A 112,316-nucleotide genomic window follows, 5' to 3' on the forward strand; every position below is an offset into this window, starting at 1 on the left:
AGACCGCGCGTCTGCGGGCGCGCCAGGGCATCGGAAACATCATCGCCCGGCCGCTGCGTGTGCTCGACGTCGGCGGTGCCGACGTGCCGGCCGACGGCAGGACAGTGGGAGAGATCGCCGTCAGCGGCAACGACGTCATGCTCGGCTACTACCGCGACGAGGAAGCCACCGCCGCGGTGACCCGGAGCGGTTGCCTCCTGACCGGCGACCTGGGCGTGATGCACCCCGATGGCTACGTCGAGATCCGGGATCGCGCCAAGGACGTCATCATCTCCGGCGGGGAGAACATCGCCTCGGTCGAGATCGAGCGGGTCATCGACGCACATCCCGATGTCATCGAGTCCGCCGTGGTCGGCGCGCCGGACGATCGATGGGGGGAGGTCCCAGTCGCCTTCGTCGTACGACGGCCGGGGTCTGCCCTCACCGGGGCAGAGCTGACCGCTTTTCTCCGAGAGCGGATGGCGGGCTTCAAGGTGCCCAAGACGATCACGTTCGGGGAGCTGCCGAAGACGTCCACTGGCAAGGTCCAGAAGAACGTCCTGCGAGGCGGGGGCCGTCGGCCACCGGTCGCACCCGCTGAGTCGACGTCGGTCGGGTGAGGAGCCGTCGTGGGACCGGAACCGCTTGAGCGCGCGGTTCCTGTCACGACGACGACCTGGTCGAGGTGGCGGCCGAACTCGTATCGCGACGGACACGTCTGCCTGCCGAAGAAGGTTCCGCCTTTCGCCCCAGCCCTCTCGTGTCCTCGGGACCACGACCACCCGGAGGATTGTGTCGATGCCGCCATTGTGCCGTCTGCGGCAGGGCCAGAGACTTCGTATGGCGTACGTCACTCGCTTCATGTCGCGTGCTGTAGCGCCCTGATCGTCACGGTGCGGACCTTGCCGTGCGGCCAAGCCATTGCTCCAGCGGCGTCCAGCTGGAGCTTCCAACCCGAAGGAGTCAGCACATGAAAGACGGGATGTTCATCTTCGACGCGGTGATCCACCGCTTTGACTTCCGCCCCTCCAACCCCAAGTTGAAGCCCCCGATCGTCGACGGCTACATCGACTGGGTTCGGGGCCTGGTTGACGGCATGGCGACCGAGGGGAACCCGGGCAATCCCGACGCTTTCGTGGACGGCAAGCTGGACGAGCTCTCGGAGGCGAACTTCCTGTTCGACAACTCCGACACCGACATGGCCATGGTCCAGACCGTTCCGCTGCTGGACTACTGGGAGGTCGGTTCGGCGCCCGCGGACGCGCAGGCGGAGCTGGCCGCCGCCTTCCCGGACAAGATCCTGTTCTGTGGTGGCGTGGATCCCGTCATGCAGGGTGTGCGGGGCGCGCAGAAGGAGATGGAGCGGCAGGTCAAGGAGCTCGGCGCGAAGAGCTTCAAGTTCTACCAGGCGCAGTCCCGTGACCTGAAGTGGCGGGCCGACGACCGGGCGATCGCCTACCCGCTCTACGAGAAGGCCCAGGAGCTGGGGGTCGACTACATCCAGTTCCACAAGGGTGGTGCGATCGGAGACCAGCTCGTCGAAGACCTGCGCTCACTCGACATGCAGGGCGCGGCCCTCGACTTTCCTGACCTGACGTTCGGCCTGCACCACCTCGGCTTCCCGTACCTTGACGAGACGTTCGCCGTCGTCAGCCGTGCCCACAACATCGTGCTGGTGCTCCCACTGTGGTTCAACCAATACATGATCCAGCCGCGCCCGATGATCGAGGTGCTCGGCAAGGCGCTGTTCGAGATCGGTCCGGATCGTCTGTTGTACGGCTCCGAGGCCTTCCTCTGGCCGCGCGTGCAGACGTTCATCGACGCGTTCGACGAGCTGGAGATGCCGGACGACCTGCAGCAGGGCTGGGGGTACCCGCCGATCACTCGGGAGATCAAGGAGCAGGTCTTCGGCCTCAACGCCGCACGCATCCTTGGCATCGACGTCGAGGCGTGGAAGGCCAAGAACGGCACCGGCGCAAGCGCGGAGACCGACCTGTCGGCCGTCGGGGCGGAGCACGCGACTCCGGTCAGCGCGGTGGCGCCGTGACCGAGCACGTCGGGTCCGAGTCCTCGCAGGAGGTCCTGATCCAGGTCGAGGACCTGTTCGACCGGGAGATCCGTCCTCTGCTGGCCTCCCATCTGGGAGGCGCGAACATCACGGGGATCGATGACAACGGCACGGTCGAGATCGAGTTCACCGGCGCCTGCACGTCCTGCGCCTTCCGACGCAACACGATCGTCGGTGCGATCTACCCTCGGTTGCGCGACGTCGAGGGTGTGAATGCGGTCTCGACCCCCGGGGTTGCCGTCCCGGTCGCCCAGCAGCACCGGCTGGCCGCGGTCTTCGACCACTACGCCGCCCGCGGGACGGCGGGCCACGAGAAGACGCCGTCGCAGCACGCCTGCCAGCGTGCCTGCTGAGCCGGCCCCGATCTGAGCGACGACAGGAGAGCAGGTCGGATGGGACGACGAGGTCCCGAGTTCGAGGAGTACGCGGACCGCTATCCCCACATCGCGATGGAGCGCACCGAGGGCGTGCTCCAGATGAGGTTGCACTCGGAGGGTCGGAGCCTGGCCTTCGGGATAGCGGTCCACGAGGAGCTGGGGTATGCGTTCGCAGACATCGCCGACGACGTGGGCAACGAGGTCGTGATCCTCACCGGAACCGGCGGCGCGTTCTGCGATAGCTTCGACACCACCGGCATCGAAGACGTCACGCCTCAGGTGTTCGACGACCTCATGTACCACGGACGTCGTCTGATCGAGAACTACCTGTCGATCGACGTCCCTGTCATCGCGGCCGTCAACGGCCCGGTGCGGTTCCACTCCGAGCTGGCGATCCTGGCCGACGTCGTCCTGGCGTCCGACGACGCAACCTTCCAGGACGGATCCCACTTCACGAACGGCGTGGTGCCCGGGGACGGGCACCATCCGTTCTGGACCCACGCCCTGGGCTGGAACCGGGGACGGTACTTCCTCATCACCGGTCAGGTGCTGGACGCGATGACCGCGCGCGAGTACGGGGTCGTCAACGAGGTCCTGCCGCCACAGCGGCTACTGGAGCGGGCGCACGCCCTCGCTCGCGAGATCGCGCAGAAGCCGCGACTGGTGCGGCAGTACACGCGCCGGCTCTTCACCCACGAGCTGAAGCGCCTCTCGCACCAGGACCTCTCCATGGGATTCGCCCTGGAGGGCATGGGGCAGCTCGACTCCTGGGACGCGTCCACGCTCGTCGCCAGCGACTGAGAGTACAGCCCACATCGAGCACGCGCGCTGGCTCGGACCCCCCCTCGGACCGACCATCGGGCAGGACGAAACGGAGTGAAGCGTGTCTGGAGCATCGACGCATCGACGTCTGGACGGCAAGGTCGCTGTCGTCACCGGAGCAGGGGGCGGCATCGGCCGCGAGCACGCCTTGCTCCTCGCCGAGCAGGGCGCGCGTGTCGTGGTCAACGACGTGGGGCTTCGCGAGGACGCGAGCGCCGAGGCCGTCGTCAGGGAGATCCAAGAGGCCGGCGGCGACGCGATCGCCAGCACCCACTCCGCTGCATGGGACGGCGCCGCGTCGATCATCAAAACCGCCCTCGAGGCCTACGGCGGAGTCGACCTGCTCATCAACAACGCCACCGTGACCAGGTTCGGTGACACCAGGGAGTACGACGAGGCGGACTGGGACGCCACGATGGACGTCAACTTGAAGGGCTACTTCGCCATGACGCGGGCGGCGGCGCCGGTCATGATCGCGCGTGGTGGCGGCTCGATCGTCAACACGAGCTCGGCCTCGGGATACGGAGCCCCGGCCCACGCCGCCTACTCCAGCGCCAAGGAGGGTGTTCTCGGCCTGACCCGGTCGGTGGCCCGGGAGCTGGGTCGGTTCGACATCCGGTGCAACGCCATCCGTCCGGTGGCTGCCACCAGCACCGGGGGGAGCCTGAAGGGCAGGGCCGGCAAGTTCCTCACCCTCTTCGAGCTGACGATGGACCCGCGGATCGCGTCGGTGGTCAAGACGATGGTCGCCGACCCCGAGCTCATGGCGCCACGCAAGGTGGCGCCCGTCGCCGTGTGGCTGTGCTCGGAGGCTGCCGCGGGCATCAGCGGACAGGTCTTCGAGGTCCACGGCGACACCATCAACCGCGTCGAAGCGCCTCAACCGGTCCGCACGATCTACCGCGAGGGCGGGTGGGACCTCGACGGCTTGGACGCCGTGGCGCCCACCGCACTCGTCGACGGCGTGCGCCACTCCTTCGGCCTGACCGAGTTTCCGGAGCTGCGCGACCCGGCGTACTAGCCGTGTGCGCGTCAGCTGACCGCGTGGTGGTAGGAGCCACACGACAAATCAGCATGTTGTGGCTCCGGACACATAGCGGCCGTCGGCCCCGGCGAACAGAATCCTTGTGACATCCGTCTCAACGCTCGGGATCCCTGAGCACCCGGCGCGGGCGGACCCACCACCAGGAGGGCGCGGAAGGCATGAGTGCGACACCCACCCCTGTCCCGGCTGTGAACGTAGCTCCGGCTGCGAGACCGGAGCTCCGGATCCGCAACCTGTGGAAGTCGTTCGGCGGTGAGCACGCCCTTCGGGGGGTGGACTTCGACGTGCGGCCCGGAGAGGTGCATGCGCTGGTCGGCTCGAATGGGTCCGGGAAGTCCACGCTGATCAAGATCCTCGCTGGGTTCCACCAGCCGGACCCCGGCGCGTCGTGCGAGGTCGGTGATGAGTCCCTGACGCTGGGCAGCGCGGCCGCAGCGGATGACGCCGGCATCCGCTTCGTGCACCAGGAGCTCGGGCTGATCGGCAACATGAACGCGGTCGACAACCTGGGACTCGGTCGCGGCTACAACGCCTCGAACGGATGGATCCACTGGCGGTCCGAGCGCAAGCGCGCCAGGGCGCTCCTGGGCCGACTGGGAGTCGCGATCAACGTGACCGTGCCCGTCGACCAGCTCTCCCTCGCGGAGAGGACCCTCATCGCGATCGCTCGCGCGACCGACGTGCCGCAGGGCCGGGTGCGCTTCCTCGTGCTCGACGAGCCGACGGCCTCCCTCGGGGGACCCGACGCACGTCGGCTCTTCGACGTCGTCGAGCGTGTGCGTGACGAGGATGTGGGTGTCGTCCTCGTGTCGCACCACCTCGACGAGGTCCTCGGCATCGCCGACCGGATCACGGTCCTCCGCGACGGCCAGCTCGTCGGCACATTCGAGAAGGCTCAGCTGGATCGCGACCGGCTGATCGAGCTCATGACCGGACGGCAACTGACCGTCCTCTCCCCGAGCGTGGCTGAGCGTCACAGCGGCGAACCAGCCCTGTCCGTGAGCGGGTTGTGCGGTCAGATCCTCCACGAGCTCGATCTCCAGGTCTGGCCGGGTGAGATCCTCGGGGTCGTCGGACTGACCGGATCTGGGTCCGAGGAGCTTCCGCGCTACCTCGTCGGGCTGGACACGCCCACGACGGGCTCGATGAGGGTGGGCCCGTCCGCGGTGGCCCGCAACAACGCCACGCAGGCGGGCCGGCGTGGCGTGTGGCTCGTCTCCGGTGACCGTGGCAGGTACGGCGTCGTCCCGAGCTTCTCGGTCACGGAGAACATCACCCTCGCCGGCCTCACCCCGTTCGTCTCGAGGGGCATCTTCCGCCGATCCAGGGAGCGAGCAGAAAGTCGGCGCTGGATCGAGACCTTCGAGATCCGTACGCCGTCGGCCACCGCCAACATCAGCAGCCTCTCGGGCGGCAACCAGCAGAAGGCGGTGCTGGCGAAGGTGCTTCGCACCTCCGTGAAGGTCCTCGTCCTCGACGATCCCACCCGCGGTGTCGACATCGCCGCCAAGGAGGAGATCCACAAGGTCATGGACGAAGCCGTCGCCAACGGCATGGCCATCGTCCTGTGCTCGTCCGACCACGGCGAGGTCGCGCGGCTGTGCCACCGCACGATCGTCTTGAAGAAGGGCCGGGTCGTCGCCGAGCTCGGTCGCGCCGAGGTCACCGAGGACCTGCTCGGCGAGCTCGTCATCTAGGAGAGAGAGCATTCCATGAAGACACCGGAAGCCGACAGCATTCGCGGCGCCGACCCCGTGGCTCCGCGAGTCGAGGTCGCAGACGACGCGTCCGGCGTGCCTCAGCAGGGCCGCCGCGCGTTGAACCTGGGCATGCACCGGTTCAGCGGCCTGTACGTCCTGGCGCTGATCATCATCGTCTTCGGGATCTGGGTGCCGGACACCTTCCTGACCACACAGACCCTCAAGACCGTCGCGTCGCAGCAGGCGGTCGTCGCGATCCTCGCGCTCGCTCTGCTCGTGCCGCTCGCCGCCGGAATCTTCGATCTGTCGGTCGGGACGATGCTCGGCCTGGCCGTCGTCCTCGTGTGCAAGTTCCAGGCGATGGGGATCCCGTTCGGGCTGGCCATCGTCCTGACCCTGCTGATCGGAGCGACAGTGGGAGCGGTCAACGCGTTCGTCGTCGTCTTCTGGCGCGTCGACTCCTTCATCGCGACCCTGGGTTCCTCCTCGATCCTGGGCGCGCTGATCTACTGGGTCTCGGGCAATCAGACGATCGTCACCGGGATCTCACCCGACTTCGTCCGGCTCGGGCAGGGAGACCTCTGGGGCGTCCCGCTTCCCGTCGTGTACCTCGTCGTGCTCGCCGCGCTCCTGCTCTACCTGACGGAGTATCGCCCCTTGGGACGAAAGATCTATGCGACCGGCGGCAACGAGCTGGCTGCCCGGCTGAGCGGCGTCCGGACCGACGCCCTCGTGGTGCTCTCGTTGGTGCTCTCCGGCTGCATCGCCGCCTTCGCCGGCGTCGTCTTCGCCGCGATCATCGGCTCGGGATCGTTGACAGCCGGACCGCCGTTCCTCCTGCCGGCCTTCGCTGCGCTCTTCCTGGGCTCCACCCAGATCCACAACGGGCGGGTGAACGTGCTCGGCACGCTCGTCGCCATCTACGTCCTGGGCGCCGGAGTCAAGGGCCTGTTGCTCGTGGGTGCGCCGTTCTGGGTCGGTGACCTCTTCAACGGCGTGGCGCTGATCGCGGCCGTGGCCCTGGCCGTCCGCCGTGGCAAGGTCAAGGTCGCCTGACCGTGGTCGAGCCCGCCTCGCCGGTCGGGATCCGGAGCGCTGCCGCTGCGCACAGGGCCATCACCGCCATGAGCACGGCGAACCCGACGGTGTAGCCCGCTTCGCGGGGCAACCCGTCGGAAGCCGCCGCCGCGGTCACGATGGTCGCCGTGACGGCCGATCCGGCGGAGCCGCCGATCGTGTGGATGTTCGTGTTCATGCCGCTGGCGACGCCGGTCTGCTCCGGAGGCACGGCAGCATGATGAGCCCGGACTCGGAGACGGATGCGGCGAAGCCGTAGCCCGCGATCGCAGGGGTCTGGCACAGCTGGGGCAGGAACGCGAAGGACGCGTACGTCGCGAAACCGACGAGGAGCGCTACCAGCTTCGCAGTCCACACACCTCGCAGGCGCATCATGCCCATGTCGATCAGAGGAGTCGCCGAGCGTCTCTCGACCCGCACCCAGGTGGCGGCGAGGAGGTCCGCCGCGAGCACCAGACCCAGGACCAGCGGGGATGCCCACCCCCAGCGTGGGCCCTGGGTCACGGCGAGCAACAACGCCACCAGCCAGGACGACATCAGCGCCGCCGGCAACAGTCTGATCCGCCCGGGGTCCGGACGGGGGACTCTGGAACGAGCAGCGCTGCTGACAGCGCCGCAGCTGCGGTGATCAGCATCGGGAGCCAGAACAGCCAGTGGTAGTCGAGGTTCGAGACGATCGGTCCGGCCAGCACGAGTCCGAGCCCGGCGCCCACGGCCGCGAGCGAGGCAAGTGCGCCGATCATGCCGGCGACCTTCGACGCCGGGAACTCGTCGCGGACGATCCCGAACGACAGTGGCAGCACGCCGCCGCCGATGCCCTGCACGACACGACCGAGGATCATCACGGCGACGGTCGTGGCCGACGCTGCGATGAGCGAGCCGAGCGAGAGTCCCGCGAGGGTGAGGACGAGCGTGCGCTCCTTGCCCACGGTGTCCCCGGCCCGGCCGACGATCGGCGTGCACACGGAGGCCGAGAGCAGGTAGGCCGTCAGGACCCAGGTCACCGTGACCTGGTTGGTGTCGAGGTCGGTCCGGATCTCGGCGAGGACCGGGACGACCAGCGACTGGAGCAGGGCGAAGGCCGAGACGGAGGCGCAGAGCACGGCGAAGGTCACCTTCGGGTGGGACCTGCGCGACTTCCTGGGCACAGGGATCCTTCGGGATCATCGATGACACGGGCCGTCAGGAGGCCCCGAAATGCCGACAGCGCCGAGCGATGCACGCGACGCGCGCATCGCCCAGCGCCGATCGACCGGGCGAACGGGTGCTACTGAACCAACCAGAGCTTCTTGAAGATGCCTTCGTAGTCCCCGCCGTCGACCTCGGCCCGCGGAAGGGTCGCCTCGGCGTTGTCCTTGGTGATGAGCTGGAACGGGATCTGCGCGCTCGTGGAGACCGCGACGTCACCTTTGTTGAAGTAGCGCGCGAGGGCGTCGATGGACGTCCAGCCCATGCCAGTGATCGGTGACGCGAGCCAGGCCTCCTCAGTGCCTGCAGCGATCGCCTTCAGGTTCTCGGTGGTCGGCTGGATCCCGATGATCTTGGTCTGGTCTTGGAGCCCGGCAGAGGCGAGCGCCGCCGACACGCCGGTCGCGACGGCACCGAAGCCCATGGATGCGAAGTTGATCGACGGCGTGCGCTGGACCGCGCTCACGACCTGCTGGGGCACCTTGGTGCCGATATCGCTCGCCTGGACCGCGTGCGACTCGTAGTGACAGGTCGGGCACAGCTTGAGGAACTCGTTCTTGAAGGCGGTCTCGTAGACCTGGAGGATCGGGAAGGACGGGATGTTGAACATCGCGACCGACGCCTTGTCGCCCTTCTGCGCGACGGCGTACGAGGCCATGATCTTGCCGGCCCGCTCGTACTGCGACGGGTCGGCGACGTTGGCGACGATCGGGGGCGCGACGGGGTCGGTGTTGTTCGATGTGACGACCGGGATGTGCTCGGATGCGAATGTCTTCGCAGCCGCGGCGTAGTCGGTCGCGTTGATCGCCTGCGTGATCACGGCATCGGGGTGATCTGCTACGGCTTGCGCGAAGGCATCGGTCGCACCGGTCGGATCCGAGGGGTCGAACACGATCGGGATGGGCGTCCACCCGAGGAGCTTCGCTCCATCGACCGCGCCTTCCTTGATGTACTGGGACTCCGGGATGTTGTTCACGACGATGACCACCTTCTTGCCCGGTGCCGGCGTTGTGGTCAACGGCGGCACGTCAAAGGACGTCAAGGGCTGCGAATACTGATGCACGGTGGTCTGGGCTGCGCTCGTGCCCGCCCCTGCGCCAGATCCGGAGCCAGAAGACGAGCTGCCGCTGTCGGAGCCTGAGCTCGAGCCGCACCCCGCGAGCGCGGTCATGAGTGCTACGGCTGTGCCGACCCCGAGACCCTTCCGCCATCCGCCATGTGTCGCCATTGCAGTCACTAGTCCTTCCATCTCGCCGGCGTGGGTATCCACGCTGGACACGGAGCCCCGAGTTGTGACGACCGTCGCACTGCCTTCGCGAACGCCACAATGTGCCGGGAGCCACTTGTCGGTCGGGTGGATGTGGCGCCCAACACCGGCGAGGGGTGGTGGGCCACGCGGGGCGGAGTCCCCGAAGAGCCTCCGTTCGGATGGTGCCCACGGACAGCGATCCCCTGAGGATCGGTGTCCGAGGGGACACGCGGACTCAGCCCGGTGTGTCGATCCGGATGTGGCAGACCAGGCGCGTACCAGCGCACACTCGCCGGTTGTGGCGCTCGCCACGTGGCGGATGGTGGCACTCGACGATCTGTCCGCCTGAATCGACCGAAGGACGGAGCGGACGTGGGACGAGTGGACGGGAAGGTCGCCCTCATCACCGGCGCAGCGCGGGGGCAGGGTCGCTCGCACGCGGTTCGGCTGGCCGAGGAGGGCGCCGACATCATCGCGGTCGACCTGTGCCGGCAGATCGACACCGTCGAATACGACCTCGCCACCGAGGACGATCTTGCGGAGACCGCCCGTCTCGTCGAGGCTCTCGGCCGGCGGGTCGTCACCCGCCGCGTTGACGTCCGAGATGGCGACGCCATGCGTGCTGTCGTCGAGGACGGACTGTCCGAGCTCGGGCAGATCGACGTCGTGTCCCCGGGCGCCGGAATCCTGAGCGCTGCGCCCACATGGGAGCTCACCGAGCGCCAATGGGACGATCTCATCTCGGTCAACCTCACCGGCGTCTGGCAGACCCTGCGGGCGGTTGTGCCCGCCATGATCGCTGCCGGCCGGGGCGGGTCCATCGTCCTGACGGGGTCGTCCTCGTCGCTGATCGGCTTCGCCAACCTCGGCCACTACGGTGCGGCGAAGCATGGTGTGCTGGGCCTGATGAAGGTCCTGGCGCTGGAGCTCGCGCCGCACTTCATCCGGGTCAACACCGTGTGTCCGGGTGCCGTCGAAACGCCGATGGTGGCCAATGCCGGCACCTACAAGCTGTTCACCGGCGGCAAGCCCGACGCCACTTTCGAGGACGCCGTCGGTCCGATGACGGACATGAACGCGATGCCCATCCCGTGGATCGACCCCGTCGACGTCTCCAACGCGGTTCTGTACCTGGCTTCGGACGAGTCACGCTACGTCACCGGCGCCGCCTTGCCGATCGACGCCGGCAACATCTGGCCGCACAAGTTGCCCCACGCGGTGTCCTGACCCTGCCGTTCCACGAGCCCTGAGCGTGCGCGAGATCCCCGGACATGTCTTCGCGCCTGCTCGATCTCCGCTTGCGCGCTGGGACAGGACCGTCGACGAACCTGGCGGCTGAGTGCCGGTGTGCGCCACGTCTGATGTGGCCTGTGGCGTGCCGCCGCTGAACGAAATGGCTGGACAGACACAAGAGGACGAGGCGTTGTGTATCTCGTGATATCGCTGTGCGGTACCAAGTGTCTTAGCGTTTCGGAACGCCAGCGTCTGTGACGTGCGACACAGCATCCTCCGTGTCGCCGTCCCGGACGAACAAGAATCGTCGCGAAGCGACTGACGGATTGCGAGACCACCATGGGCCAGTTGGACGGCAAGGTCGCCTTCATCACGGGTGCGGCGCGCGGGCAGGGCAGGTCACACGCCGTCCTGTTGGCAGAAGAGGGCGCCGACATCATCGGGCTCGACATCTGCGAGCAGATCAACTCTGTCGTTCCGCCGATGTCCACCCAGGCGGACCTGGACGAGACGGTCGCGCTGGTCGAGAAGACCGGCCGCCGGATGATCGGCGTCAAGGGCGACGTCCGCAACCGCGCCGACATCCAGCGCGCTCTCGACCTCGGTCTCGCCGAGTTCGGGCGCTTGGACATCGTCCTCGCGAACGCGGGCATCTTCGCGGTCAACCTTCAGCCCTACGGCCAGCGGTCGGAGCAGGCGTGGCAGGACAGTCTCGACGTCATCCTCACCGGGACCTGGAACACGCTTCAGCTCGTCTCGCCCATCCTGGTCGAGCAGGGTGAAGGTGGTGCCATCGTCATCACGAGCTCGACCGTCGGGCTTCGCTGGGTGACCACCAACTACGACGGCGGACTCGATGGATACAACGCGGCCAAGTACGCCCAGGTAGGGATGATGACCGGGTACGCCGGGAAGCTCGCAGAGCACAACATTCGGGTCAACACCCTGCACCCGGGCCCCATCAACACGCCGATGGTGAACAACGACCACTTCGTCAAGTGGGGCGACGAGAACGGGGAGCTGATGGCCTCGTTCGCGAACGCACTGCCGGTGACGTCGATGGAGCCCATCGACATGAGCCGGGTGATCCTCTTCCTGGTCTCGGACACCGGTCGCTACATCACCGGCCAGACCGTTGCCGTCGACGCAGGGCAGACCTCGGTGCCGCCCGTCGGCGGGGGCACCATCATGAAGCACCCGGGTGACAGCTAGACGCCGGCTCACCGGGCTCACCTGGCTCACCGGGCTTACCGGGCTTACCGGGCTCACCCGGCTCGCCCGCCGGCTGCCCACGCCGTGAGTCGAGCCGCTCTCGTCCGGCGAGTGCCGGCGAACCCCATGCCCGTCCGATGAAGTGGCGGGGCATGGCCTCTGCGCGCAGCGCCCTGGCCTGTGGGCAGCCGCGTCTGCTGACTCCTCAGCACACACCCCCGAACCCATACATCCGATCCTGTGATCGGGAAACGAGAGGACCACGACATGCGTCGAAGCATCGTGGCGACAGCCGTTCTCGCCGGCACAGTCGCACTGACACTGGCCGGATGCGGATCCGGGAGCTCGAGCAGTGAAGGATCCGGAGGCGGCTCGGGAAGCGACGCCACCTCAGGTGCCAGTGCCTCAGGCGGCAGCTCGTCTCTCCGAGCAGGGGACAAGAAGGAGATCGTCTACATCTCCATCGGCATGGCCAACACCTACGACGTGGCCTACGAGAAGTCCGTCAAGGACGTTCTCAGCAGGTATGGCTACACCTTGACGACGCTCGACGCCGCCTTCGACCAGTCGAAGTCAGACCAGCTCGTTCAGCAGTACTTGGCGACGGGAAAGAAGCCGGCAGGCTTCCTCTGGCAACCCGTCGACCCTGCCGCCGGCGTCAACTCCAGTCGTCTGCTCGCGACCCGCGCTCCAGTCCTCCAGGTCTCCCAGCTCCCGAAGTCCGACGCGGCGTTCGGCTATGCCGCCACGAACCAGGAGGCGGTCGGCGAGGAGATGGGGAAGCTCTTGGTGAAGGCCAGGGACGAGGCGAGGAAGAGGGGTGTCAAGCTGCACAGCACCGGGGGCAACCTTCTCTACATCGACGGGACGCCGGGCTCGCCAGCACTCAAGGACCGCTACGACGGAATCATGAAGGTGACCGCAGGCGAGCCGTTCAACATCATCGGTCGCGTCGACGGAGGCTTCGACCCGGATGCCGGCTACAAGGCCGCCAACACAGCGATCCCGCAGTACAAGAGTCAGGGCATCGACTTCATCGTGGGCTTCAACCTCGGCGTCGCGAGCGGCACCGTCCGAGCCGCAGAGCAGAACGGTCTGGACCTCGGCAAGTCCACCTTCTTGGTAGCCGGTGACTGCGGAACCGGGGACGTCAACCAGATCGCGGGCGGGCAGATCTACGGTGCTGTCGTGCAGACGGGCTACATCGAAGGTCTGGTGAGCGCCCGCACCCTGCTTCAGCGCATCGCTACGGGCAAGACCACGCCCGGAACGGTCACGCTTCCGGTCTCAGGCACGGAGCCTGCGCTCGAGGCGACCCCGCCGAGTGAAGTCACCTTCATGGGTGTGCCGGCCATCACGGCGAAGACGATGGACACGCCCTACTGGGGCAAGACCTACGCCGACGCGTGCACCGGAAAATGATTGACAGTCTCAAGACCGACCAGGACGGCGGCGGCGGGCAGCCCCTGAGGCTTGCCGCCCGCCGCGTGTCCAAGCGCTACGGGGGCGTACAGGCACTCGCCGACGTGTCGTTCGAGGTGCGCGCCGGTGAGGTCATGGCACTGCTGGGCGAGAACGGCGCTGGCAAGAGCACCCTGGTGAAGGTCATCGCTGGTCTTGTCGACCCCGACGACGGTGAGCTGTTCGTCGACGGAGTATCCACCGCGCTCTATCCGGCAGCGGCGTCCCAAGCGGCGGGTGTGGCGGTGGTACATCAGGAGTTCAGCTCAGTCCCTTCGCTGACCGTTGCCGAGAACCTGGCTCTGGGCGCAGCGGAGCGGGCGCGCCGAGTGTGGTGGCCGCCGGCCTTGGCCAAACGAGCTCGCCCGCTGCTGGACCGTGTGGGGCTGAGCCACATCGATCCGCGCCAGCGCGTCGAGACACTCAGCGTCGCCGAGCAGCAGCTGTTGGAGATCGCCAGGGTCCTCGCCCGCGATGCCAAGGTGCTCATCTTCGACGAGCCCACTGCGGCGCTGTCTGACCGCGAGATCACGCGCGTCCTCGCGACGATCTCGTCGCTGGCAGCCGAGGGCAGGAGCATCATCTACGTCACCCATCGGCTCGCAGAGGTCTTCCACATCGCCGATCGCGCGACGATCGTGCGAAACGGGCACGCTCGCGAGGCGGTCCGGGTTGACAGCACCACCCCGGCGGAGGTCATCTCGATGATCCTGGGACGCCAGTTGGACGACATCTACCCCCCGCGTCGGGAGGTCCCCGACAGCGAGGTCGTGCTCGATGCAGTCGAGGTCGTGGCTGAAGGTCTCCGCGAGCCGGTCACCCTGTCGTTGCGCCGAGGGGAGATCCTCGGCCTGGCTGGGCAGCTGGGCAGTGGATGTAGTGCGGTCACCCGGGCCTTTGCCGGAGTGATACCGATGACGTCGGGCCACCTTGCGCTGTCGGGAAGCGCCATCACCGGTACCTCTCACGCTCACCGCATCCGACGGGGGATCGCGTACTGCTCGGACGACCGAAAGCTCGACGGGATGTTCCCAGACAAGCCCGTCTACCAGAACCTGTCCTCGCCCTGGCTGCCCTCGGTCTCTCGAGCTGGTTGGCTGCTGCGCCACCAAGAACGTGCTCGGGCTGCACGACATGCCTCCGAGTTCACGATCGACACCCGGCGCCTCACGTCGGCGGTGGGTGTCCTGAGCGGGGGAAACCAGCAGAAGATCGCCCTCGGTAAATGGCTCGGGATCGATCCCAAAGTCCTGCTGGTGGAAGAGCCCACCCGAGGCGTCGACGTGGGAGCACGCTCGGAGATCTACGCCCGTCTTCGGGAGCTGAGTGACCTCGGCACTGCGGTCCTCGTCGTCTCTTCGGACACTGCGGAGCTACACGGACTATGCGACCGTATCGGCACGTTCTACCGCGGTGTCATGACGCAGCTCCGAACAAGCGCGGCGTGGACGGAGGACGAACTGGTGCTGGAGGTCATGCACAACCGCGACGAGGTCACTGCGATGAGCCAGACAGGGGAGGTGCGGCCGCTATGAAGACTCCGGTGACGGCGCCCGTCCAGGGCGCCCGAGTATCGGCGGCGGCCGATGCTGGCCACGCGGAGACGGTGAAGGCGCGCTTGCTCACCTGGGGTGTGCCCGTCCTGGCCGTGGTCCTGATCCTCGTCCTGTCGCTCACGACCAAGGACTTCCTCACCACCGCCAACATCGCGGCCGTGCTGAGGAGCGCGGCGTACACCGGCATCATCGCCGTGGCGATGACGCCCATGGTCGTCTCGGGAAACTTCGTGTCCTTGGCGACTCAGCAGACAACTGTCGCAGCAGGGATGCTGCTCATCGTCATGCTGAACCACGGGATGCCTGTCCTCCCGGCTGTCGTCCTCGTTGTCATCGCCGTTGTCGTGATAGGCGTGCTGCAAGCGTTGCTCGTGGCCGCAGGCCTCAATCCGATCATCACCACGCTCGCTGCCGCCTCGGTCATCCTGGGCACCACGAGCACGCTCAGTGCCAGCAAGCCGGTCGCTTTGACGGGCTCCGTCTTGGGCTGGGGCAACTCTTCCGTCCTCGGGATACCGATCGAAGTCCTCGTGTTCGGCGTGTTCACCGTTCTGGTCAATCTCGGATCCGTTCGGACGACGCTCGGACGGGCAACGATGCTGACAGGATCAAATCGCCGTGCGGCCGCCATCAGCGGCCTGTCATTCACCCGGGTCACGGCCGCCGCATTTGCGATCTTCTCCTTCGGCATCGGTTTGGTTGCCGTCTTGTACTCCGCCGGTTTCCGCAGCGTGACACCCAACAGCCTGAACTCCCTGACCTTCGACGTCATCGGCGCTCTGCTCGTGGGGGGGATCGCTATCAACGGTGGCCGCGGCGCGCCATGGCGCTCAGCCCTTGGGGCAGTGTTCATCTCGACCGCGACCAATGTGTTGCTGCTGCATGGCTTGTCCGCCGGAGCGGTGGCTTTGTTCACCGGCGCCATCATCACCATTGCCGTCGTCTTGCTGGTGTCGATCGAACGGATGAAGGCCCTGTCATGAGCGATGTGCTTGCGGCCGCGGCCCGAAGCGGCCTCGGTTACCTGCGTCCCACCCTGCTCCTGGTTGCCACGATTGTCGTGATGAGCGTCAGCGTCGACGGCTTCAGCGGTCAGTCCGCCGAGTTCGCCGTCCTCGAACAGGTTGCACTCCTCGGCCTGTTGGCACTCGGCGCCTCCATCACGATGGTGGCCGGAGAGCTTGACCTTTCTATCGTGTCGACCGCGGTGGTGGCAGCGATCGTCGGCGCCAAGCTGTCGAGCCAAGGGGCGGGAGTCATGATCGTCGGTGCTGTGGCCGCCGGCGTCCTCATCGGCGGCCTCCAGGGCTTCCTCATCGGACGGTTGCGGATCAACTCCATCATGTTCACCATCGGTACGGCGATCCTCCTCGGCGGCCTCGCCTACCTCATGTCGGACAGCCAGCCCGTCCTCTTAGCCGACTTCGCCGTGTCGAACCCGTTCCTCGTTCAGCACGGCGCCTTCTCATTGAGCAGCATGATCGCGTTGGGCGCGTTCGCGTTGGTCGGGGTCTTCTTCAGCGTCATGAGGCTGGGTCGGCATGTCTATGCGATCGGAGGCGGGCGACACGAGGCTGAAGCAGCGGGCATTCGAACTGACCGCATCATGGCGTTCGCGTTCGCGGTCTCCGGGGGCTGTGCGGGCCTCGCTGGCGTCCTTGCCAGTCTCCGCAGCGGCAGTGCAGCGCCGGGCGCCTTCTCCGAGTTGCTGCTGCCTGCCGTGGCCGCGTGTCTGATCGGCGGCATCAGCCTCCAAGGTGGTCGAGGCACAGCAGTGCATGTCCTCTTGGGAGTTGCGATGCTCGGCACGATTTCGGCGGGCTTGGCCGTGAACGGATCGCCAGCATCGGTCAACCAGCTGGCCCAAGGGGCCCTGCTGCTGGCACTTCTCGGCCTGGAGTTCGTGACGCCGCGACTCGTACGCCGACGCCCCACGTGGCGGATCTGGAGACGAACGCACGTCACGAGCTCCTGACGGGCAGGCGAGCAGCGCTCGTGGAGCGTCGACGGGTGCGCGACGAGGGGTCAAGATCTCCCAGTTGGGCTGTCTCACGACATCGACGACACACATGGCCTCCGTCAGGAAGGTCCGAAGGGCCCCGGGCTGCGCCCGAGGTGCGCGACACGCCTGTGGATCTCGGTGTGTCGGGTCCACGGCCTGCAGCGCGTGGCCGTCGGTGCGGCCGCCGCTCGGCCCCTCGCCCGCGGCGTGATCGACGCGCTACGAGAGCCGGCTCACCACGTCGGCATCGGCCGAACCTGCGCTGGGACCTACAGCTTCGTCTTGGCCGAAGACCTCAACATCCGCGTCGTCGACGCGGCGACCGGCGCGCTACTCCGGAGATCACCGTCGATCCCGCACGACGCCCCAACAGGACAATCCCGGACAGCGGACGTCCCTCTCCGGAGGTCCGCTGTCCGGGATGTCCTGCGGCATCACACGGTGTTGCTTCGACCCGTTGAACCTGCCCAACGCAACTCGATCAAGCTCACTGAGCTCTTCGACCTCCAGAGCATCAAGCCCTCGATCGAGTCAGTCCGGAGACGCTGCGAGGAAGCCGTGACGGAGACCCTCAACGGGCTCTCCAAGACCGAGTGCGCCGCACCACGACCTTCGACGACGGACCCGCAGAGAACCCAGGGCGTTTCAGTGGGCCGCGATCCGTCAGTCGGCGAGCGGGGCAGCCGGTGTCTCGACCACGCGCTCGAGGGAGATGTTCTTGTCGACGAAGACCAGCTCTCCGTCGACCATGGCCAGTTCGTCCTCGTAATAGCCCACACCCTGACGCGTCCACGAGTTCGACCACCACACGACCAGCAAGTAGGTCCGCGCGCGGATCCCGTTGGAGAGATCCACCGCGATGTTGGTGATCAGGTGCCGGCTGCCCAGGGCCGGTTCAAGCGCCTCGCGGAAGACGGCGATGAACTTGTCCACGCCGTGGTGCTCCGAACCGTTGAGGGAGAGTCGAACGTCGGGCGAACAGAGAGTGGCGAGTGCATCGAAGTCCTGGTCGTCGACGATCCGCGCGTAACGCTCGTAGAAGTGCTCGACTGAAGCCTGGTCGGGGGTGATCACTCGGACTCCTGAGGAAGCTGCAGCAGTTCGACGGGCAAGCCGTCCGGGTCGAGGAGGTAGACGAACGCCGCGCCGGCGAAGTCTCCCTCGGTGATGACTTCGGGAGCGGAGTGCGACTTCACTCCCAGTGAAGTGAGGTGCTCGTAGGACCCGAAGATGTCGTCCACGAGGAAGCAGATGTGGGCCGCGCCTACATCGCAGTTGCGGGTCGAGTATGACGATTCACCGGTCGGCACCAGGTACTGCAGCAACTCGAGGTGAACGTCGCCAACCTGGACCAGGCGCATCTCGAAGTCCGAGTCATCGAAACCCAGGACCTTGGCGAACTGGGGGCCGCAAAAGTGCTCGGCTGCGACCTCCTCACCGCCGAACAGCTTGTAGAACTGGACCGATTGCTCGAGATTGCTCACGGTTCGGCCGAAGTGGTGAACTGCATGTGGCATCTTCTGCCCCCATCTGCGGGTTGGTGGTCGAGCAGGCGTGACGTTCTGCAGCGCACGACTGCAGCGCGTCCCCGCACAGTCTGGGCCGCTGACGTCGGAACACACGATGGCCGAACCGCCACTGTCGAAAGGACTGCTGTGTGCCGAACTCCATAGATGCTCCCGAGCACCGGACCCTACGCTCACCCGGAGGCCGACTTCGGGGCCTCCGACTGCGCTTGGTCCCACGGCTCCAGAACGGGCTGCTCGGCGCGACGCGATGGGATGGGATGGATCAACGATGGGTCAGTTGGACGGCAAGGTCGCCTTCATCACCGGCGTCGCTCGGGGACAGGGGCGGTCTCACGCTGTGATGCTCGCGGAGGAAGGGGCCGACATCATTGGCCTGGATCTGTGCGAGCAGATCGAGACGGTCGCCTATCCCATGGCTACCCGGGAGGACCTCGACGAGACCGTTGCCCTGGTGGAGAAGGCCGGGCGCCGGATGCTTGGCGTCAAAGGAGACGTCCGCAATCGCGCCGACATCCAGGGTGCTCTCGATCTCGGCCTGGCGGAGTTCGGCCGCCTGGACGTGGTCCTTGCCAATGCCGGGATTCTGGCGTTCGGCCAGCGACCGTATGCTCAGTCGGAGCAGGCCTTCAGGGACAGCCTCGACGTGATGCTGACGGGGACTTGGAACACGCTGCAGCTCGTCGCGCCGATCCTGATTGATCAAGGTCGGGGCGGTGCCATCGTCATCACGTGCTCGTCGGTCACACGCCAGTCGATCACGACCAACTATGACGGCGGCTTCGATGGCTACCACGCGGCCAAGTACGCGCAGGTGGGCCTGATGACCGGCTACGCGGGAAAGCTTGCCGAGCACAACATCCGGGTCAACACCTTCCATCCCTCAGGCGTCGCGACGCCCATGATCATGAATGAGACCTTCCCCAGGTGGATTGAAGAGAACCCGGATTACGGCGTCGCGAACGCGCTGCCGGTGGACTGGATGCAGCCGCCCGAGGCCAGCGAAGTGATCCTGTTCCTCGTGAGCGATTCGGGACGCTTCGTGACGGGGCAGGAGATCTTCGTCGATGCCGGTCAGACGATGCTCCTTCCCTCGACGTAGCTCCCACCCTGTGTCCGTCCGAGCGCTCCGGGCAATCGAGGGCGATGATCCCGCCGACCCATTGGAACTGAACGGAAGCGCCTATCCCACTCCTCAGGCTCGGGCGCCTGTCGCGAGAGCTGGCGGTCGCAGTACCCGCCGACCCAGGCGCTATGTAGTCCCAGTCTCAACGCCCAAGTACCACCGGCTCGTCGCCGACGGATCACGCTCTTGCTCCCGTGCGGGCTCGACAGCACGCCCCAAGCCTCTCGGATGCCTGAGCGTCCGAGCGCGGTGGAGGACGGGGCCGTCGAGCAGCCTGGCGCCAGCTAGTTGCGCGCGACCGCCGATGCCGCCGTGACGATCGACGTGAACGCCGCTCCGAGGGCCTCGGCGACGGAGGCCGGGTCGTTCAGGTAGCCGTTGACCATGGCGCCGTCGCGCAACATCATGAGCTGCTTGCCTGCGGCTTCCGCGTCCTGAGCCCCTGCCTCTGCGGCAACGGCGACGAACGTGTCGAGCATCCGGCGGCGATGAGCGTCGACGGCGCTGCGGACGGGGTCGTCGGGATCGGAGAACTCTGCCGCAGCATTGATGAACGCGCAGCCGCGGAATCCGGGCCGGCAGCTCGCCACGCCGATGTCGGTGGCGATCGCCTGCAGCGAGCCGACGGGGTCGTCCTTGCGGTGAGCGCCCTCAAGCCACATCCGCTCCGCGATCGCCTGCTCCTCCAGGTAGGCGACGACGAGCTCGCTCTTGGTCCGGAAGTGCCGGTAGAACGTCACCTTCGTGACGCCGACCTCCTCGATGATGCGGTCGGCGCTCGTCGCGCGGATGCCCTGGGCGTAGAACAGCTCGCTCGCCACGGCGAGGATCCGCGCTCGCGTGGAGGCACCTGAACGAGACGGCACAGGGGTTCCTGCTTCGGCCGCGTCTGCCGGCAACTCTTCCTCCGTGGGGCTCCGTCGTCCTTCGCCGGCTTGCCCCGGCGCTGGAGAGAGCATATGTTGTTCTATGTAGACGTACTAGTAACTCTACTCTCGACGAGAAGGAGTCATCTTGAACACCACGCTGTACACCGCCATCGCCACGTCCACGGGTGATGGCCGCGCCGGAGGCCGAGCCGCGACCGACGACGGCGTGCTCGACGTGGCCCTCGCGGTCCCCGCGTCAATGGGCGGTCCCGGCGGCGCGACCAATCCCGAGCAGCTCTTCGCCGCCGGCTGGGCGTCGTGCTTCCACTCGGCGCTCAAGCTCGTCGCCTCGCAGCGCAAGGTGGTCCTGGACGGCTCGGAGGTGACCGCCGAGGTCTCGATCTCCCGCACCGATGCCGGCGGGTTGGCCCTCACCGCCGCGCTGCGCATCCACCTGGGTGGCGGCGTCGCCCAGGAGACCGCCGAGGACCTCACCGCCGCCGCGCACGCGGTCTGCCCGTACTCGCTGGCCACCCGAGGCAACGTCCCCGTCGCTCTCCGGACCATCGTCGCGACCCCGGCGGTCTGACCCCTGCCCTTCTCAGAAAGCGAGACTTCATGACCATCTCCGAGACACTCGCCCGGTCGTCGTTCTCCCAGGCGCTACGGCGCCTCTACTTCCTCCGCTTCGGCTTCGCGGTCGTCTGGGCGGCACTGCTGTTCCCCACGTCCGCGGCTACCGGTCCCTTCCTGACGGTCCTGCTGTTCGTCTACCCGCTCTTCGACGCAGCTGCGGTGCTCTGGCAGATGCGGGCCGACCCGGGCTCGTCGCGGTCCAAGGTCAGCGAATGGGTCAACGTGCTCGTCAGCGTGATCGTCGCCATCGCGCTCGGGGTCGCCTCGACGCTGTCCATCGCCGGCGCTCTCGCCGTCTGGGGAGCATGGGCGATCGGAGCCGGCATCCCCCAGCTCATCACCGCCGTCCGCAACCGGCGGGCTGGGGGACAGGTGCCTCAGATGCTCAGCGGCGGGATCTCCGTCCTGGCCGGTGCGTCGTTACTGGCGCAGGGCCTGCAGGGCGCAGGTGACATCTCCGGCGTCGGCGGCTACGCGATCCTCGGCGGCGTGTTCTTCCTGATCTCGGCGATCCGCCTGAGCATCGTGCTGCGAAGGACGGCAGCCGTATGACGACCCCAGAGGATGAAGACGTCGACTACGACCTGATCGTCATCTGAGGCGGCCCGTCTACGGCCTTCACCGACGATGGGAAGGACCATGGCCAGTTCGCCTGGCTACAGTCCGCCGGCATCGACCTGGTCTGCGGCCACGGCCGCCTCGCGGGGCCTCGCGAGGTCTGGGTCGGCATATGGCGCACCTACTCCGCGAGGGACATCGCGCTGGCGCAGGCTTGGTCCCCAACGTGCCCGCCATTCCCGTATCGGACAGGACGTCGCCGAGCTCCTGCATGCGGCGACCATCGCGATCGTCGACGAGGTCGCCATCGACCGGCTCTGGCACGCCGTGCCGGCCTATCCGACCATCAGCGAGGTCTGGCTCAGGCTCCTCGAGACCTACGGCCGACCGACCTGACGTCATCGCCTGAGCCCGCAGGAGCGGGTGCGGGCGGGTCTCTGCGCGCCATGATTGGTCGCGAAGCCGCGGGAGTCGATCCCCGATCGCGATCGCCGCAGCTCGTTACCACGCGTCCGGCTCGAAGTTGGCGGTCATCTCCCGCCAGGACACCGGCTTGGCGCAGTGCGCGCAGGTCAGTTGAGGGTCGGCTTCGTGGCCACAGGCGCGATGGATCAGCCGCACTGGTGGTACGTCGTTCTTGTACTTGTCCCCCCACGACATCAGCGCGACGAGCACCGGATACAGCTCTGAGCCCTTGCCGGTGAGCCGGTACTCGTGACGCGTGGGGGTGTCCTGGTACTTGACGCGCTCCAAGATGCCCTCGTCCACTAGGACTCGCAGGCGGTCGTTCAGGACGTTGCTGCCCAAGCCCAGCTTCTGGCGGAAGTGGTCGTAGCGACGTTCGCCGCGAAAGCACTCGCGCAGGATCATCATCGTCCAACGCTCTCCGATCACCGACCACGTGCGTGCGACGGAGCAGTACAGACCCCCCAACTCGTCGTGCTTCATGCGATGAGTGTAGGACTTCTTTTGAGTCTTTGCTGCTTGCGGCCGTACTCATCGAGGATTACAGTCAAACTCAATTCGAGTCTTACTGGGCTCGGGTCTACGCATCTTCTGGAGGTGGCTCGGTGCCCTACTACCAGTTCACGGTTCCGGCAGGCGGTGCGACGATGCAGCACAAGGCCGAGGTTGCCGCAGCCGCGACGAGGGTGCACTGCGAGGTGACGGGCGCATCGGGGGCTTATGTGTATTGCTCGTTCGTCGAAGTTCCGCGCGGCAGCCTCTTCGTGGCCGGCGAGGCGATCGACGCGCCGCGAATGGTCGGGTTGATCCGCGCGGGCCGCTCGCCGGGAGTGCGAGCGAAGCTCATCCACGGAATCGCCGACGCCTGGTCCGAAGTGACCGGAGACGCCAAAGAGAGCCTGGCGATCTTCATCGACGAGATCCCCGGCGCCAACGCGCTGGAGAACGGCGTCATCCTGCCCGAGATCACCGACGAGCCCGGCGCCATCTACTGAAGACCGGCGGTCGCCATCGCAAGCCGAAGCGACCGATCTCGTGTCAGTGGATGGGCGACAAGGAGATTGCGCTTTGTCACACGAAACGCTCGCGCGCCGGCGGGCCGCGTTGGAAGAGGAATGGGCGCGGTGGAGCCCGAGTCGCTTCACGGGATCCGGGGACGCAGTTCAGCCAGCTGTTCGCGGTGACGTGATCGAATCGTGGGGACGTTCCGTGCGTACGGTGGACCCGTTGCGCGCCAGCGCGCCCTCAGCGGGTGAAGTCCACTCGCGCTGGGCGGACTCGCCGTTGCACCGCCCGGTGAGCGAGTTGTCCCAGCAACTGCAGAGCGTCGCTCACGAGACCGGGTACATCGCCGCGGTAGCCGATGAGACAGGAACGATCCTGTGGTCGTACGGCGGTCCGCGCATCCGGCGGCGAGCTGAAAGCATCAACTTCGCCCCCGGTGGACGGTGGGGCGAGTCGCACATGGGCACCAACGCGCTGTCCCTTGCGCTTGTCACAGGGCGGGCTTCGACCGTTTTCTGCTGAGCACCTGGTCGAAGCCTTGCACGGCTGGGTCTGCTACTGCGCTCCGATCAGAGACCGAGACGGACAGCAGCTCGGCGTACTCGATCTGTCCTCGACGTGGGACCGGGCGCACCCATTCGCGATGTCGACAGTACGCAGCCTGGTCTCCGCCATCGAGGCCAAGCTGCATGCGGCCGCCCCGGCCCGTTCCGGCGTCCATCTCGCGAGCTTGGGCGACAGTCGCTTGACTGGCGACGGGCAGCCCGTCCGCATGCGCCGTCGTCAGCTCGAGATTCTCACGTTGCTGGCGCTGCAACCCAACGGGATGACGCCGGAGCAACTGCACTTCGCCGTCTACGGCGACCGGCGGACTGCGACAAGCACTCTCAAGGCCGACATTTCCAACCTGCGCAAGGCCACTGGCGTTGAGATAGCCAGCCGCGTCTACCGGCTGATCAGTCCGATTTCGTGCGACGCCGTGGATCTCCTTGCTGCGCTGAAGAAGGGGGATACCGCCACCGCGCTGAGACTCTATCGCGGCCCGCTGCTGCCTGGCTCAGAGTTGCCCGGCGTCGTCGACTGGCGCCAACACTTCGAGGTGGCGGTGCGGACCGCGGTCCTGGCCAGCGCCAACGCAGACCATGCCCTTCAACTCGGCGAGCACGCGGTCAACGACGCCGAGATTCATGAGAGTGCGCTGCGATTGCTGCCCGTCGCTGACGGGCGCCGTGCCATCGCTGCGGCGCGCTTGCACACCGCGATTCGGCTGTAGCCGCACCAGACATTCAACCTTCGGCCAACCCGTGCGGGGCATCGTGACTGCACGTCACCTCCTCCGGACGGAGCGCACCCGACCGACTCTCGAACCCACAGAACAGGGAGGATCCCTTGTCCGCCATCAGTACGACCACGACACCGACCGACATCGCCCGGCAGTGGGCCGACGCTTGGAGCGCGCCGACCCCGGAATCCTTTGTTGATCTCTACGCCGAGGATGGCGAGTACTTCGACGTGACATTCGGGGTGCGACGCCGCGGCCACGACCTGATTGCCACCCACCACCGTCTCTGGCGCGCAGCCGTTCCTGACTTCGTGATGTCGGTTGACTACGCTCACACCGGTGACGGGCTCGTGGTGGTGGAAGTGACCGGACGAGGCACCTTCTCCGGTGACGACCTCGGCGGCGGAAAGATGAAGGCCACAGGCAAGGCCTTCAGCGGTCGCTCGGCTGCCGTCCTGGTCTTGGACCAAGAACTCAAGATCATCTCATGCCGGGAGTACTACGATCGGGCCGTGATGCCCGGTGGAGCAGCCACGCCCTTCGGGGAGTGAGGGGCCAGTCGGCCGGGGCGGTCTGACTCGCCCCGGCCGGGCCCGGAGCGGACCGCCATGAGCACCTACGAGGCCCGTTACTCGTTGATGCCGCCCACGCCGGGAAAGTCGATTCGAGTAGTGGGCGCCTCATACTGCAGGAACGGGGCGTGCGCTCGCTTGCTGATCTTCCAGCCGTCAGCGGTCCGCAGGTACTCGTCGACCACGTGAACGCCACGGATGATCACCGTGGGCGAATCCGCGAGCATCATGGTCGCGAAGATGTGCATGTCGGCACTCGCGGTATCGCCTTCGACGATGACTCGGATGCTGCTGATGGCGTGATTGATGGTCTTGAATGGCGTGAGCCCCGACACCAGCTGGTCTGAGAAGCTGTCTCGGTTGAACTTCTTCAGGCCACCGAAGTAGGACAAGTCCGCGTCCGGGGTGAAGCACGTCCGCATCAGTTCGGTGTCGCGGCGATCCATCGCAAACGCATAGCGCTCCAGAAGGCTCCGGATTGCCTGGATGTCGAGAAGCTCCTGGTCACCGTGAGTGGTGGGGAAGTCCTCAGTCTGGGTGTCGCTCATGGCGCCCTTGCCTTCCGGTTGAGGCATCCAAGGCGGGATGCCTGGGCCTTTAGCGGCCACTCGTGCTCGAACGCCTCGACTGTAAGGACAACGGAGGCAGAAGGCAAGCATCCTGATAAGCAAGCTGTCTCGCCGACCGGCCGATCGGGCGCAGCGGCACTACACTTCCGGGCGTGGCAAACCCGGCGAAGCCCGACACCAGTGCAGCGGACGACGAGCGCAACGAATACGACGAGGAAATGACCCTCCTCCTCGATGCGGTCTTCCGGCTCGAGCGCGCGGTCGCGCGAATCGGGGCCATGCGACTTCAACCGTGGAAGATGACACTCTCCGGCTACGCCGCTATGCGCGTGATCGAGCGGCGTCCGAATCTATCCTTGACCCAGCTCTCGCGCAGGTGCTTCGTCAGGTCGCAGACGATGACGCGCATCGTGTCGAACCTCGGGGATGCCGGCTATGTCGAGAGGGCCGTGAGTCCGGGCAATGAGCGCGCCATGTCCCTCACTCTCACCTCTCGCGGGCGCAAGGTGCTGCGCGAGATGGATGCTGAGGTTCTCAAGATCAACGAGACCCTTTCGCAGAACCTGCCCGGCGAGGACCGCGTTCGGATGATCACCCTCCTGCGCGAGAGTGCGGTGGCCGTGGAGCAGGAGATCGCCGCCCTCGAGCGCTCGTGACAGGCGCGCCGCCGGATATGTAAGCATGCTTGCATAACCCGTCGGGCCGCCGTACCGTGTGCCCATGCCTGATACACATGGGGCGACGGTGGACCTCCGCAGTCTCGACCCGAACTTCTTCCGGCTTGTGCTGGGGCACTACCCCAGCGGGGTCGTCGCTGTCACCGGACGCAACGCCGATGGCGCACCGGTCGGGATGGTCGCGACCTCGTTCACCTCCGTCTCGCTCGATCCGCCACTGGTGGCGTTCCTGCCGATGCGGACCTCGAGCACCTGGGCCGCGCTCAGCGAGGCCGGCGCGTTCTGCGTCAACGTGCTCGCGGCAGACCAGGAGCACGTCTCACGGCAGCTCGCGGTCAAGGGCGGTGACAAGTTCGGCGCTCTCCGATGGCGCACCGAGGCCACGGGATCTCCTGTGCTCGATGGCGTGGTCGCGTGGATCGACTGCACCATCGACGCCGTCCATGAAGCGGGCGATCACTTCATCGTCGTTGGCAGCGTTGAACGACTCGAGGTCGAGAAGCCGGCGTCGCCGCTCCTCTCCTTCCAGGGCGGGTACGGCACGGTGGCCTCACCGGCCCTCGCTGCGAGCGGTGTTCCGGATCTTCCGGAAGTCGTTGACCACTTCCGACTCGTCGATGAGCTTCGCCCCCACATGGCAGCCGCCTCGCGCGAGCTGGGCGTCGAGGTCGTTGCCACCGCGCTGCTCGAGGACGAGGTTGTGGCGCTGGCGACGAGCGGGCACCCCGAACCAGGTCGACTGCCGACGCGTGTGGGCCAGCGGATGCCTTACCAGCCGCCGCTGGGCGCTGCGTTCGCCGCCTGGTCTGACCCTGAGCGATGGGTGGCGGACTTGCCGCCGACCCAGCAAGAGCATGCACGCGGGCTAGCTCGGCGAGTGCGCGAACGCGGTTGGTCCGCCACCCTAGGCGAACCCGGCCACCTCGACCTCGAGCGGGCGTTGTACCGGCTGCCGGTCGACGCTCCGTCACCAGAAGAGCTCGATGCCGTAGGCCAGCTGCTCGATCCGCTCAGTAACGCCTATGAACCTCACGTCTTCGACGTCAAGGAGCGGATCCCGCTTCGCACGGTGGCGGTTCCGGTTCTCGGCGCGGTCGGGGCGATCCGCCTCGTCCTCACCGCATACGGCCTGCCGGCCGTCTCGACCTACGACGACTTCATCCGCTACCGCGACACGCTGCTGGACGTCGCCCGCACCGTACGGCCCAGGACTCTGAGCGCCTGACCCGGCCCTTACGTCCCACCGTTGTCCAAGGGAGGACACCTTGTTCGAACTCTTCACCGGAGCCCAGCCGCTGGTCGGCGGGGAATCGGGGCCCGACCTGCTCGAGAAACGGATCGGCGATCTTGACACCGTCGATGTGATCGACCGCGTGCTGATCGGCTACTCCTCGATCTGGCCGCACAACCACGCCGTGGTGCCTTACGCGCTCGCGCAGACCCGTCACTTCTCGCCGATCATGGCGCACCGACCGGGGGTGATGTCACCCACTGCGGCGGCTCGGCTCTTCGCTTCACTGGACGTACTGGCGCGCGGCCGGCTGGCACTGAACGTCGTCGTCGGCGGCAGTGAGAAGGACCTCATGCGTGAGGGCGACCACACACCGAAGGCAGACCGTTACCGCCGCGCGACCGAATACCTCGACATCGTGCGCCGGGCCTGGACGAGCCCCGAGCCGTTCGACCACCACGGCGAGTTCTACGACGTCGAGGGTGTCAACCTCCAAACTCGCCCGTGCCAGGGCCAGGTTCCGATCTTCATGGGAGGCGACAGCGACGACGCCGTCGAGTTCGGCGCCAGGCACGCCGACCTCTACATGCTGTGGGGCGAGCCGATCGCGGGCACCCGAGAACGGATCGAGAAGGTCCGGGCCGCCAGCAAGGCACACGACCGCGAGATGCGATTCTCCGTCAGCCTCCGGCTCTTCGTCGCTGACACCGACGACCTCGCTTGGCAGGCGGCACGCGATGCAGAGCGGGAGATCGAGGCCGCGCAGGGCACGAACAAGTTCCTGCGATCTTCGAAGGGCGACACATCCGCCGGCCGGCAGCGTGCGCTGGCGCTGACGGACGAGGAGCTGCATGACGACTGCTTCTGGACCGGTCTTACCAAACAGCTCGGGGGCTTCGCCAACTCTCAGGCGCTGGTGGGATCCTACGATCGGGTTCTCGACTCGCTTCGCAGCTATCGCGAGGTGGGCGTCGACGCCTTCTTGGTGACCACAGGGGCCGAGGCCGGCTACGACCCCTCCCTGACTCAGTTCCTCGTCGAAGTGAAGAAGGCACTTTCATGAACGAGCGAGACCTGATCGACGTTGGTGGCGGCACCATCGGTGGGCTTCTGGCACGCCGTGCGGCAGCGAACCCCGACAAGACCGCGTTCATCACTCCACAGGCACAGCTGACCTACCGTGAGCTCGATCAGGCCGCGACCAAGGTTGCTGCATCGATCGCCGGGCTCGGGTTGGCCAAGGGCGACGCGGTCGCGATCTTTCTGCGCAACCGGATCGAATGGGTCACCGCCTGGCTGGGCACCGCACGCGGCGGATTCGTCTGCGTCCCGGTCAACACCGCCTACAAGGCTGCGTTCCTGCGGCACGCGCTCAGCTTGACGAAGGCTCGCGTCGTCGTCACCGAGTCGGTGTTCCTGCCGACCCTGACCGCCGAGCTCGCCGAGCTGCCCCACCTCGAATGGATTGTGGTCGTCGGCGAGACCGCCGCAGCCCCATCGTCGGTGAAGACCATCAGCTACCGTGAGCTGATCGCCAGGGTCGAGAACCCGGCGGTCACCACCGCCGTTGAGCCGGCCGACCTGTGCGGTATCGCCCTGACTTCTGGCACCACCGGCAAGAGCAAGGGCGTCGCGGTGCCTCACTACCTCGCCGTGGTGGCCGCCCGGGAGAACCTCGAGTCGATGGGAACGACGTCGCGAGATCGGCTCTACACGTGCCTGCCGATGTTCCACGGTGCCGCTCAGCTGAACATGTGCCTCCACAGCATCTACGCCGGCGCCACACTCGTGCTGGCCGAGAAGTTCAGCGCGAGCAGGTTCTGGGACGAGATGCGCGCGTTCGACATCACCATGTTCAACGCCCTCGGCTCATTGCTCCCGATGCTTCTCGCGCAGCCGCCGTCCGAGCGCGACCGCGATCACCGGGTACGCCGGGTCTTTGCCGCCCCGGCGCCGCCAGACGTGCTGATGCCCTTCGAGGACCGCTTCAACGTGCACATCGTCGAGGGATACGGCCTCACCGAGATCAAGAACGTGACCTACAACCCCATCGAGACCCGGAAGATCGGGTCGATCGGGAAGCCGACCAACACCACTGAGCTTCAGATTCAAGGCCCGACGGGAGCGCGGCTGGGCGCCGGCGAGGTGGGCGAGATCGTCTACCGCCCGCGGGTGTCGAACGTGATGTTCACGCACTACATCGACGACCCCGAAGCGACGCTCGCGACGATGCGTGACATGTGGTGGCGGACCGGCGACCTCGGCTACGTCGACGCCGACGGCTTCTACTACTTCGTCGACCGTGAAAAAGATGCCCTACGCCGTCGCGGGGAGAACATCTCCTCCTATGAGGTGGAGGCGGTGCTCATGACCTTCCCGGGTGTGATCGACGCTGCCGCGGTTGGCACTCCTTCGGACCTGGGCGAGGAGGAGGTGCTCGCGATCGTCGAGACCGAGAACGTGGAGGCCTTCGACTATGAGGCACTCTTCGAGCACTGCGACCGGTTGCTTCCACACTTCATGGTCCCGCGCTTCTACCGCGTCGTGCCGTCCTTGCCGCGGACGCCGACGGGGAAGATCCAGAAGGCCGTGCTGCGCGCCGAGGGCGTGGTGGATCGCACGTGGGACTCCTGGGAGGCCGGCCATCGGCCGACGAGGCCGTCGTGATCCGGGTGCAGCTGAAGGACGTCGCGCCGCGCTTGGCGCTGCAGGCCCACCATGTCGAGACCAGCGTGAAAGTCGAGCTCGTCGACCGCCTGACGGCCGCCGGAATGCCCTCTGTCGAGGTGTCGTCGTTCGTGCGTCCCGACCTCGTCCCCGGCCTTGCTGACGCCGAGCGGGTGTTCGCGCGCATCGACCGCTCGCGCGGCACGAAGTTGCACTGCTGCGTCGGGAACGAGCGGGGCCTGCGGCGAGCCGTCGATGCCGGCGTCGACACAGCGTGGTTTCTCCTTTCCGCCGACGAGGACTTCTCTCGTAACAACACCGGACGCAGCACCGACGAAGCGATCGAGGTCCTCAAGGACCTCGTCGACTTGGCTGAGGGGACATCGACGACCGTCGGCACGTACCTCATCTTCGCGTGGGGCGGCCCCAGCGGCCCCCCACGAGGTCCCGAGGTCATCGACCGATTTGCCGACCGCCTGCACTCGATCGGCGTGGAAGACTGGCTGCTCGCCGACTCGATCGGCTACGCCTCCCCGGTACAGATGCGCACGACGATCGAGGCGGCCTTGGCCGTGAACACCGCTGAGCATCTTTCGGTCCAGGTTCACGACTCACGAGGGATGGGCCTGGCCAATCTCGTCGAGCTCGTCGGGCTTGGGATCACCCAGTTGGACGTGTCGCTCGGTGGCTCCGGCGGCCATCCAGCACTCAATGGGGTTGCTGCCGGCGGCGTCTGCAGTGAGGATGCCGTGCAGCTGTTCGACCGGATGGGTGTCGCTACCGGCGTCGACCTTCTGGCGCTCGCCGACACGGCGAACTGGTTCGCCGACGTGGTCGGAGTGCCCAGCCTCGGTTTCGTGCGCAAGATCGGCGCGGTTCCCGATGAGGCGGGCTGGGAGCCGGACGCCGGCGGGCCTGCGTTCGATTGGGGCCGTGCGAGCCTCAAGGCCTGAGCACCTCATCACGACAAGGGTGCCTCGCTCGTCGTGGCAGTCAGAGGCGCACACATCAGTCCGCGGAGCCCATCTTCCCGACGGGACCGCATGCCGGCACTGGTCCGACGGGTTCAGCTTCGGCGGCCTGCAACCATCCGAAGCCCCTCGAGGACCGCGGGTTCGACATCGACGAGACCGCGCGCCCGTGCCAGCTCACGCGTTCGGCGCGAGCGGTCGAACGGCATCCGGACCTCGTCGACACCCTCGGCGGTTCGCGTGCTGCGCACCCAGTCGGCGTAAGCCGCTACCCGGGCGCGGTACTCCTCGGCGTCGGTGACAGTGGCAGGATCGATCGCGACCACGAGGAAGCCGAGACCCGCCACCCCTTCGGTGATGGCCGGTGCGCCCGTCATCATCCCGAGCAGTTGCACGACGAGAGCGAGGCCTGATCCGCGGTGCCCGCCCCAGACGGTGAACGCGCCGGTCAAGGCCTCCGCGGGGGAGGTGGTGGGCTGACCGTCGGAGTTGAACGCGATCCCGTCGGGCAGCGGTTCTCCGAGGCGGTTGGCGAGCACCACCTCGGCATAGGTGACCGACGAGGTGCCGGTGTCCCAGATGATGGGTTCGTCGGCTGAAGGGAACCCGAATCCGATCGGGTTGGTGCCGAATCGGGCTTCGGTGCCACCGTGGGGCGCGACCAATCGTCCCGCGTTGCCGGCGATCATTCCGACAAGTCCTGCGGCGGTGATCTGCTCGAGGTACCACGAGTACATTCCCGTGTACCAGGTGTCGGTGGCGGCAACGACGGCCATGCCTCCCGACAGCGCTTTCTCGATGGCGATCTCGGTAGCCCGCTGCGCCACCACGTACCCCACGGTGTCGCCGCCGTCGAGCGTGGCCGACAGTGCCGACTCCTGGGTCACCGTGACCGCTTTCGGCGGATGTGGAGTCGCCATGATGCGTTCGGCGATCGACAGCGCCCGGGGTAGGCCGCCGTAGCCGAGGCCGCGGAGTTCGCAGTCGATCAGATGCTCGGCCACGGTCGTGGCGTCGACGTCACTCAAGCCGACGGCAGCCATGACCTGCTCGACGAGGACGGTCGCCTCGTGGAGGGTGAGCTGGGTGGTGCTGGTCATGTCGTCTCCTCGACGTGGTGTGGGGGTTGTGACGCCTTCCGGGCGGCGTCCTGGGGATTGCGGACGCACGATCACCGGCGGCCGCTTGGATTCTGCAAAGGTCGCCCGCTGCACGATTCGATGGGAGTGGAGTGCCTTGGTTCTGCGACCAATCCGTAGCCGGTGCGTGCGGCTTCGAAGCCGATGCTGCTGACGAGCTTGAGGGCCGCGAGCACGTCGGCAGGGGTCGCTCCGAGCTCCAGAGCATGTCGCATGTGCAGCTCGAGGCCGGGCTCGAACATGTGCGTGGGCGAGCAGTCGAAAGCGATGTAGACGAATTCACGATCGAGCGCGGAGAGCGCGCCGGTTGCTTCGGGGGCTGCGGAGTACTCGAGAACGTCCGCGAAGTAGGTGTTGTCTCGTCGAAGCAGTTGATCCCACAGGTCGGACCAGTATCCGCGGCGCTCCTCGAAGGCACGCTTCAACTGCTCCTCGACAGGCGTCAGAGGTCGAGACAAGTCGACCGGTGCGAGGCGCTGAAGGGGTGGGAGACCGAGGATCACGGCGTGGATGCCAACCAGGCTCGCGCACTGGATGACTTCGATCGGCTCGTCATCGCTTGCGCCCGCGTCCCTGGCTTGACGCATGTGGACCCGAGCAGCCTCGGGGTTCATGTGGGTTGCGTTCAGGTTGGCTGCGAGCAAGACGAACTCGCGAGTCTTCGGATGGAGCGCGCCGTCGGAGAGGGCCCGGGTGGCCATGCGAAGGTGAGCTCGCCCGAACAAGGGGGACCGGCGGACGGCTCGTTCGAGACTCTGGTCCCATCGGCCACCGGCGGCCAGGTAGTCGGAGAGCACCTGCTCGGGGCTGTTCTCAGGTCTTGCGTTCACGGGATCACCTGCGGGCCCTGGGCTGTTGTGGACGGGAGCGGTCGGAGCCGGGGGAGGGACTGAAGTGTGTCAGTCAACCTCCGGCTTGGCGCCGAGGAACGTCTCGTCGTCGAGTGCAAGGACGAGAGAGAGGAGCGCGCCGGCGTAGCTGTACTCGCGCATGCCCATGAACTGTCCGGTGACGAAGGGCGTGAACGTGGACTCGCGGGGACCGTAGACAGGGCCACGCGGCGTTGACGCGGAGGCCTTGATGTTGGCGAAGTGCACCTCGATCACCGGCTTGCCGGTGTCGAACAGGGCGAAGGGGACCATGTCGCTGGTCGTGGTCAGGCCGGCCGGGTTGACGACGTAGCCGTCGACGCGATCGCCCGACTCGTGAATGTACTCGAGGATGTCGCCCTCGTGGTTCGACATGAACCGTTCGATCTCGACGCCGAGTCGCGCACCCCATTCCCTTGCGAACTCTCCGAGCCCCTCAGCCGAGACGTGGGGGCCGTACATGCGCTTGTTGCGCCGCGCGAGGTTGGACACATTCGGTCCGTCGATCACCGCGATGGTGTAGCGGTGGTCGAGAGGGCGCAGGCCGGGCAGGGCAGACTGGTCGTTCGGCATTCTGGTGGGCTCTCTTCCGCAGACATGGCTCGTCATTCAGGCCGGGCTCGAACCTCGGCCGAGTGATACAAGCATGCTTACATGCCTCCGGCATGTCAATGCATCGGCTGTGCGCACTCTTCGAATCGAACGCGACTTCCCAGGCAGATGTAAGCATGCTTGCTATTTCCCTTCGGGGTCTCTACCGTCGTGACCCACGCCACAGTCATCTTCGTCCGAAGGGCTAGAAACCATGTCCATCAATGCCTGTCACCGCCCGCGGCGGCTCGACCCCATCTCAACCGGGACGCCGTCGTGACGGCGGGGAATCTGCCCGGTCCGGTATATGACGAAACCCGCCCGCGCCCCGCGGGAGGCGCGTCGGCAGTCTCTCGACGAGTCCAGGCCGTCGGAATCTCTGAGCGAGGTTTGGCCATCGCCATCGGCTTCTTGGTCGTTCTCTGCCTCGACACCGAGCAGCTCACCGTCATCCCGCTGCTCAAGGCGATCAGCACAACGTTCGCCCTGACGCCGGCGCAGTCGGCATGGGTGCTCTCCGCCACCGGCATCGCGGCGGCTGCCAGCGTGCCCGTTCTCACCCGACTCGCCGACCTCTACGGCATGCGCCGCATGCTGATCCTCACGACCCTCGTGGTCGTCGTGGGCAACATCTTGTGCCTGTTCGCGCCTAGTTTCGAGACACTCCTCGTCGGTCGTGTGATCGTCGGCTTCAACGCCGGCCTGCCGATCTACTACGCGATCCTGCGCGGCAGGAGCCGCTCCGGCGAGGAGTCGGACAGGTACTCCGGCGCGATGACCTTTGCGATCGGCATCGCCATCTCCGGCTCATACTTGCTCGGAGGTGCCGTGATCTCGGTTGGCGGTAACGTCCGAACCGTCTTCGGGTTGATGCTGGTCCTGTCCTTGGTCCTGTTCGCGTTGGTCTGGCTCTTCGTCGAGGACATCCCGACGCGTGCGCGCGTGCCGCTGGACTACGTGGGCGCACTGCTGCTCGCAGCCGGCCTGACCGCTCTCGTCTACTCGATCGGAAACGCGAACAAGTGGGGGTGGGGTTCGGGCACGTTCGTCACTTTGCTGGTCATCGCCGTCGGCCTGCTCCTGGCCTGGGCAGCGTGGGAGCATCGCCAGCGTCAGCCGCTGTTCGATCTCAGGGTCATCACGCGCCGCGACGTCTGGCCCGCCTTCGTCATCGCCGGTGTCGTCAGCATCCTGGGGATCAATGGAGCGCTTGCGATCAGCAACTACGTCCAGACTCCCAGCGCAGTCGGATACGGCCTCGATGCGACGGTCCTGATGGCCGGCGTCTACCTCCTGCCGTGTGGCCTGATGATCGCGTTCGGTGGCAGCCTCGTCGGTGCCGTGATCGGTCGCTTCGGCCAGCGCGTGACCAGCATCGCCGGGGCAACGGTCGCGGTCGCCGCGTTCCTGTGGTTCTCGCAGGTCTCCGGGACCTCCTACCAGTTCTTCATCCTCTCGTTCCTGATCGGCCTCAGCTACGCACTGTCCTACACGGCTTCGACGGCGGCGTATCTGCGAGCAGCGCGACCTGGCGAACAGGGGATGCTCACCGGCGCGGCCCGCGCGGCCAGCGTTGCGATCGGATCGCTCGGTCCGCCGATCATCACCGCATTGCTCACTGCCTCGACGGTGCCCGGTCTGCCGGTGCCCGCGCGAGAGAACTACGGGCATGTCTGGGTCTTCCTTGCGGCCGTGGCCTTCGTGATGCTGCTGGTCGGCTTGATGGTTCGAGAGGCGGGATTCGACCAGAGGGCGGTTGAGAACACCGAATGGATAGACGTTGGCGTGGAGTCCGAACGCTGATGTGCTCGCAGTGGCCGCCCCGGAAACCTGCTGCTGTCAACCGCCGGGGCGGCCGCTCACTCCAGCGCCACCTGCGCAGCCGCTGGCGCGATCACGGTCGGCTCCGCCACCGGTGCCAGCGGCGCGTCGTCGACGTTCCGCCGACCGATCCGCGCATACGTGTGGGGACGGGTACGCCGATACAGAAGGGCCAAGCCGATGCCGAGGACACCGGCCCCCCACACGGTCGCTTGGAGGATGAGTGCGAGCGAGCCGGATCCGCCGGTGAGGGTCGTGAAGTTCTCGACTGCCACGATCAGCAATGTCGCCATTGCGACCATGGACGCTGCCGGCGCGACCACTGCCACCCAGGCGCTCACGGAGTGCGATCCGCGCTCGCGGCGGAAGTACACCAGCACCGCGAGGCTGACCAGTGTGAAGAGCAGCAGGTAGGCATAGCCGCCCGTCCCGCCGAACTGACCGTACAGCAGCGACGGATCGGCACCACCCAGCACGAAGGGCAGCTCGGTGACCAGGAACAGCACGCTGGCGGCGACGGCAGCGACGTACGGCGAGTTGTGGCGCGGGTGGACCACGGCGACCCGCGCGGGCAGAACCCGATCGACTCCGAGCGAGTAGACGTAGCGCGACAGGATGCTGTGGATCGAGACCGTTGCCGCGAAGATCGACGACAGCAGCAGCACGCTCGCCACGTCCACCATCCAGCGGCCGACGGAGCCTTGCAACGCCGTCGCGAACATGCTGACGGGGTCGGTCATGGCCAGTGCGACCCCCTTGTCGATGCCGAAGTAGGAGATCATCGCCCAGGAGGCCAGGCAGTAGAAGGCGCCGACGAAGGCGACCACTGACAGCGTCGCGCGCCCGATCGTGCGGGCCGGGTCGCGCACCTCCTCTCGGAAGGCTGCCGTGCCCTCGAAGCCGTTGAACATCAGGATCGCGAAGAGCAGCCCGAGGCTCCAGGATCCACTGGTCAGCGAGTGCCACGAGAACGGCTCGAGGGAGATGCCTCCTGTGGGCGCGGTGCGGCCTCCGAAGATGGCGAGGTCGAAGACGAGGACCACGACGACCTCGAGCGCCATCGCGATGAGCAGCACCTTCGCCGACACCTCGACGTGGAAGTAGCCGAAGATGCTCACCACGACCCACAGCCCGAGGACGTACCAGTACCAGGCGATCTCGGGGCCTCCGAGTTGGTTGACCACGAAGGCGGACGCCGCGACCCCGAAGAACGTGAAGCTCGACAGGCCGAGCAGGACGTAGGTGGTGATCGCGACGAACCCCGTGCCGAGCCCCATCGACCGACCCAGGCCCACGGTCACGTAGGAGTAGAACGCGCCAGGACTCGGCATGTGGTGTCCCATGGCGACGAAGCCCACCGAGAAGACCGCGACGAGCACGGTCGCGACCAGCATCATCATCGGTGCCCCGGCACCGCCGAAGGCGATCAGGATCGCGATCCAGCCGGACACGGTGACGAGCGGCGAGACGAAGGCCATCACCAGCGCGAAGAGGCGGAAGGTCCCCATGGACCCGCGCAGGCCGATCTCGTGGTCGGCGGATCTGGACGGCGCCGTCTCGGGGGCGCCGATCGTGTCGTGGTTCATCGTGCTCGCCTTCGTTGCGACTGAGAGTCGGAGAGGCGGATCGTCTCTCCCGCCTTGGTCTCGTGACCCGTTGCGAGACCTGCTTGATGTACGAGAGTAGATCGACGTCACACCGGCTCGGCCAGGGCGATCCGATACGAACCGGGGCGCCCTGCCTAGATGCCGATCTAACCCGCCTCTCCTGCGATGCGGGCCGGCGCGCGACCCTCCGCCTGGCCCTGTGCGAGGCGACAACCTCAGTGCGGTCGTTTGCGGCTCGCGGCAATTGTGGGGGCCTCCTGCACTGCCCGATGTTGGGACGGTATCGCCCGCACCGAAAGAGAATCGGACAAAGTCATGGATCTTGGACTCTTCAGCCCGCCGTACGCACAGGAGTACGTTGCCGGCCGTCGCACGCTGCAGGAGGTCATCGAGTGGGACCTCCAGGTCGCCCGCTGGGCCGATGAGTACGGCCTGCACGAGCTCTACTTCGCCGAGCACCACACGATCGGCCACGAGCCGAGCCCGGCGCCCGAGCTGATGATCGCGGCAGCGGCACGCGAGACGCGACGGCTCCGGCTCGGCGCCGCGGCCCACCTGCTGCCGTACCACAACCCCGTCGCTCTGGCGCACCGACTCATGTACCTCGACCACATGACCGGAGGCCGCTACATCGCGGGCTTCGCGCCCGGCTCCTTCCCGACCGACGGGCAGCTCTTCGGCGTCGGACCGGGGAACGCGAAGATGATGGACGAGGCGATCGACATCATCGAGGCGATCTGGACTCGCCGCGGTCCGTTCCGCATCGAGGGGGAGTTCTGGACCGTCGACATGCCGGACTACTCCGAGCAGTGGAACGGCCCGCACCTCAAGCCCTTCCAGGGCCCGCGACCGGAGGTCGTGATGACCGGCGTCCAACCCACCTCGCCGACGTTCGCGGACGCCGGTCGGCGTGGCTTCTCGCCGATGAGCCAGCAGGTCGGCATGGAGGCCCTCCGCCGCCAGTGGGAGACCTACGAGGCCGCGGCGATCGGCGCCGGCCACGCGCCGAACCGCGCGAACTGGCGCATCATGCGCGACGTCTTCGTCGCCGAGACCGACCAGGCGGCGCGCCGCCTGTTCCTCGAAGGGCCCGCTGGACGGACCTGGGACGAGTTGGTGCTCCCCACGTTCCGTGCGGTCCGCGACCGCGGCGGCAAGGCCTACGCGCTCGGCGAGCTGCTGCTCGACCCCGGCATGACGATCGACGAGCTGACGCTCGAGTGGATGGTCGACCACTTCTTCATCGTCGGCTCTCCCGACACCGTCGTCGAGAAGATCGCCCGGTTCGACGACGACCTCGGTGGCATCGGCGCCCTGCTGTCCTTCACCTACGACTACAGCTCGGACCCCGAGCCCTACCGGCGCCACTTCGAGCTCCTCGGACGCGAGGTCGCCCCTCAGATCGCCACGCTCGGCGCGCGCGCCGTCATGCACGCATGACCGGCGACACAGCCCCCGGGATCGTGTACGACGCCTCCCCGGAGTTGCTGACGTTGACGCCCCGTGGCCCGCGCACGCCCGCCCTCGCCGGCACGCCGGTGGAGTCGGTGCACGTGTTCCACAGTGACGCGAATGGGCGCACGGGCGTCTGGGAGTGCACCCCCGGTCGCTTCGACTCCGTGCGCAGCGGCGACTCGGAGCTGATGCACTTCGTCGCCGGCAAGGGCACCATCACCAGCGCCGACGGAACCGTCCACGAGATCAGACCGGGCGTCGTGCTCGTCGCTCCGGACGGCTGGCGCGGGACCTGGGACATCCGCGAGACCGTGCGCAAGGTCTACACGATCTGGACGGCGCCGACCGTCACCCCCACCACGACAGGAACACCCTCATGAGCCAAGCCCGCGACCTCCAGACCGCTGCCTGGGACGCCGAGTGCCGGCGCGACGTCGACACCCTCGTCACCTACTTCCACCCGGACGCGACGTTCCACCCCGCCGGCCAGGCCCCGCAGAAGGGTCACGCCGCCATCAGGGAGCTGACCGAGGACTTCTACCGCTCGTTCCCCGAGCTCGAGATCGACATCCTCAACGAGTGGGGCGACGGCGCCTCGTCGGCGGCTTTCGAGTTCCGCGCCTACCTGACCGACACCGAAGGAGGCCGGAGCACGCTGGACGGCATCTGCCTGGTCGAGATCGCCGACGGGGTGTTTACCTCCGTCCGCTACTACGAGGATGCGCCGGTCCCGGTCACGGGCTGAGCAGATCGTCGTCGAAGAAGGGGCTGCGTCCGGTGGACGCGGCCCCTTCGCGTTGCCCAGCGTCGGCGACCGGTGGCGAGCAGCCATAGGGAACACAGCACGAGGCGCCCGCCCCGATCAACGGGACGGGCGCCTCGCGGGCCGTTCAGTCGTCGGCCATGATCTCGGAGAGCTGCGCCGCAGCGAGCGCGCCTGTCCTGACCGCGCCTTCCATCCACCCGCGGAACGCGTGTGAGATGTCGGACCCTGCGAACACCAGACGCCCCTCGGTCGCCTGCAGTGCCGAGGCGTACCTCGACAGCAGTCCGGCGGGAGGCGTGCACCACGTGCCCTTGGCGTAGGGGTCGGCGAGCCAGTCGTGCCCGTCGACCTTCAAGACGGCCGCCTCGGGCACGAACCGACGGACCGCGGCCTCGACGTCGACACGGTCGAGCATGTCCAGGGGTCGCTCCTGGGTCGAGAAGCCGACGATGAGGTCGCCGCCCAGGTCCGTCTCGTCCGCCGGGTAGTCGGTGAAGAAGACATCGATCGGCTCGTCGTGCTCGCCGATCGCGAGGATCTTGGGCGGGACGTCCGTGACGAGAGCCCAGAGCTTCTTGGCGGCGCCGAACTGGCCGATCGCCGCGCCGGCGGCCTTTCCCTCCGAGAGCGGCGGGTCGTAGCTGAGGTCGTTGAGGCAGTTCAGGGGAAGCGCGATCACCGCGCCCCGCGCGCGCAGCACTTCGCCTGCCTGGGTCCGCACCTCGACGTGGTCGCCCGTCTGGGACACGGCCTCGACGGGTGTCGACAGACGCAGCTCGGCACCTGAGTCGTCCAGCATCCGCTGCAGGAGGTCGATGGTGCCCGAGGCGAAACGGTGCGTCGGCGTGTGCCCGATGGCCAGCACGTCACCGTCGAGAAGCGGGATCCAGGTCATCAGGTGTAGGGCGGAGATCTTCGACAGGTGGCAGCCCGTCTCCTGACGGATCCAGGCACCCATGAGCTCCGTCAGGGTCTTCGAGAGCCCGAACCCGTCGATGTAGGCGTCGAGCGGGACGTCGAGGTCGGTCACGTCCTGCGTGTCCAGCGGCAGCGACGGGTCGATCCGCTTCACCTGTGTGCTGACCTCCTCGACGAAACGCTGCAGGCCGATCTCGTCCTCACGGCTGATCGGGCACGGAGCGTGACTGAGGACCCCGTCGAGCAGGGAGACATGGTGCTCGGCCTGCGGGCTCGTGTCGAGCGCGACCCCGTAGCGCTCGACTTCCGCCATGAGTGCGGCGTTGCCCTCGGTGTCGAGCCAGTTGCCGCCCATCTCGATGCGGAAGTCGGTGTCGGCGAAGGGGCGGTACCAGGTCCGGCCGCCAATGCGGTCCCGCGCCTCGACGATCAGGACCCGCTTGCCGTCCTTCGCCAGATCGCGGGCGGCCGTCAGCCCCGCGAACCCCGCGCCGATCACCAACGCGTCGTACGTCTCCTCATTCATCTACGGTCCTACCTCTCATCTCAACGGCCACGTCGGCGGTCGTCTTCCTCATCAAGGTGATGCTCGGCTGTCGCGCTCAGCTGTCCTGCTCAGCCCAGCCCGACGGGCAGGTGAAGAGACGCCCCGCGAACTCCTGGGTCGCAGGCGTTGACGGTCAGCGTCCCGAGCGAGGCCAGCACGAGGACATCGAGCTCGGGCCCGGCGAACGCGAGATTCGTCGGCGTCGGCGCGTAGACGCCCGACCAGTCGTCGACGACGACGTCGAGCGTGCCATCCGGATCGAGCCGATACACACGGTTGGGCTGCCAGCAGCCGATCCACAGGCCGCCCTCGGCATCGAACGCGAGACCGTCGGGGACGGCCCGGTCGAAGACGACGACCGGCTCCGGCACACCGCCCGAGAGCGGGACACGGATGACCCGCGGCCATGTCGACTCGACGACATAGAGCCAGCCACCGTGCAGCGCGAGTCCGTTCGCGAAGTGCAGACCGTCGAGCACTCGCTGTGTGGCGCCGTCGGGGTCGATGCGCACGATGCCTCCGCTCGCGCGACCCCAGTCTCCGGAGTCGGAGACCCAGAGCCGACCGTCGCCGTCGAAGACCGGGAAGTTCGGGTAGCCGATCTCGCCGCCGTACTGACTGACGTGCCCGTCGGCCGTGATGCGTTGGACGCAGCCGTTGCCGACATCGCAGACGTACGCCGCGCCCTCACCGTCGAGGGCCAGGCCGAGCATGGAGCCGTCGGGCACCGTGCAGACCGTCTCGAAGGTCCCGCCCTCGAGCCCGAACCGGTAGAGCTGGCCGCCCTCGCCACCTGCATAGAGCATCTGATCGACTGGAGACCAGCACACGCCCTCGGCGTGCTGAAGGCCTCCGACGACTGTGCGCAGGCCGGGTCCTACCACCGACGCGGGGATCTCGCTGCTCATCGGCTCGCGGGCTCGTCGCGCAAGCCGATGGGGAACTCCGCCCGGAACCATTCGAGATACTCGTCGAGTCCCGAACGGTCCTGATCATTCAGGCGACGGGCGACCGCGTCGGCAGCGTCCGTGAGTGCCTGCGCCCATTCGTGGACGTCGGCGGCGGAGGCGCCGGCAGGGAGCTGCATGAGGCGAAGGACCAGCGAGACCGACCCGTCGGGGTTCCGGACGGGGGCGCTCAGGCTGCCCAGGTCGTAGGTCGCCGCCTTGTCGAGCTCCACGGTGTCGTAGAAGGAGCCGCTCTCGGCGATCACCGCGCGGACCGCTCGTGCACGGGCAGGTGTCAGCGGACCCGCGGAGTATTCCGCCAGGGCAGCGAGCAGCTCGGCGTACCCGCTTCCGCCCTCGCGGTCGACCAGTGCCATCGCCACACCGTGCGCGCGGACCGACTCCAGGCGCTGCCGGTGCTTGTCCAGCGCGTCCTCGGACTGGTCGGCGGCCCGCGCGAGCCAGCGCTCGACCACCGCCCCGCCGGCCCAGGCCACGTAGGTCTCCCCGATGGGTGGAACGAGGGGGATCCGCTGACCAATCGGCTCCCGCATCTCGGCATCGCCGCTGTACGCCGATGCCGTGGTCATCAGCTCCTCGTCGTCGACCGCCGTCAGAACCGCCGCCTCGCACCTGAACCGGCGTGCCAGTCGCTCGATCTGGGGTCGGGCCACCTCGCTCAACCGCACGGCGGCGATGAGGTCGGCTTCGGTCTTCGCGCTCATGGTGCGGGGTGAGAAGCCTCCGTAGCCACCCTGGAAGAAGAGCAGCGGGGCCACCGGGCGTTCGACCTCCATCGCGGTGACCTCACAGATCTCGATGGAGTGGTCGCCCGCCTCCATCGAGGAGCTGGGGACGCAGTGGATGTGCGCGACCGCGCCGTCAAGCATCGGAGCGCCGAGAGGAGAGGCACTCCAGGCGACCGAGTCGAACTTGTCGGACCGCCTCGTCGCCATGGTCCGGCAGACGTCAGTCTGGTCGAAGGCCAGCACGTTGACGCAGTACGACGACGCCGTCCGCAGCCGCTGGAACGTCTCCGACGCCCGCGTCGGCATGAAGGAGACGAGCGGCGGATCGAGGGAGACTGAGGCGAAGGTGCCGACCACCATGCCGACCGGCTCACCGTCGTCAGCGATGCCCGTGACCACCACGACACCAGTGGGGTAATGCCCCATCACCTCGCGGTACCGCGTCGCATCGATGGCGCTCCAGCTCCGTGGCTGGGTCCTGCGGATCTGTGTCATCCTTGCCTCCACGCCACGAGTGTGGTCGCTGCGGGGGACCCCACACCATTGGTCCGGAGCACCATCGTGGGCGCGGTCCTCATCGCTCCGTATAGGGACTCGGCGACGACCTACGCCGGCGCGACGATCGCGCACGCGGCGAGCCGCTCCACCGCGAGCCGCGGGCTCGACAGCACGGGGGTGCCGCCGGCCGGTCGGGCAGCCGCGATCCGCGCCATCGAAGCCTGGGCGAGCACGACCACGTCGACCTCCGCGGCCAGATGGTCGAGGTCCTCGGCGACGATCGCGTCGTGCCGTGCGGCATCGCCACGGCCCAGCGCCTCGAAGGCGCCCTCGCACAGCCGTGGGACGACGGTGACGACACGTCCGCTCTCGTACGCAGCGGCCTCGACGAGCTCGGTGGTCGGCACGAGCGTCGTGGGGAGGGTAGCGAGCACGCCGACCGTGGCGCCCGACCTGACGGCCTCCTCAGCCATGGCACGGTCGACCCGCCAGAGGGGGACGTCCGCCTCCGACGCGAGCTCGTCCACCAGCCCCCCGACCGACGAGCAGGTGACGAGCACGCCGTCGACGCCGAAGTCGGCGAGCGCTGCGACATGCCCGCGGAGCCGTTCGCGCGTGACGTCGTCGACGGTCCCGTCGCGAACCGTCCGCTTGAGGAGCAGCTCGTCGGCGATCACGACGAGGTCGACGGAGGGGAGGAGCTCACCGGCCAGGTCCGCGAACGTCGGCGCGAGCCCGGAGACGGTGTGGATGATGCCGAGCTTCTGCATGGGGATCTCCGTTCAGTAGATCTCGGCGAGCACGCCGCCGTCGACGACGAGCGCCTCGCCGGTGACGAAGCTGGCGTCGTCCGACGCCAGGAAGACCACGGTGCGTGCCACTTCGCGCGGCTGGCCGATCCGGCCCAGGGGATACTCGCCCTCGGCCTGTGCGCGCAGGGCGGCGGGGTCCTCGGCGGCGGCGAAGTACGCCTCGACGAGAGGGGTCTGGATGTCGCCCGGGCACACGGCGTTGCATCGGATCCTCTCGCGCCCGTACTTGACGGCCGCTGACTTGGTCATGGCGAGCACGCCGCCCTTCGCGGCGCCGTAGGCGGCGAGCATCGGGTCGCCGGCCAGCGCGACGACGGAGGCGACGTTGACGATCGCACCGCCGCCCGATCCGCGCATCGCGCGGATCGCATGCTTGCAGCCGAAGAACGGGCCCTTCAGGTTGACGGCGAGGACGCGGTCGAGCTGCTCCTCGGTCGTGTCGGCCAGCTCCTGCTCGACTTGGATCGCGGCGTTGTTGACCATGACGTCGAGCCGCCCGAAGCGCTGGATGGCGTCGTCGACGAGCGCCTCGACCTCCGCCTCCTTGGAGACGTCGGTGTGGCGGTAGACACCGATGTCCTCCATCACCGCGGCTCCCGCGTCGTCGTTGACGTCGCAGCCAAGGACGAGCGCGCCTTCGGCGGCGAACTCCTGCGCCAAGGCGCTCCCGAGACCGGACGCGACCCCAGTGACGATCACGCTGCGTCCGTCGAACCTCGTGCTCATGAATGCTTCCTCTCGCCTGCCGTGCTCACCCGCGGCAGCATGCCAGCGGCGCGCGGCCCTGCCCACTGTGTCCGGTGACGACACCGACATCGGGAGTCATACCCCGGGATAGGCGCGGGGCCGGGGTCACGGCGTGGTCTGGGAGAGGGCCAGCGCCCTGAGCGCGAACCACAGCTCGCTCACGTCTCCGGTGGACCGCATCGAGCGACCGGTCAGCTCCTGGATCCGGGAGATCCGGTAGTTGACGGTCTGCGTGTGGACGAAGAGCAGGTCGGCGGCCCGGCTCGGCGAGCGGTCGCACTCCAGGTACACCTGTAGCGTCTTGATGAGCTCGGTGCCCTGCTCGCGGTCGTACTCGATGAGTGTGCCGAGCACCCGGTCGGCCGTCAGCTCGGACTCGGCGAGGGTGCGGGGAAGGAAGGACGGGCTCCCATCGCCGTAGGCCGCGAGAGCCGAGCCGTCGGGGCTCACGGTCTCCAGCGCCCACCGTGCTTGGCGGATGGCGTCGCCGAGGTTGCCCGTCCCCACGAACGGGTCGCTCAGCCCGGCACGCCACCGCTCGAGTGTCGTGCGCTCCTCGAGATCGGCCTGCGAGACGTCGTCGGCCCTGACCACCGCGACGGCCACCTGGCCGATCTCCCCGAGGAGGAAGGGGATGCCGCGGATGAGCCAGCGGCGTGCGAGCCTGTCGACCGCCGCCGGACGTCCGTCGATCGCCAGCGCGCGCAGGTCGCCCTGCAGGCGGCGCTCCTGGAAGAGAGCGGACAGCACCGCCGGCTCGCGGCGGCCGTTCAACGCGTCGTTCAGCAGTCCCGCGCCCGACCTGCGCGTCCGCTCGACCGCCTCCGTGACGCGGCCGATCTCCAGCGCGCACGCGGCGGCGATCTGCTGCAGGACCGCCAGCCGCGGACGTGAGCCACCGTCCGGGAACGCGATCAGACACGCCGAGCGCTCGCTGGGGATCGGCATCGTCAGGGCCGTTCGGTCGCCGACGGTCAGGTTCATCACGAACGGCGCGCGGCCGGAGGACCGGCGGACCTCGTCGTCGTAGGCGACCTTCCACTCACGCCCGGGGACGCCGCCGCCGCGGATCAGCGGCTCCCACATCTCCGGGTCGACGACGTGCAGCGTGCAGCCCACCACGCGGCTGAGCCGGTCGACGAACTCGGTGCCGGCGAGCTTCTCACGCAGGCTCGCCATCACCTCGCCGTGCACCCGGGCGATCTGGGTGAACGACTGGTCCTCCCCGCGGGCGTTGGCCGCCGCGACGAAACGCACGTACTGGGCGAAGCCGACGGTGTGCGCGCCGTCGATGAGCGGGAAGCCCACGCGGTCGGCCGCGGCGAACATCTCGGCGGAGAGGTGTGGACGGCGGTCGTCCTCGCCGATCACGATCCCGCTCAGCCCGGCCGCGGCCATCTTCTCCACGAAGAGGACCTGCGCCTCCGGGTCCGCCGGAACGATGTAGCCGCAGGTGAGCACGAGGTCGCCAGGCTCGAGCCAGTTCCAGGGGTCGAACGCGTCGCTCACATGGGCCCAGGAGACTCGACGGTCGAGTCCCGCCTCGCCGGCGAGCAGCGTGGCCTGGAGATAGCGCAGCTCGACGAGATCGCGGACGGTGACGCCGCCGTGGCCGGCGTGGGGGCGGCGCGTGCCTTCGATCGCCGGCCCGGTGCTCGGAGCAGGAAGCTCGACGCTCATGGCAGGCCGGTTGCGGTCATCGGAGCACCACTCATCGCACGAATGTACCCCCGCCGGGCGGCACATGACTTCGTGTGACGACATAGATCAACCGCTCGCCTTTGTCGGCACCGACAAGTCAGCTCGGGTCGGGCGAGTCGGGCCGGCACTGCCGCACGGTGACCTAGGTATCGATCTAACCCCAGGTCCGCGTTCCATGTTCGCCGACAGTGGTCTGGCTGTCAGGAGGGCCACAACACTTCCCGGCATGGTCAATCGTCTGGAAGGCAAGGTCGCCCTGATCACCGGCGCGGCACTGGGACAGGGCGCCGCTCACACCGAGCTGCTCGCTCGAGAGGGTGCTCGCGTCATCGCGACGGACGTCCTCGACGAACAGGGCGAGGCGCTCGCCGAGCGGCTCGACGCGGAAGGTCTCGAGGTCCTCTACCGGCATCTCGACGTCGCGTCCGAGAAGGAATGGGCCGCAGTCGTGGCCGACGTCGATCCCGCGTGGGGGGCGATCAACGTCCTCGTCAACAACGGGGGGATCAGCTCGCCGGCCGCCGTCGCGGACGTCAGCCTCGACGAGTGGGACCGCGTCGTGGCGATCAACCAGACCGGGATCCTGCTGGGCATGCAGGCCGTCCTGCCGGGCATGAAGGCGCAGGGCTCGGGGTCGATCATCAACATCGCGTCCTCGTGGGCGCACCGGGGAGGCACGGAGAACGGGTTCGTCGCGTACGTCGCGACGAAGGCCGCCGTCCTCGGCATCACCCGGAACGCCGCGATGAACCTTGCCCGGCACGGGATCAGGGTCAACTCGGTCTCCCCTGGCTACGTCCGGACGCCGCAGGTCGAGTACGCCGAGAAGACCGAACCCGACCGCGTCGCAAGCGATGTGGCGAAGATCCCGATGCGGCGCATGGCACGTCCCGCCGAGATCGCGAAGACCATCGCGTTCCTCGCCTCCGACGAGTCCTCGTACACGACCGGCGTCGACCTCCTGGTCGACGGCGGCCTCAACCTCACCTGACGGAGCGTCCCCAAGCGCGCACGTCACGCGACGTGCGCTGCACCGCGCTGCCCTTGCGTCAGCACTCACCGATGAGCATCACGAAAAAACATGGAGGCAAGCCATGACGTCGGATCGCCGATCTCCCGCGCCTGACAGCATCATCGGCGCGATGTCCCGCCGAAGGCTCCTGCAGGTCGGGGGAGCGGGCGTGCTAGCCGCGCTCGCCGCCGGTGGCCTCGCCGCGTGCGACGGGTCAGGCGGCGGGCAACCGGGCGCCGCAGCGACGGGCGCAGCCGGTGGCACTCCGAGGCGCGGCGGCTCGCTCCGCGTCGGCGCGACCTCCGGTGGCACCGGTGACACCCTCGAGGCCCAGAGCCCCCTCACGACGATGGACTTCCTCCGCGTCGGCGCCCTCTTCGAGCAGCTTGTCCAGATGAACGGCAAGACCGGTCAGCCCGAGATGGTGCTCGCCGAGTCGATCGAGCCCGACGCGAAGGCGACGGCGTGGACGATCCGGATCAAGCCGGGCATCGAGTTCCACAACGGCAAGCCACTCACGGCCAATGATGTGCTCTTCTCGCTGCGGCGCATCGAGAAGAACAACTTCCCCGGGCTCATCACCATGGGCCCGATCAACCTCGCCTCGGCACGCGTGCTGGACGAGCGGACGCTCCGCATCCCGTTCGACGCGCCGTACGGCATCCTCCCGGAAGGACTCGCGGGCGTCTTCGCCACCCGTATCGTGCCGCAGGGCTACGACCCGAAGACCCCCATCGGGACAGGGCCGTTCAGGTTCGGCTCCTTCACGCCCGGCCAGCAGTCGAAGTTCCCGCGCTTCGACGGCTACTGGCAGAACGGGCAGCCCTACCTCGACGAGCTGGTGATCATCAACTTCGCCGACGAAACGGCCCAGATCAACGCGCTGCAGTCCGGCCAGGTCGACCTCGTCGACCAACTCTCGTCCACGGCCGTTGCTCCCGTGCAGTCGGCCGGCGGGAAGATCGTCGTCTCCAAGACCCGTGCGTTCGTCCCGTTCACGATGCGAGTGGACCAGGCGCCGTTCAGCGACGTCCGCGTGCGTCAGGCACTGCGCCTTCTCGTCAACCGCAACGAGCTCAACGAGCAGGTCTTCGGAGGTCTCGGCGCGATCGGGAACGACACCTTCGGGGCCATCGATACGGCGTACGACGGCGCGACCCCGCAGCGTCAGCAAGACCTGGACCAGGCCAGGTCCCTCCTGCGCGCCGCCAGGCAGTCGGACCTGCACGTCGATCTCTACTCCTCGCCGATCGGCCCGGGCGCCACCGCCAGCGCCAGCGTGTTCGCCAGTCAGGCCGCGAAAGCCGGCGTCCACGTCAATATCCGCACCCAGGATCCCACCCAATTCTTCGCCCAGTCCTACTCGAAGGTCCCGTTCGCGCTGAGCTTCTGGAACGTCGGCTCCTACCTGACGATGGCCCAGCAAGGCATGGCCAAGGGGGCGCCGTTCAACGAGATCCACCAAACTGACGCTGGCTGGCAGAGCACCTACGAGAAGGCGGTCGCGACCGCTGACCCGACGGCCCGTGGCGAGCTGGTGCAGCAGCTGCTCAAGTTCGACTACGAACAGGGCGGCTACATCATCCCGGTGTACTTCCCAGGCATCGAGGGCATGAACTCCCGCGTCGGCGGCGTCACCCCGAACATCACCGGCTTCCCGGTCAACGGCAGCAGCTGGCAGAACGTCTGGCTCCGGAGCTGACCATGAGCGTTGAACAGGTCATCTCCACGACAATGCCCTCTCCGGCTCCCTCACCAGAGAGCTTGCAGGCGCGGGCCGTGCACCCCGTGCGCAACATGCTGGCGTGGCGAGTGCCGCTGGGCGTCCTCTCGGTCGCCCTCGTCGGGGTCCTCACCTATGTGGCGACCCGAGTCCTGCCCGGGGACGCGGCCGTGGCGGTGCTCGGGCAGCATGCGACACCGGAGGCGCTCGCCTCGCTTCGCGCGGAGCTCGGGCTCGACCAGCCGCTCGTCTCGGGCCTGCTCTCGTGGTTCCGGGAGTTCGTCACCGGGCAGTACGGGAGCTCACTGGCCACGCGCGGGCCGGTGACCGACCTGGTGTTCCCGCGTCTGGTGAACTCAGCGGTGCTGGTCGTCGTAGTCGCGCTGGTCTCGACCGTGCTGGGCGTCATCGGCGGTGTCATCGCCGCGCATCGACGTGACGGCAGGTTCGACGACACGACGTCCGTGTTGAGCCTCGTCGCCAGCGCGCTGCCGGAGTTCGTCGTGGGCGTCCTTGTCATCTACGTCTTCTCGGTCGGCCTCCTGGACTGGTTCCCGGCCGTGTCGATCATCCCGCCGGATAAGCGCATCTGGGATGAGCCGTCCAAGATCGTCCTGCCCGCCGTGACGCTGGTGATCGTCACTGCGCCGTACATGTTCCGCATGGTGCGCGCGGCCATGATCGAGGCAGTGAGCAGCGACTACGCCGAGGTCGCCGAGCTCAAGGGCGCGGGGCCGGTGCGCCTACTGTTCGGCCACGCGCTGCCCAACGCCATCGCCCCCGCGGTCCAGGTGTTCGGGCTGAACCTGCTGTACCTGGCGGGTGGCATCGTGCTCGTCGAGACCGTCTTCCAGTATCCGGGGATCGGACTCACGCTGGCCAGCGCCGTCCAGACCCGCGACGTCCCCGTCCTGCAGTTCATCGTCGTCCTGCTGGCGATCTTCTACGTCACCCTCAACATCCTCACGGACCTGCTCGTCCTCCTCCTCACACCGCGCCGACGCGCGCCCCGGTGAACCATGTCGAATCACACTGCCATCCCCGCTCACCGGCCGGCGCCGGCCGCGACCGTCACGCGCAAGGGCCCCGGCGCCGCTCGCCGCGTCCTCGGCGCCGCCTGGCGCACCCGGCGCGGCCGGATCGGCGCTGCCCTCGCCCTGCTGGTGCTGGCCGTCGCCTTCCTCGGCCCTCTCACCACCGGCTCGCCGACCCAGTTCGTGGCGCCGCCGTTCTCGGCACCGGGCGTCAACGGCGCCGCTCTGGGCACCGACGTGCTGGGTCGCAGCGTGCTGGCGCGGCTCCTCCACGGCGGCCAGCACCTCATGCTGCTCGGCTTCGCGGCGACCGCCCTCGCCGTCGGCATGGGCGCCCTCATCGGCGTCGTCGCCGCCTACCGCCGCGGCTTCGTGGAGAACCTGCTCATGCGCGGCGTCGACGTCGTGCTCGCCATCCCGCAGCTCGTGTTCGCGTTGCTGATGCTCAGCCTGGTCGGACCGAAGTGGTGGCTCCTGATCCTGGCCGTCGGCCTCTCCCAGGCGCCGCAGACCGCCCGCGTCATCTACGGTGCCGCCCAGTCGGTCTGCGAGAAGGACTTCGTCAAGGCGGTGGAGGTCTGGGGCGTGCCGACGCGCTCGGTCCTCGGCCGGCACGTCCTCCCGAACCTGACCACGCCGCTCATGGTGGAGCTCGGGCTCCGTCTGAGCTACTCCATCGTCCTCATCGCCGGTCTGAGCTTCCTCGGGTTCGGCGCCCCGCCACCGGCCCCCGACTGGGGCGTGATGATCAACGAGAACCGGATCGGACTGGCCTCCAACCCATGGGGAGTCCTCGCGCCCGCCATCCTCCTGGCGCTGCTCGCGGTCGGGACGAACACGTTCGCCGATGCGATCGCGCGAGCCAACCTCGGCGAGACCCGGGCAGAGGACGCCGTGCTCGGCACCGCCACCGTCACGACCGAGGAGTCGAAGTGACCCGAGAAGCGCTTATGGACCCGTCGGCACAGCGGCTCGGCCCGGCCGCACCCCGGCTGCGCGTCGACAGCCTGGACGTCGTGCTGGGCCGCTCGAGGACGCCGGTCGTCCAGGACGTCACCTTCACGGTCGGTGCGGCGCAGGTCATGGGCCTGGTGGGGGAGTCGGGATCGGGCAAGAGCACGGTCGCCCTGTCCCTCCTGGGCTACGTCCGCCGGGGCCTGAGAATCGCCGGGGGCACCGTCGACATCGACGGGACGAGTGTTCTCGACCTGCCCCGGACCGCCCTGCGCAAGGCCCGCGGGGAACTCGTGGCCTACGTGCCGCAAGACCCGGCTTGCGGGCTCAACCCCGCTCTGACGCTCGGCTACCAGCTCGGTGAGGCGATGCGCATCCACGATCAGGCGAAGGTCACCGAGCCGATCGAGGATCGGGTGGCGGCCCTCCTGGAGGAGGTGCGGCTGCCGGCCACGCGCCAGCTGCTGCGCAGCTATCCCCATCAGGTGTCGGGTGGTCAAGCCCAGCGGATCGCGATCGCGATGGCCTTCGCCTGCCGGCCCCGGCTCGTCGTGCTCGACGAGCCCACGACCGGACTGGACGTCACGACGCAGCGTCACATCCTCCAGACGATCCGCGGGCTCGCCGCGGCGCACGACGTGAGCGCGGTCTACGTGAGCCACGACCTGCCGGTCGTGGCCGAGATCGCCGACGACGTCGCCGTGATGTATGCCGGCCGGCTCGTCGAGCATGCGTCGGCGGCGGCGGTCTTCGGCGGCGCCCGCCATCCCTACACGACCAGACTGTTGAAGGCCGCGCCGACGCCCGAGCGTGCCGGCGTCCTCGTCGGCATCGAAGGCCGGCCGCCGCGGCCGGGTCGATGGCCGGTAGGCTGCGCGTTCGCCGACCGCTGCTCGGTCTCGACGAAGAAGTGCGAGGAGGCGCAGCCGCCCCTCGCCCCGATGGGCCCGGGACATGTCGCACGCTGCTTCCACCCGGTCGCGGTGAACGGCCCGGTGCCTGCGACATCCTCCGTCACGCCGCGGGAGAGGGGGACCGACGCGGGGTCCGCCGCCCTGGAGGTGGGCGGACTGTCGGCCTGGTACGGCGCGAAGCGGACGCTGCACGACGTCCGCTTCACCGTACCTCCGGGAAGCTGTCTTGGCGTCGTCGGCGAGTCCGGCTCCGGCAAGACGACGCTGGCTCGGTGCCTGGTCGGCCTGCACGCCGCCTGGCACGGTCCGGTGGTCTTCGGCGGGCAGCAGTTGGACCCTCGGGTCCGGAGCCGGCGCCCGGAGGAGCGGCGCCGGATCCAGTACATCTTCCAGAACCCGCACGCCTCGTTGAACCCGCGATTGTCAGTGGGGGAGAACGTCGAGGAGCCGCTGCGGTTCTTCGAGCGACTCTCGCGTGCCGACCGGCGCCGCAAGGTCGACGAGGTGCTCGAACAAGTCGCGCTCGGCGCGGACCTGGCCAACCGCATGCCCGAGCAGCTCTCCGGTGGCGAGCGGCAGCGGGTCGCGGTCGCTCGCGCGCTGATCGTGGACCCCGAGCTGCTGATCTGCGACGAGATCACCTCCGCACTGGACGTCTCCGTCCAGGCGTTGCTCGTCGAGCAGCTCCGTCAGCTTCAGCGCGAGCGAGGCCTCACGATGGTGTTCATCACGCACAACGTCGCCGTCGTTCGCAGCATCGCCCAGGACATCCTGGTGCTGGAGCAGGGACATGTGGTGGAGACCGGACCGGTCGAGGAGGTGTTGACGAGCCCGCAGCACCCGTACACGAAGCAGCTTCTCGCCGACCTGCCGCGATTCGCCGACGCGGGGGTGGCCCCGTGAGTGGGCCAGTGAGTGGCGGAGTCCGGCCGGTCGGCTTCATCGCCGACGACATCACCGGCGCCACCGACCTCGCGAGCGCGCTCGCGGCTCGCGGGCTCGACACGCGCCTCGCTTTCGGCAGCTCATCGGTGCCGTCCGACGGCGGCGACGCGATCGTCGTCGCCCTCAAGATCCGCAGCATGCCCGCCACCCAGGCGTGCGCGGAAGCGGTCGAGGCCGCAGAGGCCCTTCGCGCGGTCGGCGTCGAGCAGCTCTTCTCCAAGTACGGCAGCACCTTCGACTCGACCCCCCGGGGGAACATCGGGCCGGTGGCCGACGCACTCATCGACGTGTCGGGGGCCCGCCGCGTCGTGCACTGCCCGGCCTACCCGGCGAACGGCCGCACCGTCTACCGCGGCCACCTCTTCGTCGGTGACGAGCTGCTCAGCGAATCCCCCCTGCGCGACCACCCGCTCAACCCCATGCGGGATGCGCAGCTCCGCCGCGTGCTCGGCGCACAGACGTCCCGCCCGGTCGGGCTCGTGGGCCTGCCCGTCGTGGACGCCGGAGCGGAGGCGGTCGCGGCGCTCCTGACCGAGATCAGCGAGTCCGGTGCCGGCGCGCACCATGTCATCGCCGACGCGGTCCGCGATGGCGACCTCGACACCCTTGCGCGGGCCACGGCGGGGGACCGGCTCGCCGCCGGCGGTGCGGCGTACGGCGCGGCCTTCGCGGCGGCCGCCCATGCACGCGCAGGCCACCGACCCGATGCGGCCGGGAAGCGCCCGACGCCACCGCCCGGGCCCACCGCGATCCTGGCCGGGAGCCTGTCTCGAGCGACCCGCGAACAGGTGCGGACGTTCGACGGCGCGAAGCTGACGCTCGGCGTCGCCGAGCTCGTGGACAGCGACGCCGCCGTGCGGCGGGCTGTCGACTTCGCCGGCGGCCGTCTCGCCGACGGTCCGGTGCTGATCAGCACCGACCACGATGCGGCCGCGGAGGCTGCGAGTGCGGCCGGGTCGCCTCCCGCGGAGCTCTCCTACCGGATCGAGATGGCGATGGGACGGATCGGTGTGGCCCTGGCGGGGCTCGGCGTCCGCCGGCTGATCGTGGCCGGCGGTGAGACGTCAGGTGCGGTGGCCGACGCGCTCGCCCTGCGGTCGGCACGGATCGGCCCGGACATCAGCGTGGGCGTCCCGTGGATCGTCGCCGAGGATCGTGGGTTGGGGGTGGCCTTCAAGTCGGGCAACTTCGGTCAGACGGCGTTCTTCCGTGACGCGCTGGAGGTCGCAGGACCGTGAGCTTCGACGACACTGTGCGAGCCGAGCTCATCCGGCTCGGCGCTGCCTTGTACGACCGCGGCCTGACCCCGGGCCGCACCGGCAACCTCAGCATCCGGATCGAGGACCGGATCATGATCACGCCGACGAACGCGTGCCTGGGCCGGCTCGACCCCGACCGGCTCGCGGTGACGTCGATCGACGGCGCGCACCTCGCCGGCGACCCGCCGTCGAAGGAGCTCGTCCTGCACCGGGCGCTGTATCGCCAACACCCGACCCGCACCGCCGTGGCGCACCTGCACTCGACGTCTGCGGTCGCCGTCTCGTGCCTGCCGGACCTCCCTTCGGAGGACGCGCTGCCACCGATCACGCCGTACTTCGTCATGCGCGTCGGTCGGCTGTCGCTGATCGACTACGCGGCGCCTGGGAGCACCGCTCTGGAGGAGCAGGTCTCGAAGGCGGCGGAGCACTCGCACGCGCTGCTGCTGCGCAACCATGGCTCGCTCGCGGCAGCGCCGACGCTGGAGAGCGCAGTGGACGCGGTCGAGGAGATCGAGGAGACGGCGCGGCTGTACCTGCTGCTGAAGGGACGCTCGGCGTCGTACCTGAATGAGAAGGCTGTCGCGGATCTGCAGCGCCGCTACCCGGCGAACGCAGGAGGAGGGGGCGTCCCCTCGAGGGAGCCCTGACCGCGGCCTCGAGGTGAGGAGACGGTTCATGGAAGCGACGTCAGCGCCTTCTGGCACGCGAGGCGTCGCAGCGTGTCGCTGAGGGACAATCAACGGACGCGCACGAGTTCTAGCGTGAAGCATCGTGTCGTGAACCGGAGGAAGAGCACTCATGAACTCTGTGGACCTCGAAGGGGCGGCCAGGCAGCCCGCTGCTCGCCAGGACAATGTCGACCAGTTGAGCGGGCATATGGGCGTCCTCCAACTGGCCTTCACCGTGATGGCGTACAACGCCCCGATCGTGGGCTTCGTCGGCTACATGCCCGTCGTCATCCTGCTCGGGAATGGCGTTGGCACGCCCGTCGCACTCTTGGCATGCGGTGTAATCGTCAGCCTGCTGGCCTCGGGCATTCTGTTCCTTGCGCGGCGGATGGACAGCCCAGGTGGCTTCTACTCCTTCGTCACGGCGGGGCTCGGCAAGGAAGTCGGCCTGGGCGCGGGGTTCGCGGCTCTGACGTGCTACTACGCCGCGATGCTGGGTGGGTATGCGCTTGCAGGCCTCGGGATGAGCTCGCTCGTCCATGACGTCTTGGGTGGACCCGACATCAACTGGTGGGTCTTCACCACTGTGATCTTGGCGATCGCGAGTGTGATCGGGTACTTCAACATCGATGTCTCGGCGAAGGTGCTCACCGGCTTCCTGGCACTCGAGATCACGATCATCGCCTGGTACGACCTGTCCGTGATCGCGCATCAGGGTCTGGACGCCTTCAGGCTGAACTCCTTTGACCCGAGCAATGTCTGGTCCGGCTCGATCGGCATCGCCATTCTGTTCGGCGTCGGCTACTACGGCGGGTTCGAGGCAACCGTCATCTTCCGTGACGAAGTGCGGAACCCGGTCAAGACGATCCGTCGCGCCACCTACCTCGTCATCGCATGTGTAGGACTCATGTACGCGTTCACGAGCTGGATGTTCATCAACTCCTATGGCGGCGAGGCGATCATGGCGGCTGTAGGTGCCGACCCCACGGGGGCCGCGACCTCGAGCGTGGAGAAGTATGCCGGTCACGTCGCCTTCGACCTCGTCACGGTGCTCACCGTGACTGGATCGTTCGCGCTCATCGTCGCGGCGCACAACATCTCGGCCCGCTATGCCTTCAACCTGAGTGCTGACGGGATCCTGCCGCGTGTCCTCAGCGAGGTCCACCACAAGCACCGCTCGCCCGCGCGCGCCTCCATCGGCATCAGCATTCTGAGCGGGGTGGGGATCGTGCTGCTGATCATCTCCAACTCGGACCCGACGCTGCTTTATGGCAAGTTGGCCGGCACGTATGCCTACACGGCCATCATTCTGTTTCTTCTTGTCGCCCTCGCGATCGTCGCCTACGTCGTCCGTACGCGTGCAGACAGAGAGCACGGCACCAGCGGCACGCCCCAAGCCATCGGTAGCGCGATCGCGGCTGCCGTCATGGCCCTTGCGCTTTGGATCGGCACCAAGCACTTCGATCTCCTGACAGGCGCCACCGGCTCCGCCGCCGTCATCATGTTCATCGTCATCTGGGGCATGTTCGCCGCCGGAATCATGGCGGCCGCGATCCTCCGGAGATCCCGTCCCGACACCTACGCACGCATAGGTCGACAGGAGGCCTAAGCCGCAGCTCGACCCATGGACGGTCGCTCGCCCCGACGGGCGGGCGACCGTTCGACGTATGAGGACATGCATGGCATCGAGAGTGAACACACATGGCGTCACCCGACAACCGGCCCGACGAAAAGACGCCTAGTTTCGAGGCCAGCAGACAGTCCGCCGAAGCTTCGCTCCCGCGACTCGGCGCTGGAAGGATGAGGAGCAGCGTGAGCAAGTACGCGGTCACCGACCCGGCAACGGGCGAGACCATCCGTGAGTACGAGACGGCGAGCGACCAGCACGTCGCGAACGCGGTCGAGGGCGCCGACCGGGCCCACCGCCAGTGGTCGCGCTCGACCGCCGTGGCAGAGCGGGCCGAGCTTCTGCGGAACGTCGCCAGGCTGCACCGCGAGCGCCGAGATGAGCTCGCCACGTGGGTCCAGCGCGAGATGGGCAAGTCCGTCGGGGAGGCGGTCGGCGAGATCGACTTCTCGGCCGCGATCTACGACTACTACGCCGACAACGCGAAGACCTTCCTCGAGGATGAGCCCATCGAGCTGCTCGCCGGCTCCGGCAGCGCAGTCATCCGGCGATCGTCCGTAGGAGTCGTCCTCGGCATCATGCCCTGGAACTACCCCTACTACCAGGTCGCGCGCTTCGCGGCCCCGAACCTTGCCGTCGGCAACACGATCCTGCTCAAGCACGCCGCGCAGTGCCCGTGGACCGCCGAGGTGCTCCAGGAGATCTTTGCCGACGCAGGCTTCCCCGTCGGGGCCTACACCAACCTCCTCGCTACCAGCGACCAGATCGCCACCGTCATCGCAGACCATCGGGTGCAGGGCGTCTCGCTGACCGGATCAGAGGCTGCGGGGGCTGCGGTCGCCGAGGTCGCGGGTCGACACTTGAAGAAGGTGGTGCTCGAGCTGGGAGGGTCGGACCCCTTCCTCGTCCTCGACGCGTCGAACCTCTCGGCAACCGTGGACGCGGCCTATGCGGCACGCTTCAGCAACGCCGGCCAGGCCTGCAATGCGGCGAAGCGGTTCATCGTCGTCGAGGAGGTGTACGAGGACTTCCTGGCCGGGCTCTTGCGGAAGATCGGCGCCGAGGGGACCGGGATCGCGCCGCTCTCCTCAGTGTCGGCGGCGAACCATCTCGCCGCACAGGTCGACCGTGCGGTCGCGGACGGCGCCACGATCGTCCACGGCGGCAAGCGCGAGGGAGCGAGCTTCGCGTGCACCGTCCTCACCGGTCTGGACCCTGATGCGTCGAGCAGCAAGGAAGAGTTCTTCGGGCCGGTGGCCCTTGTGTTCTCGGTGCCGGATGAGGAGGCAGCCATCAGCCTCGCGAATGCCACCCCCTTCGGCCTGGGCTCCTACGTCTTCGGCGCGGATCCGGCACAGTTGGAGCGAGTCGCCGACCAGATCGAAGCCGGCATGGTCTTCGTGAACCTCGTCGGCGCCGACGCTGTCGAGCTGCCGTTCGGCGGCATCAAGCAGTCTGGATTCGGACGCGAGCTCGGTCGGTTCGGGATCGAGGAGTTCATGAACAAAAAGCTCATCCGAGCGCGTTGACCTGTGCAGGAGAGAGAAGCATGGGCATGATGGAGAACGGGCAGATCTCGTTCTGGAAGTCCAGGTCGGAGGTCGCCACCTCGCCGGCGCCGAGGATCGCGGGCGACATGGAGGTCGACGTCGCCATCGTCGGCGGCGGGTTGACCGGCTTGTGGACAGCGTGGGCTTTGAAGGACAGAGACCCCAGCCTGGAGGTGGTGGTCCTCGAGGCCGAGGAGGTCGGATTCGGTGCCTCCGGGCGCAACGGCGGCTGGCTATCGGGCAAGACGGTCGGTCTCAGGAACGTGCTGGCCACGTCGCCTGCCGGTCGGGCAGGGGTGCAGGCGGCGGACCGCGTGCTTGAACGCTCGATCCACGAGATCGTGGAGCTGCTGGGCGCCGCCGAGATCGGCGCCGCGCGGGGAGGCTGGATGCAGGTGGCCAGGACTCCCAGCCAGATGGCTCGCATCGAGGACTACCTGAAGAAGAGCCGCTCCTGGGGGGTAGGTCCCGACGCACTACACCTGCTGGGCACCGAGCAGGTCGCGGAGCGGGTGACGATCGCGGGCGTGCTCGGGGCGCTTTACTCCCCGAGCTGCTATCGAGTCGATCCCGTGCTGATGGTCAATGCGCTGGCCGAGCTCGTGACGGCCAGCGGCGTGACGATCCTCGAGAGGTCACGGGTCGAGGAGGCTGGTCGGGGAAGCGTGCGGGTCGGCGAGCACACCGTGCGGGCCAGGCGTCAGGTCGTCGTCGCCACCGAGGCCTACTCCTTCTGGGAGACCGGCCAGCGTCGCCGCCTGCTGCCGATGAACAGCTCGATGATCGTCACACGCCCCCTCGACCAGCGCCAGTGGGCAGCCATCGGCTGGGACGGGGCCGAATGCATGAGCGGCACGGCACACACCTACTTCTACGCCCAGCGGACAGTCGACGGTCGCATCGCGATCGGCGGCCGCGGCAAGCCGTACCGCTTCGGCTCGAAGGTCGACGACCGCGGTCGTGTGGACGATATCCGCGACGTTCGGGCGTTGGAACAGGTCCTGAAGGGCCTGTTCCCGGGGCTCCTCCTCCAAACTGCGCACGCGTGGTGCGGCGTTCTCGGCGTCAGCCGTGACTGGTCGCCGTACATCGAGCAGGACCCGATGGCTGACATCACCCACGTCGGCGGGTACGCCGGCCAGGGTCTGGCGGCCGCCTATGTGGCAGGCGGAGCGGTCGCCGATCTGATCGTGGGCAAGGACAGCGAGCTCACCGCCTTGCCGTGGGTGCGTTCCATGCCCCGCAGGTGGGAGCCGGAGCCGCTTCGGTGGCTCGGTGCCACCGCCTTGTACCGGGCCTACCGAGTTGCCGATCACCTCGAGCTTCGCTCGCAGTCGAGCAGCACCTCCTGGGCCGCACGAGTCGCTGACCGCGTCGCGGGGCGCTAGGGCTCGCCCTCGTCGCCTCAGCCGTCACTACGAAACAGAAACGAGGTACTTCTGATGACCGAAGTGTTCGACACCATCGTCATGGGAGCTGGTTGGGGCGGGCTCGCGGCGGCTCGCGACCTGAAGGACCAGGGCCGTTCCGTCGTCGTCCTGGAGGCGAGCGACCATGTCGGCGGACGCACGATCGGCAAGCCCTTCCCGGGCCTCGAGGGGGTGCACGCCGACCTCGGCGGCGCCTGGATCAACCGAGACATCCAGCCCCTGATGCGAGCGGAGATCGCGAGGTACGGCGCGGCGACCAAGGAGGACGGGCCGGCCGAGACCCCGGTGTTCCGCATCGGTGGACGCAACCGGTCGATGCCCGTGCCGGGCGAGCAGCTCGGCGACTTGGAGCGCGCCATGACCCACGTCACCCACGCGTCCCGCCGAATCGTCCCGTCGCGGCCCATCACCGCCCAGGCGTTGGGCGACCTGGACGTCTCCATCGACGACTTCTTCGCCCCGCTGAACCTTCCCGTGGACACGCAGGAGTTCGTCCGGTCGATGCTCTCCATGTATACCGGAGCCGCGCCTGGAGAGGGCTCCATGCTCGGACTCATCGGCCAGGCCGCGGCCTTCGGGCACAGCGCCTTCGGGTTCTTCGGCGCCCTGACCGAGCGCTTCGTCCGTGGTCCGGAGGCCCTCCTGCGCGACATGGTCGAGCGCGACCGGCTGGAGGTGCGGTTCGGCCACCGAGCGATTCGAGTCGAGCAGTCGGCCGACGGCGTCACCGTGCGCACCGAGGGTGGAGTCAGCATCGACGCCCGGACCTGCGTGGTGGCGGTCCCGACCAACGTTCTGCGGCACATCGAGTTCGCACCGGGTCTCAGCCCCGACAAGACGGCCGTACTGGCTGACAACCATCTCAGCCGTGCCTATAAGTGCATCATCCTGGCTCGCAACCTGCCGCGCGGCCCGCTCGCCATCGGCTCGGACACCCTTCAGGCGCTCTTCATGAGCGCGAAGGTCGACGACAGCACCTACGTGCTCATCGGCTTTGGAGCGGAAGAGGTCGAGCGGATGGTCCCGGCGGACCGAGGGCAGGTCGAGAAGGCCGTTCGTGCCTACTTCCCGGAAGCCGAGGTCCTCGCCGTGGAGGCTCATGACTGGAACGACGACCCGCTCTTCGACGGAACGTGGCGGGTCGATGCCGGGGGTGCCGCCCTTCCGTTCCTCACGGCGATGAATCGACACGAGGGCCGCATCGTGTTCGCGGGCACTGACGTCGACGACTCCGTCTGGCGAACCTGGATGGAAGGCGCACTCAACAGCGCCAAGCAGGCCGTCGACAAGGTCTCTGTCCAGCTCCGGCAGGACGAGGCCTAGGAACGGAGGGAATGAGCTCGACGGTCATGCCCGCGGCCAACGGGTCGCAGTTCGCCGACGTCTGGGCAGACGCGATCCCCGCCGCGGACCATACCCAGCGCCATCGTCTCGGTAGTACGCTCGACGCGGATACCTCCCCTGAGAGGTGTGTGTCCAGCCGCGGGCACCTGAGGAGACCTGACATGGATCTGAAGACGGGGCCGAGTCCACTCATCGAGACCACCGACATGTCCAGCTGGGCCAACGCGATCTGGGACATCTACGGCGGACTGCGCGTCGAGACCGAGACGGAGTTGTGGGGACGCCTCACCCGCCGTGACTTCGACCAGCTTCGAGCGGTAGAGCTGCAGCTGACGCAGCAGGCCATGCATCGCACGGCTCCCATGGTGGCCAGCCACCCGACGGACGACATGTTCGTCGGTCTGGTCGTCGAGGGGAGCCTTCTGACGGTCCAGGACGGCAGGACCGCGGTCGCCAATCCCGGTGAGTTCACACTCGTCGACAGCACCCGTCCCTACTCGTCGATCCTCACGAAGACGGCCCGGGTGATCGACTTCGCGTGGCCGCGGCATCACTTCGGCCTGAGCGAAGGAGAATCGCTCGACCTCACCGCTCGCACGATCGGGAGGGATTCCCCCATCGGCCGTGTGTTGGCGCCGATGCTGATCGACCTCTACGAGATGGATGAGGCTCTGTCGAAGGCCGGTGCCATCCGGCTGCAGAGCAACATCGCGGATCTCATCGTCACAGCGGTGCTCGAGCTCAGTCGACCAGGTGTCGCGGACGAGCGGTCTCGACGGCAGTACGACGAGATGGTCCGCTATGTCGACCGCAACCTCGAGGATCCTGAGCTCTCAGCCGACTCGATCGCCGCGGCGTTCTTCGTCTCCACTCGGACGGTGCACCGTCTGTTCGCAAGGTTCGGAAGCTCCGCGGCGGCCGTGATCCGGGACCGGCGGCTCGAGGCCTGTCGTCAGATGATGTTGTCGCCGGCTCACCGCGGTCAGTCGATCAGCTACCTCGTCAGCCAGTTCGGGTTCTCCAGCCTGCAGGTGTTCAGTCGGATGTTCACGGCCAAGTACGGCTCTGCTCCGAAGCGATACCGGGAGACGCATTCGAGCGGTTGAGGGCCGCGCCGATGGCTGAGACGCGCACTCCGAGGGCCTCGGTCGTTGAGCTTGTCCGGCCCGCGACTCACAGTCCTGCGATGCGCCGCAGTGACTCCGCGACGGTCAGGCGGCGGTAGCTCTCGGTGCATACGCCACCCCGTTCGGCCACGCTGGCGGATCGCCCTGCCCAGATCTCGTCCCGCCGCGTCTGCGGGACCTCCCGCGCGCGCAGGTCCACCACCTCACCCCACCGATGGATGTCGTCAGGGATCGACGGGCCAGGCAGAGCCGCGACGAAATCGGACTGCGGCAGCCGCAGCATCTCCTGGACGACCCGCACCAGGTTCAGGGTGGAGCTCGTGTTGGCCCCGCCGCTCGGGTGGGCAGTGGAGATGACGACGTCCGCCCGCTCTGTCTGGCCGTCGGAATGATAGGCGAGACAAGTCGCGAGGCGCCCGCTGGCGCTGCGCTCCTCGGCCCATGTGCTCGGCCCCCTCCGCAGCCTCTCGATGTCCCCGCCGGGGCCGTCCGGAAGGGCGAGGCGTGTCACTCCGTGTGAGTTCAAGGCCTCCAGTAGAGCGATCGGCTCGCGAGAGCTCACGACCACCTCCTTGCGGGGCGGCCAGAAGTCGAAGCTGCTGAAGTCGCCGTGTCGGCCGTTGAAGTGGAACAGGTAGACGTCCGGATACTCGCCATTCTCCAGCGACCGGCGAGCGGGATCGGTCTCGTAGAAGTTGGTGACTGCCAACTGGATGAGGAGGCTGGCTCCCAGGCCCCCCAGCGCCTCGGTGACGACGATCCCGAAGCGGTCAGCCTTGTGCCAGCCGGGGAAGAGGTCGTCGTTCTGCGCCGGTGCGCCCGCAACCTCGATGCAGAAGTCGCGGAGCTCGAACTGTGTTGCGGTGTGCATGGACGCTCCTTGTCGTGGGCCGCGCGTCTCCGCCGCCCGGGCTGTCACCGATGGGCCGTTTTGTCAGGTCGGCATGGTCGACGCTAGGCCGCAGCTACCCGCGCACCTTGTCGGTGAGTGCCAGGTTTTTGGAGACGGGCCGCCAGCTCTGTGGCCCGGATGGCGTAGCCAGCTGTCGCGGGCCGTCAAGCCAGGGGGCTGTGGGACGCCTACGTTCGATGCCACGACAGATGCCTGAGCATTCGGACTCGGCCCACTCATCAGGGTTCCTGACCGCCCGAGCTCGCGCAGGCGAGGAATACAACGCGGCGCCCGGCCGTCGTCGGCCGGCGTCGCCGAGAGGTGAAAGATGACTACTCAGTCGAATCTCCCGCAGGTGGAGCAGTCCGGAGCCCAAGCTCAAGGCTGGCTCGATGCGTTCGAGCGTGCGCTCGGCAACAAGGAGGCCGACGCCCTCGGCGCGCTCTTCCTCCCAGATGCCGGCTGGCGCGACCTGCTCGCGTTCACCTGGAACCTGCGCCAAGCCCATGACCGAGCCTCGGTCGTCGACCTTCTGCTCGCCACGGGTGGGGACGTCGCGGCTCGCCACTTCAAGATCAGCTCGGCGTGGCCCGCCCCGGCTACGTCCGAGGCCATCGACGGCGCTCCTGCCGTGACTGAGGTCTTCTTCGAGTTCGAGGTCGAGGCGGGAGCCGGTGACGGGATCGTCTACCTTGTCACGAACGGGAGCGAGGGCGACGCGCTCCAAGCGCGAACGCTCCTGACGCGACTGAAGTCCCTCAACGACGCGCCGTCCGAGTGGCCGCCGACCGGACGCTGGGAGACCAAGCATCCACACAGCCGCTGGCGCGACGTGGAGGCCGACCGACACGCGTTCGCGGATCGCGACCCGGAAGTTCTGATCGTGGGCGGCGGTCAGTTCGGCGTGATGACCGGTGCTCACCTGGCCCGTCTCGGGGTCGAGGCCCTGATCGTCGACAAGCTCCCTCGCGTGGGCGACGGTTGGCGCACCCGCTACGAGCAGCTGTACCTCCACCAGCCCCACAACATCCTGCACTTCAGCATGATGCCGTTCCCCGAGTGCATGGAGGAGTACATCCCGAAGGACAAGTTCGCGGCCTGGTTCGAGACGTATGTCTCGACGTTTGATCTGAACTTCTGGGCCGGCACCGAGTTCCTCGGTGGCTCCTACGATGAGACCGCACACGAGTGGATCGTGGACGTGCGACGTGAGGACGGCACCACGCGGACCATGCGACCCAAGCACGTGCTGATGGCGACCGGTGGTGCCGACATCCCCAACGTGCCCGACCTTCCGGGTCTCAACGACTTCAAGGGCGAGATCATCCACTCCGGTCAATACCAGGACGGGTCCGCGTTCGCTGGAAAGAAGGTGTTCATTGTCGGGACCGGGACCTCGGCCCACGACTTCGCCCACGACATCGTGCACAACGGCGGAAACGCGACGATGATGCAGCGCAGCCCGATCATCGTCGTCGACCTGCCGACGGCGAACGTGCTGTACGGCGACTACAACGACCGCAGCGTCCCGACCGACCTGGTCGACTTCCGCTTCCTCTCGGGGATGGTGTTCCATCAGCTTCGCGCAGCATTCCAGGAATACCAACAGTTCGCGAACGACCAGGACAAGGAACTCCACGAGGGCTTGGCCGCGGCCGGGATGCGGGTATGGCCAGGTGAGGACGAGACCGGCTTCTACTACAGCTATCTGAGCCGGCACAAGCGCGGGTACTACCTCAACGTGGGCGCCTCGAACGCCATCGTCGCCGGTGACATCTCGGTGATGAACATCGACGACTTCGAGACGTTCGACGCCAACGGCATCGTCCGGACCGACGGCACTCGAGAATCCTACGACGTGGTCATCCTCGCGACGGCCTTCAAGGAGATCAGCGCCGGCATCGAGAAGTACTTCGGCGCCGCCCTCGCGGAGAAGATCGGACCCGTTTGGGGCATCGGCACCGACGGCGAGCTGCGCAACATCCTGAAGCCCACTGCGCAGGAAGGCTTCTGGATCCTTGAGGGCAGCATCCCGATGGCGCGCTGGCACTCGCCGCTCATGGCGCTCCTGATCAAGGCTGAGCTCCTTGGCATCGTTCCCGATGGCTTCAAGGCCGAGGGACACCCGAGTCGTACGCCGACAGAGCCGGTGCCTGCACTCGCGGCCTACTGGTCCGGTCGCTGACTCGGCCACGTTCGGAGGTAGAAGACGTGAACAAGCCGAGCGCACCCCTGCTCCGGGAGATCGAGCTGATCAACACCGCGGACGTCACCACCGAGGCGGGACTGGACGATCTCGTCGGTCAGATCGTCGACCTCTTCGTGGAGGATGTCCGGATGGTCGACCTCTCGACCAGCGAGACCGTCAAGGGCCGAGAGGAGATGCGCGCCTACTGCAGGGGCTACTTCGGGCCGCTGTCCAACATGAGAATCGACGTCGACAAGATCTTCGACTCCGAGAACGCCACCACCATGGTGCTCAGCATCTCCGGTGACCACACGGGAGAGCTCCTCGGAGTGGCACCGACCGGGCGACGTGTGTCGTATCCGGCGATCTGCGTCATCGAGCTCAACGAGGACAACTCGAAGATGTGTCAGGAGACGCTGGGCTACGACACCGGCTTCATCCTGACGCAGATCACGTAGTCCGAGCCGGAGCCTGCTCGGTAGCCCGTCGCTCGTGGGACACGGCCTTGCACGGTCTATCTGGCATGGACGCCGAGGAAGTTCTCCAGCGCAGCCAAGGTCTCGCCTGGAGCTTCCTCGGCGTTGAAGTGACCGCCTGGCACCTCGACGCCCTCTGCGTGCGGGGCGAACGTGCGCCGCCAGATGGAGTCGGGAAGCTCTGGTGCGGCCCCGAGGAACTTCTCGCCCCAGATCACGAGCACGGGATCAGTCGTCGCGCCCGCGCGGTAGTCCTCGCGGAAGGCGTGAACTTGTTCGGGTCGGTCCGCTGTCTCCGGTGCGCGGCCTTCATCCCCAACCCGCCGCCACAGCTCCCCGCCGGACACGGCTGGTAGTCGCAGGGGAGCACTGACCTGCGCCGGGATCGTGTCCCGATTGTCGTCGGGGCGGGGCGCCTTACGGCTGTATCGCGCGCTCTTCGCTGCTGTGCCCTGGAACGAGGTGGGTGGCGGCGGAGACTCGGAGGGGCACGAAGCGCTGCCCGCTGTGCGCCGACCGCACCCGGGTCGTCAGGCAGACATGATCGCTGCCGTCATCGAGCACGGCGATGCGTTGCAGCGACATTCGGTTCGCGCAGGCCGTGAGCAGCGGAACACCGTCCGGGTCGATCTCGACGTCGAATCCTGCGAACTTGTCGGTGTCCTCTCCCGACAACGTGCCGAAGTGCTCCGCGATCGGGAGGTCATCGACGGTCAGGAAGTGCACCGCAAAGGCGCCCGCGCGAAGGCCCAGACGGTAGGTGTGATTGGCCTTGGACAACCACACGCTGTAGTGCTGGGGAGTGATGCTCGACTGGGCATGGAAGCCGACCAGGCATCCTCCGCGTTCGTCCCCGACCGCGGTCGTGATCACGACGAGCGGTGGGTCGGCCGAGGCCATCAGCGTGCCGAAGGCGTCATCGCTCACGTCGGCTCCGTACCCTTCGCTCGTAGCGCAGAAACAAGGTGTCCTCCTCCACCATGCTGCCCTTGAGATCGAACTCGGCCAGTTGAGATCCCGGTGGGCTCACCGAGACGGGCAGCGGATCGCCGCCCATGAGCGGCGAGATGGACAGGCACAGCTCGTCGAGGCGATCTGCCGCGACGAGCTCGCCCAGCCAGGTCGGTCCCCCCTCGCACAGCACCACCCGGTGGCCGAGCTCGGACAGCGCGCGCATGGCGGCGCCCGGTTCGACGCGATCCTCACCGGCCACGACGATCCGTGCCCGTTCCTCGGCACGAGCAAGGCGCGACGAGGGCGCCGCCTTGCATGTGATCACATGCGTGGGCGCGTCCGCGGGCGCATGAGTGAACAGCGGTGCTGTCCAGTCCAATTCCAGCGAGCGGCTGACCACCGCGACCGGCGGCGTCGGCGTCATGCCCCGCTCTCGGCGCCACTCGCGAGCCTCCTCGTCGAGCCGGACAGGACGGTAGCCCTCACGGCGAACCGTCTCAGCACCCACGAGAACGATGTCCGCGATCTGCCGCATCCTGCGGAACAGCGCCTGATCCGGGCTGGTGGACAACGAGCCGACTCGACCGCCCACAGCCGCAGTGCCGTCCAGACCGGCAACCATGTGGCCGGTGACCCAGCACTCGTGCACCGGTCGGGACCGGTCGACATCCAGGTACGGCGCAAGGGCATCGGCGACTTCGGTGCCACGCTGTAGTTCGTACACTCGTCCACCCTAGGAGGCGCAAGAGTCAGCTCTCACCGGAGGTCACTCCCGCTCCGGCACCTGCCGGGCGAGCAGGGCGATGCCGGCGTGGGGCTGCAGGCCGATGCTGAAGCTGTTCAGGTTGTCGACGTCGCCGACCTTCTCGCCGGTCTTCATGTCGATGATCTCGCAGCCGGGTTCGAGGACCTCGGAGTGGACGGTGCCGGAGATCTCCTCGGTCCCGAAGTTGAGCACGGTGATCTGGTGTCCGGGATGCTCCACGAGCTCGTGGACGAGCACGAGCATCGCCTTGTGGGAGACCGCGGGCACGTCGACCTGAGTTGCGGTCGCGAGGCCGTAGTCGTTGCGGACTCGGATCACCTCGCGCAGCCGGGAGGCGAACGAGGACGGGTCCTGCAGCTGCTCGGGCAGGGTGCCGTACAGGCTGCGGCCCTCGGGCATGCCCGCGAAGGCCGGCCCGTTTCCATAGCCCATCAGGTCGTAGGCCGATCGGTGGATCCACCGTGTGTCGCCGTCCGCGATGAGGTGGCTCACGCGGGAGCGCTCGAGGGGGAGCATGCCGCACAGGTCCCACCCGGAGAGCGCAAAGACGCCTGGCTGCCAAGCGTTGAACTTCGCCAGCAGCAGGTGGGCCTCCTTGATGGCGTCGCGCGCGTCACGGTCGATGTCGTCCAGATCGGTGATGCCCAACGACGCGGCGATGATGCTGGCCGTCGTCGAGGCGATGCCGTTGGTGGTGAAGATGGCGTTGTAGGGCCCGGCGTCACCGGTGAGCTCAGCGATCATCTCGGCGCGGATCAGCTCGGCGAGGTCACCGCCGCGCAGGGTCTCGCCGCGGAAGAGGTACTCGTCGTCCTTGTGCCGGGTGGCGAAGTGGACGAGCTCGTAGGTGAGCTCGTCGTGGTTCTGGAGCGCATGCACGAGCGAGACCGGTGAGATGCCGAACTCCAGCGAGGCGTTGAGGGTGAGGCGCAGGAACTCGGTGTCCTGGACGGCAAGCGCGTGCTGGTACGCCGGACGATTGATGAAGTCGTAGGAGAGGTCGGCGCCGTCGACCGAGGTCTCCTTGATGTCGTCGATGGTCAGGTTCAGCTCCTGGAACGTGAACCCGCCGACCTTGCGGACCATGCTCGCGATCAGGTGGTTCGCGGCCTCGGAGAGGGGATGCCCTTCCGACCACGCCGGCAGACCCTCAGCGCTCTTCTCCACCCCGAGGAAGCCGTTCGCGTCGAGCCGCAGCGCGCCGGAGCCGAGGTCGCCGAGCGAGTGCAGAGCATCGCCGATGACGAGGCGCATGCCGGCGAAGGAGGGATCGAGCCAGTTGATCGAGGGCTGGCCCTCCTTGAAGTAGTGGAGGTAGACCCATCGCCGGGCCTTCCCGTCCGGCCCGACGACGGGTGCAGTAGCGCTCCAGTTCGTGTCCTTCACTCCGGGGTCGTGGAAGATCACTCGCTGGAGCTGGCCGATGATGTAGCCGGACTTCGCCAGGATCTCCTCCGCCTCCGGGGCGAGGTTCGCCGAGTCGCGACCGGGCGGTACGTCGGGCAGGAGGTGCCAGTCCTCCTCCTCGATCTCCACCATGTGGTAGATGCCGGGGTAGTCGCGGTAGCCCATCTCGGCGAGCCGGAAGTCGGGGCCCTTGCCCGTGTGACCGGGCACGATGTCGTCGATGATGACGCCCCCGTGGTCGGCGGCCACCTCGCACATGCGACGAAAGTCGTCCTCGTTGCCGAAGATGGCGTCGATCTCCGTGCTGATGCGGTCGAAGTGACCGTCCACCGACGGCGTCGGACCCCAGCCGGTGATGCCGCCGGCCCGCTTGACGGGGCCGGTGTGGACGGCGTTGATGCCGATGCTCTCGAAGTGCGACCACAGATCCGGGTCGCCGATCGTGCCGAGGAAGGACTGGCCCGGCTTGGTGATGAAGGACTGCGGGTAGGCGGTGAACCAGACCGGAGCGGTCTTGACGGCGAGCTCGGCGTTCGGGCGGGCATAGGGGTTCTGCCACATGCTGCCCTTGCCGGACAGCTGGCCCGCCAGCACCGACGCGTCGTACAGCATCGAGGACCGCTCGAGCCAGGCGACGTAGAACGGGTTGGTGCCCACGGGCTCGCCGGTGCGCTCCTCCACGCTCGGCGTGCCCTGACGCAGGCGCGCGCGTGGGCGCAGTGACCGCGGCCTGGCCGGGTAGAACGACTCCGAGTAGGTGATCTCGGACGGCTGATGCTCGACGGCCGGCTCTTCGCTCTCGGGCGCTGCGCCCGAGAGATCGACGTCGCCCTCGGTCGGCCACGCCGGTTCCTGCTGCGCGGCCGTGGCCGTGCCCTCGCCCGTCGTGTCCGGCTGGCGGCTCTGACGCTCGTGCGCTGTCACGCTGTCTATCCTCCATGGTCCGCTCGGTGGGTCGCCACCCGGCTCGAGGTGGCTGCCAGGCGTCAGTGCCACATGAATTGCCGTCACGGTTCCCAGCCTCGACGCCCGCAATCGGCGGCAGCGCTGATGAGACTTCGGTCGAAGACGCAGCACGCCTCGGCCACCCGAGGGTGGCCGAGGCGTGCTGCGTTGCTCTGTTCGATCAGGCTGACTGTGCCTCGCGCTCGGCGACGAGATTGAGGGCGATGTCGATGATCATGTCCTCCTGGCCGCCGACGAGCCGGCGGCGACCGCACTCCATGAGGAGGTCGCGGACGTCGACGCCGTAGCGTGCGGAGGCATTCTCGGCGTGGCGGAGGAAGGAGGAGTAGACGCCGGCGTACCCGAGGGTGAGGGTCTCCCGGTCGACCCGGACAGGGCGGTCCTGGAGGGGTCGGACGATGTCGTCGGCGGCGTCCTGGAGCTTGAAGAGGTCGCAGCCGTGCTTGAAGTCGACCAGGTCGGCCACGGCGATGAACGCCTCGATGGGGCAGTTGCCGGCGCCGGCGCCGTGCCCGGCGAGGGAGGCGTCGACGCGGTAGATGCCGTTCTCGACCGCGACCACGCTGTTGGCGACGGAGAGGGAGAGGTTCTCGTGGGCGTGGATGCCGATCTCGGTGGCCGGGTCGAGGACGTCGCGGTAGGCACGGGCTCGTTCGGCGACACCGTTCATCGTCAGCCGGCCGCCGGAGTCGGTGATGTAGACGCAGTGGGCGCCGTAGGACTCCATCAGCTTGGCCTGCTGGGCGAGTTCGGTGGCGGGCGCCATGTGGGAGAGCATCAGGAAGCCCGAGACGTCCATGCCGATCTCGCGGGCCATCGCGATGTGCTGGGCGGAGACGTCGGCCTCGGTGCAGTGGGTGGCGACCCGGACCGAGCGGACCCCCAGGGAGTACGCCGTCTTCAGGTCGTGCACCGTGCCGACACCGGGCAGCAGCAGCGTCGTCAGGCGGGCGTTCGTGAGGACCGAGGCGGCGGCCTCGATCCACTCCCAGTCACTGTTGGACCCGGGCCCGTAGTTGACCGAGCCGCCGGCCAGGCCGTCGCCGTGGGCGACCTCGATGGCGTCGACACCGGCCTCGTCGAGGGCGGTCACGATGCGCTTGACGTCGGCGGGGGTGATGCGGTGGCGGACGGCGTGCATGCCGTCACGCAGGGTGACGTCCTGGACGAAGATCGGGGTGCTCACGTCAGTTCTCCTTCGAGGCAGCGCTCTGCTGGTCGCTCGCGCGGAGCGCGATGTGCTCGGCCATCTGGAGCGCGGCCGAGGTCATGATGTCGAGGTTGCCGGCGTAGGCCGGGAGGTAGTGCGCGGCGCCCTCGACCTCGAGGAACACCGACACCTGGTGCGTCGGGCGCTCGGTGCCGGCCTCGATGAGGGTCTCGACGGGCTGATCGGTGGGGATCTCGGTGATCTGGACCTGCTGCTTGAGCCGGTAGCCGGGCACGTAGGCCGCGACGTCGCCGACCATCTTCTCGACGCTCTGCCGGATCTCGTCCATGGCCGCGTCCGCGTCCGGCCCGGCGGTCGGCAGCGTGACGAGCGCGAAGACGGTGTCGCGCATGATCAGCGGCGGCTCGGCGGGGTTGAGGATGATGATGGCCTTGCCGCGCTGGGCACCGCCGACCTGCTCGATGGCGGCGGAGGTGGTCTCGGTGAACTCGTCGATGTTGGCCCGGGTCCCGGGGCCGGCGCTCTTCGAGGCGATGGAGGCGACGATCTCGGCATAGGGCACGGGCACGACACGGCTGATCGCGGCGACGATCGGAATGGTCGCCTGTCCACCGCAGGTCACCATGTTCACGTTCGGTGCGTCGAGATGGTCCTCGAGGTTGACCGCCGGGATCACATAAGGGCCGATCGCGGCGGGGGTCAGGTCGATGAGCCGCTTGCCGAGGGGGCCGAGCCGGGCGGCGTTGGCCTCGTGGGCCTTGGCGGAGGTGGCGTCGAAGACGATCTCGATGTCGTCGAAGCCGGGAAGTGCGATGAGGCCGTCGACTCCGTCGGCGGTGGTGGCGAACCCGAACCGGGCCGCCCGTGCGAGCCCGTCGGAGGCGGGGTCGATGCCGACCATCGCGCCCATCTCGAGGTGCTGGCTGGTGCGCATCACCTTGATCATCAGATCGGTGCCGATGTTCCCGGACCCGATGATGGCGACCTTGGTCCTGCCGGTCGAAGTGGTTGAGGGCGTGCTCATGCGTTCTCCTCGGAGGGGAAGGTGGCTGAGACGGTGCCCAGCCCGGAGATGGAGACGGTCACGTCGGCGCCCGGCGTGATGGGGCGCATCGGACCCAGTGCGCCGGAGAGGATCACCTGGCCGGCGCGGAGCGGGTCGCCGAACTCGCGCGCCTTGCGGGCGAGCCAGGCCACCGCGTTGAGCGGGTCGCCCAGGCAGGCGGCGCCGTTGCCGACCGAGACCTCGACCCCGTCGATGGTCATCGACATCGTGACCTCAGCGGGCGTGAAGTCGTCGAGGGTCTTCCGCTCGCCACCGAGCACGTAGACGCCCGACGAGGCGTTGTCGGCCACGGTGTCGCCGAAGCTGATGTCCCAGTCAGCGACCCGGCTGCCGCACACCTCGATCGCCGCGACCGCGTAGTCGATCGCACCGCGCACCTGCTCGTCGTCGAGCTCGCCCTCGGCGAGGTCCTCACCCAGGACGAAGGCCACCTCGGCCTCGGCGCGCGGCTGCAGCACAGCGCCGAACGGGACCGCGTCGCCGTCGCCGAAGGCCATGTCGTCCAGCAGCACCCCGAAGTCGGGCTGGTCCACACCGATCTGCTGCTGCACAGCCTCCGACGTCAACCCGATCTTGCGGCCGACGACGATGGCCCCGTCGGCGAGGCGAGCGTCGACGTTGATCCGCTGGACGGCGTACGCCGCCTCGACGTCGTCGCGGCCGATCAGGTCGCGCACCGGTGCGACCGCGTGGCCGCTCTTCGCCGCCTCACGCAGCCGCAGGGCGGCCTCGGCGATGGCCGGTGAGCCGACCGTGGTGGAGGTCTCTGTCATGGGAGAAGCGTCCCCGTCAGCTGACGGGAAAGACACCCGAACGTTCCACTCACCGAAACGTCGCGGGTAGGGTCTTCCTGTGGCCGACTCGATCGCCCCTCCCGCTGCGGACCTGGACACCGTCCTGGGCAAGGCCATGGCGATCCTGCGGTCCTTCAGACCCGAGGACCAGGTCCTCTCCCTCGCCGACATCGTCCGGCGAACCGGGTTGCCGAAGGGGTCGGCCCACCGGGTCGCGGCCGACCTGGTCGGCCACCAGCTCCTCGACAAGGTGCCCGGCGGCTATCGGCTGAGCGGCGGCCTCTTCGAGCTGGGCATGCGCGCCTCCGCCGAGCGGACGCTGCTGGAGCTCGCCATGCCCTTCCTGCAGGACCTCTACGAACGCACGCACGAGACCGTCCATCTGGGTGTCACCGACGGCCAGGCCGTGGTGTATGTCGCGAAGATCGGCGGCCACCGACAGGCCAAGACACCCTCCCGCGTGGGTGGGCGGATGCCGCTGCACTGCACCGCGATCGGGAAGGTCCTGCTCGCGCACGCGGACCCCGATCTGCGTCGTCAGGTGCTGTCGGGGCCGCTGGAGCGACGTACGCCGCACACGATCGTCGCCCCCGGCCTTCTGCGCCGTCAGCTCACGGCCGTGCGCGAGAACGGCATCGCGTTCGAGCGCGAGGAGTCCACCACGGGCCTGCTGTGCGTCGCCGCACCGGTGCTCGACCGCGACGGCCGGACCGCGCTCGCGGCGATCAGCGTGACCGGCCCCGTCGGCCGGTTCCGCCCGGAGGCCCACACCGCCGCCGTCCGGGCCGCCGCCCAGGGACTGGGCAGCGTGCTGGCGCGACGCGCGTCCTGACCCTCTGGAGGCGGCATGGAGCGTCGGAGGACGTCATGACCGCTAGGGTTCCAGGCGCAGACCGTGACACTTCCGCCTTCTTCGATAGCGAGCTCCCATGCCCCGTAGTGCCCCACGCCGCGACATCGACGAGTCCAAGGTGGTGGTGTCCTCGGCGCAGGATCATGCGGCCGGGGTGAAGGCGGTCGCGGTGGCGATGAAACGGGCCTTCGACGAGATGGGTGCGGTGCGGTCGGCGCGGACGTTGACCAAGCTCAACCAGGTCGACGGGTTCGACTGTCAGGGCTGTGCCTGGCCGGACCCGGACGCGGGGCATCGGCACAGTGCGGAGTTCTGTGAGAACGGGGCGAAGGCGGTCGCCGAGGAGGCCACGGTGCGCCGGGTGGAGCCGTCGTTCTTCGCCGAGCACTCGGTGGCGGCGTTGGGGGAGCGATCCGACTACTGGCTGGGGCAGCAGGGCCGGATCACGCATCCGATGGTGCTGCGTGACGGCGGCACTCACTACGAGCCGATCGACTGGTCGGAGGCGTTCGCGCTGATCGGGCGGCACCTGAACGCGCTGGCGAGTCCCGATGAGGCGATCTTCTACACCTCGGGGAAGGTGTCGAACGAGGCGGCGTTCGCCTTCCAGCTCTTCGTCCGCGCGTTCGGCACCAACAACCTGCCCGACTGCTCGAACATGTGCCACGAGTCGACCTCGGTCGGCTTGGCGGAGGTGATCGGCATCGGCAAGGGGTCGGTGTCGTTGGAGGACCTCCATGCCGCTGAGCTGATCGTGGTGGCCGGGCAGAACCCGGGCACGAACCATCCCCGGATGCTCTCGGCGTTGGAGGAGGCCAAGTCCCGCGGCGCGAAGATCCTGGCGATCAACCCACTGCGTGAGGCCGGTCTGGTGCGGTTCAAGAACCCGCAGAAGGCCACGGGGGTGGTCGGCCACGGGACCGCGTTGGCGGACCTGCATCTGCCGGTGCGGTTGGGTGGGGATCTGGCCCTGTTCCAGGCGATCGGGCATCTGCTGGTGACCTGGGGGGCGCTCGACGTCGCGTTCATCGCCGAGCACACGGCCGGCTTCGAGGACTGGGCCGCGGGAGTGCGGGACCTGGACTGGGCGATGGTGGCCGAGGCGACCGGGCTGACCCGGGAGCAGATCACGCAGGCCGCGGAGCTGTTCCGGGACTCCTCGGCGACGGTGTTCTGCTGGGCGATGGGGATCACCCAGCACCGCGCCGGGGTGGCCACGGTCAAGGAGATCGCCAACCTGGCGTTCGCGCAGGGCAACATCGGCAAGCCCGGTGCCGGCCTGTGTCCGGTGCGCGGCCATTCCAACGTCCAGGGGGACCGGACGATGGGGATCTGGGAGCGCCCGCCGGGACACTTCCTGGACGCGATCGAGGCGGAGTTCGGGTTCGACCCGCCGCGGGAGCACGGGTACGACGCCGTGCACGCCACCACCGCCCTGCTCGAGGGCCGCGCGAAGGTGTTCTTCGGGATGGGCGGCAACTTCGTCTCGGCGATGCCGGACACCCTGGTCGTCGAGGAGGCGATGTCGCAGGCGGCGTTGACGGTGCATGTGTCGACGAAGCTGAACCGGTCCCACCTGGCGCACGGCCGCGAGGCGCTGATCCTGCCGGCGTTGGGCCGCAGCGAGCGGGACCGGACCGGTGGGCGCGAGCAGCGGGTCACGGTGGAGGACTCGATGAGCGCGGTGCACGCCTCCCGTGGTCCGCTGAAGCCGGCCTCGCCGCTCCTGAAGTCCGAGGTCGACATCGTCTGCTCGATGGCCGAGGCGACCCTCGCCGGCCGCACGGATGCAACCGGAGCGTTGCCGTGGGCGGAGTTCCGGGCCGACTACACGACGATCCGCCAGCGGATCGCCCGGGTGGTGCCCGGTGCCGAGGGGTTCGTGGAGTTGGTGGACCAGCCGGGTGGGTTCGTGCTGCCGCACCCGCCCCGGGACAGCCGCACCTTCCCCACCGCGGCGGGGAAGGCGATCTTCACGACCACCCCGTTGTCGGTGATGAAGGTGCCGGACGGACGGTTGCTGTTGCAGACATTCCGGTCCCATGACCAGTTCAACACCACCATCTATGACCTCAACGACCGCTACCGCGGCATCAAGGGTGGACGGCGGGTGGTGTTCGTCAACCCCGACGACATCGTCGCGCTCGGACTGGCGGATGGGCAGCTGGTGGACCTGATCAGCGAGTGGGAGGACGGCTCGACCCGCAGCGTGCCGAGCTTCCGGGTTGTCTCCTATGACCAGCCACGCGGCTGCGCGGCGGCGTACTACCCCGAGGCCAACCCCCTGGTGCCGCTCGCGCACACCGCGGAGGGCAGCAATCAGCCGGCGTACAAGTCCCTCGTCATCGCGATCGTGCCCGCCGCCGACCCCGGTGCCCGCCCCACTAGCGACGCCGGCACCATCACCCGCGCCACGCCGGCCGATGACCGAGGCAAGCACGCTCCCGAGCCGGTCCAGCTCGGATAGCGCGGCCGCCCGCGTCGGCCGCGTCGCCCGCGTCGGCCGCGTCGGCTGCGCCGGCTGCGCCGGCTGCTGCGGCGCGGGGCCGCTGACCGCCGGGCCTCGCCTCGCGGGGAGCGCTGACGCCGTTGACGGAAGTGGTCTCAATCGTCCGATTCTCCGCGAGGAAATCCGCCGATTGAGACCAGTTCGTCGACCAGACGTGCCGCCCACCGTCTGACGCTCAACGCCATCCCCCTTTCCGGGGATTTCTCCCGCACGGGCGTGGGGCCCGTCTCAGCTCCTGCCACCGTCAGAGAGCGGCCGACTGAGCCGCACTGCGTGGGGGATCTGCAGGCGAGGAGGTCAGAGGAGTGAGCTGGTTGAAAGGGAAGTCCGCCGCGAAGCCTCGAGCGGACGAGATGGCGGCGTGGTGCGAGGCGCTGGGAAGCGACGTCGGGTCAGCAGAGCAGGAGGGCCTCGTCCGCTACGGGCACTTCGAGCGCATCGGGGGACAGACGATCGACGGTGTCTTCCTGACAGGTCGCCACATCTATCTGCGCTCCTACAGCCCGATCTCGCAGCGTTACTACGGCCCGCTGACGATCGTGCCGCTCGACCTCGTCGTCGTGGCGGGACCGCTCGACTCTGCCGGCTCGTCACGCTGGGGGCTCGCGGTTGCGGTGCCCGGGGCCGATGTCGAGAAGGGCGTGCAGCCGCTGACGGGGTACGCCTTCGAGGGCCTCACTACGAAGGCGGCGGTCTCCCGCCCGCAGGACGTCGTCGCCGAGCTGCGCAAGCTCCTTGCCGAGGGCCGGGTCCGGGTGCTCTCGGACGCGACGCCGGCCGCGGGGTCGGCGCGATCCGTCGAGGCGGCGCTCCTGCTGTCGGCCACCGCGGACGACCCTCGCTTGCGCAGCGACCTCGAGCGGTCCTGGCTGGTCCTCGACGCGAGGAGCCGGGGCCTTCCCGTTCCCGACCGAGCGGCCTGAGGGCAGCACGACTCGTCGATCAGGAGCGCCGAATCGCCGCGCGGGCGGTCGCGGCGACGCTCGCCACGACCGCGGGATCAACCTTCGGCCGCCGGCCCCGACTGGTGACGACCGCCAGCAGCTCGAGAAGCTCCAGGGTCGGATTGTTCGCAGACGGGGCGGAGTAGCGGTCGCCGCTGCGCCAGCCCAAGAGGGACAGCAGGTCGGCGATCTCGCTCCGCCAGTTTTCGGGCGGAGCCCCACTGCCGACGACCGCAAGGGTCATCCAGCCGGCGTGGCGGTCGAACTCCTTCGTCCCCACGGGCAGTCGACCGACGATGTGCCGCCACAGTGCGGGGGGATCGTGGCGACAGCGGACGCCCGCCGCCGTCGGGGCCAGCCGCCCCTTGCGCACTGTCACGAGGCCGAGCGCACGCGCTGATGAACGCAGCTCGGCCACCGGCCAGGTCTGGTCCTCGCGGTTGGCCTTGCCGATCCACCACGAGGCGATGTCGGTCCGCTCCGCGAGCACCTCGACCACCTTCGGTGGGAGATATCCCGCAGCGGTGAGCTGCAGGCCATCGCCGACGACCTCGAGCAGGATCCGGTACGCCGCGGTGAGGCGGGCCGCGTCGGCGTCAGCGACCTCCGCCGACCCGTGGGACGCCGGCCTGCCGAGGATCTGGCGCAGCGTCCGGATCTCGCGGTGCTCGAAGTCGTCGAACAGGTCGGCGAGCTCGCCGGACACCGCGACCGGCTCTGCGAGCCACGTCGAGAGCTCGGCGTTGGCCTCGTCGACGTCGAAGCGGTCGGGATGCCAACCGGCAGGCAGCCAGCCGTGGGCGTGCTCGGCATCCTCGAAGCCGTCGGGCAGCAGCGCGTCGTCGTACCCACTGCGCACCCAGGCGGCCAGCTCCTCGTGGCCGCCGATCCCGCCGCAGTCCTCCGGCGGACAGGCCAGCTCCCCGGCCAGGCACCGCACCTCGGCGGGCCGCTCGGCCAGCACCTCCTCGAGCTCGAGCACGTGATCCCAGTCGTCACCGAAGTCGTACTCGTACCACAGCGCGTCACCCACCGAGGCCAGCAGCTGGTCGAGGCGTACGTCGTCCTCGAGCACTCCGTCCTCATCCTCCTCGACGTCGAAGCGGGTGAGGAGATGGGAGGACCAGCGGTCGGCGCCCGTCCTGAACCGGTGCAGATGGGAGTTGGTCCAGCCCATCGCCGCCTGGATCGCGTCGTGCAGCCGAGGCAGCGGCAGGTCGGCCGGCAGGTCGAGCCGTCGCCACACCTGCGGCACGGAGCCCTCCAGGTGGAGGCGGACACGGAAGCCGCCGGCAGGCGTCTCTGCACGCGACGCACGTGGACGCACTCGGTCGGCGAGATAGATGACGTTGTCAGGGCCAGCCACGGGCGTCAGTCAACCAGGCGGCCCTGCACGTCACGTCCCGGATCACGATGTGACGCCGGATGTCACGCCTCAGGGGTGAAGACACCCAGCAGCACCGACTCCGAGGAGGACCTCATGCCCAGTGCATCTCGCTCGACCACACCGGTCGGGATCGACATGGATGTCGTCGAGGGGCGCTACGCCGAGCTCGACGACCACACCGTCTCGTTCGAGACCTTCCACCAGGACCTCGACGTGGCGCCGTACTTCCGCGGCCTGCCCGGCGACGCCTGCACCTGCCACCACGTCGGCTATGTCACGTCGGGGCAGATCACCTTCCGCTGGCCCGACCACGAGGAGACCTACGTGGAGGGCGATGCCTACGTCGCCGCGCCAGGGCACCGACCCCTCATCGCGGCCGGCACGTCGGTCGTCGAGTTCAGCCGGACCGCCGATCTGCGGCCCGTGATGGAGACCATCGGTCGCAACATCGAGGCCCTTGCCGGCTCCGCGGCCGGACCAGCGGCCGGATCAGGCCCGAGGGCCGGGGCATGACCGCCGTCGACGCTGGGCGCCCGGCGGAATCGGCGCGCCCCGTGGACGACGATCGAGCGGTCCTCGCCGACCGGTTCGTGACCTGGCTCGAGACCGGCGTGCGACCCGACGACCTGTTCGCCGCCGACATCTTCGCCGACCTCAGCCTCCCGCAGTGGCGGCTGCAGGCCGAGGGCGCGGAGGCTGCCTTCCGTCTGCGCGAGGGAAGCCACCCGTTCACGGGCGAGGTGAGGGTGGAGGCCCTGGACGCGACGACGCGCGGGTTCCTCCTGCAGTTCGAGGAGCGCTGGGAGGCGGAGGGTCAGCGGTGGTACTGCCGGGAGCTGATCCACTGCGCCGTCAGCGAGGGTCGCATCACCGAGCTCATCGTCTCCTGCACCGGAGACTGGGATGAGGCCACGCAGCGCCGGCACGCGGACCAGGTGCGCCTCCTGCGCCAGGCGCCGTAGTCTCTCGACCATGGCGCGCGACGCGACGTCCGCGGCGTCGCTGCTGACCCTGGCGCAGGCGGCCTGGGCCAGCGGCGACGGCCCGGCCGCCATGAGCTCGTTCGAACGTGCCGCGGCAGCCGCCCAGGCGGAGGAGGACCGGGCGGTCCAGGCCGGTGCGCTGCTCGGGCTGGCGCGAGGACAGCGCTACAACCTCACACCCGGTCTGCTGCCGGCCCGCCTGCACGCGCTCTATGAGACGACGGATGAGAGCGCCCTTCGCGCTCAGCTCGCCTCTGCGCTGGCGCGATGCTGGTCCTACGCGAACGAGCCGCGCCGAGCCCGGCCCTTCGCGGTCGAGGCGCTCCACTTGGCCGATCGGCTGGACGACCCGGCCGTCCTGACCGACGCCCTCGACGCCGGCCTGACGTCCCACTGGGGGCCCGACGACCTGTCGCTGCGTCGTGACTGGGCCCTGCGGCTCGGGGACGTGGCCGTGCATCTCACCGACCTCGACGCCCAGCTGCAGGCGCACCTGTGGTCGCTCACCGTGGCCTGGGAGGTCCTCGACCTGACGCGGATGCATCGGGCCGTCCACGCGCTCGAGCTGTTGGCCGCTGACCATCCGCGTGCGGAGTTCTTCGCCGCGAGCCGTCGGCTGACGCTCGAGATCCTGCGGGGCCGGCTCGAGGTCGCACCACTCCTGATCCAGCGTGCGGCCGCAGCCGCCCGGGCGACCGTGATCCCCGACGCCGACGAGGTGGGGCACTCGATGCGTGCCTACACCGCCTTCTTCGCGGGGGACCCCCAGGTCTGCGCGGAGGAGGCGCCGGAGTTCGAGGGGTACGCCGTCGAGTTCGGGGTCGCCACCGTCCGAGCCGAGGCCGCCACGATCTGGCTCGGTGCCGGGCGGCTGGACAAGGTCGCCGAGATGATCCGCGTGTTCACACCCGATGTGCTGGACGCGCTGCCCCGCGACAGCGACTGGCTGCTCGTCCACCAGTGCGTCCTCGAAGGCGCGCTCGCGACCGGTGACCGCGAGATCACGGAGGCGGTGGTCAGCCGGTTGGCGCCGTACGCCGGCCGATCGGTCGTCAACGCTGGCGCGGTCATGTGGCATGGCGTCACCGACGACACGCTGGCGCGAGGACACGCACTCCTGGGCCATGACGAGGCGGCGGCTCGGCACCGGGCCGCGGCCCTCGCGACCTACGAGCGCGTCGGCGCGGTCTGGTGGCGAGATCGGCTGCGCGAGCAGCTGCCCGCCGAGCCGGAGATGCCCTCGGACCGCGTCGTGGTCCACCTGCACCAGCAACCGGGCGGTCTGTGGCTGGTCGGCCGCGAGGGCGCGACGTTCGTCCTGCCGCGGATGCGTGGCCTCGTCCATCTGCAGGCGCTGCTCGCGACGCCGGACACCGACACGACGGCGGCGAGTCTGGTCGGCCCCGTCATCGTCGAGCAGCCGGGCCTCGAGCTGCTCGACGCCGAGTCGCGGCGCGCGCTCACCGCCCGGCTGTCCGTCCTCGACGACCGACTCGCCGAGCTGTCCGAGGACGATGATCGGGCCGACGTACGCACCGGCCTGGAGGAGGAGCGCCGGATGATCGCGGCCTACCTCGCCGACGGCACGGGTCTGGCGCACCGGTCACGCGCGACTGGCTCGAATGCGGAGCGCGCTCGCATCGCCGTCCGCAAGGCCATCGTGGCGGCGATGGCCAGGATCGCCGAGACCGACCCGTGGCTCGGCCGCCACCTCCACGACCGGGTCACCACGGGCCACCGGTGCCGCTACAGCTCCGATCCGGACCGCCCGGTGCACTGGATACTCGACGGCCAGTGAGCCGGGGACCGCGCGCCGACCCTTGACCACCTGACGCCGAACGGCCAGGGTGATGCTCCGTGGGTGAGCCGCTGGACGCGGAGTCCGCCGAGTGGGTCCGCTCGCTCTCGAGTGGCGGCGAGGAGCGCGAGGCGGCCGTCGGGCGCCTTCACGACCGGCTCCGGGCCGTCGCACATCACGAGGCGCGGCGCCGGCACACGTCGATCGCCGGCCGCGAGCTGGAGGACCTGGCGGACCAGGCAGCCGACGATGCTCTGCTCGCGGTGCTGGCCAAGCTGCCGTCGTTCCGCGGCGAGAGCCGCTTCACCACGTGGACCTACCGGTTCGTGGTCCTCGAGCTCTCGCACAAGCTGGGCCGCCACCACTGGCGGCACGCCCTGCCGGCCGACGCTCACGACTGGGACGCGCTGCCGAGTGCGGTAGGAGCCGACCCCGTCCGCGAGGCGGAGGCAGTGGCACTGGTCGCAGCCGTGCGGACGGTCGTGGAGGAGCAGCTGACCGAGCGACAACGGGAGGTGTTCGTGGCGGCGGTCATCGACGGCACGCCGCTCGACGCGCTCGCCGAGCGCCTCGACGTCACCCGCGGTGCCGTCTACAAGAGCCTGTACGACGCCCGACGGGCGCTCCGCGTCGGGCTGATCGCGCGCGGCTACCTGGAGCCTGCCCGCGCCGGACGTGGCTTCCCGTGGCGTGCGACCCGGAAGGACGTGCGCGGACAGCTCGACCACTTCCTGCTCACTGATCCCACGGACGTCGGCTGCGACGAGGCGCTCCGGCTCCTGCACGTCTACGTCGACCTGTTCCACGCCGACCGTGCCGACGCGGAGGGTCAGTATCCCGGGATCGTCGCCCACCTCGCGGCGTGCGGCCCGTGCGGCGACGACTTCAAGGGGCTGCTCGCCACCGTGTCCGGGTCGAGCCCGGACACGGCGCTCAAGGTCAGCGCACGACGATCCCTTCACCGCCGGCCGCGTTCGGGACGGTGACGGAGTCGATCTTCACCAGGCTGCCGTCGCCGGCCACGCGGAAGCCGTCGACCCCGCCGCTGGCACCGGTCTGCACGTAGACGAAGCGGCCATCAGGAGAAGCCGCCGCGTCGACGGTCCCGGGGCCCGTCGCGGTCGTGCCGAGCACGTCCAGCGTGCCGGCGCGCCCGATGCGGTAGCCCGACAGCGTGGCACTGCCCGCGTTCGAGGCGTAGACGCGGTGGCCCGTCACGACCGCCCAGCAGGTCGCGGCCTGCCCGGTAGCGGCTGAGGCGAGCGGATGCAGGTGCCCGTCGCCGCCGATGCGGAAGGTCGCGACGCTGTTGGTGCCGGCCTCGGTGAGGGCCAGCACGCCGCGACTGTCGAAGGCGAACCCGAACGGCACGGCCCCCGGCAGCGCCGTCGTCACCGGCGTCTTCGAGAGACCGAACCCGCGGACGTCGTACACGAGGACCGAGCTGCTCCCCGCCTTGGTGGTCACGACCAGCTGGCCGCCATCAGGCGTGAAGGCGATCTGACCGGGGGTGTGGGTGAACTCCGGCGTCAGCGTCGGGTCGAGGCCGAGGTCTCGGTGCCAGGCGGGCACGCTCACGAGCCGCTCGCCGAGGCGGAGGAAGCCCTGGATCGCGCCGCCGCCGCGCGCATCGAGCACGAACACACGGTTGCCGTGAAGCGTGACGCTCACCGGGAAGGTCCCCCCGGCCGGGAGGACCTGTCGGCGTGCGAGCCGGTCCCCGGCGACCGTGAAGGTCGTGATGGTGTCGCTGCCGGCGTTCACGGCGACGAGCAGCCCGCGGTCATAGCCGAGCGGTCCCTCGGAGGCGAGGTGGTCCACGACCGAGCCGGTGAGCACACCGCCGAGGCCGCCGGTGGCATAGCGCCCGGCCTCGCGGAGCGTCCCGGAGGCCGACCTGGTGTAAGCGATGACCGTGTTGCCGCCCGGGTCGTCGTTCTGGACGAAGACGGCGTCGGCCCCTCCCGACTCGTGCGCGGACGCCTGCGGCGCGAGTGCGATGGAGGAGGCGACGGCGGAGGTGAGGGCGAGGCCGGCGGCAGCAGAGGCGGCCGCCAGCAGACGAGCAGGTCGATGGATTCGCATGGTGCTCCTTCGGGTCGGGACTCTCTCGTCTCCTCTGCGCCCGACAGCGCACCGACTCTTACCTCGCGCCCCGCACTTTTCCCCCACGCTTTCTTCTCCCACGCTGCCGCCACCGCGCAGGGGGCCAGGGAGGCCGGGCGAGTGGGCAGGCCGAGGGCGCCCGTCAGGGGCGGTGGACCGACACGACCGCGAAGGTCTCGCTGCCACCGGCCATGTCCCGCTCCCGCACGATGCCGACGCCGCGCGCGTAGAGCTTCAACGAGAGCACGCCGGGCTCCAACCGGGTCCACTCGAAGGTGCGCAGCACGTGTCGGAACCGGCGCATCGGAGTGCGCTCGGTGGGCTTGAACCCGACGATCCAGGCCTGGTCCTCGGCATGTCCGCGGAAGAGCTCCTGACGATAGGCATCGGTCGCGTGCGGGTCGGCGGGCATGATCAGGCCCGCCCGGGCCCCGCCGACGCCGGCGCGCCAGGAGCCCTCCCGACTGTCGAGACGGCCGTGCTCGTCGAAGGTCGCGGTGCGCTCTCCGAAGTACCAGACGTTGCCGCGGTCGTCCGCGGCGTAGGTGTCGCTGGTGCGCTCGGCGAGCGTCCCGTCGGCGCGCCGCAGGACGTCGAGCACGACGCGGGTGGTGACGCCTTGGATGACCTCGGTCCGGTGCGTCACCGTGACGCGTTCGCGCAGGTGCACACCCTCGTCGGTGCCGCGAAGCCGCGTGACCGTGCCCGGCACGAGCGGGAACCACGGGTTCGCGACGGGCCGAGCGAAGCTCGCCGGGTCGGGTGTGGCCCTGGCTGCGGGCCGCGCTGCGGTCGTGGCCGGTCGCTCCGGCGTGGTGCCCAGACGAGCGTCAGCGCGCGTGGCGACGACAATGGCGGCGATGGCCGCGAGCGCGGCGAAGGTCGAGAGTCGCATGGGATCCTCCCGGGGTGGTCTTCCACCAGTGTGGACCCGATCAGCCCGCGCGGAGCCTGCGTGGAGCGCGCTCGAACCTGCCGCCTGCGGTCTACACCCCGGCGGCGGTGACGATTGCGTCGGTGAGGAAGCCGGCGATGAGGCCGAGGAGCATCCCGTAGGCCAGGAGGTCACTGCGCCGGGCACGCGTGGCGACACCGACGAGCTGGGTGATGACGTAGAGGAGCGATCCGGCGGCCAGGGTGAGGAAGGCGACGCTGACGGCCTCGCTGGTGAAGCCGTGGCCGACGAGGGTGCCCACGAAGGTCGGGCCGCCGCCGATCGCGCCGAGCATCAGCAGGAAGCCCCAGCTCGGACGACGTGCCACGCCGGACTCGTCGACGTCCGCGGCGAGGGGGGCGACGATGCCGAACCCCTCGGTGGCATTGTGCAGACCGAAGCCGATGACCAGCATGACCGCGAGGCCGATCTCGCCCGAGGCCGCCGACTGTCCGATGGCGAGACCCTCGGCGAAGTTGTGCAGCCCGATGCCCACGGCGATCATCAGCGCGAGACGCCGGGCGTCGGACCAGTGTGCGATCCGGCGGAGCCGCGCGGTCTCGCCCACCGTCATCGCGCCCGGGCCGAAGGGTCGCGCGGGCCGGGCCGCGTGGCGTCCCATCCAACGCTCGTAGTAGACGAGGGAGAGCAGTCCCACGCTGAGGCCCGCCGTGGCGATGAGGCCGTAGCCGATCGCCGTGCCCAGACCCCCGTCGCCCTCGTGGATCGCGCCGAGCGCCTCGTCGATCGGCTCCCACGCCGCCGACAGCACGTCCCACACCAGGAACAGCAGCACGCCGATCGCGGTGGCGTTGAGGAACAGACGCAACGACGGCGACGCGGAGCGCAGCCGACCGATCGGGAGGCCGATCAGGATGGTGACGCCGGCGATCAGGCCCAGCAGCAGGGTGGTTCCCAGTCCCACGGACAGCTCGCAATCCAAGTGAGGGTTCAAGTCCGTTTAGGTTAGGCTAACCTGCTGCTGGATGCTAGAGGGGGTCGGCAAAACCCCCAATGGTCGGCGATCGACCGCTTCGAGCCGTGGGGCTCAGAGGACCGCTCAGAGGACCTTGGTGCCATACATCTCGCCCAGCGGGTCGGCCAGCAGCTCAAGCCGAGCGCCGTCCGGGTCGCGGAAGTAGATCGACTTCTCGGACTCGACCACGTATTCGACGCCGGCGGCGTCGAGCTTGCCGCGCAGGTGATCCCACTTCTCCGGGGTGACGGAGATCGCGAGGTGGTGCAGTCCGCCGAGGACTTCGGCGTACGGGCCCAGGTCGAGGCCGGGCAGGTCGAAGAACGCCAGCAGGTTGCCCTCGCCGATGTCGAAGAAGAAGTGGTTGGAGCCCGCGTAGTCGCGATTCTCGAAGATCTCGGTGAGCGGGAACTCCAAGAGACCCTGGTAGAAGTCGATCGTTCTGCGGACATCCGAGCAGATCAGGGCGAAGTGGTGCAGCCCGCGCGCGCTGCTCGCCGGCCTCGTCGCGACATCTGCCAGGTAGTCGGCTCGGATCCGGTCGCGCTCGGCGGCGATGGCATCGAGGTCGATCGCGGTCATCTCATCCCTCTCGGAGTCGGAACAGTGGGGGAACAGTGGGGACAGTGGGGACAGTCGGAGAAGTCAGATTCGGAAGAAGCCTCCGAGGAACCGGTGGGCGAGCTCCTGGTCGCCGTGGATGCTGCCAGCGTTCATGCGACCGTAGGCGGTCAGCACGAAGCTGGCCGCATCGAAGTCGATGACCGCCGCGACGTCGTCGAGCGGCTCGGGCGAGCAGGCGAGGCCGTCAGGGCTGCACACCATCCTGGTGCCGCCGGCGTTCTCGCCGGAGTCGATGCGGACGCCCAGCTCCATCGGCGCGGCATCCGGTGCGATCTCCAGGGTCGCCTGCCAGAGCACGAAGCACAGCGGCACCAACAGGTCGGCGGAGCGTGCGTCGAGTGCGTGCGGTCGTCCGGTCCCTTCGCGGATGTCCCAGCTGTGCACCGTGTAGTCGACCAGCTGGAAGACCGGGTAGAAGAACGCTGGCAGAGGACCCATGTACTTGTGGGGGATCTGCAGCCCACCCCAGTCCTCGGCCGTCAGGGCCTCCTCGATGCCCAGCATCTTCTCGAGCGCCGTACGCAGCCTGTCCAGCGCCGCCCCGCGCTCCAGCTCGCGGAACGCTCGTGCCCCCTGGTTGACATGGACGGCCATGTCGCGCAGCGGGACCGACGGTGGTGGCTCGCCCTTCCCGTTGGCGGCGTCGAAGCCGACGAAGTAGGTCTCCGTCGTGTCGATCAGGTGACCGATGACGTCGCGGACCTGCCAGTCGCCGGCGCCCGTCGGCGCCTTCCAGGCGCTCGGATCCTCCACCAGAGCGAACATGCCTGCGGACTCACGCCGAATGCCCTCGAGCAGGTTGCTCTTGCTGGCGAAGTCCATGAAGTTCCACGCGCTGCCCATCGCGCTCTCCTCGCCGGGACTCCCGGACGCCCCACCCTGTGGTTGCCGTGTCGACCATCGTTGAACGCCCGCCGTGCGGTGTCAACCGGCCGTCTACGCTGAGCCTCGTCGGCGGCCGATGGTGCTGGTGCGGGCGCCTTTCCCAGGGAGGGGCATGAAGTTCGTTCACCAGAGCCTCGCGCAGCGGGTGGTCTTCGCGCCCGGTGAGGCGTCGGCGGCGGTCGGGGCCGAGATCGAGGCCATCGGTGCCAGCAAGGTGATGCTGATCGCCTCCCGTCGCCCGTCAAAGGTCGTGGAGTCGATCGCCGCCACCCTGCCGGTGGTGCTGCGGCACGACGAGGTCGTGATGCATGTGCCGCTCGAGGTCGCCGATCGTGCCCGGACGGCGGCCGCGGCCTCCGGCGCCGACGTCATCGTCACGGTCGGGGGCGGCTCCGCGACGGGACTGGGCAAGGCGGTCGCGCTCACGACGGGCCTGCCGATCATCGCCGTGCCGACGACGTACGCCGGATCCGAGGCCACCGACGTGTGGGGCCTGACGGAGGGGGAGACCAAGACCACCGGGGTCGCCTCGGTGGTCCTTCCGACCTCGATCGTGTACGACGCCACTCTGTTGGCCAGTCTGCCGGTCGACGTCGCCGTCGCCTCGGGACTCAACGCGGTGGCGCACGGTGTCGACGCCATGTGGGGGCCGCGCGTCGACCCCATCGACCAAGCGCTGGCGGCAGAGGGGCTTCGCGGCCTTGCGGAGGGGCTCGTGCGCGTCGCCTCGGACCCGTCGGAGGTCGCCGGCATCGAGCAGACGCTGTACGGCGCCTACCTGGCCGCCGTCTCGTTCGCCTCGGCCGGCAGCGGGATGCATCACAAGATCTGCCACGTCCTCGGTGGCACGTTCCACCTGCCCCACGCGCCGACGCACGCCGTGGTCCTGCCGCACGTGCTGGCGTTCAACGCGCCGTGGGCGCCCGAGGCGACGCACCGCATCGCCCGTGCCTGGGACGCCCCGTCCGCCGTCGAGGGGCTCTCGACTCTGCGGGCGCGTGTCTCGGCGCCCTCGGCGCTGAAGGACTACGGGATGCCCGAGAGCGGCATCGCGACGGCAGTCGGGCCGATCATGGCGGCGATCCCGTCGAGCAACCCCGCGCCCGTCACTCGGGAGAACCTCACCGCGCTCCTCTCTGCCGCGTGGTCCGGGCAGCCTGCATCCGCGCGCTGAGCCGCGGGGCCGTGGCCGTTCGCTGCGCCGGATTCGCCCGACACGCCGTACCGCTCGGCGTGTCGGGCCGATCCGGCGCATGGAAGGGCCGCGCCCGACGCCCGTTGCCGGTGGCGGCCAAGGGGGACGCGGGACCGGCCGGCTTCGCCCGGATGATGGAATGAGGCCCGTGGACCGACCTCTCAACTCCGTCGACTCGCGGCGGCCGGGTCCGACTCTGGCGATCCGGGGGCGCACCACCACCGTCGACGGCACCCTCGTGATGGGGGTGGTGAACGCCAGCCCGGAGTCCTTCTCCGACGCCGGGCGCTTCACCGACGTCGACCAGCGCATCGAGCTGTGTGCCGAGATGGTCGAGGCCGGTGCCGACATCATCGACATCGGGGGTCAGTCGGCGATCACCAACCAGCCCGAGCTCGACGCCGACGTCGAAGCCGAGCGGGTGCTCCCGCTGGTGTCGTGGCTCCACCAGCACCACCCGGACGTGCTGGTCAGCGTGGACACCTACAAGCCGACCGTGGTCGAGGCGGCCTTGACGGCCGGGGCCGACATCATCAACGACGTCAGCGGGCTGCTCTACCCGGAGGTCGCGGACAGCTGCGCCCGACACGGGGCGGCGCTCGTCGTCATGCACACTCGGGCGCGGCCGAAGGTCCGGCTCCAGGAGCAGGACCTGTACGACGACGTCACCTCCGACGTCCTCGGGTTCCTCGAGGACCGGATCGAGCAGGCGGTCGCGCGCGGCCTCGACCGTGACGCCCTCGTCGTGGACCCCGGGCCGGACTTCACCAAGACCCCGGCTCAGACCGTCTCGATGCTGCGGCGGATCGACGAGGTGCGCGGCCTGGGTCGGCCCGTCCTGCTGGCCCTCTCGCGCAAGGACTTCCTGGGTGCCATCACCGGGCGGACCCCGCGCGGTCGCGATGCGGCCACGCACGCCGCCTTGGCCTTCTTCGCCTGCACGCCCGGCAACATCGTCCGCGTCCACGACGTCCGCGCCGCACGTGACGTGATCGCCACCGTCGAGACCCTCGCCGGCTGGCGCGACATCGACGACGACTACCTGCTGCCCGACGAGCTGCGCCACGAGCCGGCGACGTCCTGAGGTCCTGACATGGATCCGAAGGCGGCGGCCTGGTTCCGCGAGTCCACCAGCGAGGCGGCGCAGTGGTCGACCGCGGACCTCCTGGAGGCGAAGGGAGAGCAGCGGATCAGCGTGGTGATCCCGGCGCGCAACGAGGAGGCCACGGTCGCCGACGTCGTCAGCAGGATCCGACGGCGTCTCATGGTCGACCTGCCGCTCGTCGACGAGCTCGTCGTCATGGACTCGCTCTCGACCGACGCCACGGGAGAGCGAGCACAGGCGGCCGGGGCACAGGTCTGGTCGGTGGCCGACGTGCTCGCTGAGGTGGGTGTCCGACCTGGCAAGGGCGAGGCACTATGGAAGTCGCTCTTCGTCACCTCCGGTGACGTCCTCCTCTTCATCGACGCCGACCTCACCGACTGGGACACCCACTTCGTCACCGGCCTGCTGGGCCCGATGCTGACGCGGCCGGAGGTGCGGCTCGTCAAGGGCTTCTACGACCGCAGGCTGGACCTCGGCGACGGGGTGGCGGCCGAAGGGGGACGCGTCACCGAGCTGGTGGCGCGCCCCTGGCTCGCGCTCCACCGCCCCGAGCTCAGCGCCGTCGTCCAGCCGCTCGCAGGGGAGTGGGCGATCCGCCGTGACCACTTCGCGTCCTTGTCGGTCCCGTGTGGCTACGGGGTCGAGCTGGCCACGCTGCTCGATACGCACGAGCGGGACGGGCTCCGCGCGATCGCACAGGTCGACCTCGGGCAGCGCGCCCACGTCCACCAGAGCATCCACGACCTGTCGGCGATGGCGACCGAGATCATGGCGGTGGCCGAGCGTCGTACCGGCCGCCAGGCGCCCGACAGCGTGGCGCTGCCGCTCATCCAGCGCGACCGAACCTGGCACGTGCGCGAGGTGGCGACCTCGGAGCGCCCGCCGGCGATGACGGTGCCGGGCTATCGGGCCAACCCACCTGTGACCGGCGCAAACGCCCCCGATTGGGAGCCGAGAGCGCCCATGGGTTAGAGTTCCACCGCTCCCGCAGGGAGCACAAGCAAGGCCCCGTAGCGCAGTTGGTTAGCGCGCCGCCCTGTCACGGCGGAGGCCGCGGGTTCGAGTCCCGTCGGGGTCGCGTCAAGCGAGAGCCGCCCAGGAAGCTGGGCGGCTCTCGGCATTTTCAGCGCTGCCTGCCAGGGCCCAGTCGGCGCTGCTGGACCTGTGGCGAGCTGGGCGGCGGATCGAGCAGCGCCGTGTCGCCAGGCGGCGCGCCGTAGGCTCAGCGTGTGCCCATCGAGGTGTCGCCGGAGCGGTTCGACGATCTGGTCGACGACGCGCTGGACCAGATCCCCGAGTCGCTGGCCTCGCTCGTCCAGAATCTCGTCGTGCTTGTCGAGGACGAGCCGCCCGAGGGCGAGCCCGACGATCTGCTGGGGCTCTATGACGGCGTGGCACTGACGGAGAGGGACAGTCGGTACGCCGGCGCGCTGCCCGACCGGATCCTCATCTTCCGTGGCCCGCTGCTCGACTACTGCGACAGCGAGGAGCAGCTCGTCGAAGAGGTGCGCATCACCGTCGTCCACGAGGTCGCCCACCATTTCGGTCTCGACGACCAGCGGCTGCACGAGCTCGGCTGGGCGTAGCCCGCGGTCGGCTCAATGTCGGCGCAGCGGTCGGCTCGAGGTTGGCGCAGCCAGCCCGGCGGCCGGCCCGGCCTCAGTGCAGCGAGCCGAGCCAGAAGCCGAGCGTGACCGCGGCGAGCCCGGCGGCGACGGACCCGACGACGTTGACGAGCGCCGTCGCCCAGAGTCGCTCGTCCAGCAGGCGGAAGGTCTCGAAGGAGAACGTCGAGAACGTCGTCAGCGCCCCGCAGAACCCGGTCCCCACGAGCGTGAGCACCCAGGCGGGGGCATGGTGGACCGAGGCGAGACCGGCGACGAGGCCGAGGACCAGCGAGCCGACCACGTTCACCGTCAGGGTCCCCCAGGGGATCCGCGAGGCATGCCGTGACTGCACGACGAGGTCGGTCAGGTAGCGCGTCGGCGCACCGATGACGCCCCCGACGAGGACGAGCAACGCCGTCATCGGGCTGCCTCCGCGTCGCGGCGGCGGTCGATCGCCGTGCGGCCCGCCACGACCCCCACGCCGACCATGAGGAGCCCGGCGAGGATCGACCCGACCAGGTAGAGCAGCGCGAGCCCCGGCCGGCCCGACGCCAGCAGCCCGCGTGTGTCCAGCTCGTAGGTCGAGAAGGTCGTGAACCCGCCGAGCACACCGACGCCGAGGAACGGTCGGACATACCTGCGGTCGGACCAGACATCGAGCACGAACGCCATCAGCAGGCCCAGCAGGAACGAGCCGACCACGTTGGCGATGAGCGTCCCCCACGCGAGCTGGCCGGCGTCGTGCTGGAACGCCTCGGCGAGACCCCAGCGGGCCAGTGATCCCAGCGCACCGCCGACCGCGATCGCCGGCAGGAGGTCGGCACACTCGCCGACCAGCTCACGCAACGGGCGCGAGGTGGGCGACGCCGTGACGTCGGAGTCGACCGGCATCCGGTGCAGATCGGCCTCGACCTCGTGCTGCAAGTGGTGGTCGTGGGGGTGGCCGCGGCGGTGGCCGTGGGGGTGCTCGTCGCTCATCGGGATGCGGAGTCTACCGAGCGACCGCCTGGAGCTGCTGGGGAAGACCGGGCCAGGAGAGCGGGGCGCGGCCCTCTGCCTGGCGGACGTACTCGCCGAGGAACCACGTCTGGAAGGCCCGCTGCTCCTCCGTGCGAGCGAGAGCCAGCAGCCGCTCCTGCCGGCAGAACTCGTCGGCGAGGTCGAGTAGGCCGAGGAAGCGTCGCAGCGTCGGAGCGGCCGAGCGGGGCATGCGAACCGTCAGGTCGGCCGTGCCGGTGCCGCCGCCCTGGGGGCCGCCGGTGGCATCGCCGCCGTCTGAGGGCGGCTCGAGGAACTCGGTCAGCCCGATCCCGGTGTGCAGCTCGGTCTCGAGGGCGGCGAAGAGCTCGGACAGGTCGTCGGCGAGCGGATAGTCGGCGGCATGCGCGAGCGCCAGGAGGCGGACCTCCCGGCGCAGCTCACGGAAGTGCGCCTGGAAGCCGACGTACAGCTCGAGCGGCACCCCGCGGAGGGCGACGTCGAAGAGGTCGGGTGCCTCGCTCTCGTCACGCCGTGGCGCGAGGTCGGAGATGACCCCCTTGACCCCGTCGTCTGCGAATTCCGCGGCGGGCTCGAACCAGACGACCTTGCCGTCCGCCTCGATCTCGGCGCCCCACGCCGTCGAGCTCCGAGCGACGATCGTGAGGCCGCGGCCGAAGGTGAGCAGAAGGTCGTCGTCGGCGGCCAGCGGCTGGGCGGACGGCAGGACCGGCCGCTCGACCGAGGCGTCGCGCACCTCGATCCGCGGGTGTCCGACGGTGCCGCGCACGCGCACGCTGATGGGGTCGGCACCGTGGAGGATCGCGTTGGCGACGAGCTCGGCGACGCCGACCTCTGCGCACTCGACCAGGTCGTGACGCCCGATGTCACGGCAGGTGGTGACCACCCACTGGCGGGCTTCCTGCACCCCTTTCGGCCCTGGGGCCAGGGTGAGAGCCGGTCTGCTGAGCGGCACGCGGGGTCCTCCGGTGCTGAGACGTCCGAGAGCTTCGGGGGACATACCCCTGCTGTGCGCTCCTCAAACATCGTCCGGAGCGGTTCGCCGGCAGCGCCTCGCCCGCGGTCCGCGACGAGTGTGAGGATAGGGAGGGGGTACCGCTTTGAGCCTGGCAACGACGCGCGAGACAATAGCCTGGAACGTTCAAATGAATCGCTCGTTCGGCTACGAGAGGTAGGGACATGTCAGATCGTCACCAGGTCGTGGTGATTGGTTCAGGGTTCGGCGGCTTGTTCGGCACGAAGGCCCTCAAGCACGCGAACGTCGACGTCACCATGGTGGCCAAGACGACGCACCACCTGTTCCAGCCGCTGCTCTACCAGGTCGCGACCGGCATCCTCTCCCAGGGCGAGATCGCGCCGCCCACCCGCGAGATCCTCCACAGCCAGGAGAACGCGACCGTCCTGCTCGGCGAGGTCACCGACATCGACCTCGAGGCGCGCACGGTCACCTCCGAGCTGCTCGGGCGTCCCATCACGGTCGGCTACGACTCGCTCATCGTGGCCGCCGGCGCCGGGCAGTCCTACTTCGGCAACGACCACTTCGCTGAGTTCGCGCCCGGCATGAAGAGCATCGACGACGCCCTGGAGCTGCGCGGCCGCATCTTCGGCGCGTTCGAGATGGCGGAGCTGGCGGCGCGGCGCGGCGACCCCTTCGACCACCTGCTCACCTTCGTCGTCGTCGGCGCCGGCCCGACCGGCGTCGAGCTCGCCGGCCAGATCGCCGAGCTCGCCAACCGGACGCTCAAGCGTGACTTCAAGCTGATCAGCACGCGGCACGCCCGCGTCATCCTCGTCGACGCCGCACCGCAGGTGCTGCCGCCGTTCGGCGCCAAGCTGGGGGAGAAGGCCCAGGCGTCGCTGGAGAAACTCGGCGTCGAGGTCGTCCTCGGAGCGATGGTGACGGGCGTCGACGAGCGCGGCCTGGAGTGGAAGTTCAAGGACGGCCGCAGCGAGCGGATCGAGACGGTCACCAAGATCTGGGCGGCCGGCGTGCAGGCGTCGCCGCTGGGCCAGACGCTGTCGGAGCAGACCGGCGCGCCGCTGGACCGGGCGGGTCGCATCGCGGTCAACGCCGACCTCACGCTGCCGGGCCACCCCGAAGTCTTCGTCGTCGGCGACATGATCAACCTCGACCACCTGCCGGGCGTGGCGCAGGTCGCCATCCAGGGCGCCAAGTACGCCGCCACGGAGATCGAGCGGCGTCTCGAGGGCAAGCCGTCGCAGGGCCCGTTCAAGTACTTCGACAAGGGCTCCATGGCGACGATCAGCCGCTTCAAAGCGGTCGCCTCCATCGGCAATCTCAAGGTGAGCGGGTTCCTCGCCTGGCTGATGTGGCTCGCCGTCCACCTCTTCTACATCACCGGCTTCAAGAACCGGCTGACCGCCGTCCTGCACTGGTTCATCTCGTTCCTCGGCCGCGGTCGCTCGGAGCGGACGACGACCCTGCAGCAGATCTTCGGGCGCTCCGCGCTCGAGCGCCTCGAAGGCGGCGCATCCTCTCTGGTGTCGCCGCCCGGACAGTACGACGCCGAGCGAGCCGCGAGTGAGGATGCGCGGCGTCGTGAGCTGGAGGAGACCGCCGCCGAGGAGACGCGGCTGACCGACGCCGGCGAGCGGGGCGTGCACCTGCCCGCCTGAGGCGTGGGTGACTGCCGGTGAGCGCCGGCCGGACCTACCGCTTCTCGACGTTCAGGTTCGGTCGGTAGTACTGCAGCACGCTCATGAACTCCGCCGGATCCACCATCGACTGGTCGATGACGAACGGGCTCATGTCGCGGCGGCGGAAGACGACCTTCCAGCCGTGCCTGCCCGGGCGGCCGTAGACCTCGACCGGCGTGTAGCTGCTGGTGAGGTCGATCGTCGTGCGGACGCCCTGCCGTGTGACCTGGAGCTGACCGCCCCGGACCGTGAGGCGCGTGACGCTCGTGCCCGAGTGCACGGCCCAGATGATCCCGGTCAGCACCCAGAGCGTCACGGCGATCCCGATGCTGGGCAGGTCCCTCTCGCGTGCGGCGACGTAGCAGCCGAGCACGGCCGCTCCGGCCGCCAGCAGTGTGCCGGCCGCGACGGCCCTGCGGGCTCGGGTGCGCGGGGCGAAGGTGTGCCGTACGGGAACAGGCGCGCTGCGCTTCGCAGCGGCGGGCGTCGGCTCCGGCGGCAGCGACAGGTCAGGCTCGTCGAGAGGCTCGTCGATCACCTCGAGCACCCTGGTCATTGCCGGATCCGGTGCGATGTCGTGGACGGGCTCATCGACGCGTGACTGCTCGAGGGTCGGCTCCTCGAGGGCCAGCCGGTCGACGGGTGGCGGTTCGACGGGTGGCGCGGTCACCAGCGGTGCGACGAGCGGTGCAGGCATCGGCGGTGCGGCCGGCGGCGCGGTCACCAGCGGTTCGACGCGCGGTGCAGACGGCGGCGGTGCAGGCGTCGGCGGGGTGGCGGGTGGTGCAGACGTCGGCGGGGCGGCGGGCGGGGCGACCACCTTCGGTGCCCATGAGGGCGGCACGGTGGACGCGCGGCGCCCGCCCGTGGGCTCCTCGCCGTCAGGCTGCGTGGGCCACGTGCCGAAGACGTCTCCCTCTTCGCCCGCGTGCCGACCGCGCTCCTCCGCCATGGAATGACGGTAGGTCTCCGGCCACTGGGGAGGAATCGTCCGAACGGACCGAGTCGACGAAGGACCTAGGTCCTGGGACTTTGGCCCAGGATGCGCGGCGCCGTAGCCCACGTGGATGCCAGCGCCCACCCGAGGGGCGTATCTCACCCCCGGGGGTGGTTCGTCCGCGTCGACGACGGAGCATGATCGAGAGCAGGAAGACCGGCGCCCCGCCTCTCACGCAGAGGCGGGGCGCCACTGACGTTGCCGGCGCTGCCGATGGGTGCTGATCGAGGCCGGCAGTTTTCGCAGAACGTCCGCATGGTGCGCGTTGTTGGTCTCATTTCGTGTCGAGCGCGTGATCCAAACGTCTCCCCGGACGTGAGCGCGGTCGACAGGGCACTCGGCGCGAACTGGCCCCCCAGCCGTCCCCCGCGTTCGGGCCCTCCGCTGCCCCGGCCCGTGGCTCCCTCCCCGTCGCCGGGGCAGCGGCCGTCGACGAAGGCAGCATCGAGGCTTTTTACTTTCGTGGACAGGGGTACTGCATGCGCACGCTGGAGCGAACGCACGTGCGGGACGCCTAGCGAGGCCCCCAGCGTCCAGACGAGTGGCGCTGGGGGCCGCCCCGCACTCGGAGCTCGTCCGAGTCGGTCGATGGCTGCTGACGAGCAGTGACACGAGCGGGCTATGCATCGTGGACGTCCGGCGGTTTCCTAGTCGTTCTCCCGTGCCTACGTTGTGTCACATGGACTGGTCCCACGTCGCCTTCGGCGAAGTCGTGCTGTGGGGGGTCGGTGTGTTCTTGGCGCTCGTCCTGCTGACGGCGGTCCTGGGTGGAATCGCCGCCCTGGTTGGAGAGTTCGCCCGTGGCTGGCGCTCGGCAGCCGAGGAGGAGAAGAGCTCGAGCGAGCCCTGACGGTGCTCGTCGTCGGCGGCAACACTCCGAAGCGCCACACATGATCCCGGTGGGCCCCGTGGGTCTCGAACCCACAACCTACGGATTAAAAGTCCGCTGCTCTGCCAATTGAGCTAGAGGCCCGGGGGTTCCACTCTTCAATCGACGGAACCCGTTACGGAACCCTCTACGGAATGGAGCCTCCGACCGGAGCCTACTGGCGACGGTCCGCCGCCGTCGTGACCACCCCAGAGCCGACGGCCGGTCGGGGCCAGAAGCCCTTCTTCTCGGCTCGTCAGTCGGTGTCCCGGACGAGTCGCACGTCCAGGGTGCGCGCGGGCACCGAGAGCGCGGCGGTGACATCACCCGTCACGGGTGGCGGCCGCGCCGGCGACCCGCTGCGACACTCGGCGACATGACGCCCGACCGTCTCGCCGTCACCTGGTGGGGTCACTCTTCGGCGACCGTCGAGCTGGTCACGTGGCGCATCGTGACCGATCCGCTGCTGAGCGACAGGCTCTTCCACCTGAGGCGGTACGCCGACCGGCCGGTCGCCACTGCCGCGCAGGCCGACCTCGTCCTGATCTCCCACCTGCACGCCGACCATCTCCACCTGCCGTCGCTGCGTCGGGTGGCGGCCGCGACGCCGGTGCTGGTGCCACGCGGCGGCGAACGACTCCTGCGGGACCGACCCGACGTGCGACCGGTCCAGCCGGGCGACGAGCTCCAGCTCGACGGGGTCACGATCGAGGTGCTGCCGGCGTACCACGACGGGCGGCGCCTCCCCGGCTCGCCCTACCGCGGGCCGGCGTTGGGCTTCCGGGTGCAGTGCGAGGGCCGGTCGTTCTGGTATCCCGGGGACACCGGCTCACAGGTCGACGTATCGGCGGTCGAGCCCGTCGACCTCGCGCTGGTGCCCGTCGGCGGCTGGGGGCACTCGCTGGGGGACGAGCACCTCGATCCGGGCGAGGCCGCTCAGATGGTGGCACGCGTCGGGGCACGCTGGGCCGTTCCGGTGCACTGGGGGACGTTCTTCCCGCGCGGGCTCCGTCTGGTGGCGCGAGCGACTCACCACCACATGTTCGTGACACCGGGGGAGCGGTTCGCCTCAGCCATGGCGTCGGCCGAGGCCGAGGCCGTCGTGCTCGTGCCGGGCGAGCGCAGGGTGCTGTGAGCCGGGTGTGTGAGTCGGATGCACGGGCGGACCGCAGCCCTTCACCCAGTTCAGGGGAGGGGCCCGAGCCGCTGCGCCGACCATGATCTGACAAGGGCTCCGCCAGCCACGCAGGAGCGGTGAGGAGTGGTGGCATGGGACGACGGCCACCGTCTGTGATCCGCTCACTCGGCTGGAGCGACCTGTTCGCGGCCCTCATCGGCGTGCTCGGGGCGACCCTGGGACTGCTCCTGGCCGCGTGGCTGGCCCCGGGACACCAGGTGCAGAGTGCGTGGCAGGTGCTCATCGGCGGCGTCTTCGTGTTCGTGGCCGGACTGGTGCTGCGGCTCCTTCTGACGCCGCTGGCGGTGCGACTCGGATGGCTCGGGGCGATCGCCCTCGGGCTGGGCGGCCAATGGCTGGCGATCTGGCTCGTCCTCTACCCCTCGGCCGACTCCGGATGGGCGGAGTTCTGGTGGTCGGTGGTGGCCGCGTGGCTGGTCGCCGCCGCCTCGACCATCCTGGTCTGGCTGGCGACAGCCGGCACCGACGACGCGGTGACCGCCTCCTTGCTGCGCCGAGCGCGTCGGACCTCGGTGACGCTGCCCGACCCCGACATCCCGGGCGTCGTCTTCGTCCAGGCCGACGGCGTGCCCTTCCCGGTCCTCGACGTGGCGGTCCGCGCGGGGACCGTCCCGACCCTCTCGCGCTGGCTCCGGGGTGGCGCCGATCGCACCCCGACCCATCAGATGGCCGAGTGGCGCCCGATGCTGCCGGCGACCACACCGGCGAGCCAGATGGGCATTCTGCACGGCACGATCGACGGCATCCCGGCGTTCCGCTGGGTCGACCGCGCCTCCCAGCGCGTCCTGGTCGCGAACCGGCCGCGCGACGCCGCCGAGATCGAAGCCCAGCACTCCGACGGGCACGGGCTGCTGGCTGACGACGGGGTCTCGATCAGCAACCTGTTCACCGGGGACGCGCCGACCGCGGTCGCCACCATGAGCGCGGTCGAGAGGTCGCGGGAGACGCGCCAGGCCCGGGAGGCGATCTCCGACTTCCTGGGGCGTCCGGCCGGGTTCGCACGCAGCTTCAACCGGACGCTGAGCGAGGTCGTGCGGGAGCGGTTCCAGGCGGCGCGGGCGCGTCGGCGCGACGTACGACCTCGGATTCGCCGCGGCTGGGGGTTCGCCGCCGAGCGCGCCGCGCTCGTGGGCGTGCTCCGCGACCTCAACACCACGCTGGTGGCCGACGCGATGCTGCGCGGGCGCAGGGTGGTCTACGTCGACTACGTCGACTACGACGCGGTCGCGCACCACGCGGGTCTGCTCCAGCCGGAGGCGCTGTCCGCCCTGGAGGGCATCGACGCGGTGCTCGCCCAGCTGGAGAAGGTCGCCGCTGTGGCGCCCCGCCGCTACCACCTCGTCGTGCTCTCCGACCACGGGCAGTCGCAGGGGGAGATCTTCGCCGACCGGTACGGCGAGGAGCTCGCGGCTCTCGTCGCCCGGCTGGCGGACGCCCCCGCCGTCGACGCCGTGGGCAACGCCGAGAGCAGCGGGTCGCTCAACTCCATGGTCGCCTCCGCGGGCGGTGGCGACTCCGTGGTGGGACGTGCCCTCAACCGGGTCTCCGACCGCCTCGAGACCTCGGTCGCGGTGGACGCTGGCGAGGCCCCCGCCTCGCCCGCGCGACCCGCGGCGACCACTGACCGGTTCATGGTCTTCGGGTCGGGCAACCTCGGGCTGGTCTACGTGACCGGCGAGCCTCGGCGGCTGACGCTGGAGGAGCTCTCGGCACGCTTCCCGGCGCTGGTCCCCGGCCTTGCCGAACACCCGGGCATCGGCTTCGTCGTGGTGCGCTCCGCGGCGCGCGGGACGCTCGTGCTCGGCGCCACGGGGGAGCACCGCCTGGTCGACGGATCGGTCATCGGGGACGACCCCCTCGCACCGTTCGGGCCCGACGCCGCCGACTTCCTCCGCCGCGTCGACGCGATGGACCAGGCCCCCGACCTCTACGTCAACAGCCTGGTCGACGATCTCGGTGAGGTGGCGGCGTTCGAGGACCTCGTCGGCTGCCACGGAGGTCTGGGCGGCTGGCAGGACCGGGCGATGGTGGTCCATCCGATCGACCTTCCGCTCCCGGCGGACATGGTCGTCGGCGCGCATGAGCTCCACCGCGTGTTCGTCGGCTGGCTGGAGAGCCTGGGCCACCGCGCCGACCTGACGGCGAGGCTGCCGCGGTGAGCGGAGGCGGGGCCGTGAGTCGCGTCGCGGACGCCAGCCACGACCGCCCCCCGCCGACCGCCGAGACGGGCCGGCGTCCCCTCGCCCACTGGTTCGTCAATCCGCACAGTCACCGCGCGCGTCGACCCCTCGACGTCGCCACGACCGTGATCGGTGTCGTCGTCGCCCTCCTGGCGACACGAGCGGCGATGCACGTCGGTCCCATGCTGGACGCCCTCGCGAAGGTCGCGGCCGCGCTGCCCGACTGGGCGGTCACATTCGGGCGGACGGCCTACGTCCTGGTGGCGGCGTACGCCGTCATCGTCGTCCTCGTCGCTGTGATCTCCTCCTGGCGCCACACCCCGCTGACGCTCACCCTGCTCGTCGCCGCGCCGCTCGCCGCCCTCGGCGCGCTCCTCACCTCGGTCGTGGTCGACGGTCGACTGCCCGGACTCGTGGGCAAGGCGGGCCCCGAAGGCCCGTGGGGCGAGCCGGTCCTGCCCGTGGCCGTGCTCAGCGCGGTCTTGCTCGTGCTGCGGGCGTGGATGGTGGAGCCGCTGAGGCGCTACGACCTGGCGCTCCTCACACTGCTCGGCGTCGGCGCCTGGATGAGCGGCACGGCGGACCCGGGGTTCGTGTTGAGCGCGCTCGCGTGGGGACTCGCGAGTGCCGGCGTCGGGCTTCTGGTGGTGGCGTCCCCGGCCGGGCACCCCGACCTGGCCGACGTCGCCGTGTCTCTGCGCACTCTCGGGGTCGACGCGCACGACCTGCGCTTCGCCGCGGTGCAGCCGGTGGGCGCGCGGGTCGTCGACGGCACCTCCTCCGACGGCCGGAGGCTGCGGGTCAAGGTCTACGGCAGGGACGCGGTGGACGCCTACCGCGCCTCGCGCTGGTGGCGCACCCTCCTCTACCGCGACCAGGTCATCCCCGGTGCGACCCGGCTCCAGCTGGTGGAGCACGAGGCGCTCCTGACGCTCCTCGCCGAGCAGGCCGGCGTCCCCGTGGCGTCGGTCGTCGCCGCCGCCGAGACCGAGGGTGACGCGCTGCTCGTCCTGGCGCCTCCAGGGGACGCGGACAGCGGCGGCGGCGCTGCTGAGCCGGAGAGCACCGGCACAGACCTGGACGACTGCACCCTTCTGGAGACGTGGCGCGTGGTGGGGCGGATGCACGGTGCCGGGCTGTCGCATGGGCAGCTCACGCTCGAGCACGTGGTGGGACCGGGCGGCTTGGTCGTGGTGCTCGACCTCGGGGACGGCTCTGTCGCCGCCCCGGTAGCGCGGCGGCACCAGGACGTGGCGACTCTCCTGACCAGCCAGGCCCTCGTGGTCGGCCCGGAGCGGGCGGTGGACGCGGCGGTCGCGGCGCTGGGGCCCGAGGCGGTCGCGGCGGCCCAGCCCTACCTGCAGCGAGCAGGGCTCCCGCGGGCGCTGCGCGCGAGCGTACGCCGCCCATCGACGGTGCTCGCCGACGTGGGTCGCGCCATCGGCGAGCGCACGGGTGTGCCGCCGTCGCCCCCGGCGTCGATCGTCCGCGTGCGATGGCAGGACCTGCTGCGCGTCTCGATCATCCTGCTCGCGGCGTACGCCCTGCTCACGGCCATGGTGCAGCTCGACTGGGGCGCCGTCGTCGACTCGTGGGTGAACGCGACCTGGCCCTTGATCGTCCTGGGCGTCCTCGTCGCGCAGCTGACATCGGTGTGCGACTCGGTCACGGTGATGTCGGCCGTGCGCACGCGGCTGCCGCTCTGGCCGCTGGTCCAGCTGCAGTATGCGATCAAGCTCGTCGGGCTGGCCGTCTCGGCGACGGCGGGGCGCGCGGCGCTGACCGCCGGCTTCGTCACGAAGTTCGGGGAGCGGCCCGAGGTCGGCGTGACGGAGACGGCGCTGGACTCCGCGGCCGGCGCGGTGGTCAACGTGACGCTGACCCTGGTGTTCCTCCTCGTCGACGGCAACCTCCTCTCCTCGATCACGTTCGACAGCGAGAACGTCGTCCGCCTGCTCATCCTGCTCGCGCTCGCCCTGACGGCATCAGGGGTTCTCGTCGCCCTGGTCCCGCGGCTGCGGCGCGGCGTGCTCTCCACCCTTCGGCACATGCGGGAGGCCCTCAGCGTGGTCGGGGAGAGCCCGGCACGGGCGGCGCTCCTCCTGGGCAGCAACTTCGCGTCGCTGTTCGTCACGGCCGCGGCCCTGCTCTGCATGACGGAGGCGATCCATCCGGGGATCTCCTACGCAGACGCGGTGGCGGTGACGGCGACCTCCAGCCTCATCGCCAGCGTCATCCCGGTGCCGAGCAACATCGGCGTCGGCGAGGCCGCCATCGCGGCGAGCCTCGGTCTGGTCGGGGTGCCGTCAGCGCCTGCCTTCGCGATCGCCGTCACCCAGCGGATCGCGACGTCCTACCTCCCCCCGGTCTACGGGGCGTACTCGCTGCGCTGGCTCCGTCGCGAGGACTACCTCTGAGTCGAGAGGTCCTTGTTTGACGAGGCGTATGCGGGCGTGGGTCGTGGCAACCGGCCCTGGCAACCTGCGCAGCCTCGGGAGTCCACATGCGCGTCCTCCACCAGACCGATGTCGTCCCCACGCGGGGGCAGAGTCTCGACTGGCGTCAGGCATCGAAGTGCCTCGGCCAGCGGAGCGGCCGTAGCGGTCAGCCCATGTTGCCCATGTCCATCGAAGGGCTCGTCGGCCCGACGGCGGGGGAGCTCGCGGCGCTCCCCTGGGACGAGGTGGCCCGGGGGTCGGGTGTGCATCCGGTGATGTGGCGCGCCGTGCGGACCGCCGCCCGATAGGAGTCGAGCTGCTGCTGCCCCCGATGCCACATCCTCAGCCACATCTGGCCCGCGACGGCCGCGGACAGTGTCCCGGCGCGCAGCCGCTCCATCTCCTTGACGTGCATGCCCCAGGTGTCGATGGCGGTGCCCGCTGTCTGGACGGCGCGCAGATCGGCGAGCACGAGTCTCGAGCAGGCGCGCACGGCCGGGTCGGTCGACGCCCCCACGAGTGCTGGCGCGGGGCAGTCGAGGCCACTGTGCTGCATCGCCGCTCGGGCTCGCTGGAACCTGGCGATCCGATGCTTGGCGCCGACCCTCGTCTGCTCCCAGAACTGGGTCGCCTGCGCCAGGGAGATGGCGCCCACGACGAGCTTGTTCATCGCCCCGATGTGGATCGCCCACTGGTCCATCGCCGGACCGGCGGCCCGCAAGGGGTCGCTCAGCGCCACCAGGGCACTGCTGCACCGACCGAGAGTGGTTCGTTCGACCTCGGCCGTGGTGGCGGGCGCGGAGCTCGAGGCAGAGCTGGACGCCGTGCCGGACGTGGCGCCGGATGCGGCCGAGGACGCTGAGCTCTCCCCGGCCGACCGGGACGCCCCCGACGCGGTCGAGGACGACGCGCCCGCGACCGGAGCGGCGCCCTGGTCGCCTGGTCCGGAGCTCGTCGCCGAGCCCGAGCCGTTCTGGACCCAGGCCACAGACGCCCAGATGAGGCCCAGCAGCGTCACGCCGATGACCAGGCCGATGAAGAAGAGCCACTCGGCTCGTTGAGACCCGGGCAGCGAGTCCGGCTCCAGGCTGGAGAGCCTCCCGAGCTTGCGCCACCGCGCCCACGGCCCTGAGCCGGCTCCGACGGATCCGTGCTGTTCCCCCATGTTCCCCATGACTGTTCTCCCCGAGTGTTTCCCCATGTCGCGCTACCCCGAGACGGCGCCGTCCTGCGGGGCGCCGTGCTTTCACTCTGCGCCGGATCGTGTGGCAGCGCACTCACCCAAAGAAGGTAAAAGCGCGGGACGGATGCGTCGGTCGATCGCTTGTGGGGTCGCTGGGGCTGGCGTGCATGCGATGCCGGACGCCGAGGGCGCCGAAGACGCCGAGGATGTCGAGGTGATCGTCCACGGATACGGCCCCGTCGTCCTGGGGCCGGGTGCCAGGTCAGTCGCCTTCGAAGACCGGGTTCTTGCTGGAGACCTCACGCGCGATCGCCAGGTGTCCGCCGAGCAGGCCGGCTCCCGACGCCACGGTGGCACCCGCCAGTCCCCAGGCCACGCCCGCTGTCCAGTGACCGCGCCGGCGGGCGCGCCAGGACGCGAAGTAGCACGTCGACGCGACGATGTTGCCGATCGCGTGGACGGTCGCCGTGCGCCGGTCGCGGTCGGTGCGCAGTCCGGCGAACTCCGCCCACCCCGTGAGCGCGGTCGGCAGCGCGCTGGCGACACCGAGACCCGTCAGCATGCGCGCGGCGGGCCGGGCGGACCGTCCGCCCAGCAGGTCGAGCACGTTCGCCGACGTCCAGAAGCCGATCGGGAGATCGGTCATCAGCGGGTGGAGTGCGTGGCCGAGCCAGTGGCCTTGGAGCACGTGGCGACGCATCGGGTCGGCGACCACGGCGTCGGCAAGCGGCTGCAGCGCGTGCGCGAGGCCGTCGAGCGACGTGGCGCCCTCGATCTGCTGGGTCAGTCGGACGACGGGGGTCGCCATGGCTCTGCCCTCCTGGAGGTCGGCGGGTGGTTCTCGGGTGGTCGGATGGTCACCGGGTGGTCATCCGGTGGGGCCGACCCGGTTCCCGAAGGGCGTCGTCGGTGAACCTCACGCCGGCAGGAGGGATACGGCGTCACCTCTCGAGACCGTCCGGACACCGGCCCGACCCGGTCGATGATGTCGCGCAGGCACGGCCGCAGGAGGGTGTCACCGGTGACATAGACGCGGAACGGCGCGCCGTTCTCGTCGCGCGCCTCCACCACCGAGCCCATGACGGGCGGCAGCAGCGCCCGTGCATACGACGGGGCGTGCTCGCCCGGCACCGACGTCACGCTGAGCCCGTCGGCGACGTGGGTGGTCTGCCAGGTGCGCATCCCCTGCGAGGCGTGGAATCCCCAACGGCCGAGCTTGCGGCTCGCCGCAGGCGTCGTCAGCACCGGGAGGTCGTGACCCAGCCGCTCGCGTGCGACCGGGTCGAAGTGGTCGCCGTGGAGGTGGGAGAGAACGATCCCGTCCAGCGCCGGCAGGTTGTCGGGCTGCCGCGCGGGCTCGGTCCGGCGCTTCGAGAAGAGGCCGTTGCCCAGGTAGGCGCGCTTGCCACGCGGCCGGAAGTCGGGGTCGGTCAGCAGGGTGTGCGAGCCGAGTCGCAACAGCGTGGTCGCCGTTCCGATGAACTCGAGGGTGGCATCCATCCGGGACCGGTGTCACACCAGCGGCTGCACGATTCCTCCTCGTGCTTCCGCCCAGCGGCCGGTGGGAACCTGACCGCTATGACCGACCCGCTCGAGGTCTACCGGCGCAAGCGCGACTTCGCGCGCACGAGCGAGCCGCGCGGCGCCGTGGCGGGGCCGGGGGAGGGCCGGCGGTTCGTCGTGCAGCGACATCGGGCGCGGCGCCTGCACTACGACCTGCGCTTCGAGATCGACGGCGTCCTGGTCAGCTGGGCGGTGCCGAAGGGTCCGACGCTCGACCCGGCAGCGCGGCGGCTCGCCGTCCACGTGGAGGACCATCCGATCGAGTACCTCACCTTTGAAGGCGTCATCCCGCACGGCGAGTACGGCGGTGGCGACGTGATCGTCTGGGACATCGGGACGTGGGAGCCGGTGCACACCGACGACCCGGGTGCCGCCGTCCGCGGCGGCGAGCTGCACGCCGAGGTGCACGGCGAGAAGCTGCGCGGCCGGCTCGTCCTCGTGCGCCGCGACGAGCGGAGCTGGATGCTCCTGCACAAGCACGACGAGCACGCCGTCGACGGCTGGGACCCCGAGGAGCACCCGCGGTCGGTCACCAGCGGTCGCACCAACGAGGAGGTGAAGGCCGACCCGGACCGGTGGTGGCGCTCGGACGCTCCCGTGGCCGAGGCGAGCGTCTCGCTCCTGCCGGAGCCGCTGCCGGACGAGGCGATCGACGCGTTGGGCGACCTCGGCAGGCAGGGCACGTGGGACGTCTTCGGCCGGACGCTGAAGGTCACGAACCTCGACAAGGTGCTCTTCCCGGGCCTGCCCGGCGAGCCGCCGATCACCAAGCGGGAGCTGCTCGCCTACACCGCGCGCATCGCACCGGTCGCACTGCCCTACCTGCGCGGCCGGGCACTCAATCTGCGCCGCTACCCGGACGGCGCCGATCATCCGGGCTTCTGGCACAAGCAGCGTCCGTCGCATGCGCCCGCGTGGGTCGGCGCGTGGGACAACCCCGAGGCCGACGAGGGCGAGACGTCGACGTACGTCGTCGCCGACGAGCCGGCCGCGCTGGTCTGGGCGGCCAACTTCGGCGCTCTTGAGTGGCATCCGTGGACGTCGTGCACGTCCGCGCCCCACGAGCCGACGTACGCCTTGATCGACCTCGACCCGGGGGAGCGCACCAGCTGGGACGACCTGCTGGCCCTCGCACGCCTGCACCGCACTGCCCTGGAGCACCTGGGCATCATCGCTCGGCCCAAGGTGACGGGCCGCCGAGGGATCCAGATCTGGATCCCGATCGTGGCCGGGTACACCTTCGACGACACCCGAGCCTGGGTCGAGAAGCTGTCCCGCACGGTCGGCAAGGTCGTCCCCGAGCTGGTGAGCTGGAAGTGGGAGGTCAAGGCACGCGGCGGGCTGGCGCGGCTGGACTACACGCAGAACGCGATCAACAAGACGCTCGTCGGTCCCTATTCGCCGCGACCCGCGCCCGGGGCGCCCGTCTCGGTCCCCCTCGGCTGGGACGAGCTCGACGACCCGGACCTGCGCCCGGACCGCTGGACCAGCCGCACCGTCCTCGACCGTCTCGCCGAGCGTCGCGATCCCTTCCGCGTGCTACTCGGTGCGGCGCAGAGACTGCCTGAGATCACGTAGCCCCGATCACCGCGGTCACCTCGCCGAGTCAGCGGCCGGTCGGGGCACCCAGGGGACCGGGAGCGTGCGTTGGGCCAGGTCGGCGAGCAACCGCTTCAGGCCGCCCTCCGCCACGATGCGCCGCTGGCGCTCCACCTCGGTCTCGCCGGTGAGCGCAGCCGTCACGACCTCCAGCGGGTCGGCCGAGCCGTCCTTGTCCAAGCTGGCGCGAGCCTCGTCGATCGCCTCCAGCGCGATGGCGCGCAACGGCCGCATCTGCCCGTCCACGTCGACGATCCGGGCGTCCAGGCCGTAGCGCGCGGCCCGGAAGTCGTTCTCCCGGGCCACGGCCGCCGGCAGGTCCACGCTCGGAGGCGCCTCGACGGCATGACGGACGAGGCCCTGGGCCAGCGCCGCGATGCCGGCCGCGAGGTCGAGCGAGGAGAGCGCGTCCATCACGCGCAGCTCGACCGTGCCGAGACGGGGCTGCGGCCGCAGGTCCCACCACAGATAGCTGGAGTCGGGCGCCTCCGCCGCCGCGATCTCGTCCTCGGCCAGCGCGACGTACTCCTCGAAGCTGTGGAAGATCGGCGGCACGCCGACGCGCGGGTAGGACCACATGATCGCGGCTCGTGACGACGCGAGCCCGGAGTCACGGCCGTGCCAGAAGGGTGAGCCCGCAGCCAGGCCCCGGAACATCGCCAGCCGGTTGCGCAGACCGCGGAACGCCGAGACGAGAGCCGACGTGTCGGGCACGCCGACGTGGACCTGGAAGGCCGAGGTGGGCGTGCGGAAGATGCCGGCGAACTCGGCGCCGAGGACGTCGTAGCGCGCCGAGTGCGTGATGTGCACGTCGCCGAAGGCGCCGGCCGGGTGGACGGCGATCGCCATCGGCCGCTCTCCCTCGGCGACCACCCTCTCGCGCGCCCTCGCCAGGCTGCGGACTAGCACGTCGGCGGTCGGCGCGACCGGTGTGTCGAACTCGACCTGGCACCGGTAGACCTCCGCGCTGGGCCGCGCCTCCTCGCTCGAGCGCGGCGCCACCCGCTGGATCAGCGCCTCGGCGGTGTCGGTCAGCATCCCGTCGGCGTCGACGAGGAGGAGCTCCTCCTCGGCGCCGAGGGTGAACTCGCCTCCCGGCTGGAACGGCGGCACCGGTGAGGTGAGGCTGACGTGGCGGCTCATCGACCCTCCGTTCCGAGTGAGCGGCGACCGCGCCAGGGCGTGGTCGCTCAGGGGATCGGTCGCTGTTCGCGACGCCGTGCACTCCTGCGACATGAGCCACCTCATGACAGGTCGAGGTCCGACGCCGCTGCCAACGTCTGCTGTGACGGTACCCCGCGCAGGTGCGCTCGGACACCCCCCGATTCGGAGGTTGCGTCGGTCACGGCGCACGGCCGCGGACGCAGCTGCGCGGCTGCGGCCGGGCTTCGCCATGCCGATGGTGGGGGGCCGATTGTGCGGGGGCGATGCCCGGTCTACCGTTCCAGGGATGGGACATGGGCTGCCCAGCCCGCTGAGCGGGCTGCTCGTCCTCGCGCTGGTCATGTTCGGTCCGAGCGCCGTCGTCGGCTGTGTGCTCTACTGGCGCGCCCTTGTCCGGTTCGCCGGGAGGGTGGCCGCGCGCGTGGTCCGTCGTCGTCGCCCCGCGAGCCCGCCTCCGGTGCAGGTCGGGCAGCCGATCGAGCGGATCGCCCACCACGCCCGGCGCCTGCGCATCGAGCTCGCGACGGTCCCGTCCGGCACGCCGATGGCGCGGCGGGTCGGTCTGTCGCACGCGTACGACGACGTGCTCCTCGACGCGTGCCGCGCTCTCGACGTCCCTGACACGCTCAGCGGCATGGCTCCCGGGCTCGACCGCGAGTGTGAGCGGCTCCATGTCGAGCAGGTGCTGCAGGAGGCCGGGTTCGTCGTCTTGTGAAGTTCACCGTGACCCAGAGGTCACGCTCGACTTCACAAGACGGACGATCTCAGCTCGATGGTGCGTCAGGTGTGCTGATGGTCGAGTATGGGAACGGCATGACGTCGGCTGGTGCCTCACCGCGACACGTGGGGGGCGGTGAGTCGCCAGCCGACGCCGTCTCGCGATCCCTCGACGAGGTTCTCGTGGTCAGCCGGTGAGCGTTTCCTCCATCCACCCCACCATCCGCTTGAGCCCCTCCTCGACGCTCATGGTCGGCACCCAGCCGAGTGCCCGGTGGGCGAAGCCGAGGTCGAGGAGGGTCGCCTTCGCGTCATCCTCCGGCAGCTCCACATGTCGGATCGGCGAGCGCGACCCGGCGAGCTCGATGATCATCCGGGCGAGCTCGAGCAGGGTCGTCTGCGTGTCGTTGCCGAGGTTGACCGGTCCCCGCTCGCCCGAGCGAGCCAGCCGGACCAGGCCGTCGACAGCGTCCTCCACCCAGCACAGCGACCGCGTCTGCGACCCGTCGCCGGGCACGGTGAGCGGGTCCCCGCTGAGCGCCTGTGTGAGGAAGGTCGGCACGACCCAGCCGTCCTCGAAGCTCATCCGCGGGCCGTAGGTGCCGAAGATCCGGGCGATCGAGACGTCGACCCCGTGCGCCCGGTGAAAGGCCATCGTGGTGGCCTCGGCGAACCTCATGCCCTCGTCGTCGACGCCGCGCCGGGCGATCCGGTCGACGTCGCGCACGCCGGTGGCGTCGCGCAGCGCCTCGGCCTCGTCGCGCTCCTGCTGCGGGTAGCGGTGCGGATAGAGGCGCGGGTCGCCGTTCACGTTGCACATCGACGCCAGGACGAACCGCGCCCGGTGCCGTTCGGCAAGCTCCAGCGCATGCATCGTGCCGGCGCTCGCCACCGTGAGCGTCTCCAACGGCAGGCGGCGGTCGTGCCCGGGCGAAGCCGAGACGAGGTTCATGACGAGGTCCACGTCGCCGGGGTCGGGGACGCCCTGGCTCACGTCGGCTTCGACGAGCGTGAAGCCAGGACGATCGACCAGGTGCTGGACCTTGTCGCGCGACCCCGTCACCAACGGGTCCACGCACCAGACCGACGCACCCTCGTCGAGCAGTCGCTCGCAGAGCCAGGATCCGACGAAGCCGGCCCCGCCAATGACAAGGGCGACGCGTTCGGTCAGGTCGGTCATTCAGACCGCCTTCGAGAGGGCGTCCTTCACCCGGTCGACCATGGAGGCGAACGGCCCGACGAGCTTCTGCTTCGTCGACCCTGGGTCCGCGTTGGGGTGCGGGTGGGTCGGTGCGAACGCCTCGGCCGCCTTGATCCGGGCGTGCTGCTCCAGCAGCACCCGGATGACGTCGCCCTCGGGCAGCTCGGCCGCCTTGGCGCGGTCCTCGGCTGCATCGCCCATGAAAGGTCTCCTCCGCATCACCTGTCCGGCCCCGCGCCGGACCCGGATCGGTACCCATCCCCGGCCGAGACACGAGCGTTCGCGCCTTTCGGTCGCGGCATGTCACCCCCATGCGCCGGGTATCGGTCCGCATGACCCAGAGCAGCCGCACCGAGGGTGACCGTCACGGCTTCGACGTCGCGCTTCTCGACATCGACGGGACGCTGCTGGACTCGACGTACCACCACGCGCTGGCGTGGGCCCGTGCCTTCGCCGGCGCGGGCAATCCCGTGCCGGTCTGGAAGCTGCATCGCCACATCGGCATGGGCGGCGACCGGCTGATCCCCGCCGTCACGTCGGACGAGGTGGCCCAGCGGCTCGGCGACGAGCTCACCGAGCGGCACACCAAGGCCTATGACGAGCTGATCGACGAGACCGGTCTGCTGCCGGGCGCGCGCGACCTCCTCGACGGCCTGCGCGCCGCCGGTCTGGAGGTCGTGCTGGCCAGCTCGTCGCAGCCTCAGCACGCGCGCCACGCGCTGGAGCTGCTCCGGGCCGACGAGCGCACCGATGCCTGGACGACCAGCGAGGACGCCTCGGAGTCCAAGCCCGACCCCGAGCTCCTCGAGGCCGCCTTGGACAGAGTCGGCGGATCGCGGGCGGTGATGATCGGCGACGCGACCTGGGACGTGTACGCCGCCGCCGAGGCCGGCATCCCCACCATCGGCCTGCTCTCGGGCGGCTTCGGCGAAGCAGAGCTGCGCGAGGCCGGCGCCGTCGCTGTGTACGCCGACCCCGCCGCCCTTCTCGACTCCCTCGATGAGGCTCTTCGGCTGGCGGCCGAGTCCGACTGAGCGCTCGTCGGGTCAGCGGCTCGGTCAGGCGCGTAGGTTAGGCGCCGAGGTCAGCCGGTCGCTCCAGGCCGAGTCCGATCTTCGATGAGGCGCGCGGCCCGGCGCAGGTCGGACGCGATCGCGACGGGCGCGAGCGCCCGGAGGGTGAGCCCGACCGGCAGCCACACCGGCGTGCTGCTGACCTCCACCGACCCGGTCAGCCGCGTGCGGGTCGGAGGCTGCGGGGCCTCGGGCGGACTCTGATGCTCGGCCGGCTCGGGGGCGAAGCGGAGCGAGAGAACCGCGCGAACTCCCCGCCATGCGCCGACCTCGGCCCACACGCCGGTGCCGTCGGGGGAGAGCCGCATGGCGGTGATCTCCATGCGAGGGCTCGCGCCGACGGCCGTGCGATCGACCCACCGGGTGCCGATCCCGAGCGGCCCGTCGTCGAGCATGTCGACCGAGCGCAGGCTCGACTGCCACTCGGGGCGGCGCCGCGGATCCGACAGGTAGTCGAAGACCGCTCGCGGCGGCGCCTCGACCCTCATCGTGAATCGTCTCATCGCACCCCTCCCGTCAACCGGCGCAGTCACAAGCCGCGCGTCAGACGCCTAGCTCGACCCCTTGGGCGTCGGGCAGGCCGTCCCGCGCCGGAGCGCGTAGGGCGCGGTGATCCGGTAGACGCCCGCGCTCGGCGCGTCGAGGACGACCCAGTCGTCCTCGGGCGGCCCCGGCACGCGCAGCACCGAGAGGCACCCAGCAAGGTTCTCCTTCATCGTCTGCGGAGGCGCGATGGCCTGGCCCGAGGAGTCCACGAGGGTGAGCCAGGGCGAGGTCGGGATGCGCAGCCACACCTTCGCCGCATAGCCCACCCGGACAGTCACCTGGGCCGCGTCGAAGGAGACCAGCTGTCCGGGCGGGTCGACGAGAGGTCGCGGGTCCTCGACGGCGAACACCCGCCACGACTCGTTGGACCACACGGGCCGCAGATAGGGCAGTCCGCCCTGGACGAGCGCCGCCTCGGCGACCGCGGCGTTGTCGGGCCGACCGGGGGTGAGCACGACGTAGCGCACCGCCCAGCGGTCGAGCCAGGCGCGGTAGGCGTCGGCGGTCAAGGGCACCTTGCGGTCGTAGAAGAGCGGGTTGCGCTCGGCGTCGGCCTGGCGGTTCCAGCCGCGGGCGAGGTTGAAGTACGGCGCGAGGGCGGCTGCGTCGCGGTGGGACTTGGGCGGCACGACCTCGACCCGGCCGAGGCTCGCGTCGGTCTTCTTGAGGTGGCGCACCAAGGCGTGGATGTCCGCCGACCAGGCGGCGTCGGGGGCCGTCGTGACGACGTCGGTGGTCGCGACGGCGACCTGCCAGATGCCGGAGGTGACGGCGCCGACCAGGAGGAGGACGAAGGTCCGCCGGCGCAGCTGGCTCGAGGTCGCCGCCGCGACGAGGAGGACCCCGGCGAAGATGAGGGCGAGCCGGGTGACGTTGCTGCCGACGGGCGAGGGGATGAGCCAGACGAGGATCACGCCGGCGGTGTAGACGGCAGCGCCCAGACGGACCGCTCGCCACCCGCGCGGCGCGAGCGCGAAGACCCCGAGCCCCAGCGCGACGGGCAGGATGATCGAGCCCCAGTCGATCGGCTGGTGGCCCGAGAAGGGGAAGACGAGGGTGCTCAGCCCGACGACGACGATGGGAGGGACCCCGAGAGCGTACGCCGCGGGCCGACGCCGTCCCAGCCACAGCGCGGCCGCGACGACCTCGAGGAAGAGACCGGCGACGGGGGAGCCGGCCGTCGCGAGCGCGGCCAGCAGGACCGTGAGCGCGCCACGGGGAACGCGCCTGCGCCACTCGTCGGTGCGCCACTCCTCGGGCCAGGCGAAGACGACCGTCAGCGCCGCCAGCCCGAACATCATGCCGAGACCGAAGGTGACCCGCCCGGAGATCGCGTTGCCGACGAGCGAGACGGCGCCGACCAACGCCGGCACGAGCGGACGCTCGACGGCCCGGCTGCGCACGATCAGCAGCGCCAGCAGCGCCGAGGAGATCGCCCCGACGGCCACCATGGTGGTGCGCACGCCGAT

At 69.2% G+C, this 112,316-nt stretch carries 107 protein-coding genes and 2 tRNA genes (2 of these 109 running past the window's edge); 63 read left to right on the forward strand and 46 right to left on the reverse strand.

What is annotated here, in order from left to right:
- The 7 genes from ACYQ1K_RS03690 to ACYQ1K_RS03720 form a co-directional block, all read left to right on the forward strand.
- A protein-coding gene (locus ACYQ1K_RS03690; protein WP_459981452.1) for an acyl--CoA ligase family protein crosses the window boundary here: on the forward strand, positions 1-599 show its end. Its footprint begins 982 nt before the window's first position; the window shows 599 of its 1,581 coding nt (coding positions 983-1,581); its start codon lies beyond the left edge, outside the window; its stop codon occupies positions 597-599.
- A gap of 350 nt (positions 600-949) precedes the next feature.
- The gene (locus tag ACYQ1K_RS03695) at positions 950-2,026 is read left to right on the forward strand and encodes an amidohydrolase family protein (protein WP_459981453.1); all 1,077 of its coding nucleotides are present in this window, start codon (positions 950-952) and stop codon (positions 2,024-2,026) included.
- Entirely contained in the window at positions 2,023-2,400 is a 378-nt protein-coding gene (locus ACYQ1K_RS03700) for a NifU family protein (protein WP_459981454.1), read from the forward strand. Before ACYQ1K_RS03695 ends, ACYQ1K_RS03700 begins: the two co-directional genes overlap by 4 nt.
- A gap of 39 nt (positions 2,401-2,439) precedes the next feature.
- Entirely contained in the window at positions 2,440-3,225 is a 786-nt protein-coding gene (locus ACYQ1K_RS03705) for an enoyl-CoA hydratase/isomerase family protein (protein WP_459981455.1), read from the forward strand.
- An 82-nt stretch (positions 3,226-3,307) separates the two neighbouring features.
- Complete coding sequence (locus tag ACYQ1K_RS03710; RefSeq protein ID WP_459981456.1) at positions 3,308-4,267, forward strand: SDR family NAD(P)-dependent oxidoreductase; 960 nt, start codon at positions 3,308-3,310, stop codon at positions 4,265-4,267.
- Positions 4,268-4,449: 182 nt separating this feature from the next.
- Positions 4,450-5,988, forward strand: a complete 1,539-nt coding sequence (locus ACYQ1K_RS03715) for a sugar ABC transporter ATP-binding protein (RefSeq protein ID WP_459981457.1) — start codon at positions 4,450-4,452, stop codon at positions 5,986-5,988.
- 15 nt (positions 5,989-6,003) lie between these two features.
- A complete protein-coding gene (locus ACYQ1K_RS03720; RefSeq protein WP_459981458.1) occupies positions 6,004-7,047 on the forward strand; it encodes an ABC transporter permease in 1,044 nt (347 codons plus the stop codon).
- On the opposite strand, the gene ACYQ1K_RS03725 is transcribed toward ACYQ1K_RS03720, so the two are convergent.
- The 4 genes from ACYQ1K_RS03725 to ACYQ1K_RS03740 form a co-directional block, all read right to left on the reverse strand.
- The gene (locus tag ACYQ1K_RS03725; RefSeq protein WP_459981459.1) at positions 7,034-7,279 is read right to left on the reverse strand and encodes a hypothetical protein; all 246 of its coding nucleotides are present in this window, start codon (positions 7,277-7,279) and stop codon (positions 7,034-7,036) included. The two genes, ACYQ1K_RS03720 and ACYQ1K_RS03725, sit on opposite strands and share 14 nt — an antisense overlap.
- Complete coding sequence (locus ACYQ1K_RS03730; RefSeq protein WP_459981460.1) at positions 7,243-7,605, reverse strand: hypothetical protein; 363 nt, start codon at positions 7,603-7,605, stop codon at positions 7,243-7,245. Before ACYQ1K_RS03730 ends, ACYQ1K_RS03725 begins: the two co-directional genes overlap by 37 nt.
- A complete protein-coding gene (locus ACYQ1K_RS03735) occupies positions 7,605-8,216 on the reverse strand; it encodes an MFS transporter (protein ID WP_459981461.1) in 612 nt (203 codons plus the stop codon). Before ACYQ1K_RS03735 ends, ACYQ1K_RS03730 begins: the two co-directional genes overlap by 1 nt.
- Positions 8,217-8,335: 119 nt before the next feature.
- Positions 8,336-9,274 (reverse strand): sugar ABC transporter substrate-binding protein, encoded by a 939-nt coding sequence (locus ACYQ1K_RS03740; protein WP_459981462.1) that lies wholly within the window; start codon positions 9,272-9,274, stop codon positions 8,336-8,338.
- Between the two features lie 603 nt (positions 9,275-9,877).
- Between ACYQ1K_RS03740 and ACYQ1K_RS03745 the strand changes: the two genes are divergently transcribed.
- The 6 genes from ACYQ1K_RS03745 to ACYQ1K_RS03770 all read left to right on the forward strand — a co-directional run bounded on the left by ACYQ1K_RS03745 (position 9,878) and on the right by ACYQ1K_RS03770 (position 16,942).
- Positions 9,878-10,732, forward strand: coding sequence for a mycofactocin-coupled SDR family oxidoreductase (locus tag ACYQ1K_RS03745; RefSeq protein ID WP_459981463.1), 855 nt, complete (start codon positions 9,878-9,880; stop codon positions 10,730-10,732).
- A 345-nt stretch (positions 10,733-11,077) separates the two neighbouring features.
- On the forward strand, positions 11,078-11,950 hold the full coding sequence (locus tag ACYQ1K_RS03750) for a mycofactocin-coupled SDR family oxidoreductase (protein WP_459981464.1): 873 nt from the start codon (positions 11,078-11,080) through the stop codon (positions 11,948-11,950).
- 267 nt (positions 11,951-12,217) lie between these two features.
- A complete protein-coding gene (locus ACYQ1K_RS03755) occupies positions 12,218-13,372 on the forward strand; it encodes a sugar ABC transporter substrate-binding protein (RefSeq protein ID WP_459981465.1) in 1,155 nt (384 codons plus the stop codon).
- Positions 13,369-14,946 carry a sugar ABC transporter ATP-binding protein gene (locus ACYQ1K_RS03760; protein WP_459981466.1) on the forward strand — a complete coding sequence of 526 codons (1,578 nt, stop codon included), beginning with the start codon at positions 13,369-13,371 and terminating at the stop codon, positions 14,944-14,946. Before ACYQ1K_RS03755 ends, ACYQ1K_RS03760 begins: the two co-directional genes overlap by 4 nt.
- Complete coding sequence (locus ACYQ1K_RS03765; RefSeq protein ID WP_459981467.1) at positions 14,943-15,950, forward strand: ABC transporter permease; 1,008 nt, start codon at positions 14,943-14,945, stop codon at positions 15,948-15,950. The genes ACYQ1K_RS03760 and ACYQ1K_RS03765 overlap by 4 nt, the downstream gene beginning before the upstream one ends.
- Positions 15,947-16,942, forward strand: a complete 996-nt coding sequence (locus ACYQ1K_RS03770) for an ABC transporter permease (RefSeq protein ID WP_459981468.1) — start codon at positions 15,947-15,949, stop codon at positions 16,940-16,942. Before ACYQ1K_RS03765 ends, ACYQ1K_RS03770 begins: the two co-directional genes overlap by 4 nt.
- A 690-nt stretch (positions 16,943-17,632) precedes the next feature.
- Here the strand turns inward: ACYQ1K_RS03770 and ACYQ1K_RS03775 are convergent.
- Both ACYQ1K_RS03775 and ACYQ1K_RS03780 read right to left on the reverse strand, forming a co-directional pair.
- Entirely contained in the window at positions 17,633-18,043 is a 411-nt protein-coding gene (locus ACYQ1K_RS03775; RefSeq protein ID WP_459981469.1) for a nuclear transport factor 2 family protein, read from the reverse strand.
- Positions 18,040-18,486, reverse strand: a complete 447-nt coding sequence (locus ACYQ1K_RS03780) for a VOC family protein (RefSeq protein ID WP_459981470.1) — start codon at positions 18,484-18,486, stop codon at positions 18,040-18,042. Before ACYQ1K_RS03780 ends, ACYQ1K_RS03775 begins: the two co-directional genes overlap by 4 nt.
- 280 nt (positions 18,487-18,766) lie before the next feature.
- On the opposite strand from ACYQ1K_RS03780, the gene ACYQ1K_RS03785 reads away from it, so the two are divergent.
- Positions 18,767-19,597, forward strand: a complete 831-nt coding sequence (locus tag ACYQ1K_RS03785) for a mycofactocin-coupled SDR family oxidoreductase (protein WP_459981471.1) — start codon at positions 18,767-18,769, stop codon at positions 19,595-19,597.
- A 308-nt stretch (positions 19,598-19,905) separates the two neighbouring features.
- Here the strand turns inward: ACYQ1K_RS03785 and ACYQ1K_RS03790 are convergent, their stop codons facing one another.
- Positions 19,906-20,487, reverse strand: a complete 582-nt coding sequence (locus tag ACYQ1K_RS03790) for a TetR/AcrR family transcriptional regulator (RefSeq protein WP_459981472.1) — start codon at positions 20,485-20,487, stop codon at positions 19,906-19,908.
- Positions 20,488-20,635: 148 nt separating this feature from the next.
- On the opposite strand from ACYQ1K_RS03790, the gene ACYQ1K_RS03795 reads away from it, so the two are divergent.
- From ACYQ1K_RS03795 to ACYQ1K_RS03805, 3 genes are all read left to right on the forward strand, one after another.
- Positions 20,636-21,079, forward strand: a complete 444-nt coding sequence (locus ACYQ1K_RS03795) for an organic hydroperoxide resistance protein (protein WP_459981473.1) — start codon at positions 20,636-20,638, stop codon at positions 21,077-21,079.
- A gap of 29 nt (positions 21,080-21,108) precedes the next feature.
- Complete coding sequence (locus tag ACYQ1K_RS03800; protein WP_459981474.1) at positions 21,109-21,678, forward strand: hypothetical protein; 570 nt, start codon at positions 21,109-21,111, stop codon at positions 21,676-21,678.
- An 87-nt stretch (positions 21,679-21,765) separates the two neighbouring features.
- Positions 21,766-22,080, forward strand: coding sequence for a hypothetical protein (locus tag ACYQ1K_RS03805; RefSeq protein ID WP_459981475.1), 315 nt, complete (start codon positions 21,766-21,768; stop codon positions 22,078-22,080).
- 105 nt (positions 22,081-22,185) lie between these two features.
- On the opposite strand, the gene ACYQ1K_RS03810 is transcribed toward ACYQ1K_RS03805, so the two are convergent.
- A complete protein-coding gene (locus tag ACYQ1K_RS03810) occupies positions 22,186-22,632 on the reverse strand; it encodes a winged helix-turn-helix transcriptional regulator (protein WP_459981476.1) in 447 nt (148 codons plus the stop codon).
- A gap of 122 nt (positions 22,633-22,754) precedes the next feature.
- Here ACYQ1K_RS03810 and ACYQ1K_RS03815 point away from each other — a divergent pair, with 122 nt between their 5' ends.
- From ACYQ1K_RS03815 to ACYQ1K_RS03825, 3 genes are all read left to right on the forward strand, one after another.
- Positions 22,755-23,144: a tautomerase family protein gene (locus ACYQ1K_RS03815; protein ID WP_459981602.1), complete on the forward strand. Its 390-nt coding sequence runs from the start codon at positions 22,755-22,757 to the stop codon at positions 23,142-23,144.
- 653 nt (positions 23,145-23,797) lie between these two features.
- Positions 23,798-24,427, forward strand: coding sequence for an AfsR/SARP family transcriptional regulator (locus tag ACYQ1K_RS03820; protein WP_459981477.1), 630 nt, complete (start codon positions 23,798-23,800; stop codon positions 24,425-24,427).
- Positions 24,428-24,543: 116 nt separating this feature from the next.
- Positions 24,544-24,987 (forward strand): nuclear transport factor 2 family protein, encoded by a 444-nt coding sequence (locus ACYQ1K_RS03825; protein WP_459981478.1) that lies wholly within the window; start codon positions 24,544-24,546, stop codon positions 24,985-24,987.
- A gap of 77 nt (positions 24,988-25,064) precedes the next feature.
- Here the strand turns inward: ACYQ1K_RS03825 and ACYQ1K_RS03830 are convergent, their stop codons facing one another.
- Positions 25,065-25,556 carry a nuclear transport factor 2 family protein gene (locus ACYQ1K_RS03830; RefSeq protein WP_459981479.1) on the reverse strand — a complete coding sequence of 164 codons (492 nt, stop codon included), beginning with the start codon at positions 25,554-25,556 and terminating at the stop codon, positions 25,065-25,067.
- Between the two features lie 173 nt (positions 25,557-25,729).
- Here ACYQ1K_RS03830 and ACYQ1K_RS03835 point away from each other — a divergent pair, with 173 nt between their 5' ends.
- The 5 genes from ACYQ1K_RS03835 to ACYQ1K_RS03855 all read left to right on the forward strand — a co-directional run bounded on the left by ACYQ1K_RS03835 (position 25,730) and on the right by ACYQ1K_RS03855 (position 31,105).
- On the forward strand, positions 25,730-26,233 hold the full coding sequence (locus ACYQ1K_RS03835; RefSeq protein ID WP_459981480.1) for a MarR family winged helix-turn-helix transcriptional regulator: 504 nt from the start codon (positions 25,730-25,732) through the stop codon (positions 26,231-26,233).
- Between the two features lie 64 nt (positions 26,234-26,297).
- Positions 26,298-27,479, forward strand: a complete 1,182-nt coding sequence (locus ACYQ1K_RS03840; protein WP_459981481.1) for a flavin reductase — start codon at positions 26,298-26,300, stop codon at positions 27,477-27,479.
- A gap of 40 nt (positions 27,480-27,519) precedes the next feature.
- Positions 27,520-28,548: an LLM class flavin-dependent oxidoreductase gene (locus tag ACYQ1K_RS03845; protein ID WP_459981482.1), complete on the forward strand. Its 1,029-nt coding sequence runs from the start codon at positions 27,520-27,522 to the stop codon at positions 28,546-28,548.
- A complete protein-coding gene (locus ACYQ1K_RS03850) occupies positions 28,545-30,152 on the forward strand; it encodes an AMP-binding protein (RefSeq protein ID WP_459981483.1) in 1,608 nt (535 codons plus the stop codon). Before ACYQ1K_RS03845 ends, ACYQ1K_RS03850 begins: the two co-directional genes overlap by 4 nt.
- Positions 30,107-31,105 (forward strand): beta/alpha barrel domain-containing protein, encoded by a 999-nt coding sequence (locus tag ACYQ1K_RS03855; RefSeq protein ID WP_459981484.1) that lies wholly within the window; start codon positions 30,107-30,109, stop codon positions 31,103-31,105. The genes ACYQ1K_RS03850 and ACYQ1K_RS03855 overlap by 46 nt, the downstream gene beginning before the upstream one ends.
- A gap of 113 nt (positions 31,106-31,218) precedes the next feature.
- Here ACYQ1K_RS03855 and ACYQ1K_RS03860 read toward each other — a convergent pair whose 3' ends face one another.
- From ACYQ1K_RS03860 to ACYQ1K_RS03870, 3 genes are all read right to left on the reverse strand, one after another.
- Positions 31,219-32,223 carry an Ldh family oxidoreductase gene (locus ACYQ1K_RS03860; protein ID WP_459981485.1) on the reverse strand — a complete coding sequence of 335 codons (1,005 nt, stop codon included), beginning with the start codon at positions 32,221-32,223 and terminating at the stop codon, positions 31,219-31,221.
- Between the two features lie 71 nt (positions 32,224-32,294).
- Positions 32,295-33,092, reverse strand: coding sequence for a carboxymuconolactone decarboxylase family protein (locus ACYQ1K_RS03865; protein WP_459981486.1), 798 nt, complete (start codon positions 33,090-33,092; stop codon positions 32,295-32,297).
- A 69-nt stretch (positions 33,093-33,161) separates the two neighbouring features.
- On the reverse strand, positions 33,162-33,704 hold the full coding sequence (locus tag ACYQ1K_RS03870; RefSeq protein WP_459981487.1) for a type II 3-dehydroquinate dehydratase: 543 nt from the start codon (positions 33,702-33,704) through the stop codon (positions 33,162-33,164).
- Between the two features lie 408 nt (positions 33,705-34,112).
- Between ACYQ1K_RS03870 and ACYQ1K_RS03875 the strand changes: the two genes are divergently transcribed.
- Positions 34,113-35,525: an MFS transporter gene (locus ACYQ1K_RS03875; RefSeq protein WP_459981489.1), complete on the forward strand. Its 1,413-nt coding sequence runs from the start codon at positions 34,113-34,115 to the stop codon at positions 35,523-35,525.
- A gap of 56 nt (positions 35,526-35,581) precedes the next feature.
- Here ACYQ1K_RS03875 and ACYQ1K_RS03880 read toward each other — a convergent pair whose 3' ends face one another.
- Complete coding sequence (locus tag ACYQ1K_RS03880) at positions 35,582-37,129, reverse strand: APC family permease (RefSeq protein WP_459981490.1); 1,548 nt, start codon at positions 37,127-37,129, stop codon at positions 35,582-35,584.
- 336 nt (positions 37,130-37,465) lie between these two features.
- Between ACYQ1K_RS03880 and ACYQ1K_RS03885 the strand changes: the two genes are divergently transcribed.
- The 3 genes from ACYQ1K_RS03885 to ACYQ1K_RS03895 are packed head-to-tail and all read left to right on the forward strand — an operon-like array spanning position 37,466 to position 39,350.
- Complete coding sequence (locus ACYQ1K_RS03885; protein ID WP_459981491.1) at positions 37,466-38,590, forward strand: LLM class flavin-dependent oxidoreductase; 1,125 nt, start codon at positions 37,466-37,468, stop codon at positions 38,588-38,590.
- Positions 38,587-38,985, forward strand: coding sequence for a cupin domain-containing protein (locus tag ACYQ1K_RS03890; RefSeq protein ID WP_459981492.1), 399 nt, complete (start codon positions 38,587-38,589; stop codon positions 38,983-38,985). The genes ACYQ1K_RS03885 and ACYQ1K_RS03890 overlap by 4 nt, the downstream gene beginning before the upstream one ends.
- On the forward strand, positions 38,982-39,350 hold the full coding sequence (locus ACYQ1K_RS03895) for a nuclear transport factor 2 family protein (RefSeq protein WP_459981493.1): 369 nt from the start codon (positions 38,982-38,984) through the stop codon (positions 39,348-39,350). The genes ACYQ1K_RS03890 and ACYQ1K_RS03895 overlap by 4 nt, the downstream gene beginning before the upstream one ends.
- Before the next feature lie 145 nt (positions 39,351-39,495).
- Here the strand turns inward: ACYQ1K_RS03895 and ACYQ1K_RS03900 are convergent, their stop codons facing one another.
- The 6 genes from ACYQ1K_RS03900 to ACYQ1K_RS03925 form a co-directional block, all read right to left on the reverse strand.
- On the reverse strand, positions 39,496-40,815 hold the full coding sequence (locus ACYQ1K_RS03900) for a flavin monoamine oxidase family protein (RefSeq protein WP_459981494.1): 1,320 nt from the start codon (positions 40,813-40,815) through the stop codon (positions 39,496-39,498).
- A gap of 89 nt (positions 40,816-40,904) precedes the next feature.
- Complete coding sequence (locus ACYQ1K_RS03905) at positions 40,905-41,744, reverse strand: SMP-30/gluconolactonase/LRE family protein (protein ID WP_459981495.1); 840 nt, start codon at positions 41,742-41,744, stop codon at positions 40,905-40,907.
- Positions 41,741-43,027 (reverse strand): flavin reductase, encoded by a 1,287-nt coding sequence (locus tag ACYQ1K_RS03910; RefSeq protein WP_459981496.1) that lies wholly within the window; start codon positions 43,025-43,027, stop codon positions 41,741-41,743. The genes ACYQ1K_RS03905 and ACYQ1K_RS03910 overlap by 4 nt, the downstream gene beginning before the upstream one ends.
- Positions 43,028-43,137: 110 nt before the next feature.
- Positions 43,138-43,800, reverse strand: a complete 663-nt coding sequence (locus ACYQ1K_RS03915) for an aspartate/glutamate racemase family protein (protein WP_459981497.1) — start codon at positions 43,798-43,800, stop codon at positions 43,138-43,140.
- 12 nt (positions 43,801-43,812) lie between these two features.
- Positions 43,813-44,568 carry an SDR family NAD(P)-dependent oxidoreductase gene (locus tag ACYQ1K_RS03920; protein ID WP_459981498.1) on the reverse strand — a complete coding sequence of 252 codons (756 nt, stop codon included), beginning with the start codon at positions 44,566-44,568 and terminating at the stop codon, positions 43,813-43,815.
- Positions 44,569-44,694: 126 nt separating this feature from the next.
- Entirely contained in the window at positions 44,695-46,269 is a 1,575-nt protein-coding gene (locus tag ACYQ1K_RS03925; protein WP_459981499.1) for a PucR family transcriptional regulator, read from the reverse strand.
- A 247-nt stretch (positions 46,270-46,516) separates the two neighbouring features.
- Between ACYQ1K_RS03925 and ACYQ1K_RS03930 the strand changes: the two genes are divergently transcribed.
- The 12 genes from ACYQ1K_RS03930 (at position 46,517) to ACYQ1K_RS03985 (ending at position 61,856) form a co-directional block, all read left to right on the forward strand.
- Complete coding sequence (locus ACYQ1K_RS03930; protein ID WP_459981500.1) at positions 46,517-47,281, forward strand: SDR family NAD(P)-dependent oxidoreductase; 765 nt, start codon at positions 46,517-46,519, stop codon at positions 47,279-47,281.
- A gap of 151 nt (positions 47,282-47,432) precedes the next feature.
- Positions 47,433-49,004: an ABC transporter substrate-binding protein gene (locus tag ACYQ1K_RS03935; RefSeq protein WP_459981501.1), complete on the forward strand. Its 1,572-nt coding sequence runs from the start codon at positions 47,433-47,435 to the stop codon at positions 49,002-49,004.
- Between the two features lie 2 nt (positions 49,005-49,006).
- Complete coding sequence (locus ACYQ1K_RS03940; protein WP_459981502.1) at positions 49,007-50,041, forward strand: ABC transporter permease; 1,035 nt, start codon at positions 49,007-49,009, stop codon at positions 50,039-50,041.
- A gap of 3 nt (positions 50,042-50,044) precedes the next feature.
- The gene (locus ACYQ1K_RS03945; protein ID WP_459981503.1) at positions 50,045-50,995 is read left to right on the forward strand and encodes an ABC transporter permease; all 951 of its coding nucleotides are present in this window, start codon (positions 50,045-50,047) and stop codon (positions 50,993-50,995) included.
- The gene (locus ACYQ1K_RS03950; protein ID WP_459981504.1) at positions 50,992-52,830 is read left to right on the forward strand and encodes a dipeptide ABC transporter ATP-binding protein; all 1,839 of its coding nucleotides are present in this window, start codon (positions 50,992-50,994) and stop codon (positions 52,828-52,830) included. Before ACYQ1K_RS03945 ends, ACYQ1K_RS03950 begins: the two co-directional genes overlap by 4 nt.
- Complete coding sequence (gene otnK / locus ACYQ1K_RS03955; protein ID WP_459981505.1) at positions 52,827-54,110, forward strand: 3-oxo-tetronate kinase; 1,284 nt, start codon at positions 52,827-52,829, stop codon at positions 54,108-54,110. The genes ACYQ1K_RS03950 and otnK overlap by 4 nt, the downstream gene beginning before the upstream one ends.
- Entirely contained in the window at positions 54,107-54,778 is a 672-nt protein-coding gene (gene otnC / locus ACYQ1K_RS03960; RefSeq protein ID WP_459981506.1) for a 3-oxo-tetronate 4-phosphate decarboxylase, read from the forward strand. The genes otnK and otnC overlap by 4 nt, the downstream gene beginning before the upstream one ends.
- 151 nt (positions 54,779-54,929) lie before the next feature.
- The gene (locus ACYQ1K_RS03965; protein ID WP_459981507.1) at positions 54,930-56,408 is read left to right on the forward strand and encodes an APC family permease; all 1,479 of its coding nucleotides are present in this window, start codon (positions 54,930-54,932) and stop codon (positions 56,406-56,408) included.
- Positions 56,409-56,611: 203 nt separating this feature from the next.
- Positions 56,612-57,955: an aldehyde dehydrogenase family protein gene (locus ACYQ1K_RS03970; RefSeq protein ID WP_459981508.1), complete on the forward strand. Its 1,344-nt coding sequence runs from the start codon at positions 56,612-56,614 to the stop codon at positions 57,953-57,955.
- A 20-nt stretch (positions 57,956-57,975) separates the two neighbouring features.
- On the forward strand, positions 57,976-59,364 hold the full coding sequence (locus ACYQ1K_RS03975) for an NAD(P)/FAD-dependent oxidoreductase (protein ID WP_459981509.1): 1,389 nt from the start codon (positions 57,976-57,978) through the stop codon (positions 59,362-59,364).
- 54 nt (positions 59,365-59,418) lie between these two features.
- Entirely contained in the window at positions 59,419-60,729 is a 1,311-nt protein-coding gene (locus tag ACYQ1K_RS03980; RefSeq protein ID WP_459981510.1) for a flavin monoamine oxidase family protein, read from the forward strand.
- A 182-nt stretch (positions 60,730-60,911) separates the two neighbouring features.
- Positions 60,912-61,856 carry a helix-turn-helix domain-containing protein gene (locus ACYQ1K_RS03985; protein WP_459981511.1) on the forward strand — a complete coding sequence of 315 codons (945 nt, stop codon included), beginning with the start codon at positions 60,912-60,914 and terminating at the stop codon, positions 61,854-61,856.
- Positions 61,857-61,923: 67 nt separating this feature from the next.
- Here the strand turns inward: ACYQ1K_RS03985 and ACYQ1K_RS03990 are convergent, their stop codons facing one another.
- Positions 61,924-62,748: a hypothetical protein gene (locus ACYQ1K_RS03990; protein ID WP_459981512.1), complete on the reverse strand. Its 825-nt coding sequence runs from the start codon at positions 62,746-62,748 to the stop codon at positions 61,924-61,926.
- 349 nt (positions 62,749-63,097) lie between these two features.
- Here ACYQ1K_RS03990 and ACYQ1K_RS03995 point away from each other — a divergent pair, with 349 nt between their 5' ends.
- Positions 63,098-64,954: a flavin-containing monooxygenase gene (locus tag ACYQ1K_RS03995; RefSeq protein ID WP_459981513.1), complete on the forward strand. Its 1,857-nt coding sequence runs from the start codon at positions 63,098-63,100 to the stop codon at positions 64,952-64,954.
- Positions 64,955-64,980: 26 nt separating this feature from the next.
- The gene (locus ACYQ1K_RS04000; protein ID WP_459981514.1) at positions 64,981-65,415 is read left to right on the forward strand and encodes an ester cyclase; all 435 of its coding nucleotides are present in this window, start codon (positions 64,981-64,983) and stop codon (positions 65,413-65,415) included.
- A gap of 56 nt (positions 65,416-65,471) precedes the next feature.
- Here ACYQ1K_RS04000 and ACYQ1K_RS04005 read toward each other — a convergent pair whose 3' ends face one another.
- The 7 genes from ACYQ1K_RS04005 to ACYQ1K_RS04035 form a co-directional block, all read right to left on the reverse strand.
- The gene (locus ACYQ1K_RS04005) at positions 65,472-65,780 is read right to left on the reverse strand and encodes an alpha/beta fold hydrolase (protein WP_459981515.1); all 309 of its coding nucleotides are present in this window, start codon (positions 65,778-65,780) and stop codon (positions 65,472-65,474) included.
- Between the two features lie 70 nt (positions 65,781-65,850).
- Positions 65,851-66,360: a flavin reductase family protein gene (locus ACYQ1K_RS04010; RefSeq protein ID WP_459981516.1), complete on the reverse strand. Its 510-nt coding sequence runs from the start codon at positions 66,358-66,360 to the stop codon at positions 65,851-65,853.
- Positions 66,350-67,111 carry a pyrimidine reductase family protein gene (locus ACYQ1K_RS04015; protein WP_459981517.1) on the reverse strand — a complete coding sequence of 254 codons (762 nt, stop codon included), beginning with the start codon at positions 67,109-67,111 and terminating at the stop codon, positions 66,350-66,352. The genes ACYQ1K_RS04010 and ACYQ1K_RS04015 overlap by 11 nt, the downstream gene beginning before the upstream one ends.
- 42 nt (positions 67,112-67,153) lie before the next feature.
- Positions 67,154-69,484 (reverse strand): maltose alpha-D-glucosyltransferase, encoded by a 2,331-nt coding sequence (gene treS / locus ACYQ1K_RS04020; protein ID WP_459981518.1) that lies wholly within the window; start codon positions 69,482-69,484, stop codon positions 67,154-67,156.
- A gap of 202 nt (positions 69,485-69,686) precedes the next feature.
- Positions 69,687-70,712 (reverse strand): 4-hydroxy-2-oxovalerate aldolase, encoded by a 1,026-nt coding sequence (dmpG, locus tag ACYQ1K_RS04025; RefSeq protein WP_459981519.1) that lies wholly within the window; start codon positions 70,710-70,712, stop codon positions 69,687-69,689.
- A gap of 1 nt (position 70,713) precedes the next feature.
- Positions 70,714-71,721, reverse strand: coding sequence for an acetaldehyde dehydrogenase (acetylating) (locus ACYQ1K_RS04030; RefSeq protein WP_459981520.1), 1,008 nt, complete (start codon positions 71,719-71,721; stop codon positions 70,714-70,716).
- Complete coding sequence (locus ACYQ1K_RS04035) at positions 71,718-72,536, reverse strand: 2-keto-4-pentenoate hydratase (RefSeq protein WP_459981521.1); 819 nt, start codon at positions 72,534-72,536, stop codon at positions 71,718-71,720. Before ACYQ1K_RS04035 ends, ACYQ1K_RS04030 begins: the two co-directional genes overlap by 4 nt.
- Positions 72,537-72,615: 79 nt before the next feature.
- On the opposite strand from ACYQ1K_RS04035, the gene ACYQ1K_RS04040 reads away from it, so the two are divergent.
- The 3 genes from ACYQ1K_RS04040 (at position 72,616) to ACYQ1K_RS04050 (ending at position 76,842) form a co-directional block, all read left to right on the forward strand.
- The gene (locus tag ACYQ1K_RS04040; protein WP_459981522.1) at positions 72,616-73,389 is read left to right on the forward strand and encodes an IclR family transcriptional regulator; all 774 of its coding nucleotides are present in this window, start codon (positions 72,616-72,618) and stop codon (positions 73,387-73,389) included.
- Positions 73,390-73,486: 97 nt separating this feature from the next.
- A complete protein-coding gene (locus tag ACYQ1K_RS04045) occupies positions 73,487-75,877 on the forward strand; it encodes an FdhF/YdeP family oxidoreductase (RefSeq protein ID WP_459981523.1) in 2,391 nt (796 codons plus the stop codon).
- 347 nt (positions 75,878-76,224) lie between these two features.
- On the forward strand, positions 76,225-76,842 hold the full coding sequence (locus ACYQ1K_RS04050; protein WP_459981524.1) for a hypothetical protein: 618 nt from the start codon (positions 76,225-76,227) through the stop codon (positions 76,840-76,842).
- A 19-nt stretch (positions 76,843-76,861) separates the two neighbouring features.
- Here the strand turns inward: ACYQ1K_RS04050 and ACYQ1K_RS04055 are convergent, their stop codons facing one another.
- The gene (locus tag ACYQ1K_RS04055) at positions 76,862-78,229 is read right to left on the reverse strand and encodes a plasmid pRiA4b ORF-3 family protein (RefSeq protein ID WP_459981526.1); all 1,368 of its coding nucleotides are present in this window, start codon (positions 78,227-78,229) and stop codon (positions 76,862-76,864) included.
- 114 nt (positions 78,230-78,343) lie between these two features.
- Here ACYQ1K_RS04055 and ACYQ1K_RS04060 point away from each other — a divergent pair, with 114 nt between their 5' ends.
- The 4 genes from ACYQ1K_RS04060 to ACYQ1K_RS04075 are packed head-to-tail and all read left to right on the forward strand — an operon-like array spanning position 78,344 to position 82,017.
- The gene (locus ACYQ1K_RS04060) at positions 78,344-78,763 is read left to right on the forward strand and encodes a cupin domain-containing protein (protein ID WP_459981528.1); all 420 of its coding nucleotides are present in this window, start codon (positions 78,344-78,346) and stop codon (positions 78,761-78,763) included.
- A complete protein-coding gene (locus ACYQ1K_RS04065; protein WP_459981529.1) occupies positions 78,760-79,212 on the forward strand; it encodes a hypothetical protein in 453 nt (150 codons plus the stop codon). The genes ACYQ1K_RS04060 and ACYQ1K_RS04065 overlap by 4 nt, the downstream gene beginning before the upstream one ends.
- Before the next feature lie 10 nt (positions 79,213-79,222).
- The gene (locus tag ACYQ1K_RS04070; RefSeq protein WP_459981530.1) at positions 79,223-81,031 is read left to right on the forward strand and encodes a hypothetical protein; all 1,809 of its coding nucleotides are present in this window, start codon (positions 79,223-79,225) and stop codon (positions 81,029-81,031) included.
- Between the two features lie 59 nt (positions 81,032-81,090).
- Positions 81,091-82,017: an RNA polymerase sigma factor gene (locus ACYQ1K_RS04075; RefSeq protein ID WP_459981531.1), complete on the forward strand. Its 927-nt coding sequence runs from the start codon at positions 81,091-81,093 to the stop codon at positions 82,015-82,017.
- On the opposite strand, the gene ACYQ1K_RS04080 is transcribed toward ACYQ1K_RS04075, so the two are convergent.
- The 5 genes from ACYQ1K_RS04080 to ACYQ1K_RS04100 all read right to left on the reverse strand — a co-directional run bounded on the left by ACYQ1K_RS04080 (position 81,971) and on the right by ACYQ1K_RS04100 (position 86,514).
- Positions 81,971-83,116, reverse strand: coding sequence for a lactonase family protein (locus tag ACYQ1K_RS04080; RefSeq protein ID WP_459981532.1), 1,146 nt, complete (start codon positions 83,114-83,116; stop codon positions 81,971-81,973). The two genes, ACYQ1K_RS04075 and ACYQ1K_RS04080, sit on opposite strands and share 47 nt — an antisense overlap.
- Positions 83,117-83,279: 163 nt before the next feature.
- Entirely contained in the window at positions 83,280-84,032 is a 753-nt protein-coding gene (locus tag ACYQ1K_RS04085; protein WP_459981533.1) for a hypothetical protein, read from the reverse strand.
- Between the two features lie 91 nt (positions 84,033-84,123).
- Positions 84,124-84,996, reverse strand: coding sequence for a ZIP family metal transporter (locus tag ACYQ1K_RS04090; RefSeq protein ID WP_459981534.1), 873 nt, complete (start codon positions 84,994-84,996; stop codon positions 84,124-84,126).
- Between the two features lie 135 nt (positions 84,997-85,131).
- Positions 85,132-85,629 (reverse strand): VOC family protein, encoded by a 498-nt coding sequence (locus tag ACYQ1K_RS04095; RefSeq protein ID WP_459981535.1) that lies wholly within the window; start codon positions 85,627-85,629, stop codon positions 85,132-85,134.
- Positions 85,630-85,692: 63 nt separating this feature from the next.
- Positions 85,693-86,514: a maleylpyruvate isomerase family mycothiol-dependent enzyme gene (locus ACYQ1K_RS04100; protein WP_459981536.1), complete on the reverse strand. Its 822-nt coding sequence runs from the start codon at positions 86,512-86,514 to the stop codon at positions 85,693-85,695.
- A gap of 154 nt (positions 86,515-86,668) precedes the next feature.
- On the opposite strand from ACYQ1K_RS04100, the gene ACYQ1K_RS04105 reads away from it, so the two are divergent.
- The 5 genes from ACYQ1K_RS04105 (at position 86,669) to ACYQ1K_RS04125 (ending at position 90,442) form a co-directional block, all read left to right on the forward strand.
- Positions 86,669-87,730 (forward strand): maleylacetate reductase, encoded by a 1,062-nt coding sequence (locus tag ACYQ1K_RS04105; RefSeq protein ID WP_459981537.1) that lies wholly within the window; start codon positions 86,669-86,671, stop codon positions 87,728-87,730.
- A 169-nt stretch (positions 87,731-87,899) separates the two neighbouring features.
- A complete protein-coding gene (gene folP / locus ACYQ1K_RS04110; RefSeq protein WP_459981538.1) occupies positions 87,900-88,835 on the forward strand; it encodes a dihydropteroate synthase in 936 nt (311 codons plus the stop codon).
- Positions 88,836-88,844: 9 nt separating this feature from the next.
- Positions 88,845-89,828 (forward strand): glucosyl-3-phosphoglycerate synthase, encoded by a 984-nt coding sequence (locus ACYQ1K_RS04115; RefSeq protein WP_459981539.1) that lies wholly within the window; start codon positions 88,845-88,847, stop codon positions 89,826-89,828.
- Between the two features lie 32 nt (positions 89,829-89,860).
- A tRNA-Asp gene (locus ACYQ1K_RS04120) sits at positions 89,861-89,934 on the forward strand.
- Between the two features lie 151 nt (positions 89,935-90,085).
- Positions 90,086-90,442 carry a metallopeptidase family protein gene (locus tag ACYQ1K_RS04125; RefSeq protein ID WP_459981540.1) on the forward strand — a complete coding sequence of 119 codons (357 nt, stop codon included), beginning with the start codon at positions 90,086-90,088 and terminating at the stop codon, positions 90,440-90,442.
- 73 nt (positions 90,443-90,515) lie between these two features.
- On the opposite strand, the gene crcB (ACYQ1K_RS04130) is transcribed toward ACYQ1K_RS04125, so the two are convergent.
- Genes crcB (ACYQ1K_RS04130) through ACYQ1K_RS04140 form a run of 3 tightly spaced genes read right to left on the reverse strand, consistent with a single transcriptional unit; the run spans position 90,516 to position 92,417 of the window.
- Positions 90,516-90,884, reverse strand: a complete 369-nt coding sequence (gene crcB, locus ACYQ1K_RS04130; RefSeq protein ID WP_459981541.1) for a fluoride efflux transporter CrcB — start codon at positions 90,882-90,884, stop codon at positions 90,516-90,518.
- Complete coding sequence (crcB, locus tag ACYQ1K_RS04135; protein ID WP_459981542.1) at positions 90,881-91,441, reverse strand: fluoride efflux transporter CrcB; 561 nt, start codon at positions 91,439-91,441, stop codon at positions 90,881-90,883. The genes crcB (ACYQ1K_RS04130) and crcB (ACYQ1K_RS04135) overlap by 4 nt, the downstream gene beginning before the upstream one ends.
- Before the next feature lie 13 nt (positions 91,442-91,454).
- Positions 91,455-92,417 carry an ATP-binding protein gene (locus ACYQ1K_RS04140; protein WP_459981543.1) on the reverse strand — a complete coding sequence of 321 codons (963 nt, stop codon included), beginning with the start codon at positions 92,415-92,417 and terminating at the stop codon, positions 91,455-91,457.
- A gap of 224 nt (positions 92,418-92,641) precedes the next feature.
- Between ACYQ1K_RS04140 and ACYQ1K_RS04145 the strand changes: the two genes are divergently transcribed.
- A complete protein-coding gene (locus tag ACYQ1K_RS04145) occupies positions 92,642-94,099 on the forward strand; it encodes an NAD(P)/FAD-dependent oxidoreductase (protein WP_459981544.1) in 1,458 nt (485 codons plus the stop codon).
- Between the two features lie 34 nt (positions 94,100-94,133).
- Here ACYQ1K_RS04145 and ACYQ1K_RS04150 read toward each other — a convergent pair whose 3' ends face one another.
- Entirely contained in the window at positions 94,134-95,072 is a 939-nt protein-coding gene (locus ACYQ1K_RS04150; RefSeq protein WP_459981545.1) for a hypothetical protein, read from the reverse strand.
- A 724-nt stretch (positions 95,073-95,796) separates the two neighbouring features.
- Here ACYQ1K_RS04150 and ACYQ1K_RS04155 point away from each other — a divergent pair.
- Positions 95,797-95,967 carry a hypothetical protein gene (locus tag ACYQ1K_RS04155; RefSeq protein ID WP_459981546.1) on the forward strand — a complete coding sequence of 57 codons (171 nt, stop codon included), beginning with the start codon at positions 95,797-95,799 and terminating at the stop codon, positions 95,965-95,967.
- Between the two features lie 50 nt (positions 95,968-96,017).
- Here ACYQ1K_RS04155 and ACYQ1K_RS04160 read toward each other — a convergent pair.
- Positions 96,018-96,090: transfer RNA gene (locus ACYQ1K_RS04160), tRNA-Lys, on the reverse strand.
- Between the two features lie 271 nt (positions 96,091-96,361).
- Here ACYQ1K_RS04160 and ACYQ1K_RS04165 point away from each other — a divergent pair.
- From ACYQ1K_RS04165 to ACYQ1K_RS04175, 3 genes are all read left to right on the forward strand, one after another.
- Positions 96,362-97,120, forward strand: a complete 759-nt coding sequence (locus tag ACYQ1K_RS04165; RefSeq protein ID WP_459981547.1) for an MBL fold metallo-hydrolase — start codon at positions 96,362-96,364, stop codon at positions 97,118-97,120.
- Between the two features lie 134 nt (positions 97,121-97,254).
- Entirely contained in the window at positions 97,255-99,342 is a 2,088-nt protein-coding gene (locus ACYQ1K_RS04170) for an alkaline phosphatase family protein (RefSeq protein WP_459981548.1), read from the forward strand.
- A gap of 14 nt (positions 99,343-99,356) precedes the next feature.
- A complete protein-coding gene (locus tag ACYQ1K_RS04175; RefSeq protein ID WP_459981549.1) occupies positions 99,357-101,780 on the forward strand; it encodes a lysylphosphatidylglycerol synthase domain-containing protein in 2,424 nt (807 codons plus the stop codon).
- Positions 101,781-101,967: 187 nt separating this feature from the next.
- Here ACYQ1K_RS04175 and ACYQ1K_RS04180 read toward each other — a convergent pair whose 3' ends face one another.
- From ACYQ1K_RS04180 to ACYQ1K_RS04190, 3 genes are all read right to left on the reverse strand, one after another.
- Positions 101,968-102,975, reverse strand: coding sequence for a hypothetical protein (locus ACYQ1K_RS04180; RefSeq protein ID WP_459981550.1), 1,008 nt, complete (start codon positions 102,973-102,975; stop codon positions 101,968-101,970).
- Positions 102,976-103,246: 271 nt separating this feature from the next.
- Positions 103,247-103,792, reverse strand: a complete 546-nt coding sequence (locus tag ACYQ1K_RS04185) for a DUF2231 domain-containing protein (protein ID WP_459981551.1) — start codon at positions 103,790-103,792, stop codon at positions 103,247-103,249.
- Positions 103,768-104,484, reverse strand: a complete 717-nt coding sequence (locus tag ACYQ1K_RS04190; protein ID WP_459981552.1) for an MBL fold metallo-hydrolase — start codon at positions 104,482-104,484, stop codon at positions 103,768-103,770. The genes ACYQ1K_RS04185 and ACYQ1K_RS04190 overlap by 25 nt, the downstream gene beginning before the upstream one ends.
- Before the next feature lie 78 nt (positions 104,485-104,562).
- On the opposite strand from ACYQ1K_RS04190, the gene ACYQ1K_RS04195 reads away from it, so the two are divergent.
- The gene (locus tag ACYQ1K_RS04195; RefSeq protein WP_459981553.1) at positions 104,563-106,125 is read left to right on the forward strand and encodes a DNA polymerase domain-containing protein; all 1,563 of its coding nucleotides are present in this window, start codon (positions 104,563-104,565) and stop codon (positions 106,123-106,125) included.
- Between the two features lie 15 nt (positions 106,126-106,140).
- Here ACYQ1K_RS04195 and ACYQ1K_RS04200 read toward each other — a convergent pair whose 3' ends face one another.
- A complete protein-coding gene (locus tag ACYQ1K_RS04200; protein ID WP_459981554.1) occupies positions 106,141-107,289 on the reverse strand; it encodes a carboxylate-amine ligase in 1,149 nt (382 codons plus the stop codon).
- 307 nt (positions 107,290-107,596) lie between these two features.
- Between ACYQ1K_RS04200 and ACYQ1K_RS04205 the strand changes: the two genes are divergently transcribed.
- Complete coding sequence (locus tag ACYQ1K_RS04205) at positions 107,597-108,025, forward strand: hypothetical protein (protein ID WP_459981555.1); 429 nt, start codon at positions 107,597-107,599, stop codon at positions 108,023-108,025.
- A gap of 189 nt (positions 108,026-108,214) precedes the next feature.
- Here ACYQ1K_RS04205 and ACYQ1K_RS04210 read toward each other — a convergent pair whose 3' ends face one another.
- Both ACYQ1K_RS04210 and ACYQ1K_RS04215 read right to left on the reverse strand, forming a co-directional pair.
- On the reverse strand, positions 108,215-109,207 hold the full coding sequence (locus ACYQ1K_RS04210; RefSeq protein ID WP_459981556.1) for an NAD-dependent epimerase/dehydratase family protein: 993 nt from the start codon (positions 109,205-109,207) through the stop codon (positions 108,215-108,217).
- Positions 109,208-109,429: a hypothetical protein gene (locus ACYQ1K_RS04215; RefSeq protein WP_459981557.1), complete on the reverse strand. Its 222-nt coding sequence runs from the start codon at positions 109,427-109,429 to the stop codon at positions 109,208-109,210.
- Between the two features lie 131 nt (positions 109,430-109,560).
- Between ACYQ1K_RS04215 and ACYQ1K_RS04220 the strand changes: the two genes are divergently transcribed.
- Positions 109,561-110,262: an HAD family hydrolase gene (locus tag ACYQ1K_RS04220; RefSeq protein WP_459981558.1), complete on the forward strand. Its 702-nt coding sequence runs from the start codon at positions 109,561-109,563 to the stop codon at positions 110,260-110,262.
- A 50-nt stretch (positions 110,263-110,312) separates the two neighbouring features.
- Here the strand turns inward: ACYQ1K_RS04220 and ACYQ1K_RS04225 are convergent, their stop codons facing one another.
- Both ACYQ1K_RS04225 and ACYQ1K_RS04230 read right to left on the reverse strand, forming a co-directional pair.
- Entirely contained in the window at positions 110,313-110,804 is a 492-nt protein-coding gene (locus tag ACYQ1K_RS04225; protein ID WP_459981559.1) for an SRPBCC family protein, read from the reverse strand.
- Positions 110,805-110,852: 48 nt separating this feature from the next.
- A protein-coding gene (locus ACYQ1K_RS04230; RefSeq protein ID WP_459981560.1) for an MFS transporter crosses the window boundary here: on the reverse strand, positions 110,853-112,316 show its 3' portion. Its footprint extends 285 nt past the window's final position; the window shows 1,464 of its 1,749 coding nt (coding positions 286-1,749); the start codon falls outside the window, past its right edge; the stop codon is at positions 110,853-110,855.

This window comes from Nocardioides sp. AN3 (assembly GCF_054653495.1).

Coding starts and splice junctions, on each gene's coding strand:
- ACYQ1K_RS03695 (WP_459981453.1), top strand. CDS start 950: ATGAAAGACGGGATGTTCATCTTCGACGCGGTGATCCACCGCTTTGAC.
- ACYQ1K_RS03705 (WP_459981455.1), top strand. CDS start 2,440: ATGGGACGACGAGGTCCCGAGTTCGAGGAGTACGCGGACCGCTATCCC.
- ACYQ1K_RS03715 (WP_459981457.1), top strand. CDS start 4,450: ATGAGTGCGACACCCACCCCTGTCCCGGCTGTGAACGTAGCTCCGGCT.
- ACYQ1K_RS03720 (WP_459981458.1), top strand. CDS start 6,004: ATGAAGACACCGGAAGCCGACAGCATTCGCGGCGCCGACCCCGTGGCT.
- ACYQ1K_RS03730 (WP_459981460.1), bottom strand. CDS start 7,605: ATGTCGTCCTGGCTGGTGGCGTTGTTGCTCGCCGTGACCCAGGGCCCA.
- ACYQ1K_RS03750 (WP_459981464.1), top strand. CDS start 11,078: ATGGGCCAGTTGGACGGCAAGGTCGCCTTCATCACGGGTGCGGCGCGC.
- ACYQ1K_RS03755 (WP_459981465.1), top strand. CDS start 12,218: ATGCGTCGAAGCATCGTGGCGACAGCCGTTCTCGCCGGCACAGTCGCA.
- ACYQ1K_RS03760 (WP_459981466.1), top strand. CDS start 13,369: ATGATTGACAGTCTCAAGACCGACCAGGACGGCGGCGGCGGGCAGCCC.
- ACYQ1K_RS03765 (WP_459981467.1), top strand. CDS start 14,943: ATGAAGACTCCGGTGACGGCGCCCGTCCAGGGCGCCCGAGTATCGGCG.
- ACYQ1K_RS03770 (WP_459981468.1), top strand. CDS start 15,947: ATGAGCGATGTGCTTGCGGCCGCGGCCCGAAGCGGCCTCGGTTACCTG.
- ACYQ1K_RS03780 (WP_459981470.1), bottom strand. CDS start 18,486: ATGCCACATGCAGTTCACCACTTCGGCCGAACCGTGAGCAATCTCGAG.
- ACYQ1K_RS03785 (WP_459981471.1), top strand. CDS start 18,767: ATGGGTCAGTTGGACGGCAAGGTCGCCTTCATCACCGGCGTCGCTCGG.
- ACYQ1K_RS03800 (WP_459981474.1), top strand. CDS start 21,109: ATGACCATCTCCGAGACACTCGCCCGGTCGTCGTTCTCCCAGGCGCTA.
- ACYQ1K_RS03805 (WP_459981475.1), top strand. CDS start 21,766: ATGGCCAGTTCGCCTGGCTACAGTCCGCCGGCATCGACCTGGTCTGCG.
- ACYQ1K_RS03810 (WP_459981476.1), bottom strand. CDS start 22,632: ATGAAGCACGACGAGTTGGGGGGTCTGTACTGCTCCGTCGCACGCACG.
- ACYQ1K_RS03820 (WP_459981477.1), top strand. CDS start 23,798: ATGTCGACAGTACGCAGCCTGGTCTCCGCCATCGAGGCCAAGCTGCAT.
- ACYQ1K_RS03830 (WP_459981479.1), bottom strand. CDS start 25,556: ATGAGCGACACCCAGACTGAGGACTTCCCCACCACTCACGGTGACCAG.
- ACYQ1K_RS03840 (WP_459981481.1), top strand. CDS start 26,298: ATGCCTGATACACATGGGGCGACGGTGGACCTCCGCAGTCTCGACCCG.
- ACYQ1K_RS03850 (WP_459981483.1), top strand. CDS start 28,545: ATGAACGAGCGAGACCTGATCGACGTTGGTGGCGGCACCATCGGTGGG.
- ACYQ1K_RS03860 (WP_459981485.1), bottom strand. CDS start 32,223: ATGACCAGCACCACCCAGCTCACCCTCCACGAGGCGACCGTCCTCGTC.
- ACYQ1K_RS03870 (WP_459981487.1), bottom strand. CDS start 33,704: ATGCCGAACGACCAGTCTGCCCTGCCCGGCCTGCGCCCTCTCGACCAC.
- ACYQ1K_RS03880 (WP_459981490.1), bottom strand. CDS start 37,129: ATGAACCACGACACGATCGGCGCCCCCGAGACGGCGCCGTCCAGATCC.
- ACYQ1K_RS03885 (WP_459981491.1), top strand. CDS start 37,466: ATGGATCTTGGACTCTTCAGCCCGCCGTACGCACAGGAGTACGTTGCC.
- ACYQ1K_RS03890 (WP_459981492.1), top strand. CDS start 38,587: ATGACCGGCGACACAGCCCCCGGGATCGTGTACGACGCCTCCCCGGAG.
- ACYQ1K_RS03895 (WP_459981493.1), top strand. CDS start 38,982: ATGAGCCAAGCCCGCGACCTCCAGACCGCTGCCTGGGACGCCGAGTGC.
- ACYQ1K_RS03900 (WP_459981494.1), bottom strand. CDS start 40,815: ATGAATGAGGAGACGTACGACGCGTTGGTGATCGGCGCGGGGTTCGCG.
- ACYQ1K_RS03905 (WP_459981495.1), bottom strand. CDS start 41,744: ATGAGCAGCGAGATCCCCGCGTCGGTGGTAGGACCCGGCCTGCGCACA.
- ACYQ1K_RS03910 (WP_459981496.1), bottom strand. CDS start 43,027: ATGACACAGATCCGCAGGACCCAGCCACGGAGCTGGAGCGCCATCGAT.
- ACYQ1K_RS03915 (WP_459981497.1), bottom strand. CDS start 43,800: ATGCAGAAGCTCGGCATCATCCACACCGTCTCCGGGCTCGCGCCGACG.
- ACYQ1K_RS03920 (WP_459981498.1), bottom strand. CDS start 44,568: ATGAGCACGAGGTTCGACGGACGCAGCGTGATCGTCACTGGGGTCGCG.
- ACYQ1K_RS03925 (WP_459981499.1), bottom strand. CDS start 46,269: ATGAGCGTCGAGCTTCCTGCTCCGAGCACCGGGCCGGCGATCGAAGGC.
- ACYQ1K_RS03930 (WP_459981500.1), top strand. CDS start 46,517: ATGGTCAATCGTCTGGAAGGCAAGGTCGCCCTGATCACCGGCGCGGCA.
- ACYQ1K_RS03935 (WP_459981501.1), top strand. CDS start 47,433: ATGTCCCGCCGAAGGCTCCTGCAGGTCGGGGGAGCGGGCGTGCTAGCC.
- ACYQ1K_RS03940 (WP_459981502.1), top strand. CDS start 49,007: ATGAGCGTTGAACAGGTCATCTCCACGACAATGCCCTCTCCGGCTCCC.
- ACYQ1K_RS03945 (WP_459981503.1), top strand. CDS start 50,045: ATGTCGAATCACACTGCCATCCCCGCTCACCGGCCGGCGCCGGCCGCG.
- ACYQ1K_RS03965 (WP_459981507.1), top strand. CDS start 54,930: ATGAACTCTGTGGACCTCGAAGGGGCGGCCAGGCAGCCCGCTGCTCGC.
- ACYQ1K_RS03975 (WP_459981509.1), top strand. CDS start 57,976: ATGGGCATGATGGAGAACGGGCAGATCTCGTTCTGGAAGTCCAGGTCG.
- ACYQ1K_RS03980 (WP_459981510.1), top strand. CDS start 59,419: ATGACCGAAGTGTTCGACACCATCGTCATGGGAGCTGGTTGGGGCGGG.
- ACYQ1K_RS03985 (WP_459981511.1), top strand. CDS start 60,912: ATGGATCTGAAGACGGGGCCGAGTCCACTCATCGAGACCACCGACATG.
- ACYQ1K_RS03990 (WP_459981512.1), bottom strand. CDS start 62,748: ATGCACACCGCAACACAGTTCGAGCTCCGCGACTTCTGCATCGAGGTT.
- ACYQ1K_RS03995 (WP_459981513.1), top strand. CDS start 63,098: ATGACTACTCAGTCGAATCTCCCGCAGGTGGAGCAGTCCGGAGCCCAA.
- ACYQ1K_RS04030 (WP_459981520.1), bottom strand. CDS start 71,721: ATGAGCACGCCCTCAACCACTTCGACCGGCAGGACCAAGGTCGCCATC.
- ACYQ1K_RS04035 (WP_459981521.1), bottom strand. CDS start 72,536: ATGACAGAGACCTCCACCACGGTCGGCTCACCGGCCATCGCCGAGGCC.
- ACYQ1K_RS04045 (WP_459981523.1), top strand. CDS start 73,487: ATGCCCCGTAGTGCCCCACGCCGCGACATCGACGAGTCCAAGGTGGTG.
- ACYQ1K_RS04060 (WP_459981528.1), top strand. CDS start 78,344: ATGCCCAGTGCATCTCGCTCGACCACACCGGTCGGGATCGACATGGAT.
- ACYQ1K_RS04065 (WP_459981529.1), top strand. CDS start 78,760: ATGACCGCCGTCGACGCTGGGCGCCCGGCGGAATCGGCGCGCCCCGTG.
- ACYQ1K_RS04070 (WP_459981530.1), top strand. CDS start 79,223: ATGGCGCGCGACGCGACGTCCGCGGCGTCGCTGCTGACCCTGGCGCAG.
- ACYQ1K_RS04080 (WP_459981532.1), bottom strand. CDS start 83,116: ATGCGAATCCATCGACCTGCTCGTCTGCTGGCGGCCGCCTCTGCTGCC.
- ACYQ1K_RS04085 (WP_459981533.1), bottom strand. CDS start 84,032: ATGCGACTCTCGACCTTCGCCGCGCTCGCGGCCATCGCCGCCATTGTC.
- ACYQ1K_RS04095 (WP_459981535.1), bottom strand. CDS start 85,629: ATGACCGCGATCGACCTCGATGCCATCGCCGCCGAGCGCGACCGGATC.
- ACYQ1K_RS04100 (WP_459981536.1), bottom strand. CDS start 86,514: ATGGGCAGCGCGTGGAACTTCATGGACTTCGCCAGCAAGAGCAACCTG.
- ACYQ1K_RS04105 (WP_459981537.1), top strand. CDS start 86,669: ATGAAGTTCGTTCACCAGAGCCTCGCGCAGCGGGTGGTCTTCGCGCCC.
- ACYQ1K_RS04115 (WP_459981539.1), top strand. CDS start 88,845: ATGGATCCGAAGGCGGCGGCCTGGTTCCGCGAGTCCACCAGCGAGGCG.
- crcB (WP_459981541.1), bottom strand. CDS start 90,884: ATGACGGCGTTGCTCGTCCTCGTCGGGGGCGTCATCGGTGCGCCGACG.
- crcB (WP_459981542.1), bottom strand. CDS start 91,441: ATGAGCGACGAGCACCCCCACGGCCACCGCCGCGGCCACCCCCACGAC.
- ACYQ1K_RS04145 (WP_459981544.1), top strand. CDS start 92,642: ATGTCAGATCGTCACCAGGTCGTGGTGATTGGTTCAGGGTTCGGCGGC.
- ACYQ1K_RS04150 (WP_459981545.1), bottom strand. CDS start 95,072: ATGGCGGAGGAGCGCGGTCGGCACGCGGGCGAAGAGGGAGACGTCTTC.
- ACYQ1K_RS04155 (WP_459981546.1), top strand. CDS start 95,797: ATGGACTGGTCCCACGTCGCCTTCGGCGAAGTCGTGCTGTGGGGGGTC.
- ACYQ1K_RS04165 (WP_459981547.1), top strand. CDS start 96,362: ATGACGCCCGACCGTCTCGCCGTCACCTGGTGGGGTCACTCTTCGGCG.
- ACYQ1K_RS04170 (WP_459981548.1), top strand. CDS start 97,255: ATGGGACGACGGCCACCGTCTGTGATCCGCTCACTCGGCTGGAGCGAC.
- ACYQ1K_RS04180 (WP_459981550.1), bottom strand. CDS start 102,975: ATGGGGAACATGGGGGAACAGCACGGATCCGTCGGAGCCGGCTCAGGG.
- ACYQ1K_RS04185 (WP_459981551.1), bottom strand. CDS start 103,792: ATGGCGACCCCCGTCGTCCGACTGACCCAGCAGATCGAGGGCGCCACG.
- ACYQ1K_RS04190 (WP_459981552.1), bottom strand. CDS start 104,484: ATGGATGCCACCCTCGAGTTCATCGGAACGGCGACCACGCTGTTGCGA.
- ACYQ1K_RS04195 (WP_459981553.1), top strand. CDS start 104,563: ATGACCGACCCGCTCGAGGTCTACCGGCGCAAGCGCGACTTCGCGCGC.
- ACYQ1K_RS04200 (WP_459981554.1), bottom strand. CDS start 107,289: ATGAGCCGCCACGTCAGCCTCACCTCACCGGTGCCGCCGTTCCAGCCG.
- ACYQ1K_RS04205 (WP_459981555.1), top strand. CDS start 107,597: ATGGGACATGGGCTGCCCAGCCCGCTGAGCGGGCTGCTCGTCCTCGCG.
- ACYQ1K_RS04210 (WP_459981556.1), bottom strand. CDS start 109,207: ATGACCGACCTGACCGAACGCGTCGCCCTTGTCATTGGCGGGGCCGGC.
- ACYQ1K_RS04215 (WP_459981557.1), bottom strand. CDS start 109,429: ATGGGCGATGCAGCCGAGGACCGCGCCAAGGCGGCCGAGCTGCCCGAG.
- ACYQ1K_RS04220 (WP_459981558.1), top strand. CDS start 109,561: ATGACCCAGAGCAGCCGCACCGAGGGTGACCGTCACGGCTTCGACGTC.
- ACYQ1K_RS04225 (WP_459981559.1), bottom strand. CDS start 110,804: ATGAGACGATTCACGATGAGGGTCGAGGCGCCGCCGCGAGCGGTCTTC.